Genomic DNA, 114,403 nt, shown 5'->3' with positions numbered 1-114,403 from the left:
TCTGCCAAGTTCTGTTCGGCCATGCTCTTCAATTCCGGCGAGATTTCGACCGTTGTAACGTGGCGCGCCTTATGCGCCAGCAGCGCTGCCATATAGCCGGAACCGGCGCCGATCTCGAGCACGTATTCGTGTTTCTTGACGTTGGCTTCCTGCAGGATGCGGGCCTCGATCTTGGGTTCGAGCATCACTTCGCCGCCCGGCAGCGGGATTTCGGTATCGAAGAAGGCCAGGTTGCGATAGGCGCCTGGCACGAATTCTTCCCGCTTGACCACGGTCAGCAGGTCCAGGACGTCCTGTGCCAGCACGTTCCAGGGGCGGATTTGCTGCTCGATCATGTTGAAGCGGGCTTGTTCGATATTCATGGCAGTGGGCTCAATAGCGACGGAAAGCCGCCATTTTAACAAACACAGCCCCGTCAGACAGCTCATGTACGCGGGGAAAAGCGCGGTAGAACGGCCCCATTTGCAGGCTTTCCTTGATGCATGGCAAGATTTTCTCAATCCGCATGGCGTCCGTCATCCGTCGCCTGGCCGGCGCTGAACCATTTGCGCTTGACCCAGGCCCCCATGTCATCGAGGTAGGTATAGACCACCGGCACCACCACCAGCGTGAGCAGGGAGGAGGTGATGATGCCGCCAATCACCGCCTGTCCCATCGGCGCACGCTGCTCGGAACCTTCCGACACGCCAAACGCCAGCGGCACCATGCCGAACACCATCGCCAGGGTCGTCATCAGGATCGGGCGCAGCCGCACATGGGCCGCCTCCAGCAGGGCCGCGCCGCGCTCCATGCCGGCGCGGCGGGCCTGGTTGGCAAAGTCCACCAGCAGAATGGCGTTCTTGGTCACCAGGCCCATCAGCATGATGAAGCCGATGATGGAAAACATGTTCAGCGTGGAGCGGAACATCATCAAGGCCAGGAATACCCCGATCAGCGTCAGCGGCAGCGACGACATGATCGCCATCGGCTGCAGGAAACTCGCGAACTGCGAGGCCAGGATCATGTAGATGAACACGATCGCCAGCGCCAGCGCCCCCACCGCATAGCCGAACGACTCGTTCATGCTCTTGGTCGAGCCGCCGATCTGGTAGCGGTAGCCCGGCGGCCAATGCACGCCATCGAGCATGGCCTTGATCTCGGCGTTGATCTGGCCGGCCGAACGGCCCTGGGCATTGGCCGAGAGCTCGACTTCGCGGTTTAGGTCGCGGCGGTTGATCTGGTTGGCGCCCAGCGCGCTCTTGACCTCGGCCACCTGGCGCAGCGGCACCATGCGCGGCGTGCCATCGCTGTTGGTCAGGGTGCTGGCCAGCATCAGGCGCGACAGGCCGTCGACGGTGTTGCGATCATCCGGTGCCAGGCGCACGTTGACGTCATAGTTCTCGTCATCGGGGGCGCGCCAGCTGCTGGCGGCTTCCCCCGCCAGCAGCGGCGAGAGCGCATTGCCCAGTTGCGCCACGCCGATACCCAGGTCGGAGCCGATGTCGCGCCGGGGCTCGACCGAAATGATCGGTTTTTGCGCCTTCAGGCTCGAGTCCAGGTCGACCACCCCGGAAATCTGTCGCAACTGGCCCTCGACCTGTGCTGACAGGCGCGCCAGTTGTTGCAGGTCGGGCCCCAGCAGGCTGAAGCGTATCTGCTTGTTGTCGCCGCCCACGCCATCCAGCGCGCCCACATGGGTCACGCTGATGCCGGCCACGCGCGCCAGCCGCTCGCGCAGCAGCGGCGCCATCTGGCCGGTGGTCAGCGTGCGCTGGCTGCGGGGTTTGAGGCGCATGAAGACGGTCGCGTAGTTCTTGCCCTGGGCATTGCCGGTGTTGACCGTGCTGTAGATGTCGGTGATCTCGGGGAACTCGCGCAGCACCGCCTCGACCTGATGCACCTTGCTTTCGGTCAGCTCCAGCGATGACCCGACCGGGGTGAAGAAGGTCACGCCGGTCTCGGAGTAATCGGCCTGCGGCACGAATTCAGACCCGATCAGGCCCGAGGCCGGCAGCGCCAGGCCGCCGAAGAAACTGGCGGCGGCAATCGCCAGCGTCATCCGCCGATGTCGCAGCGACCAGCCCAGCAGCAACTGGTAACGCGCCGACAGCCATTGCACGAGGCGGTCGAACTGAAGCAGCACGCGGCCGATGCTGCGGTCGTACCAGCCGGCGCGGCGCCGGTGCTCGCCGTGGGCATCGGGGTCGGGCCAGATCGACGACAGCATCGGGTCCAGCGTGAACGACACGAACATCGAGATCAGCACGGCCGCGGCCACCGTAATGCCGAACTGGTGGAAGAAGCGGCCGATGATGCCGCCCATGAAACCCACCGGCAGGAACACCGCCACGATCGAGAAGGTGGTGGCCAGCACGGCCAGTCCGATCTCCTGCGTGCCTTCAAGGGCGGCGGCCCGATGCGACTTGAACTTGCCATGCACGGTCATGCCGGCATGGCGCACGATGTTTTCGCGCACCACGATGGCGTCGTCGATCAGCAAGCCCACGCACAGCGACAGCGCCATCAGCGTGATCATGTTGATGGTGAAGCCGAACATGTACATGAACAGGAAGGTGCCGATCAGCGCCACCGGCAGCGTCAGTCCGGTGATCACCGTGGAGCGCCATGAATTGAGGAACAGAAACACGATCACGATGGTCAGCACGGCGCCCTCGATCAGGGTCCGGCGTACGTTCTCGACGCCGGTGCGGATCTGCCGCGAGCCATCCTTGACCACCTGCAGCGTCACGCCCGGATACAGTTTCTGCATGCTGGGCTGCAGTTCGGCCATGGCCTTCTTCAAGCCATCGGCGACGTCGATGGTGTTCTGTCCCTGCGCCTTGAGGATATCCAGCGCCAGGGTGCGCTGGCCGTTGTAGAGGGCCAGGGTTTCCTGTTCTTCCTGGCCGTCGACCACGTTGGCGACCTGCGCCAGCGTGACCGGCTGGCCGCCCCGGCGCGCCACGATGATGCGCTTGAAGTCTTCCGGCGCGCGCACCCGGCCCTGCACCTGCACCGTCTGCTCGGCATCGCGGGTGCGGATCGCCCCGGTCGGCAGTTCCTGGTTCTCGTTGCGCACGGCGTCGACGATCTGGTTCACGCCGATGCCCAGCGCTTCCATCTCGGCCGGTTTGACGGTGATGTTGACCTGCCGCTTGACCCCGCCTACCAGCGTGACCGAACCGACCCCGCGCACGTTTTCCAGCCGCTTCTTGATGACCTGGTCGGCGATGGTGGTAAGTTCGCGCAGGGTGCGCGGACGGGCGTCGGCCGCATTGGTGACCGAGATCGAGAAGATCGGCTGGTCGGCGGGATCGAAGCGGGTGATGCGCGGCTCGTCGACTTCCTTGCGGAAGGCGGCGCGTACCAGGGCCACCTTCTCGCGCACGTCCTGCGCCCCCTGCACCGGATCGACCGTCAGGTCGAACTGCACGATCACCACCGACAAGCCTTCGTACGAGTGCGAGATCAGGCTGTCGATGCCGTTGATGGTGTTGACCGATTCCTCGATCTTGCGGGTCACGTCCGACTCGACGTTTTCAGGCGAGGCGCCGGGGTAGGTGGTCTGCACCACCACGATCGGGAAGGTGATATCGGGAAACTGGTCGACCCGCATGCGCTGGTAGGAGAACAGCCCCAGCACCACGAAGGCCAGCATCATCATGGTGGCCAGGACCGGGTTGCCGATCGAGATGCGGGTAAACCACATGGTCTAGCGTCCTTGCGGTTGAGCCGCCGGCCTGCCGGCGGCCGTGGCACTGCGTTGCTGGATGCGGACCTCGGTGCCCTCGCGCAGCAGGCCCAGGTTGGCCCGCACGATCCGGGCCCCGCTGGCGAGACCACTGACGATCTCGACCGCATCGCCATCGGCGCCACGCCCGCGCAAGCCGGTCACTACCTGGCGTCGCGCCAGTACGCCATTTTCGATCGCATATACATAGGCGTTGCCATCTTCGACCTGGATCGCCCCGACCGGCACGCTCAGCACCTGCTCGCGCCGTTCCAGCGTCAGGGTGGCGTCGGCGAACATGCCCGCGCGCAGCACGCCGGTGGGGTTGTCGACCCGCACGTACACCATGATCGAGCGCGATCCCGACTGCGTGGCCGGGTTGATGCGCACTACCGTGCCGCGCACCTGCTGCGGCAAGCCTTCTACCGCCACCAGCACTTCCTGGCCGATGCTTACCTTGAGGATGTCATTGGTCGGTACCGGCGCCTCCAGCTCCATTTGCGACAGGTCGACCACGTCCAGCAACTTGCCGTCGACCGCCACTTTTTCGCCCGGTTGCACATTGCGTGCGCTGACCAGGCCTTTCATCGGCGAGCGCACCACGGTGTCGGCCAGCGCCTTGCGCGAGACTTCCAGCGCGCCGCGTGCGGTGTCGAGATTGGCGCGCGCGATGTCGAACTGGCTGGCGGCGGTGTCGAAGGCATTGCGCGAAATGAAGCCCTTGTCGAGCAACACCTGGTTGTTGTTGCGGGTCTGGGTGGCAATGTCGAGCTGTCCTTGCGACGCCACCAGTGAACCGCGCGCCTGGTCCACCCGAGCCTGGTAATCGATGGGGTCGATGCGCGCCAGCACCTGGCCCGCGGCCACCGCTTCGCCTTCGCGCACCAGCACCTGCTGCACCTCGCCGGCGACGCGCGCCTTGACCGAGACCTGGTTCAAGGCACGCAAGGCGCCCGACAGGGGCAGCACCCGCCGCAATTCTCCGGGTTGCACCTGGACCAGGTCGTCGGCCACGAATTCCATGGCGCTGGGCAGTGCAGCGGCAGTGCGTTCGGCGCTCGGCGCCGGTGCGGCCGCGCGTTTCTTCATCACCACCACGGCGGCGATCAGCAACACCAGTGCCAGCAAGGTCCACCGCACCCAGCGGCGTTTATAAAGGGGAGGCGTCATCGATCAAGTCTCGGTTATTGTGTGCAGACGTCGTCGCACGTTATTTATTGTGTGATTTTTGCGTGTCGTCTCCGGGGCCATGCGATTGGTTCAGGCCATGGATGCAAAGGTCGATCAGGCTGGCCAGGTAGGCTTGCGGATCGATCGGCGAGATCGCGCAGGGGCCGAACGACTGGTCCCACAGCATCAGCATGACCACCGGCGCGATGATCACCTTCTTCATCGACTCGGCATCGACCTGGCGAAACTCGCCGCGGGCCATGCCGTTTTGCAGGATGCGCACCATCATGGCATCGCTGCGCACGATGATTTCTTCGTGATAGAAGCGCGCCAGTTCCGGAAAATTGCCTGATTCGGCCATCATCAGCTTGGTGATCCCGCACAGTCCCGAGTGCGCCACCGCCTCCCACCAGCGCATGATCAACTGCCGCAGCAGTTCGGCGCTGGAGCCCTGGTGGCCATCGACCATGGCCTCGGCCTCGTCCAGCAGGGGCAGCATGTTGCTGCGCACGACCGACTTGAACAGGCTTTCCTTGCTATCGAAATACAGATAGAGCGTGCCCTTGGAGACGCCGGCCCGGGTGGCGACGTCTTCCAGGCGGGTCGCCGCAAAGCCGCGCTCGACGAACAATTGCAGCGCCGCCGCCAGCAATTCTTGCGGACGGTCTTGCTTGCGACGTTCCCAGCGGGGTTCTTTGTGGGCTTCTGACATGAGCTAAGGGTGAAGGCTGCACAGCGGGATTTACCATCGGGCGAGACCACCGAATGCTGGTAAGTTACCCGGGAGTCAGCAATGTAAGTGGCAAATCCGGGGCCGTCAAGGAAGGTGGTCAAGGCGACAGGTAAGCACATGTAAAGGGTAATGGGCGCGGCATGCTGCCGTAGCCGTTTACAATGACGACCTGTTTGAGTTGACCTGCATTGCCATGAATTGCCGTCCCGACTGCGGCGCCTGCTGTACCGCGCCTTCCATTACCAGCCCGATTCCCGGCATGCCGCATGGCAAGCCGGCCGGTATCCCGTGCGTGCAGCTCGATGAAGCCATGCGCTGCCGTATTTTTGGCCGCCCGGAGCGGCCCGGTTTCTGCGCCGGCCTGCAGCCTTCCGAAGAAATGTGCGCAACCAGCCGGCAAACTGCCATGATCTGGCTCGATCAGCTCGAAAAAGCGACCGCGCCTGGGTAAACCAATCGCCTATCAGCCGATTGGCGCATTCCTCCATCAGGGAAACACTTCCGCCAGCCGCTCCTTGGGCCGCGCCAGCAACGTCCCCTTGGGCGTGACCACGATCGGCCGATTGATCAGAATCGGATGTTCCACCATCTTCGCGATCAACTGCGCATCGCTCAGGGAGGGATCATCCAGTCCCAACTCTATATAGATGGCTTCCTTGCTGCGGATCACTTCACGCACAGGGATGCTCATGTCGGCAATCAGCCTGGTCAGCGTTGCCTGGCCCGGCGGGGTCTTGAGGTATTCGATCACGGTCGGTTCGACGCCGGCGTCGCGCAAAGCCTGCAATACATTGCGCGAGGTGCCGCACTTGGGGTTGTGATAGAGGGTGATATCGGACATGGTTTCCTTTCCGGTGCGCGCGATACGGTCGCAAACGCATTTTATGGCGCAAAAACCGACATCTTAATGGCTAACCGGTAGAATGCCGTTTTGTTGCGGTGCACCTTTATGCGGTGCTGCGGTCAAAGAGCCGGTTTTTACGATTCAGTCGCATTATTCTCCTATCCACCCTCCAAAAGAAGCCAACTAGCCACGTATGGACACCATCCTCGCGCTCAAGGCGCTCATCATGGGCATCGTCGAAGGCCTGACGGAATTCCTTCCCATCTCTTCCACCGGTCACCTGATCCTGACGGGCAGCCTGCTCGAATTTTCCGGTCCTTCTTTCCCGAAGGAAAAAGTCGACGTCTTCGAAATCGTCATCCAGGCCGGCGCCATTCTTGCGGTTTGCTGGGAATATCGCGCCCGCATCGCCAGCGTGCTGGCCGGGCTCTTTACCGAGCGGAAGGCGCAACGCCTGGTGATCAACCTGATCATCGCTTTCCTGCCGGCCGCCATTCTCGGATTCCTGTTCAGTCGCAGCATCAAGGAGCAACTGTTCAACCCGGTCTCGGTGGCGATCGCCTTCATCGTGGGCGGCCTGGTGATCCTGTGGGTCGAGCGGCGTAACAAGGACCGCATGAGCATGGCCTCGGCCCGTATCGAGACGGTCGACGACATGACCCCGCTGGATGCGCTCAAGGTCGGCCTGGCCCAGGCGTTTGCGCTGATCCCCGGCACCAGCCGTTCGGGCGCCACCATCATCGGCGGCATGATGTTCGGCCTGTCGCGCAAGGCGGCGACCGAATTCTCGTTCTTCCTGGCCATCCCGACCCTGTTCGCGGCGACCATCTATTCGCTCTACAAGGACCGGGCCCTGCTCAGCGTCGCCGATGTGCCGTTGTTTACGGTGGGTACCGTAGCGGCCTTCGTGTCGGCCTTCCTGTGCGTGCGCTGGCTGCTGCGTTACATCAGCTCCCACGATTTCACGATTTTCGCGTGGTACCGCATCGTCTTCGGCTTCGTCGTGCTGATCACGGCCTACAGTGGCCTGGTGGTCTGGGCCGAGTAAGTTCGCGGCCTGATGGCGCGACCGGAGCCTGAACCGGTCGCGCCGTTTCTCTTCTGCAGTCCTGCTATAGTGTCGCTCCTGTTGTTCCGGCCGGGCGCCTCGATGCCCCCGGCGTCATCATTCCACCGCCAAATTCCAGACCCAAGAGTTTCCCATGGCCAATGTCTGCAGCGCCGGCCTCGATATCGGCTTCGCTTCGCTCAGCTATCTGCAAATCGGTTTCCTCGGCATCGTCCAGGGCATCACCGAACTGCTGCCCATCTCCTCCACGGCGCACATGCGCATCGTCCCGGCCCTGCTTGGCTGGCACGATCCCGGCTCGGCCTTCTCGGCGGCCATGCAGATGGCCGCACTGGCCGCCGTGATCAGTTATTTCAGGCGTGATGTTGTGGCCGTTACCGGCGGCAGCGTGGCCGCCTGGCGTCGACGCGACTTCAACGATCCGATGTTTCGCCTGGCCGTGGCCATCGTCCTGGCCACCATTCCCATCTGCATTGCCGGGCTGGCCTTGTCGCATGTGCTCAATGCCTGTGGCTCGCCGCTGCGCAGCCTGTCGGTGATCGGGTGGTCGTGCATCGCCATGGCGCTGCTGCTGGGCGTGGCCGAAGTGGCCTGCCGCCATCGCCGCAGTGTCGAACAGATGCGCCTGCGCGACGCGCTCATCGTCGGCGTGGCGCAGGTGGGGGCCTTGATCCCCGGCGTATCGCGCTCCGGCTCCACGTTGACCGCGGCGTTGTTCCTCAATTTCAAGCGCGAAGAAGCGGCCCGCTTTTCGTTCCTGCTGGGGTTGCCGGCGATTGCGCTGGCCGGCCTGAAAGAGCTGGTCGAATTGTGGCATGCGCATATTCCGCTGCAAGCCTGGGGCATTTTGCTGTTCGGGCTGCTGGTGGCCAGCGTGTCGGCGTTTGCCGCCATCTGGGGGCTGATGAAGTTCCTCGAGCGCTTTTCCACCTGGCCGTTCATCGTCTATCGCGCAGCGCTCGGCGTATTCCTGCTGGCGGCCGTCAGCCACGGCTGGCTGCAATAGACTTACCTACTGAATCAGATTCCATGGTCGATTTCGATACCCTGCCTGCCGATACCCCGTTACCGCAACGTGCGCTGCATGTGCTGGAGACGGTATTCGGTTATTCGTCGTTCCGCGGTCAACAGGGCGAGATCGTGCGCCACGTGGCCAGCGGTGGCGATGCGCTGGTGTTGATGCCGACCGGCGGCGGCAAGTCGCTGTGTTATCAGGTGCCTTCCCTGCTGCGCGACGGCGTCGGGGTGGTGGTGTCGCCGCTGATCGCCCTGATGCAGGACCAGGTCGATGCCCTCGACGAAGTCGGTGTGCGCGCCGCCTTTCTCAATTCCAGCCAGAGTTTCGACGAAGCGATGCAGATCGAGCGGCGCTTGCGCCAGGGCGATCTCGACGTGCTCTATGTCGCGCCCGAGCGCTTGATGACGCAGCGCTGCCTGGATCTGCTCGACTCGATCAAGATCGGCCTGTTCGCCATCGACGAAGCGCATTGCGTCTCGCAATGGGGGCATGATTTCCGTCCCGAGTACATCAAGCTGTCGATCCTGCACGAGCGTTTTCCGCAGGTGCCGCGCATTGCGCTGACCGCCACCGCCGACGCCCAGACCCGCGCCGAGATCGTCCATCGCCTGCAACTCGAACAGGCGCAGCAATTCGTCTCGTCGTTCGATCGTCCCAACATCCGTTACCAGATCGTCGAAAAAGGCAACGGTCGCAAACAGCTGCTCGACTTCATCAAGAGCGAGCATGCCGAAGATGCGGGCATCGTCTATTGCCTGTCGCGCAAGAAGGTCGACGAGACGGCCGAGTTCCTGCGTAGCGAGGGCATCAATGCGCTGGCCTACCACGCCGGCATGGACGCCCAGGCGCGCAGCACCAACCAGTCGCGCTTCCTGCGTGAAGACAGGATCGTGATGGTGGCCACTGTTGCCTTCGGCATGGGCATCGACAAGCCCGACGTGCGTTTCGTCTGCCACCTCGACCTGCCCAAGAGCATCGAAGGCTACTACCAGGAGACCGGACGCGGCGGACGCGATGGCCTGCCGGCCAATGCCTGGATGGCGTATGGCCTGCAGGACGTGGTGCAGCAGCGGCGCATGATCGAAGAGTCCGAAGCCGACGAAGACTTCAAGCGGGTGCTGCGCACCAAGCTCGACGCCATGCTCGGGCTGTGCGAGACGATGCATTGCCGGCGCGTGCTGATCCTCAATTATTTTGGCCAGGAAGCGACGCCCTGTGGCAACTGCGACATCTGCCAGTCGCCCCCGGTCTCGTTCGACGCCACCGTCCAGGTGCAGAAACTATTGTCGACGGTATATCGCGTCGAGCAGCGTTTTGCCTCCGGTCACGTGCTGGACGTATTGCGCGGCATCGATGGCGATCGCGTCAAGCAGTGGCGCCACGACCAGTTGTCGGTCTTCGGTATCGGCAGCGATGTGGGCGAAGCCGAATGGCGCGCATTGTTGCGCCAGGTGATCGCCATCGGCTTGCTTACGGTCGACCACGAGAACTACAGTTCGCTCAAGCTGACCGATGCCGCGCGTCCGGTGTTGCGCGGCGAGCAGAAGATCCAGTTGCGGCAGTACCAGAAACCGGTCAAGCCCAAGCGCAGCAGCACGCAGCGCTCCGGCTTCGTCGAGACCGACCTCACGCCGCAAGAACAGGCGCTGTTCGACAAGCTGCGCTGGTGGCGGGTCGAGACTGCGCGCGAACACAACGTGCCGGCCTACGTCATCTTCCACGACGCCACCATGCGCGAGATCGCCAAGGCGCGCCCGGGGTCGATCGACGACCTGCGCCACGTCACCGGTGTCGGCGAGAAAAAGCTCGAGACCTATGGCGCCCAACTGATTGCGTTGATTGCGGCGTTTTCGCAAGAGCAGGGTTGAACGTAAAAACGGCCTGTCATCACTGACAAGCCGTTATCAAACAATAACAAAATCGACGCAGCTGCCGTCAGGCGATCTTCTCGAACACCAGATCCCATACTCCATGCCCCAGCCGCAGGCCACGGTTCTCGAACTTGGTGGTCGGGCGGTAGTCCGGGCGGGGCGCATAACCGGAAGCATCGGTAGACGTATTCTTCAAGGTCGGCTCGGCGCTCAGCACCTCCAGCATCTGGATCGCATATTCTTCCCAGTCGGTGGCGCAGTGCAGGTAACCGCCTGGCGCCAGGCGTGAGCTGAGCAATTGCACCAGCGGTCCCTGGATCAGGCGGCGCTTGTTATGACGCGCCTTGTGCCACGGATCGGGGAAGAACACATGCACGCCGGCCAATGTGTTCGGCGCGATCATGTGGTTGAGCACTTCCACGGCATCGTGCTGGATGATGCGCACGTTGGCAAGGTTGCCTTCATCGATCAGCTTCAGGTAACTGCCCACGCCTGGGGTATGCACTTCGACGCCGATGAAGTTCTTCTCTGGCATCAGCGCCGAGATCTTGGCACTGGTTTCGCCCATGCCGAAGCCGATCTCCAGCACGGTGGGTGCGGCACGACCGAAGGCGGCATCGATGTCCAGCGTTTGCTTGGCATAAGGCAGGGCGAACCTGGGGCCGAGCTCTTCGAGCGCGCGTTCTTGCGCATTGGAAACGCGGCCGGTGCGGGTAACGAAACTACGGATGCGGCGTTCGGTGGGATCGTAGAACAGCGGCTTGCCGGATTTGTTTTCTGACATGAATGACTCGTGAATCGAAGAGCGCGGCGAGGACCGTCGCACTGGGTACAGGGGTTGGCAGCGTGCAATCTGGAGCGGGTGAAGGGAATCGAACCCTCGTCGTAAGCTTGGGAAGCTTCTGCTCTACCATTGAGCTACACCCGCGAAGAACGGCATTTTACGCGGGATTTGAGGTGTTTTGTGAAGTTGAGGGGTGTTCAGTGTGATGGATTCTGTAGTGGCCGATTGCTTCAAGCTGTTATCGCGGCTGGAGAAACCTATATCGAATGGAACGAAGTTCAGAACATTGACGATCGTCGATGTGTGATTCGACTACTTTAACAAAGTGTCTTCGAAACCGGCAGCAGCCCACTTGGTTCCAATGTTGGAATGTGTTGTGGGGGCTATGGGTGTGAATTGTCGACGATTCTTACAGTCATTAAATTGTCATCGCACACGGCTACTTTTATAGACTCGAATATCCGCTAAGTGACCGTCCCAAAACGTGAAGCTTATCCCCTTGGACGGATATTTAATGGAACGCTCATGATACGTGTACAAGGACGTGGACGACGCGAATGGCCCTGAGCCAGTTACATCTACATCTGGCTTGCCATACGTTTGGATTACGTCATCAGGTGTACTATTTTTGCCAATACCTTCCAAGGTTCTACCATCAAATATGCCTAAGTTTTTTGAAAAGAAAAAAAATAGCGTAACGATCTTTCCATCAATCACGAGGGCTTCTACTCCATTAGTCCTCGATATCACATAGCCGTTGGCCGTAGTACCAGAAAATAGATTTTTAAATGTCTTTTCATCATCGCCGATTTTGCAGTTCAATAAGCCCATACCAGGAACTATTCGATAACCTGAGTGAGAATCCGGTTCGGTGACTATGTGAGTACAAGATGAGGAAAATAAAAAAAATGCTCCAACTAGCATTGCAAGTATTTTCTTATTATTTTTAATAATGCTTATCATTGTTGAGTTTTGGTTCTTGTTCGGGGTCATTGAAGTTCAAAGTATCATCACATTTTCATCGCAGCTTTGTCACAGTAGGTAGTCGAACTGCATATCAGCAGCTTTTTGTGACCAAGCGCTGGGGGCGAAAATGTGATGGCTGCTAACTCCGTGATTAAAGTGGAGTTTTCGAAGTTACTACATTCGACTGCGCTGAAACCCGCATGAACAGTGGGTGTTTTTGATGTGGCGGGGCTTGGGAAGCTTTTGCTCTACCATTGAGCTACACCCGCGAAGAGCGGCATTTTACGGGTTTTGAGGTGCTTTGTGAATTTGAGGGGATTTGTGGGTTGATACCGATGTTGCCGAAGTCATGCCCGCATGTCGTTATCGCACCAGCCCTTAGAATAGAGGTTTTCCATCCCGGACTGCCTACCATTTTTCCCCTCTACATCCCCGACGACGAAGTCGAACTGACCGCCATCCGTGCGCAAGGCGCGGGTGGGCAGAATGTCAACAAGGTATCGAGCGCCATCCACCTGCGTTTCGATATTCACGCTTCGTCCCTGCCGGACGAGGTGAAGCAGCGCCTGCTGGCATTGCGCGACCAGCGCATCAGCAAGGATGGGGTGGTCATCATCAAGGCCCAGGCGCATCGCAGCCAGGAAAAGAACAAGGCGGATGCCTTGCAGCGGTTGCACGAGATGGTCGCGGACGTGAGCAAGGTGTCGGTGCTGCGCAGGCCAACTCGCCCCACCCGCAGCTCGCAGCGCAAGCGGCTGCAATCCAAGACGCAGCGCGGTGAAATCAAATCGATGCGCGGCAAGGTTCGTGATTGACGCCTTCGTATCCTCCACGGAACTCGTTGTGCCTGCACGTGACACAGGTTTGTTAGTCTGATGAACTTGATCTATTGGTCATCCACCGATAATGGCTAATCGTGATTTCAATCGCAGGCAGACCTATCCTGACAAAATTCTGACGGCATGGCGATGCCGGTATCGCCCTTCCTGGCCTGACTGTACAGGACTTTCCTTGTGGATATATATCACAATGAAATGTTAAAAAAGTTAAGTGCAGGCGTAGTGCCAGTTAGTTTTTCGCTTAGAATTTCCTGCGGGATTTACTAACAAAAACGATCAAAAAGAATAATGAAGCCAAACATCGTCGCGCGGTACGTTGGGTACGTACTGCTGGGGAGCATGCTGTTCGCATGCGCATCGTCCGTCATCACGCAACCCGCTACGCTCACGCCGCTCGTCGATGCCAGTACGTCAAACGCGCCGCGCCTTAGGGTGATTACGGGCACCATCGTTACGCTGGATAAAGGCTTTCGCCGCAGTATTCCCCAGAACTCCCTCTGGCGTCGTGTCGGCACGCTGCCGCAAGGCGAAGTCTATCGTCCGGTCGGACTGGTCTTCACCATCGAGGGGCGACAGGTTCACGAAGCCTATCTGGTCTTGAATGATTCCACGCTGGCCGGTTTTTACCTGCCTGGCGAGTCCGCTTTTTCTCCGTTGTCTCATCCACCAAAGCTAACAATAAAGAAAGAAAACAATGATTAAAACATTCCGCCCTCTACTGGCTGTCGCATTGCTCGCGGCGGCATTGACCGGTTGTGCAACAGGTCCAAAATACGCGGAAGTGGCAGGGGCCATCCCGACGCTGAAGGCCGATCAAGGCCGCATCTATTTCATTCGTTCCTCCAGTGGATTCGGCGCTGCGATACAGCCCGAAGTTCGTTTGAATGATGAAGTGGTGGGTAAGTCGCAACCTGGCGGCTTTTTCTATGTTGATCGTCCTGCTGGACAATATGTGGCAGCGACCTCGACCGAAACCGAGAAGACGCTGAGCTTTTCGCTCGACGCCAAGGAGGTGAAGTACGTGCGCTCCTCGCCCGCGTTCGGCTTTCTGGTCGGTCGGATCAACCTGCGTCTTGAAGAGAAGGACGCAGCCGAAAAGGAATTGCCCGAGTTGAGCTACACCGGTGCGCCACTCAAGGCTGGTACCAAATAAGTTCGGGCAGAATCTGCCGTGCAAGCGAGGCCCCGGCCATAGACCGGGCCTCGCTTTGCAGGCGTCATTCAGTATGGCGATACTGCACACTGTGGCGTCGCCAGCATCTTTTTCTCACCAGATAGAACACAAGCTGCCCGATTCAGTTATAATTCGGTCTGCACTTGCATCAAGTCGTTTCTGGTTGGTCCCAATTCCGCATGACTGTTGTTCTCCCTTCTAGTCGTTCTGTCTTACTTCCTTCGGTTTCATTTCTTGGTTTCGAGTGCCTTTCAGGCATGTGCCTCTACTATTAAATTGAAGGAAATATTCATGAGCAGCCAAACTGGTGTGGTCAAGTGGTTCAACGATGCCAAGGGTTTCGGTTTCATCACTCCTGATGCAGGTGGCGCAGATTTGTTCGCCCACTTCCAGGACATCCAATCGAATGGCTTCCGTAGCCTGTCCGAAAACCAACGCGTGTCGTTCGAACGCAGCGTCGGTCCCAAGGGCGAGAAGGCCAGCAACATCCAAGTGATCGCCTAAAGTTTTTGTCGGCCCCGGCCGATAAGAGCATAGCAACATCAGCGTCGCCGCTTTCCTGGTCTTCGGAAATCCGCAGATCGGTACCTTGCAGATGGCAAGGATCGATAGACAAGATCAGGTATCGCGACGATGCGGTCCGCCTTCGGTAAATCCGGATTTGCCAAAGGCGTGGTTCAACGCTTACCGGCTGTTGACACCGTGCAGATAGCACGGGTTGATAGGAAATGGTTTAGTTGGACCATCACAGGCTCGTCCTGTGAAGCAAATAATTTGTTAGTCCTTTGTCCAGGCGTCGTTCAAAGCAATGACGCACAGGTTCGAATGACACCTGTATTTGAGACGGTACTGCGCACGATAGCGTGGACGGTTTCAGCGCTCGACACTATTCAGATGGAATGGGTCGGGGAATAATCCAGCATTAATAGATGAACGGCCCGCCAGTTTGGTGGGCTTTTTGCGTTCTGGACGCTGTTTTCAGGAGGCGGGAAACCCGGCGACCCGGTCCACCGTCGCCAATAGCTCATCCACCGAACAGGGCTTGAGCAGCACGGCCTCGAACTCCTTGAGCATGGCGTGCTTGTCAGCCAGCGGCGTGGCCGTGAGCAGGATCATCGGGATGTGGACGTATTCGGGCGTCTGCTTGATGGCGGAGGCCATCTGCAGGCCATCCATTTCAGGCATACGAAAGTCGGTCAGGATCAACTGGACCGCTGTCTCTTTCAGGCATTGCAATGCCTCGATCCCATTGCCGGCTTCCAGCGTGACATAACCATGCATTCTGAGCGTGAAAGCGAAGACTTCCCGTGCGTCAACATTGTCTTCTACGACCAATACCGTTGTCGTATCCCGCGAGGTATTTCCCATGGTGCAACTTTATAAAGGAGGCGACAAAATTATTATTCTTGCAATCGCTTGGATAGAGTGTGAATGGCGCGAAAAATTCAAAATAACGTCGCTCATAGACGACATTTGGAGGCGGCGCCAATCCGTGATCAAACTAATTGCACTTGTCGACTCGAACGGACCGGCCCAGTTGCGGTCCCACTCCACTGAGTTCATTGAAAGCAGATAAAATTGCCGGAATCGGTCGTCTCAGGGGCTATCCGGCCCTGGTTATCGCTGAACGTGAAGCTGACCCAGCGTGACGCGCACGACCCCATCGGCAGCGTCGCCCTCGAAAATAACATTATTGAAACAGGCGACAGGTGAAAAAAATCAGTCTGCGCTGCCAACGGGGGAGACCTCATCATGACACTTGTACAAAATTCCGACAGTAACTCTTTTCTTTCCACCGGCGTCGCCGGACTCGATGACGTGCTGCGCGGCGGCTTGACGCGCGATCGACTGTTCCTTCTCGAAGGCTCGCCCGGCGCCGGTAAAACGACGCTGGCGCTTCAGTTCCTGATCGAAGGCGCGCGCCGTGGCGAATCGGTGCTCTACATCACCCTCTCCGAGACCGAAGTCGAGTTGAAAGCGGTGGCAGCGGCCCACGGCTGGACTCTGGATGGGGTTACCGTTCACGAAGTGTTGCCGTCAGAGAGCATTCTCAATCCGGACGAGCAGTACAGCGTCTTCGATCCCAGCGATGTTGAAATGGGCACGACCACCCGGGCAGTACTGTCGATTGTCGAATCGCTCAAGCCGGTGCGTGTGGTGCTCGATTCATTGTCGGAACTGCAATTGCTGGCTTCCAACCCGTTGCTGTATCGCCGCCAGGTGCTGGCCTTCAAGCAGTTCTTCGCCACCCGTGCCTGCACTACGCTGTTCCTCGATGACCGCACCGCCAGCGAAGGCGATCTGCAGGTGCGCAGCATCGCGCACGGTGTGATCTCGCTGGAGCGCATGGCCACCGACTACGGCGGCACGCGCCGTCGGCTGGAGATCGTCAAGTATCGCGGCATCGCTTTTCGTGAAGGGTTACACGACTATAAGATCCAGTACGGTGGCATCGTCGTGTTCCCACGGCTGGTGGCGGCAGAAACGCGTGAAAACATCAAACCGATCCAGTTTTCCAGTGGCATCGACGAACTCGATGTGATGCTGGGCGGGGGCATCGAAGGGGGCAGCAGCACCCTGATCGCCGGGCCGCCGGGCGCCGGCAAATCGACCCTGGCCGCGCAGTTCATTCATTCCTGCCTGAAGCAGGGGCTGCGTTCTTCGTTATTCCTGTTCGAGGAATCGGCGTCGAATCTGCTCAACCGCACCGATAGCCTGGGCTTGTCGTTGCGCCAGCATCAGCACGACGGGCAGATGCACGTTCAGCAGGTCGATCCGGCGCAACTGACTCCCGGTGAGTTCGTGCATCGGGTCTGCCGGGCGGCCGACAATGGCGCCAAGGTGGTCGTGATCGATAGCCTCAACGGCTTCCTGCAGGCCATGCCTAACGAAAAGCTGTTGTCCATCCATATGCACGAACTGCTGACCTACCTGGGCCAGCGTGGCGTGGTCACGTTACTGATCGGCGTGCAGCAAGGCATGCTGGGCGGCAACATGACGACCACCATCGACGCTACCTATCTTGCCGACAACGTGCTGCTGTTGCGTTACTTCGAGTCGCAAGGCGAAGTGCAGCAGGCCTTGTCGGTCTTCAAGAAACGCGGCAGCCAGCACGAACGCACCATCCGCCGGATGTCCATCGGCGCCAACGGCATTCATATCGGACCGGTGCTCAGGCAGTTCCGTGGCATCCTGACCGGTGTTCCGAAGCTCGATCCCGGTTTCGCTTCGAGCGGCCAGTGACGATGGCAGATAACGCGGATGGACGACGTGTACTGATTTGCACCCCCTTTCGGTAAAGATGCGCAACTCTCGGCCCAGGTCCTCGAAAAGGCCGGGCTCGCCTGTGTCATCTGCAAGGACCTGACCGAGGTGCTGGCGCAGTTGCAGCGCGGGGCGGGTGCCTTGCTGACCGCAGACGATGTGGTCGCGCCCAACCGCTCGGCGGGATTGACCGAATTCATCGCCAGGCAGCCGCCCTGGTCGGACTTGCCGGTGCTGGTGCTGACCCGGATCGCCAGCGACAGTCGCTGGTATATGGACGCGCATGAACGGCTGCGCAACCTGACCCTGCTTGAGAGCCCGATCCGGCCGTCGACGCTGGTCAGTACGGTGCGCGCCGCCGTGCGCGCGCGCGAACGCCAGTACGAAGTGCATGAAGCCGACCGCCGCAAGGATGAATTCCTGGCCATGCTGGGCCACGAGCTGCGTAATCCGCTGGCGCCGATCGGTGCGGCGGCGCAGTTGCTTGCACTGGCCTCGGCTGATGTGGGCAAGGTCAAGATGGCCAGCCAGATCATTGCCCGCCAGGTCAAGCACATGACCAGCCTGATCGACGACTTGCTGGACGTGGCGCGGGTCACGCGCGGCCTGATTACCCTCGACCGCGAGGTGATCGACATCCGCCAGATCCTGTCGGAAGCCGTGGAGCAGGTCGATTCGATGATGCGCTCGCGCAGTCACACCCTCACGCTCGAGATGCCGACCTGCGAGATCAATGTGCAGGGTGACCGCAAGCGCTTGGTGCAGGTGTTCGCCAATGTGTTGCACAACGCCGCCAAGTACACGCCCAATGGCGGCACGATCGCCGCCTCGATGAGCGTGCGTGGCAACGACGTGGTGGTGGAGGTAGCCGATAACGGTATCGGCATGAATCCGGACGTGGTGGCGCACGTCTTCGAGCTGTTCGCACAGGCCGAGCGATCGGCCGACCGTTCACAGGGCGGCCTGGGCCTGGGGCTGTCGCTGGTCGAGAGCCTCATCAAATCGCATGGCGGTAGCGTGCAGGCCTTCAGCGAAGGCCTGGGGCGTGGCAGCCGTTTCACGATCCGCCTGCCGCACCTGGTCAGTGCCGCAGCCGATCATGTCATCGCCCAGATGGAAGCGGCTGCATCCGACGTGCCGGGGTCGACCCGCATCATGATCGTGGACGATAACCAGGACGCTGCCGATGCGTTGGCGATGGTGCTGCAGGTGGCCGGTTATGAGGTCGTCGTGCAATACACGGCCGGCGACGCCATCGCGCATGCCAAAGAGCACGCGCCGACCATCTGCCTGCTCGATATCGGTTTGCCCGACATGAACGGCAACGAATTGGCCGGGGCATTGCGCCAACTGCCACAGACGGCTGGCGCCATGCTGGTTGCGGTGACAGGATATGGCCAGCAGGACGACAAGGACCGGAGCCGGGCGTCCGGCTTCGACCATCACCTGGTCAAGCCGATCGACGTCGACCAGTTGATCGATTTGCTGTCCAAGGCCTGACCGGGGTTGCGGCGCCGCGTTAGCGCGGGCCGCCGCGACCGCCGTCGCCCCAGCCACCTCCACCGCCGTGGCCACCCCCGCCTCCTCCACCCGGGCCGCCGCCTGGGCCGCACCACCAGGGCGCGCATACGCAGCCGCCCAGGCTCAGTGCCAGCAGGATCGCTGCGGCCGCACTTAGTACTTTCTTCATTGCCATTCCTTGACTTAGATTTTGCACAGCCCTTATTGGATACCGCAGGGCTGCTAAGCGCCGTCAGGAAGTTGCAACAAATCCTAATCGAAGCCTCGCACGTGTTTGCTGTCCATGCGCGGCAGTTGCCATTCGAAGCGGATGGCCAGCAGTCGCACCGTAAAGCCCACCAGCAGCGAACCCAGCGTGGCGATGCGCACATCGAGGTCGAGGTATAGCAGTCCCATGTAGAGCGTGCCGGTCAGCAGCGACACGCTGGCATAGATCTCACGGCGCAACACCAGCGGGATCTGGTTGCACAGCACATCGCGCAGCAGGCCGCCGAAGACGCCGGTGATCATGCCGAGGATGACCACGATGGCCGGATGGAATGTCGAGAAGCTGCGCGCGATATCGCAGCCGATGATGGTGAAGGCCACCAGCCCCAGGGCATCGACTACCAGGAACGCCGACTTGAAGCGATGCAGCGCGCGTGCGCCGACGGCGGCCACGATGGCGGCGCAGATGGTGAAGGCCAGGTATTCAGGGTGGGCCACCCAACTCAGTGGATAGTGACCGATCAGGATATCGCGCACGCTGCCGCCGCCGAGCGCGGCCACGGTGCCGATGAGGCAGATGCCGAAGATGTCCATGTCGCGGCGGATGCCCATCAGGGCGCCCGAGGCGGCTTCGGCGCAGATGGCCATCAGGTAGATGTAGTGCAGCAGCATGGCGGTCGGTCTCCGGCAAGGCACAGGGCAAGACCGGCATTGTAACGGCAAGCTCAATCGGGATCGATCGGGCGCGGTTGCCCGCCATGCGCACCGGACGGGCGAGCACGACGCCGTTGTTCAGGCGCCGCAGCAAGCCCGATGCTTCAAGCGCTGGTGTCGATGATGCTGCCGATCTTCTTGAAACCGGCGGCGATGTCGTCTCCTACCGAAGTGGCGGCCGACTTGATGGTGTCGACGGTGCTGTCGTAGGCGTCGCCGATGTCGTCGCCGACTTCCTTGACCACGTTCTTGATCGGCTGGATGACCGTGTTGTACAGGCTGCTGTTGCTGGACGATACGGATGAAATGCTCATGCTGGACTCCCCGTCGAAATAGTGATGAATGGGCCGTGCGCGGATGTTGCGCACGGCGGATTTATCATAACAAGCGGGAGTATCAAGCCAAGCCGCCAGGCTGCGCTGGCGGCGTAAAGATGTGCAATTGTCTGTAAAGCGCAGTGCCGTTCTTCAGGAATGCAATGCCTGCGGTTGAACCAGATTGGCCTGGCGCAGCGACGACCGGCCGGCAGCGGCGCCGGCATGCGCCGTGCGTGCACCCGCATCGATCTTGAACACCGACACCGCCTGGTTGAGCCGGCTGGCCTGCTCGCTCAGGTTGGCCGCTGCCGCTGCGGCCTGTTCGACCAGCGCCGCATTCTGCTGGGTGGTCTCGTCGATGGAATTGATCGCCACGTTCAACTGGTCGACGCCGCCGCTCTGCTCCTTGCTGGCCATCGTGATCTCGGCCATGGTGACGGCCATGTCGCGCACCGCCCGCGAAATCTCGTCCATCGCCGTAGCGGTTTCCTGCACCAGTTGCGTGCCGTCCTGAACCTTGCCGCTGGAGTCGCCGATCAACACCTTGATGTCCTTGGCTGCTGCCGCCGATCGCTGCGCCAGGGTGCGCACTTCGGCGGCCACTACCGCAAAGCCCCGCCCCTGTTCGCCGGCGCGCGCCGCTTCCACTGCCGCATTCAAGGCCAGGATATTGGTCTGGAAAGAGATGCCGTCGATCAGGCTGATGATGTCGACGATCTTGGCCGAAGACGCATCGATCTCATGCATGGTCGTGCCCATGCGTCGTACCGTGTCGCCGGCTCGTAGCGCCACTTCCGACGCGGCCACGGCCTGGCGGTCGGCATTGGCGGCGGAGTCGGCATTCTGGCGCACGGTGGCGGCAAATTGTTCAACGCTGGAGGCGGTCTCTTCCAGGCTCGATGCCTGCGATTCGGTGCGGGTCGACAGGTCCATGTTGCCGTTGGCGATTTCCTGCGTCGAGACTGACATCGATTCGATGTTGTGGCGCACGTCGCCGATGATCGAGCGCAGGTTGACGTTGAGTTGCTGCAATGCCTGCAGCAAGAGTCCGAGGTCGCCGCGCACGCTGGTGTCGACACGCAGGTCGAGGTCGCCGCCGGCCAGCCCGTGCACCACGCCGATGGCTTGCTTGAGCGGGTTGACGATGCTGGTGTGCAGCATCGCCCAGCATGCCAGCACCACCAGTTCGGCGACGGCGGTGCCGCCCCATATCGGCCACGGATTGCCGCCGGCCTTCTGCACGGTGCCGCCAGCGATGATGCCGCCGGCCACGAAGATCAACGTCAGCACGCCCATGATCAATGTCAGCCGGCGCGCAATCGACATGCCCCCCAGCCCCTGTAGCCAGCCGATGAGGCCGGTGCGCTTGACGGCGCCGCGGTGGATGCGCAGGCCGCGTGCATTGCCGCTGGCAAAGCGCTGGTACACGCCGCCGGCGGCCTGGACCTGGTCGCGCGCGGGTCGGGTGCGCACCGACATGTAGCCGACCACCCGGCCGTTCTCGCGCACCGGCGTCACGTTGGCCTGGACCCAATAGAAGTCGCCATTCTTGCAGCGGTTCTTGACCAGTCCGTTCCAGGGGAGTCCTGACTTGAGGGTAGTCCACATGTCGGCGAACGCTTCGCGCGGCATGTCGGGGTGGCGCACCAGATTCTGCGGCGCGCCGATCAGTTCGGGCTCTTCGAACCCGCTGATTTCAATGAAGTAAGGATTGACGTAGGTGATGTTGCCCTGGAGATCGGTCTTGGAGACGATTGACTTGCCGTCTTCCAGCAGCCGCTCGACGTCGGTGACGGGCAGGTTTTTGCGCATGCGTTTCCCCTTGGTGTGCGAGAGTGACCGCAATCGCGGCCAGGCCCTGCACGCATTGTTATGAACGCCGCGGCATGATTCCCCCGGGGAAGCGCCGCGCCTATCAACGAACTACCGTCAGCATGCCGACGGCATCATGCAAAGGATGAGCTGTGCTGCGAAACAATACAGTTGAATTGTTATGGCATGCCGCCCTCGCGGCAGATGCTTGCCTGTTTTAGTTATCGAATGACCAGGCAAGACATTGTTAGAGAAATCTCAACTGATTTCAAGTCTGCCTTGTGCCGGCGAGCCGCCATGCGAGGAAATGAGGTGCAAATCGATACTTGATTGCCGGTTACGTCACTGCTGGGGCTGCACCTGGAATAACAGGCCCTGCGGCACGATCTCGACCGACAGCAGTTGACGTTCGACAACTTCGGTCATGCGCTGGCCCGGGTTGTTGAGGGCCACGCCGGTCATGCGGTTGATCAGCGGCATCAGTTTTTCCGGCGCAGCGGTGATGAAGCTGCGTGCCGCGCCCTCGGCGCAGATCAGGAACTCGTCCCGCGCCGCTGATCCCCGTTCGGTCAGCAGTATTCCGACGGCACGCAGCTCGCCCTTCTTGTTGAGCGTGCCCAGTATCGTGGTCTGGGATGGGCCGACCGTGGTCTCGAGCACATATTCGTACTTGCCCGGATGCAGCCTGCTATCGTCGAGTTGGTAGAGCCGGGCCATGTGGTCCGCATCGCTTACCTGCAGGTCGGTCAGGATGGCGGGCAACTGGCGGTTGAAGCGCTGCGAGAATTCCTTGGGCGTCACCCCGAGCGTGGTCTGGGCCGCTTCGTGTTCGGCCAATTCACGATCGACCGAACGGTCACAGCCCGCCAGCATGAGGCCGCACAGTGTCAGGACGCAGATCCACAGGCGTGCGGTGGGGCGGGGCAGGGTGGGAAAATGCATGTTTTTGCCGGCTCGGATACGGTAGAGCTGCCCATTGTGCCGCAATCGACGTCGTCGGTGGCTGTCGCAGGTCAAGCTTTGCCGCGATTGAGGTCGTCGATGGTGATAAAGTAATCGCTTGATCCACGCCAACATTGCCTCCCCATGAATCCAGCAGACCAGCGCTCCGACCTGACCGATTTGCGAGACCGCGTGAGGCATTTCAGCGACGAGCGCGACTGGCGGCGTTTTCATACGCCCAAGAACCTGGCGATGGCGTTGTCGGTCGAGGTGGCCGAACTGGTGGAGCATTTCCAATGGCTGCCCACCGGCGCCGATCATGAACTCGATGACGCCGCCCGCATCGGCATCCGCCACGAAATGGCCGACGTGCTGGTCTATCTGATCCAGCTGGCCGATCACACCGGGGTCGACCTGCACCAGGCGGTGCTTGAAAAACTCGAGCTCAATGCCAGGAAATATCCGGTCCAGCAGGCGCGCGGGAGCGCGCGTAAATACACGGCTTATAACGAAACCGGCACTACGGGCGAGCCCGACCAAATCAATAATTAATCACCAATAATTAACACCGCCAACCGCCCGGAGCACCCCCTTGAACAACTGGAATGACGGCTACGTCTTCGACATCGCCTATACCTTCGGCTATTACCCCGGCATGAACCCGGCCCGCCTGCCGCTGGCCTTTGCCTGCCACGGCCTGCAGGCGCCGGTGGTGCAGACGGCTTGCGAGCTGGGCTTCGGCCAGGGCTTGTCGACCAATTTTCACGCCGCTGCATCCGGTACCCGCTGGTGGGGTAACGATTTCAATCCGATGCAGGCCGCCTTCGCGCAGGAACTGGCGGCGGCCTCCGGCGCCGGTGCGCAGCTGGAAGACTCCAGCTTTTCGCGGTTTTGCCGGCGCAGCGACCTGCCCGACTTCGATTTCATTGCGCTGCATGGCGTGTGGAGCTGGGTGTCGGCTGAGAACCGGGCGATCATTTTCGATTTCATCGACCGCAAGCTCAAGCCGGGCGGCGTGCTCTATATCAGCTATAACACGCAGCCCGGCTGGGCCGCCTTCATGCCGCTGCGCGACTTGCTGATGCAGCACACGCTGCAGGCCGATCATGAAGAACAGGGTTTGCCCACGGCCGAACGGATTGACGCCGCGCTCGAATTCGCCGCCAACATGTTCGACGCCGATCCGGTCTATGCCCAGGCCAACCCCTTCATGCGTGACCGGCTCAAGATACTGCAGCAGCAACCGCGCAGTTACCTGGCGCACGAGTATTTCAACCGTGACTGGCACGCCGAGTCGTTTGCATCGGTCCACGCCCGGTTGTCGCAGATCGGGTTGGACTTCGCCTGCACCGCCCACTACGCCGACCATCTCGATATGGCCAACCTGACGCCGTCGCAGCGGCAGTTCATGCAACGCATCGAGGACCCGGTGCAACAGCAGAGCGTGCGCGACTTCATGGTGAACCAGCAATTCCGGCGCGACTACTGGGTGCGCGGGGCGCAACCGATGGAAGACCGGCAGCGGGTGCAGGCGCTGGCCCTGCAATCCATCGTGTTGCTGACCGAGCCCGACAAGGTGCCGCTGACGGTGCACAACGTCGCCTCCGAGATCACCCTGAACCGCCTGATCTATGAACCGATTCTGCAGGCGCTGGGTGATTACAGGCCGCATACCCTGGTTGATCTGGCGGCCAGCCTGGCGCATCGCAATCTCAACCTGCAACAGGTGATCGATTCGGCGCTGATGCTGATCGGCACCGGTCATGCCGCGCCCCTGCCGGCCGAGGGCGATGCCGCTGCGCGGGCCGAGATCAACCGCCGCGCGCGGGCGCTCAACCTGCACCTGCTGCATAAGGCCCGCCTGCCCGCCAGCGCCGGCAGCGAGGGCGACGTCGGCCACCTGTGCAGCCCGGTGACCGGGGGCGGAGTGTCGGTCGACCGTATCGAACAATTGTTCCTGCTGGCGTTTCTGGAGCGTGGCGACGACGTGGCGGCCTGGCCGGCGGTGGTCTGGAAGCATGTCTCGGCGCAGGGCAAGAAGCTGGTGCGTGACGGGACAAGGCTGGAGAGCGAGGCCGAGAACCTGGCCGAACTGTCGCTGCAGGCGCGGCTCTTTGCAGCCACCCGGCTGCCGCTGCTGCAGGCATTGCAGGTCATCTAGGTTCTGTTAGTGGCGCCGGCAGCGTGGATAAATCGTCACAGCAGCGGCGCGGGACCAAGCGCTGTTTGCATGTCGCCCCGCGAGCCTGTAGCATTTCGCGTGGTCATCGGCTCACGGCGGGCTAACCAGCTGCCGCGGGCGAAGAAGTAAAACAGAAAAATGGGGGAGGCAACCGTCCCCCGGGGAAGAGAACGTCTTAGCCTATGTCGCGCCTGAACCTGGAACTCAAAACCCGCCTGGCCCTGGCCGTGGTGGTCGCGGTAGTCGTTACTGCCGTCGTCGTCACCGCCATTTCATTGCTTGTTATCCGGCGCGACATGCGCGAGGAGTTGGGCGGGCAGCAGTTTGCCGCGCTCAAGCTCACGGCAGCCGCGCTGGACGCCGGTTTCGAAGATCGCCGTATCGCCCTGCGACTGCTGGCCGAAGGCATCCCCGATGGCGCTCGGCATAACAGCCAGCAGATGCAGCGCTTCCTTGAACAACACCTGTCGCTGACCGCCCAGTTCTTCAATGTGAGCGTGGTCGAGGCCAACGGCAATGTGCTGGCTAACTATATCGATGCTTCCCAGGCCAACCGCTTCAGCATGAGCGGTCGCGATTACCTGGAGCAGACCCTCAAATCCAAGAAGGGCCTGATTTCCAAGCCCTTGCTGAGCAAGATGTCGAACCGTCCGGTGGTGTTGATGACCGAGCCGGTGCTGGGCCCGCGGGGCGAGGTCGACATGGTGCTGGTGGGGAGTATCGACCTGAAGGAAAATAACTTCCTGGGCCAGTTCACCAACGTGCAGATGGGTAATACCCGGACCATGTTCATCCTGTCTGGCGACGGTACCGTGATCGAGCACAAGGACAAGAGCCGCGTGTTGCAGCACATGGATGCCATCGGCGGTCGCAGCCCGGCCGGCGAGGCCGCCCTCAAGGGCTTCGAAGGCAGCATGGAAAGCCCGGACCGCCAGGGCGAACCCGCGCTGTACGCTTACAAGCGCATGACCACCACTGACTGGATCATCGGCGCGCATTACCCGGCACGGGACGCCTATGCGCCGATCACCGAGATGCAGAACCGGGCGATCCTGGTCGCCGCCGTGCTCACCTTGCTGGCCGGCCTGCTGTCGTGGTGGTTCGTATCCCGCTTGCTGCAGCCCTTGCAGCGCCTGCATGCGCACATCCAGCGCATCCGCCAGGACAAGACCCTCGAACAGTTGCCCGGCGAGGTGCGAGCCGATGAGTTGGGCGACGTGCAGGGCGCTTTCAATGCGCTGGTGGCCGAGCGCAAGAATATCGAGGTCGAGCTGGACGAGGCGCGCGTGCATCTGGAAGAGATGAACAAGACGCTGGCGCGACTGGCGCTGGAAGACGCGCTCACGGGTCTGGCCAACCGCCGCCAGTTCGAACGCGGCCTGCACGAGGAATTCAATCGCGCCGCGCGGACCGGCCTGTCGCTGGCCGTGATCATGATCGACGTCGATTATTTCAAGCAGTACAACGACCTGTACGGTCACATGGCCGGCGACAAGGTGCTGCGCCGCCTGGGCAGCGCCATTCGCGATACCAACGTGCGTCCGGAAGACTTGCTGGCGCGTTACGGCGGCGAGGAAATCGCGGTGCTGCTGCCTGGCGCCAAGCTGGAGGGCGCATTGATGGTGGCCGAACGGATCCGTATTTCGGTCCAGAAGCTGGGGATTGAACATACCGCCAGCGCCACCGGTTTCCTGACCATCAGCATCGGCGTGTCGGCGGTGGCGCCGCAGCGCCAGGTCGATAATCCCGAAGACGTGCTGCGCGAAGCCGACGAGGCGCTCTATCTGGCCAAGGCCGCCGGTCGTGATTGCATTCGCACCATCGAGGACCTGAGGCTGGCCAAGGGCGACGGCGCCTGAATTCTCAGTATCCCGTCCTGCCGGCGCAGGCCGGTATCCAGTGGCTTATGTGCTGCGTCTATGACCGTTGCACGACGCTGGGTCCTTACTTTCGTCAGGACGACGGGATTATCGAGGGTGCTTGAGTTCTAACTATCTCGTCCGGCCGTCCCCATTGCCCCTGGTCCGTCAGTACCAGATCCAGCGCGATGTCATGCGCTTCCCCCGCAAACTCCACCAGCCCGAACGCATGGCAAACCCCGACAGCCAGCGGTCGGGGCGTCTCGGCCAGCGTGCGGTCATAGAAGCCGCCGCCATAACCCAGCCGGTAGCGCTCGGCACTAAACCCCAGGCACGGCACCAGCAGGGCCTGCGGATGCACCTGCGCTGCGGTGCTGGTCGGGGTCAGGGTGCCGAGGGCGTCCTTTTCCAGAACATCCCCCGGAATCCAGCGACGAAACATCAGTGGCGCATTGTTGTCGGTCACCACTGGCAATGACAGGTGCACGCCTTGTGCGGTCAATGCGTTATAGGCCGATAGCAGGTCGGGCTCGCGCCGGATCGGGTGGTACACGCCCAGGCTGGCGATGCCGGCTGCGGCGCACCAGGCCAGCACGCGCTCGGCAATGGCGGCATCGGCCAGGCGCCGGGCGGTATCGTCGAGGCCGCGACGGCGCGCCAGCAGTTCGTCGCGCAAGGTCGGTTTGGCCTTGCTCTGCGGCAGCGATGGCAATGGGGCGCGTGCTATGCTTGGTGTCGTCATTTTGATGTGTCCGCTAGTCTGTTTTTTTGTTTCGATTACTCAACCAGGTTGTCCAAGAATGCGTCTGAAGAATTATCTGTTCGACAAAACCCTGCGTCGGCTGGCGACTTCGCTGGCGCTGGCCGCAGGCGCGGCTATCTGCGTCATTCCTTCGGCCCATGCGCAAAAGCGACCGGGGCCGGATGCATCGGCCGACGATGTCTTCATCGCCCTGCGGGCTGCCGCCGCCAGTGACAACGGCGCCCTGGCGCAAGAGCTGGCGGCGCGACTGGGCAGTTACGATCTGGTCTCCTACGTCGACTATTACCGGCTCAAGCCACGGGTGCGCGACTATAGCGCCAGCGAGCAGGAAGTGCGCGACTTTCTGACCCGCTACGATGGCCAGGCCATCGTCGATCGCTTGCGCAATGACTGGCTGTTGGCGTTGGGCAAGACAGGCAACTGGGCGTTGTTCGACGAACAGTATCCCAAATTCGTTCTGGATGACGATACTCAGGTTAAGTGCTTTGCGCTAAATTCGCGCGCCTTGAAGGGCGCCAATGTGGCCGACGAGGCGCGCGCCCTGCTGGTCAATCCCAAGGATTATGGCCAGGGCTGCAGCGACCTGATCGCCACGCTGGCGCAGAACGGCCAGTTCAGCCAGGCCGATGTCTGGTTCCAGATTCGCCAGGCGGCCGAGAACGGCAACACCACTGTGGCGCGTCGCGCTGCCGTGCTGGTCGACAATGGCGTGGCGACCGTGCCGCAGGTGATGGACAAGCCGACCCTGATGCTGGCCAAGGGCCCGGGCGAAGGCGCGGCCAATCACCAGCTCTACATCATTGCGCTGGGACGTATCGCCAAGAGCAACCCGGCCCAGGCGGCCACCTATCTCAACGGCGCCGCACGCCAGATGACCAGCCAGGAAGTGGCGTTGGGCTGGGCGCAGATCGCGCTGGCGGCGTCCTACAAGCTGGCGCCGGAAGCGGCCGACTACTGGCGCAAGACGCTGGATGCGCCGCTGTCGCAGGACGCGATGCAATGGAAGGTGCGCATGGCCCTGCGCGCAGGCGACTGGAAGACCGTTCGCGGCACCATTGCCGGCATGCCCGTGGCGCTGCGCAACGACATCACCTGGGTCTACTGGCTGGGTCGCGCCCTGCGCGAAGATGGCCAGAACGATGCGGCGCGCCGCCTGTTCGAATCGATCTCGGGCAACTTCAGTTTCTACGGCCAGCTGGCGCTGGAAGAACTGGGGCAAAAGATCACCGTGCCGCCCGGACCGACGCCGCCGGGCGCCGGTGAGATCGCCGTGTATTCGCAAAATGCCGGCTTCAAGCGTTCGCTGCGGTTCTATCAGTTGAACCTGCGCTTCGAAGCGATCCGCGAATGGAACTGGGAATTGCGCAAGATGACGGATCGCCAGTTGCTGGCGGCCGCCGAATACGCCCGCCAGAGCGATGTGCTGGACCGCATGGTCAATACCTCGGACCGTACCCGCGCCGAATTCGATTTCACCCAGCGCTTCCCGGCGCCGCACCTGCCCGAGATGAACGCCGCCACGCGTCCGCTGGGGATGGAAAACGCCTGGGTCTATGGCCTGATTCGCCAGGAGTCGCGTTTCATCAAATCGGCCCGCTCGCATGTCGGGGCATCTGGCCTGATGCAGTTGATGCCGGCGACCGCCAAGTTCGTGGCCAAGAAGATCGGCATGACCGAATTCACTGCCGACCAGGTCAATGACATCAACACCAACCTGCTGCTGGGCACCAGCTATCTCGACATGGTGCTCAACAACATGAACGGTTCCGAGACCCTGGCCACGGCCGGCTACAACGCCGGTCCCGGTCGTCCACGGACCTGGCGCGCCACGCTGCCGCGCACGGTGGAGGGCGCGATCTTTGCCGAGATGATTCCTTTCAACGAGACCCGTGGCTATGTCAAGAACGTGATGTCCAATGCGACTTACTATGCCGCAATGTTCGAAAATCGTCCGCAGTCGTTGAAGCAGCGCATGGGCAATATCGCCCCCAACGCCGACGCGGCAACCGACCTGCCCTGATCTGCTCGCGGGCTGCACTCAAGGAGGCAAGGCATGGCTGTACGCAGGATTCTGGTATTGGGCGGCACCGGCTTCATCGGTACCCGCATCGTCCGGTTGCTGGGAGCCAGCACCGATTATCGCGTGATGGTGCCGACCCGGCGCATCGAGCGCGCCAAGCATCTGCTGGTGTCGCCGGTGGTGTCGGTGGTGCTGGCCGACATCCATGATGACGGCGTGCTGTCGGCACTGGTGGCGCAGGCCGATGTGGTGATCAACCTGGTCGGCATATTGCATTCGCGCCCCGCCCGGCGCGGCCAGCCCTACGGTCCAGACTTCGAGGCGCAGCATGTGCTGCTGCCGCGCCGTGTCGTGGCGGCCTGCGTGCAGCACGGCGTCGGACGTTACCTGCACATGAGCGCCCTGGGGGCAGACGCCCATGGGCCGTCGATGTACCAGCGCTCCAAGGCCGCGGGTGAAGTCGAGGCCAATGCCGGGGCGCAGTCGGGGCTGCAGACGGTGATCTTCAGGCCCTCGGTGGTGTTCGGTGAGGGCGACCGTTTTCTGAATCTGTTTGCCGGCCTGCAAAAGCGCTTTCCGGTGTTGCCGCTGGGGTCGGCCGAGGCGCGCTTCCAGCCGGTGTACGTGGGCGATGTGGCGCAAGCCTTCAAGCGCGCGATCGATCAGCAGGCGCTGGCGGGCAAGACGTTTGAACTGGGCGGACCGCGCGTCTACAGCCTGCGCGAGCTGGTGCGGCTGGCCGGCTGGATGGTGGGACGCAATCGCCCGATCCTGCCGTTGCCGTCGTCGGCCGCATTACTGCAGGCCTGGTTGCTCGAACACCTGCCCGGCAAGCTGATGAGCCGTGACAACGTGGCCTCGATGCGGGTCGACAACGTCCTCGGCGCACCGATTTCCGCCGAACTCCAGCTGACGCCTACCGCGCTGGAAGATGCGGCGCCCTTGTACCTGGCGCCGCGTAACGAACAACGCCAGTTCGACCTTTTTCGCAGCAAGGCGGGGCGCTGACGCGGCGCCTGTCTTTCAACCATCCCCCCAGAGCCCATATGCAAGATACAGAACTCGACCCGGTACTGTCCGAAGCGCTGAAGAAGGCCGGTCGGCAAATGCCCACGCTGGTGATCGGCAACAAGAACTATTCGTCGTGGTCGATGCGCGCGTGGGTGGCGATGACCGCCTTCGATATTCCCTTCAAGGAAGTTCGGGTGCTGCTCGACCAGCCCGACACTGCCGCCGAGATCGCGCGCTACACGGCTTCGGGTACGGTGCCGGTGCTGCTCGATGGCGACATCGCGATCTGGGATTCGCTGGCGATCTGCGAATACCTGGCCGAGCAGTTCCCCGACCGCGCCTTGTGGCCGGTGGCGGCCGATGCCCGCGCGATTGCGCGCAGCATTTGCGCCGAGATGCATTCCGGCTTCACCGGCTTGCGCCGCGCCATGAGCATGGATATCCGTGGCCGCTATCCGGGCCAGGGCCGTACGCCCGAAGCGCAGGGCGATATCGGGCGCATCTGCGAGATCTGGGAGGAATGCCTGGCCCAGTTCGGCCATCATGACTTCCTGTTCGGCGAGTTCTCGATTGCCGACGCCTACTACGCGCCCGTGGTGATGCGCTTCGCCAGCTACCAGGTGTCGCTGGCACCCGCGTTGCAGGCCTATGCCGACCGCGTGCGCGAGCATCCGGCCGTGGCGCGCTGGATTGCCGAGGCGCTGGCCGAGAAAGAAGTCCTGCCCGATCACAAATGAAGAAATAAATGAGGATATATACCGTCGGCGGCGCCGTACGCGATGGCTTGCTGGGGCTGCCGGTGAAGGACCGCGACCACGTGGTGGTGGGTGCCACGCCGCAGCAGATGCAGGCGCTGGGTTATCGTGCGGTCGGCCGCGACTTTCCGGTGTTCCTGCATCCCGAGACCCACGAGGAATACGCGCTGGCCCGCACCGAGCGCAAGACCGCGCCCGGCTATCACGGCTTCGCCTTCCACGCCGCCCCCGACGTCACGCTGGAGCAGGACCTGGCCCGTCGCGACCTGACCATCAACGCCATCGCCCAGCATGAAGACGGCAGCCTGGTCGATCCTTACCATGGCCGTGACGATATCGCGCAGCGCCTGTTCAGGCACGTCTCGGAAGCCTTCGTCGAAGACCCGGTGCGGATCCTGCGGGTAGCGCGCTTCGCGGCGCGCTTTGCCGACTTCAGCGTTGCGCCCGAGACCAATGCGCTGATGCAGCGCATGGTCGACGATGGAGAAGTCGATGCCCTGGTGCCCGAGCGGGTCTGGCAAGAGTTGTCGCGCGGCCTGATGGAGCAGCGGCCATCGCGCATGTTCGAGGTGCTGCGCGCATGCGGCGCGCTCAAGCGCATCCTGCCCGAGCTCGATGCCTTGTGGGGCGTGCCGCAACCCGAAAAACACCACCCAGAAATCGACACCGGCGTGCACGTGATGCTGGTGGTCGACTGGGCCGCCAGCCAGGGGCATGCATTGCCGATCCGCTTTGCCGCGCTGCTGCACGACCTGGGCAAGGGCAGCACGCCGGCCGACGAATGGCCGCGCCATCATGGCCACGAAGCGCGCAGCGTCAAGCTGGCCGAGCAAGTCTGCGCGCGCCTCAAGGTGCCGAGCGAATGCCGCGACCTGGCCCTGATCACCGCGCGCGAACATGGCAATGTCGGGCGCGCCTTCGAGATGCGGCCGACGACGCTGGTGACGCTGTTCGGGCGCTGCGATGCGTTTCGCAAGCCACAGCGCTTTGTCGACATGCTGCGCGCGGCAGAATGCGACCATCGCGGTCGCACCGGCTTCGAGCAGCGTCCGTTTCCGCAGGCGGCCTATCTCGAGGGTGCGCTCAAGGCGGCCCAGGATATCGATGCCGGCGCAGTCGCCAAGCAGTTCCAGGCGCAGCCGCAGAAGATCCAGGACGCGATCCACGCCGCCCGCAGCGACAAGGTGGCGGCGTTCGTGGCGCTGCACCGTCCGGCATCGGCCTGAGTCCGAGCATGGCGCCCCTTTTTTCCTGGCTCAAGCGTCCTGGCAGTGGTACCCCGCCGCCGGCACAGCCGGAGCGTCCGCTGGTATTCGTCAAGGAGCTGTCATCGCGCTCACGACGCCATCTGATGCGGCACTTCCTGGCGCTGGGCGAGTCCGACCGCCTGCTGCGTTTTGGCTCCAAGCTGTCGGACGACCTGGTGGTGCGCTACGCCGAGCAGATCGACTTCGAGCGCGATACCGTCTTCGGCGTCTATGACCGCCGGTTGCGCCTGCTGGGCGTGGGGCACCTGGCGTTCGCCCCGCGCGAAAGCTCGCGCATCAGCGGCGCCACCATCAAGCCGGTGGTGGCCGAGTTCGGGGTCTCGGTGTCGAGCGCGGCGCGTGGCATGGGGGTCGGCACGCGCCTGTTCCTGCGCGCTTCGATGCGCTGCCGCAATGCCGACGTCGATACGCTCTACATGCATTGCCTGTCGTCCAACAAGGTCATGATGCACATCGCCAAGAAGGCCGGCATGGAGATCCATCGCGACTACGGCGAGGCCGACGCCTACCTCAAGATCAAGCCGGCCAATTCGGCTACCGTCTTCCAGGAAGCGATGCAAGAGCAGGTGGCCATGCTGGACTACATCGTCAAGGCCAACTTCAAGGCGCTGCTGAAGTGGGGCGCGCGGGTGACCGGATTGGGCAATCGCCGCAAACCGGATGACCACGGCGGCCCCCGCAATGGCGCATAATATGCGCCTCGCACCAACCTCAGAGCATTCATGAGCACCACCCCCAATACCGACGATTTCTTCGCCACCGTTGCCACCAAGTCGGATAGCGGCGCCCTGCGCGGCGACTACAGCGGCGCCGACGCCAACTACGTGGTGCCGCAACACTGGGAGCGCTACACCGAAGAGCAGCATGCGCGCTGGCGTCGTCTCTACGAGCGCCAGGCCAGGCTGATTCCGGGCCGCGCATGCGATGTCTTCATCGACAGCCTCAAGGCGCTCGATGTGTCGCAAGGCATTCCCCGTTTCGACCGCACCAGCGAGGCGCTGCAGCGCGCCACCGGCTGGCAGCTGGTGGCCGTGCCGGGGCTGGTGCCGGACCACACTTTCTTCGAGCACCTGGCCAACCGCCGCTTTCCGGTCACGGTGTGGCTGCGCGAAGAGCACGAGTTCGACTATATCGTCGAGCCGGACGTGTTCCATGACTTCTTCGGTCACGTGCCGCTGCTGTTCAACCCGGTCTTTGCCAATCACCTGCAGGAATACGGCCGTGGCGGCCTCAAGGCGCTCAAGCTGGACGGCCTGGCCTATCTGGCGCGCCTGTACTGGTACACGATCGAATTCGGCCTGGTGCAGAGCGAGCAGGGCCTGCGCATCTACGGCGCCGGCATCCTGTCCTCGGCAGGCGAAGTCGAGTATTGCCTCACCAGCGACCAGCCGCGTCGCATTCCGTTCGAGGTCGAGCGCGTCATGCGCACGCTCTATAAGATCGACTCGTATCAGGAAACCTATTTCGTGATCCGCGATTTCGAGCAATTGTTCAGCGATACCGCACCTGATTTCACGCCCATCTACGAGCGACTCAACGCAGTCGAGCCGCTGCCGGCCGACAGCCTGTTGGACGGCGAAACCAACCTGCCGCCATTGCGCTGAAGCCTATCCCCAGGCGTTGGACGAAAAAAAACGGATCTGACGGGGAACGTCAGATCCGTATGAGCTAGTGGTGCTTTCAACACTAGAGGGGAGGAACCTTGCTCAGAGAATGGATACCATCGCTGTTCAAAGTGATATCCATTAAACGCCAGCCGAAGCCGTGATCCAATGGCTTTTACCGGTTGTTACACTCGCGTCTTGCTTGTAACACTTGGCCGCTTTTTATTCAGCCGGAAATATTGTTGTTTTAATCTTTCCGGCATTTTCTTCTTCGCCCCCTCCCTTGCGCCGCAGGACCTGCCGATTCGTTGCCGGCTTGCCAAAAAAAGCCCGAAAGCCTTGCTGCACCGTACGTAGCGGCAGGCCCGGCCGTGTGCTAACTTGATTGACATAACGAATAGTCGGCCCACCAGGTCAGGCTTTCAAAGACCCGGCGCCAGAGGTGGCGACCGGTATATGTGAACCAAGAACACGATTTTTGGCACCGGAGACCGCATGAACGCCCCTTTACCCAATGGCCAGCGTCTGTTGCTGGACGACGTTTCACTGGACGACAAATACACGCTGGAGCGCGGCCGTGTCTTCATGACCGGCATCCAGGCCCTGGTCCGTCTGCCCATCCTGCAGCGTCAATACGACCAGCGCGCCGGGCTCAATACCGCCGGCTATATCACCGGTTATCGTGGCTCGCCGCTGGGCTCGGTCGACCAGACCGCGGCCAAGGCGGCACGTTATCTCGATGCCCATCAGGTGCGCTTTCATCCCGGCATGAACGAAGACCTGGCCGCCACCGCCGTGTGGGGCACGCAGCAGGTGAACCTGTTCCCCGGGGCGCAACACGATGGCGTGTTTTCGTTGTGGTATGGCAAGGGGCCCGGCGTGGATCGCTGCGGCGACGTCTTCAAGCACGCCAACATGGCCGGGACCTCGCGTCACGGCGGGGTGCTGGTGATTGCCGGCGACGATCATGCAGCCAAGTCGTCGACCACTGCGCACCAGAGCGAGCACATCCTCAAGGCGTGCGGCATGCCGGTGCTGTATCCGGCCACGGTGCAGGAATATCTCGACTATGGCTTGCACGGCTGGGCCATGAGTCGCTACACCGGACTGTGGGTGGCGATGAAGTGCGTGACCGACCTGGTCGAGTCGGGCATGTCGGTGGTGCTCGACCCGCAGCGGGTACAGACCCTGCTGCCGCAAGACTTCGAGCTGCCGCCGGACGGGCTCAACATCCGCCTGCCCGACAGCGTGCTGGCGCAGGAAGCCCGCATGAACAACTACAAGTGGTATGCCGCGCTGGCCTATGCCCGGGTCAACAAGCTCAACCAGATCATCTGGGACAGTCCGCGCGCGCGGTTCGGCATCGTCACCGCCGGCAAGTCCTACCTCGACACCCGCCAGGCGCTGGAAGACCTGGGTATCGATGAGCAGGTCGCCGCCGAGATCGGCATCCGGCTCTACAAGATCGGCATGACCTGGCCGCTCGAGGCCGAAGGCGTGCGCAACTTCGCGCAGGGACTCGACGAGATCCTGGTGGTGGAAGAAAAGCGCCAGATACTCGAATACCAGATCAAGGAAGAACTCTATAACTGGCGCGACGACGTGCGCCCGCGGGTGGTCGGCAAGTTCGACGACACCGGCGAATGGAGCGGCTCGCCGCGCGAAGGGCACGGCAACTGGCTGCTGCCGGCGACTTATGAATTGAATCCGGCGCAGATCGCGCGCGCCATCGCCGCACGCATCTCGCGTTACTTCGCCGGCCATCCGGTCGAGCAACGGGTGCGTGCCCGGATCGCCTATCTCGAAGCCAAGGAAGCCACCCTCAACATCAGCAGCCAGCCCGACCCCGAGCGAGATCGGATTCCCCATTTCTGTTCCGGTTGTCCCCACAATACCTCGACCAAGCTGCCCGAAGGCAGTCGCGGCCTGGCCGGTATCGGTTGCCACTACATGGTGACCTGGATGAATCGCGAGAGCAGTGTATTTACCCACATGGGCGGCGAAGGCGTGACCTGGGTCGGCCAGTCGCCGTTCACCAGTGAAAAGCATGTCTTCGCCAACCTTGGTGACGGCACTTATTTTCACTCCGGCCTGCTGGCCATTCGGGCCTCGGTCGCGGCCAAGGTTAACATCACCTACAAGGTGCTGTTCAACGACGCGGTGGCGATGACCGGCGGCCAGGAGTTCGACGGCCCGCTCGACGTTGCCATGATCTCGCGCCAGCTGGCGGCGGAAAACGTGCGGCCCATCATCGTGGTCACCGACGAGCCCGACAAGTATGCCGCCGACACCCACTGGGCCGAGGGCATCACCATCCGCCATCGCAGCGAACTCGACGCCGTGCAGCGTGAGCTGCGCGAGGTGATCGGCGTGTCGGCGATGATCTACGACCAGACCTGCGCCTCCGAGAAGCGCCGGCGCCGCAAACGCAATGCCTATCCCGACCCGGCCAAGCGCGCAGTGATCAACGAAGCGGTGTGCGAAGGGTGCGGCGACTGCAGCGTGCAATCGAACTGCCTGTCGGTGGAGCCGCTGGAAACCGAGCTGGGACGCAAGCGCCAGATCAACCAGTCTTCGTGCAACAAGGACTTCTCTTGCGTCACCGGATTCTGCCCCAGCTTCGTCACCGTCGAAGGCGGCAAACTGAAGCGTCCTGCACGCACTGACGACAAGATCGGCGCCGACACCAGCACGTTGCCACACCCGCCGCTGACGCCATTGGCCGCGCCTTACGGCATCGTGGTGACCGGCATCGGCGGCACCGGCGTCATCACCATCGGCCAGATCCTGGCCGTGGCGGCGCACCTGGAAGGGCGTGCCTGTTCGGTGCTGGACATGAGCGGACTGGCGCAAAAGGGCGGTCCGGTGACGTCCCACGTGCGCCTGGCCGACGACGGCGAGCACCTGCATTCGACCCGCGTGGGCACCGGCGCTGCCGATCTCGTGATCGGTTGCGACGTGATCGTTACCGCCAACCGCGACGCCTTGTCGCGCATGGGCGAGGGGCGCACACGCGCCGCAGTCAATTCGACCCAGACGCCGACGGCCGCCTTCGTGCGTAATCCCGACTGGCAATTCCCGCAGGCCTCGGCCGAGGGCCGCATCGCCGAGGCCTGCGGTCGCGACAACCTGGCCCTGATCGATGCCGGGCACATTGCCACGGCGCTGCTGGGTGACGCCATCGCCACCAACATGTTCATGCTGGGCTACGCCTGGCAAAAAGGCTGGGTGCCGCTGTCCGAGGCGGCCTTGCTGCGCGCGATCGAACTCAATGCGCAGCAGGTCGAATTGAACCGCCAGGCATTTGCCTGGGGCCGGCTGGGCGCGCACGACATGGCCAGCGTGATGGCGGCGGCACAGCGCAATGGCATGAAGGCGCAGGTGATCGCGTTCAAGCGCACGCCATCGGTGGACGAGTTGGTGGCGCGCCGGGTGGTGCTGTTGACTGACTACCAGAATGCCGCCTATGCCCGGCACTACAGCGATTTCGTCGCCCAGGTGCGGGCCGCCGAGACGGCATTGGGCGAAGCGGGCAAGCCGTTGAAACTGACCCAGGCGGTGGCGCTCTACCTGTTCAAGCTGATGGCCTACAAGGACGAATACGAAGTGGCGCGGCTCTATACCGACGGCGCTTTCCGCGACAAGATCGCTGGCATGTTCGAAGGCGATATCCAGATCAAGTTTCACCTGGCGCCACCCTTGCTGGCCAAGCGCGATGCGCAGGGGCATCTGGTCAAGCAGCAATATGGGCCGTGGATGATGCGCGCCTTCGGCGTGCTGGCGCGCTTGCGGTTCTTGCGGGGTACCGCATTGGATCCCTTCGGTCACACCGAGGAGCGACGCGGCGAACGGGCCCTGATCGAACGCTATCAGGCGACCCTCTCGGGCCTGCTGGGCCGCTTGAGCGCGGCCAACCTGGCGCAGGTGGTGGCGGTGGCGCGGATCCCTGAAGACATTCGCGGCTACGGCCACGTGAAGCAGCGCCATCTGCTGGCGGCACAACAGAAAGAGGCGGGTTTGCTGGCGTCGATCGACCAGCCGGAACAGGGCGGGCGGGAGGCGGCTTGAATGCAGGCAGTCGCCGGGACGACGGAGCAATATTAAATCGATACCGCCGTCGTCCTGGCGCAAGCCAGGACCCAGCGACTTTTATGTGCTAACTCGCCAACCGGCCACCACTCACCCGTTCGATCCCCGCCAGGTCGCGCCAGCTCTGCACGTCGGAAAAACCGGAACCCTGCAATAACGCGCGCACGGCTGCAGCCTGGTCGTAGCCATGCTCCATCAACAGCCAACCGCCGTTCTCCAGATGGGCCGCCGCACCATCGATGATGGCGTGCAGGTCCGACAGGCCGTCGCCATGGTCGGTCAATGCGTCGATCGGTTCGAAGCGCAGGTCGCCCTGGGCCAGATGCGGATCGCCTTCGACGATGTAGGGGGGATTGGAAGCGATGACGTCGTAGCGAGCGCCCTGCAGCGCCTGATACCAATCGCTCAAGCGAAAATCGACGCGCACCCCGTTAGCCAGGGCATTGCCACGGGCGACTTCCAGCGCAGCGGCGCTGGCATCGAGCGCCGTGACCACGGCATCGGGGCGCGCATGCGCCACTGCCACGGCGATAGCGCCCGAGCCGGTGCCCATGTCGAGCAGGCGGGCGCGCGGAGGCAGGCGTTCCAGGGCGAGTTCGACCAGCAATTCGGTGTCGGGACGAGGGATCAATACATCGGGCGTCACCCGAAATTCCAGGCCGAAGAATTCGCGCGCGCCGACAATATAGGCAATCGGCTCACCGCGCAGGCGACGCGCGAACAAGGCCGCCAGCGCGTCGGCCTCGGCCTGCTCCAGGCGACGCTCCGACTGGGTAATCAATTGCACCCGCGTGAGACGCAGGGCGTGGCACAGCAGGATGCGGTTTTCCAGCGCATCCAGCGGCGCCGATTTCAATACGGTGGCCAGGCTGCAGCCGGCGAAGCTGGATGTGGGCGCCATGTCAGCGGCGTTTGAAGGCCAGGCGCGCCAGCACCAGCCCCAGGATCACGAACCAGATCAGCGCCCAGGTCGGGATCTGCAGGCCGAACACCGGCGGCCACGGTGCCGAGCAGAAACCGTCAGCCGAAAACATCTGCGGAAACAGCTTGGCCGGCAGGATCTGGTTCAACGACGTCTCCAGCGGATCGACGCCGCACGACACGCCGGGATGCGCCTTGACCCACAGGTGCCATCCGGCCGTGCCGGCGCCACCGATGGCGGCCAGCAGGCCCAGGCCGGCGCCGGCGCGACGCGCGCTGGGCGGCAGAAAATACGCCAGCAGGCTGAAGGCGGCAATCAGCACGAACATGTAACGCTGGATCACGCACAGCGGGCAGGGCTGCATTTCTTCGACGATCTGCAGGTACATGGCAAAACCGAGCAGCGCAATGGAGACCAGTGCCACCAGCAAATACAGTGATTTGGATGATTTCATGATGTTGTTCGCTTTATGTCGAGATGAATGCGCCTGCCGGCAATGCCGAAAGCTGGATTGTAGTGGAGAGCCCCGTTGTCATGCACGTCACCACCCCTGGCGACTTGTGCGATGCAAGTGTCTTGGAAGCGCGCGCCATCGTTTGGTTCCGCGTCAGTCGTCGCCCAGTTGCGCCAGCAGTTCGGCCTGGTGTTCGGTGATCAGCGAGCCGGTCAGTTCGTCCAGGTCGCCGTCCATGATGAAGTCCAGCTTGTACAGGGTCAGGTTGATGCGATGGTCGGTCATGCGCCCCTGCGGGAAGTTATAGGTGCGAATCCGCTCGCTGCGGTCGCCCGAGCCGATCAGCGACTTGCGGGTAGCGGCTTCCTTGGATTGCTGTTCGCGCAGTTGCACGTCCTTGATGCGCGCGGCCAGCACCTTCATTGCTTGCGCCTTATTCTTGTGCTGGCTGCGGTCGTCCTGGCATTCCACCACGATGCCGGTCGGCAGGTGGGTGATGCGCACTGCCGAATCGGTCTTGTTGATGTGCTGGCCACCGGCTCCCGAGGCGCGGTAGGTATCGATGCGCAGGTCGGCCGGATTGATGTCGACATCCTCGACTTCATCGGCCTCGGGCATGACGGCCACCGTGCAGGCCGAGGTGTGGATGCGGCCCTGGGTCTCGGTGGCCGGCACCCGCTGCACGCGGTGGCCGCCGGATTCGAACTTGAGCCGTGAATAAGCGCCCAGGCCGGCGATGCGGGCGATCACTTCCTTGTAGCCACCCAGCTCGGACTCCGATGCCGAGACGATCTCGACCTGCCAGCGCATGCGTTCGGCATAGCGGGTGTACATGCGCAGCAGGTCGCCGGCGAACAGCGCAGACTCGTCGCCGCCGGTGCCGGCGCGGATTTCAAGGAAGATGTTGCGCTCGTCGTTGGGGTCTTTCGGCAGCAGCATCTTTTGCAGGTCGCCTTCGAGCGCTTCCATGCGCGACTTGGCGGCGCCGATTTCATCCTGCGCGAAGTCCTTCATGTCGGGGTCCGACAGCAGCTCCTGGGCGGTGCCGATATCGGCGCCGGCCTGCACGTAGTCGTGATAAAGCACCACCAGCGGCCCCAGCTCGGCGTGTTCGCGGGTCAACTTGCGGTAGACGTCCATGTTGGCGGTGGCGTCTTCCTGGGCCAGCAGGCTGTTGAGCTCTTCGAGCCGCTCCGAGAGCTGGTCGAGTTTGGCGAGCATCGATGGTTTCATGGGCTTTGGCAGTAATGGGGATGAGCACCGCGCCGGAGCGCAGGCGGGCAGGGCGCCCGAGGTGGGCGCAATCGAAGCGGAAGGGCGCTAACGCTTGGCGCGGAACAACTGCGGCAGCAACGACACCAGCTGGGTGCGCTGCTCGCCCTGGGCGTGATGCAGGGCCTGTTGCGGGCCATGCAGGAACTTGGCGGTCAGTCCCTTGGACAGCGCCTCGAGCACGGCGTCGACATCGTCGCCCCGTGCCAGCAGCTTGCGGGCACGTTCCAGCTCGGCCAGGCGCAGGATCTCGCCGGTCTCGTTGAGATCCTGGATCAGCGGCACCATGGCGCGGCTATCGATCCAGTGCATGAACGATTGCACCCGGTTTTCGATGATGGCTTCGGCCTGGGCCACCGCCGCCTGGCGGTTTTCGACGCCGCTCTGCACGACCGTGGCGAGATCGTCGACGGTGTACAGGAAGACATCGTCGAGACGGCCGACTTCGGATTCGATATCGCGCGGCACTGCCAGGTCGACCATGAAGATAGGCTTGTGGCGACGCGCCTTGACGGCCCGCTCGACCAGTCCCAGGCCGATGATCGGCAGCGACGAGGCGGTACAGGAGACCACGATGTCGAAGCGCGATAACTGCGCCGGCAGGTCGGCCAGCCGGATGGCGCTGCCATTGAAGCGGTGCGCCAGCGACTCGCCGCGCTCCATGGTGCGGTTGGCCACCGTCAGCGTCTTGGGATTCTGCGCGGCGAAGTGCGTGGCGCACAGCTCGATCATTTCGCCCGCGCCGATGAACAGCACGTGCTGGCCCGAGACCGAATCGAAGATGCGCTGCGACAGGCGCACCGCTGCGGCCGCCATCGAGACGCTGTGGGCGCCGATCTCGGTGGTGGTGCGGACTTCCTTGGCCACGGCGAAGGTGCGCTGGAACAGCTGGTGCAGATAGGTGCCCAGGCCGCCGGCGGCATCCGCCTGGCGCACGGCATCCTTCATCTGGCCCAGGATCTGCGGTTCGCCCAGCACCATCGAGTCGAGCCCGGAGGCGACCCGGAAGGCGTGGCGCACGGCATTGTCCTGCGGCAGGGCATACAGGAAAGGGCGTAGGTCGGCGTAGGCAATCTTGTGATAATCGGCCAGGAACTGGGCGGTCCGATCGATCGCGAAGTCGACGCCATCGGCGCCGGCAGCGGCCGCCGCATAAAGCTCGGTGCGATTGCAGGTCGACAGGATTGCCGCTTCACCGGCCGAGACGATGCGGTCATGACCGCCAAACCATGCGCGCGCTGCTGCGACCGCCTGACCAATCTGGTCAGCGGGGAAGGCCACTTTTTCGCGCAGCGAAACGGGCGCGGTAGTGTGGTTGAGTCCGACAGCGAGCAAATGCATGGAATGACGCGGCGAGGTGCCGATGAGCTTGTATTTGTGGCCTGAATCGGCCTTTTACGACAGCGCCATTATACCCGCTGTGTAACAAGTCGTTTCGACGCCCCCTGTTTATCGACGTTTATCCCCTGCCGGACGTGACCTGGATCAGTCTTTTTGCTGGCTGACGGGGCGCTGACGCAACAGCTTGCCTGGCGGGAACGTTGTTTTTCAGGCGGGCGATGAGGTGATGGTCTCGCCGCCGATACGTTCGAGCTGGTAGCCGTAGCCGTACACGGTGGCCAGGCGATAACCATTTTCCGGCTTGAGGGCGAGCTTGGTGCGCACCCGCGAGACGTGGGTATCGATGGTGCGGGTCGGTAGTTCGGGTTCGGCGCCCCAGACGCGCTCCTGGATGAAGGCGCGTGACAGCGGTCGCCCCAGGTTCTGCAGCAGCAGCATGGCCAGTTCGGCTTCCTTGCGGGTGAGCGTGACGTCCAGGGCCGGGTGCGCCACGCGGCTGACCCGCAGGTGCGGCAGGTCAAAGCGGAACTCGCCCAGTTGCAGCGCCGGCGTGTTTGCCGGGGCCGGATCGGCCACCTGCAACAGCAGTTCCAGGCGCAGCCCCAGTTCGCCACGGCGGATCGGTTCCAGCACGAAGTCGTCGGCGCCCGCGGCGCGCAGCGCCTGCAGCAGCGCGCCGTCGGCGGCGGTGGCCAGGATCAGGAAGGCGGATACGCTGTCGCGCACCAGTTCGACCACGCGCCCGGCATCGTGGCGCACGGCGTCCAGGTCGACCAGCATGAGCGCGATATTGTCGGATGCGGTGGCAGCGATGGCGGCATCGCAGCCATCGCAGACCAGGCTGCCGCGCGCACCGGCCAGCTGTTGCAGCAGGGCGATGCGCTCGGGCCGATGCGAGAGGATGCCGATCTTTTTCATCGCAATGATCGCCCGCGGGGGCGCATCACGTCAGGCCGGAGGCGTTTCGGCGTCGGGCAGGACCACGTTCACGTCGAGCACCTCGAGGTTGCCCTGGCGGTCCAGCGATATCTTGATATCGTCGGCGTTGACCTTGGTGTACTTGGAGATGACTTCGATCAGTTCCTTGTGCAAGGCCGGCAGAAAGTCCGGGCCCTGGCGGCCATTGGAGCGTTCGCGCGCGATGATGATCTGCAGCCGTTCTTTCGCCGCCACCGCGCTTTTAGGCTTGGTCGGAAACAGGAATGAAAGCAGCGACATGTCACTTACCTCCGAAAATACGCTGCAGCAGGCCCGGCTTTTCGTAGTTGGTGAAACGCATCTCGACGGTTTCGCCGAGGAAGCGCGACACCAGGTCCTGGTAGGCCTGTGCTACGTCGCTATCCTTGAGGTGGATAGCCGGGCTGCCCTGGTTGGATGCGGCCAGCACCGATTCGGACTCGGGAATGATGCCGATCAGGGGAATGCGCAGGATCTCCTGCACATCGGTAAACGACAGCATCTCGCCGCTTTCCACGCGCTTGGGCGAGTAGCGGGTGATCAGCAGGTGTTCCTTGACCGGCTCGCCACCGGCCGAGGCGCGGCGCGACTTGGCCTGGATGATGCCCAGGATGCGGTCCGAATCGCGCACCGACGACACTTCGGGGTTGGTCACCACGATGGCCTCGTCGGCGAAGGTCAGCGCCATCACGGCGCCGTGTTCGATACCGGCCGGCGAATCGCAGACGATGTACTCGAAGTCCATCTTCGACAGGTCATCCAGCACGCGCTCGACGCCTTCCTCGGACAGGGCATCCTTGTCGCGGGTCTGGGAGGCCGGCAGGATGAACAGGTTGTCGCAGTGCTTGTCCTTGATCAGGGCCTGGTTCAGCGTGGCCTCCTTGTTGATGACATTGATCAGGTCGTACACCACGCGGCGCTCGCAACCCATGATCAGGTCCAGGTTGCGCAGACCGACGTCGAAGTCGATCACGGCAGTCTTGTGACCGCGCATGGCCAGGCCCGATGCGAAACTGGCGCTCGACGTCGTTTTGCCGACGCCGCCCTTACCGGATGTCACAACGATGATTTTTGCCACAAAACACTCCTTGATAAAAGACAGATGCGTCAGGATGACGACGCGATATTTGATTAATTGTTAGTAGCGCGCTGCGCCCGGCTATGACGCCGGCATCGCCAGCACGTCGATGCGTTCGCCATCGAGTCGTACCTGCACCTGCTTTCCCTTGAGTTCGGCCGAATGGCCGTTTTCAAAGGTTCGATAGACTCCGGCAATCGAAACCAGTTCCGCTTCCAGCGATTGCGCGAAGATGCGCGCCGAGGTATCGCCCGAGGCGCCCGCCAAGGCCCGCCCGCGCAACGGCGCGTAGACGTGGATACAGCCGTCGGCGATGATCTCGGCGCCGTTGTTGACCGCCGCCATGATCACCAGGTCGGCGCCGCGCGCATAAATGCGCTGGCCGGCGCGCACCGGGGTATCGATGATCATGGTGGACGCAGCCGGCGCACTTTGCTGCTGCGGCTGTGCCGGTGGTGCAGGCGCCGCCTGGGCTGGAGCCGGTTCGACCGCCACCGGTGCCGGCGCGGCGTCCTGCGCACGCGCGTTGGTGGCGCCGGCGCCGGCCGGATTGTCGATCGCCAGGCCATGCGCCACGATCGTCTGCTGCAGGTCTTCCGGCGCATTGCGCACGGCCACGGTGTTCAGGCGGAACTGCTTGAACAGGGTCACCAGCGCGGTCCAGTCGATGCCGGTCAGCGCCTCGCCCGGCAGGTTGCCGATATCGAGCACCGCAAACTCGTCTTCGAAGAAGTCAGATACGCCGCCGGTCATCTCCTTGAGCGCCTTTTCCAGCACCGTCGGATCGGTCTCGTGAAGAATTGCCGAAATGGCAACTACGGTGGATATCTTGATATCGATGGGTTTGCGGTTTTTTTGCATGGATCCTTGGGCCTGAAACGGCGAATGCCGCCGGTCAACCGACTGCGCGTAAATATTTGGCGTGAATTATACAGCCAGCTTAGCCGCCGATAGCGGCCGGTAGGGGCTTTTCGGGGCTCGCCAATGAAAACGGCCAGGGCGTCCTGCGACGCGCCCGGCCGTGGCCTTTCACCCGCTGCTGGTGGGGTGCCGGAATTAGCCCGGCACCTTGCCGTCGACACCTTCGACGTAGAACTTCACGCCGTGCAGGAAGGCGTCGTCAGCGACCGCATCCTTGCCCAGGACTTCCTTACCGGTGTTGTCCTTGATCGGACCCTTCCAGATCGGCGCGCTGCCGTCGACGATGCCCTTCTTGCGCTCGTCGAGCAGGGTCTTCACGTCCGCCGGCAGGTCGGCATTGTAGGCGCTCAGGTCGATGCCGCCTTCCTTCAGGCCGAGCCAGGTGGTGCCAGTCTTCCAGGTGCCGTCCAGCGCAGCCTGCACGCGGGCGTTGTAGTACACGCTCCAGTTGATGACCGAGGCCGCCAGGTGGGCCTTGGGGCCGAAGCTGGTCATGTCGCTGTCCCAGCCGAAGGCATAGGCGCCTTTTTCCTGCGCGGTCTGCACCACGGCGGCCGAATCGGTGTTCTGCATCAGCACGTCGACGCCCTGGCCGATCAGGGTAGTGGCGGCTTCACGTTCCTTGCCCGGATCGAACCACTTGTTGACCCACACCACGGCGGTGGTGGCCTTCGGGTTCACCGAGCGCGCGCCCATGGTGAACGAGTCGATATTGCGGATCACCTCGGGGATCGGCACCGATGCCACCACGCCCAGCTTGCCGGACTTGGTCATCTTGCCCGCAGCCACGCCGGCCAGGTAGGCGCCTTCATAGGTGCGCACATCGTACTGGGCCAGGTTGTCGGCGGTCTTGAAGCCGGTGGCGTGTTCGAACTTGACGTCCGGGAAATCCTTGGCGACCTTGAGCATCGCTTCCATGTAGCCGAAGGTGGTGCCGAAGATCAGCTTGTTGCCGTCGGTGGCCAGCTGGCGGATCACGCGCTCGGCGTCGGCCGCCGACTCGGGAACGTTTTCCACGAAGCTGGTCTTGACCTTGTCGCCGAACTTGGCCTCGACCGCCTTGCGGCCGGTGTCGTGGGCGAAGGTCCAGCCAGCGTCGCCGACCGGGCCGACATAGACGAAGGCCACACGCAGTGGGTCGGTGGCGGGGGCGGCAGCAGCCGGGGCGGCTGCTGGAGCGGCCGGGGCCGGCTCGTCCTTCTTGCCGCAAGCGATCAGGCTGGCCGCGGCCAGCGTGGCGAGCATCGCCAGCGAGGCTCTGCGCGAAATGGTCATTGTGTTCTCCCTCAAGTCAGTGGTTGGAATAGCAGGCGCAGCGATAAAAACAATTCTTCAGTTCTTCAATTCTTCAGGAGGCGCCGGGGCGGAACGGCTTGCCCAGCGACGCCGGCATGTTCAGGCGGATCCAGTCGGGGTTGCGCGAGATCAGCGCCAGCACCACGATGGTGGCGACATAGGGCGCCATCGACAGGATCTGCGGCGGCACCGTCACGCCCATGCCCTGCAGATAGAACTGGGCGATGGTGACGCCGCCGAACAGGAGCGAACCGAGCAGCACCCGGGCCGGACGCCAGGTGGCGAAGGCGGTCAGCGCCAGCGCGATCCAGCCGCGTCCGGCCACCAAGCCCTCGACCCACATCGGGGTATAGACCAGCGACATGTAGGCGCCCGCCAGGCCGCAGCAGGCGCCACCGAACAGCAGCGCCGCATAGCGGATGCCGCGCACCGGATAGCCCAGCGCGTGGGCCGACTCGGGCGACTCGCCCACGGCCCGCAGCACCAGCCCGGCGCGGGTGCGATACAGGAACCAGATGCACCCCAGGCACAGTGCCAGCGCCAGGTAACTCATCCAGTGCTGGTGGAACAGCGCCGGGCCGATGAAGGGCAGGTCCGCCAGCCACGGCACCGTATTGGCCTGCGACGGCAGCGCCAGGCCGACGAAGCGCTGGCCGACGAAGGCCGACAGGCCGATGCCGAAGATCGACAGCGCCAGCCCGGTGGCGACCTGGTTGGTCGCCAGCGTCAGCGCCAGCCAGGCGAACAGGCTGGCCATCAGCATGCCGCAGACGGCACCGGCGATAAATCCCAGCAGCGGGCTCTTGGTGCTGTAGCCGACCGCGAAGCCGGCGATGGCCGCGACCAGCATCATGCCTTCGGCACCCAGGTTCAGCACCCCTGAGCGTTCATTGATCAACAGGCCGATGGCCGCCAGCAGCAAGGGCGTGCCGGCGTTGATGGAAGCGGCGATGAGAGGGGCGAGTTGTTCCATGTCGGTTCCTTAGATGCCCTTAGTTGCGCTGTTTCCAGACCAGCCGATACTCGATCAGCGTGTCGCAGGCCAGCAGAAGGAACAGCAGCATGCCCTGGAACACGCCGGTGATCGCCGCCGGTAGCCCCAGGCGCGACTGCGCCAGCTCGCCGCCCAGGTACAGCAGCGACATGATCAACGCGCCGAAGATGGCGCCCAGCGGATGCAGGCGGCCGATGAAGGCGACGATGATGGCCGCGAATCCATAGCCGGGCGACACCGAGGGCAGCAGTTGCTGGATCGGTCCGGCGATCTCGAAGGCGCCGGCCAGGCCGGCGAAGCCGCCCGAGACCAGCAGCGATACCCACAGCGCCGAACGGGCCGAGAAACCGGCATAGCGCGCGGCATGCGGCGCCACCCCGCCCACCATCAGCGAAAAGCCGCGCAGGCTGCGGGTCATGAAGAGCGTCATCGCCAGCGCCGCCACGATGGCGACCGCAAAGCCCACATGCAGCCGCGTGCCCGACAGCAGCACCGGCAGCATGAAGACGTCCGAGAATACCTTGGACTGCGGGAAGTTCATGCCGTTGGGGTCCTTCAGGGGACCGTTGACGGCATACATCAGCAGCAGCTGGGCAATATAGGTCAGCATCAGCGAGACCAGGATCTCGTTGGCATTGAAGCGGTCGCGCAGCAAGGCCGTGATGCCGGCCCAGAACGCGCCGCCGAGGATGCCCGCCAGCACCATCAGCAGCAGGCCGGCGCTGCCGGCAATGGCGTGGCCCGGCACATCGAGCCACACCAGCATGGCGCCGGAACACATGGCGCCGACCGTGAACTGGCCTTCGGCGCCGATGTTCCAGATGTTGGCCCGGAAGCACACCACCAGTCCCAGCGCGCACAGGATCAGCGGGATCGCCTTGAGCAGCAGTTCGCTGATGGAGCGTTTGGTGGCAAACGGATCGACCAGGAACACCTTGAGTCCGGCCAGCGGGTCCTTGCCCAGCGCCAGCAACAGGAAAGCGCCCAGCACCAGCGTGAGCACGATGGCGATCGCCGGCGAGAAGTAGGTCATGCTGCGTGAGGGCGCCGCCCGCAGTTCCAGCCGCAACGGCAGCGACAACTTAGCCATGCGCCACCTCCGCGGTGGGCGAAGCTTCATCCCACAGCCCGCTCATCCAGACCCCGACCTGCTCGCGCGTGGCTTGCTCGATCGGGATCGAAGGCGACAGCCGGCCCTTGGCAATCACGTGCAGGCGATCGCACAGGGCGAACAGTTCGTCGAGTTCTTCCGAGATCACCAGCACGGCGCAGCCTTCTTCCTTGAGCTTGAGGATTTCGCCGTGGATCTGCGCCGCCGCGCCCACGTCCACGCCCCAGGTCGGTTGCGCCACGATGAACACGGCCGGCTTGCGTTCCATCTCGCGACCGACGATGAACTTCTGCAGGTTGCCGCCGGACAGGCTCTTGGCGGTGGCGTCCGGCCCGGCCGCCTTGACCTTGAAGCGCTCGATGATGGCCGCCGCAGCGCGCCGGGTGAAGCCGAAGTCGATCAGGCCGTGCTTCACATAGGGCGTCTTCTGGTGCGACAGCAGCATGTTGGCCGTCAGCGACAGCGAAGGCACGGCGCCGCGTCCGAGCCGTTCTTCCGGCACCAGGCCCAGGCCCAGCGCGCGACGCGGATTGGGCGACAGGTGCCCGACCGGGGTGCCGGCCAGCATCAGCATGTTGGGCGCGGCGCGCTGGTCTTCGCCCGACAGCGCCGCCAGCAGTTCTTGCTGGCCGTTGCCCGAGACGCCGGCGATGCCGACGATCTCGCCGGCCCGCACCTCGCACTCGATGCCATGCAATTCGGTGGCGAACAGGTGCGCCTTGGGCAGCGACAGGCGGTTCACGTGCAGCTTGCGTTCGCTGCGATGCGATTGCGGGTTGCGCGCCCGCTGCAGCCGTACCAGTTCGTCGCCGATCATCATGCGCGACAGGCTGGCGCTGGTTTCCTGGCGCGGATCGCAGGTGCCGGTGACGCGCCCGCCGCGCATCACGGTGGCGCTATGGCACAGCGCCCGGATCTCGTCGAGCTTGTGGCTGATGTAGAGGATGCTGCACCCTTCGTCGGCCAGGCGGCGCAAGGTCACGAACAGTTTCTCGACGGCCTGCGGCGTGAGCACCGAGGTCGGTTCATCCAGGATCAGCAACTGTGGATTGGTCAGCAACGCGCGCACGATCTCGACCCGCTGGCGCTCGCCCACCGACAGCGTATGCACGTGGCGGTGCGGCTCCAGTTCCAGGCCGTACTTTTCGCCGGTCTGGGCAATCCGCAGCGCCAGCTCCTTCAGGTCGGTCGCGGCCTCCAGGCCGAGCGCGATGTTCTCGGTCACGGTGAGGGTGTCGAACAGCGAAAAATGCTGGAACACCATGGCGATGCCCAGCTTGCGCGCCGCTTGCGGATTGGCGATCTGCAGCGTGGTGCCGTTCCAGGCGATCTCGCCGGCATCGGGCTTGACCGCGCCGAAGATAATCTTCATCAGGGTCGACTTGCCGGCGCCGTTCTCGCCCAGCACGGCATGGATCTCGCCGGGGGCCACCGACAGGCTGACGTCGTCGTTGGCCAGCACGCCGGGATAAGCCTTGCGTACATGGCGGATGTCGAGACGGAGGGGCGCTGCGCTCACGTGATTTTCCTGTAGTTCGTTGTTGGCGGCCGTTATCTTAACCGCGAAAGGCGGATCATCACTTGCCGCGATGGGCCCATCCCGTGGTCCTGCGCTCGATGATGGCAAACAGTTCGTACATCGCCATGGCCATGGCGCCGATCACCACCAGTCCGGCGAAGGCCAGCGGCATCTTCATGGACGAACCGGCCGACACCAGCAGGTAGCCGATGCCTTCGTTGGAGGCGTTCATCTCGGACACGGTGGAGCCGACGAAGGCCAGCGTGATGGCCACCTTGAGCGAGGCGAAGAAGTAAGGCATCGAGCGCGGCAGGCCGACCTTGAGCAGGATATCCATGCGGCGCGCGCCCAGCACCCGCAGCACGTCTTCCAGTTCAGGCTCGAGCGTGGCCAGGCCGGTGGCGATATTGACCATGATCGGAAAGAACGAGATCAGGAACGCGGTCAGGATAGCCGGCCCGGCGCCGATGCCGAACCACACCACCAGCACCGGTACGAAGGCCGCCTTGGGCAGCGCGTTGAAGGCTGTCATCAGCGGATAGGCGGCGGCATACAGCAACGGCGACGAGCCGATCAGCAGGCCCAGCGTGACGCCCACAAAGACCGCGATGGCGAAGCCCACCATGGTGACCCAGAAGGTCGACAGCGCATGTTGGGTGATCGGGCCCGAGAATTCGATCATGGCCTGGATGATCGACATCGGGCTGGGGAAGATGAAGTCCGACACCTGCCACACGCTGCAGATGAATTGCCACACGCCAAGAATGGCGAGCAGCAGAATCCAGGGCGCCATGGTGGTGGCGGCGCGGTTCAGTTTGCCGTTGAACGGGGTTTTCATGAAATGTCCTCTGGCAGCCGGTCAGGTATTGCGCACATGGCCGATGTGCTCGCGCAGTTCATGCACCAGCGCATTGAAGCCATCGGTATAGGTCGTCGCCAGTTCGCAGGGGCGCGGCAGCGGGTTTTCGCGGCGCACCACGATGCGCCCCGGGCGCTTGCTCATGACATAGATGGTATCGGCCAGGAAGGCCGCTTCACGCAAGTCGTGGGTGACCAGGATGACGTTGAAGCGGCGCTCGGCCCACAGGTCGCGCAGCACGCACCACAATTCCTCGCGGGTGAAGGCGTCGAGCGCGCCGAAGGGCTCATCCAGCAGCAGCATCTTGGGTTCGTGGATCAGGGCGCGGCAGATCGATGCGCGCTGCTGCATGCCTCCCGACAGTTGCCACGGAAACTTGTCGGCATAGCCTTCCAGTCCGACCGTCTTCAGCAGTTTCAGGGCGCGTTCGGTGTATTCGGCACGGTTCTTCTTGAAGTCGCGCCTGAACGGTTCCACGATCTCCAGCGGCAGCAGGACATTGTCGAGCGTGGTGCGCCATGGCAGCAGGGTGGGCGCCTGGAACGCCATGCCGACAAACTTCAGCGGACCGGTTACGGCCTTGCCGTCAATCACCACGCTGCCCCGGTTGGGTTGTTTCAGGCCGGTGGCCAGTTTCATGAAGGTCGACTTGCCGCAGCCGGACGGTCCGACGATGGCGATGAATTCGCCGGCCCGGGTCTGCAGGTCGATATCCTCGACCGCAAACTCGGAGGCGCCGTCATAGGCCAGGTAGACGTGACGAAAATCGACGAAGGGCTCGCTCATATACTTGGCTTTTCCACTGATGAAACAAGGCTGGGCCGGCGCCATCCATCGGGCGCCGGCCGCAGGATTACTTGGGCAACACGTCCAGTTCGGCCTTGGAGGGCAGGAAGGCGCCATTCCAGACACGGTCGGCATTGACCCGGGTCTTGGTGCCATAGGCATCCGAGACCTGCGAGGCCATCAGCGTCAGGCGCGGACCGAATACCTGGCCATAGCCTTCAGCCTTGGCGTGCGGGGTGGCGATGGCGCTGGCGATGGCCAGTTTCAGGCGGCGCAGTTCCAGTTTCTCATCGATCAGGCCGTCGCGTTCCTTGACCACCTTGATGGCCGCTTCAGGATTGGCGATGACGTCGCGGGTAGCCTTGGCGAAGGCGCGCAGGAAAGCCTTGATCGCTTCCGGCTTCTGCCGTGTCATGGCGTCCGAGGCGATGATGGCGTTGCCGTACAGGCGCACGCCGTAGTCCGGATACATCATCACTTCCACGTCTTCATCCTTGATGCCGCGCGCGTTCAGGTTCAGCAGCGAAGTGAAATAGAAGCCGGTGATGGCGTCCACGTCGCCGCGCGCCAGCATGGTTTCGCGCAGCGGCGGGTCCATGCTGATCCAGTTGGCCTTGGACGCGTCCAGGCCATTGGCCTTGGCAAAGATCGGGTAGGCGCGGCGACCGGCGTCGAACACCGGGGCGCCCAGCTTCTTGCCGGCCAGGTCGGCCGGTTTCTTGATGCCCGACTTCTTGAGCGAGAACACCGCCGCCGGGGTGTCGTTGTAGACCATCATCACGCCCACCGGCTTGGCCGGGGCGTCGGGATTGTTGGCGACGAATTCCATGAGCGCGGCCATGTCGGCGAAACCCATGTCATAGGTGCCCGAGGCGACGCGGTTGACGGCATTGCCCGAGCCGTTGCCGGCATCGATGGTGACATCCAGTTTTTCCTGGGCGAAGTAACCCTTGGCCTTGGCCACCAGGAACAGCGCGGACGGGCCTTCGAAGCGCCAGTCGAGCTGGAATTTGATCTTGGTCTCTTGGGCAAAAGAGGCGCTGGCCGATACCAGGCCGATCAGCAGTGCCGCCGAGCAGCCGAGGAAGCGGAATGGACGCATGGGGGAATCTCCCGAGTAGCGATGAAATGAATGAAAAAAAGCGACGGGAACCGCAATGCGCGCTGGCCGGTAAAGACTGCGCGCATTCCGGTAATTGCGGTTCCCGCCCAAGGTCAGCCTCAAGACGCGGCAGGGCGGCCCAGAAGGAGTCGCCGACCTACCGTACTACGTGCTACTACTTGCTCGGTCGATCAGAAACGATGGCGCATGCCCAGGCCGAACGACACGCCGCTGCCGGTGGTCGAGACCTTGTCATTCATGACGATGGCGTACAGGTCGGTGCGCTTGGACAGGAAATAGTCGTAGCCCACCGAGGTGGTGTTGCGCGCCACTTCACGCGCCAGCAGGTCGCCGGTGCGCTTGGTGCGGGCGAAGGCTGCCAGGATCGAACCATTGCCCACCGGCGCCGACAGGCCTGCGCTGTAGACCTTGTCCTTGGCTTGCTGCGCGCCGGGGGTGGTGTCCTTGCTGGTCTGGAAGGTGCCGTACAGCTTGACCACCTGGAAGTCATAGGTGGCGCCGACCATCCAGGTCTTCTGGCGAGTGATGCTGGCGAATGGGCTAGTGGCGTCGATGATGGCCGAGCCCGAGTTGGGGTTGCTGACCTGGGCATCGAAATACAGGCCGGTCAATGCCAGGCCGCCATTGAAGTACAGCGCGTTGACGCCGATGTTCTTCTTGCCGTTCTGGCCGGCGACTTCACCCAGCTGGTAGTGCACGTTGGCTTGCAGGCCGCCGAACTTGGGCGTGGTGTAGAGGATCTGGTTGCTCCAGCCGCTGTCGGCTGCATTGGCCTGGGTCCAGGAACGGGCGGCGAAGTTGCCGGTTGGCGTATAGACGTGCAGCACCAGAGGCGAGAAGGTGAACGAGTCACCGAACGGGTTGAACAGCACGGTCGGCAGGAAGCTTGGCGCCAGCCCGCGGCCCAGTGCGATCTTGCCGTAGCCGCCGGACAGGCCGATGTTGGCGTCGCGCGAGAACAGGTTGTCGCCCGAGAAGCGTCCGCTGGTACCGGTATCGGTCTGGAAGAACGAGGTCAGCGCAAATTCTGCCTTCAGGCCGCCGCCCAGGTCTTCAGTACCCTTGAAGCCGATCCACGAGGTGGTCATGCCGCCCGAGTTGACGACAGCGCGGCTCTTCTCGCCGCTGTTCTTGATGCTGCCGACATAGGCGTCGACCAGGCCGCTGACGGTCACGGCAGATTGTGCCATCGCGCCGCTGGCCACTACACAGGATGCCAAAGCCAGTGCCAAACGAGTTTTCTTCATTACGCTCCCCTGTTTAAAAAGAAGCCGGAGGTGGGTCCGGCAAGTTCAAGTTTTCCGTTCATTGGCAGTCGGAATGCTGCTCTCCCGTCCGTTCTGCCAGCGGACGCAGCACAGGGGTTTAGCAGATATCGTGCCAGTGCCTGAGAAGCCAGTGTCACGCTCGCCGTCGGCAACAAGCTGTCATTTTGTCGACAATGGTTTTTTTCATTTGCGACAACTTGGTGCTTTTGATGCACTGAATTTGACGGCCTGCACTAAAAATGTAGGGGCTGACCAGTCGCCGGAAACACGACGGTCGCGCTACAAGCCTGATCCACGGCGGGCGATGTGGGCCGGGCTGGGGTGCCAGGCGAGGTTTTCGTTCTAATTTATTGTGAACAGGATTGGTATTTATTGTTGCCAATCTGTGTTGCGTGGCATGCTGCGGGCAGATTCTGGCAAGTGCGCCGGGCCAGGCACCATTTATGCTAAGTCTTGCGCCATATCTGCTGCGACCCATTTATCGAGAACCGAGGAACGATCACCCCATGGAAGCCTATATCTTCGACTGGCTCAATCTGCTGCTGCGCTGGCTGCACGTCATCACGGCGATTGCCTGGATCGGATCGTCCTTCTATTTCGTCTGGCTCGACAACAGCCTGGTGGCGCCCACCGATCCCGAGCTGGTCGAAAAGGGCGTCGGTGGCGAGTTGTGGGCGGTGCATGGCGGCGGTTTCTACAATCCGCAGAAATACCTGCTGGCGCCCAAGGCGTTGCCGCAGCACCTGCACTGGTTCTATTGGGAGGCCTACAGCACCTGGCTGTCGGGTTTTGCATTGTTCTCGCTGCTGTACCTGTTCAATGCCAATGTGTTCCTGGTCGACCGCAACGTGTTCGACATGTCGGGCTCGATGGCCGGCGGCGTGGCGGTGGCTTTCCTGGTGTTCAACTGGCTGATCTACGATACCGTCTGCAGCACCTTCGGCGATCGGCCCGATGGTGACCGCAAGGTCAATCTCCTGGTGGCGCTGCAAGTGGTGGTGTCGGTCTGGGCCGCCTGCCACCTGTTCTCCGGGCGCGCCGCCTTTCTGATCAGCGGTGCGTCGCTGGCCACCATCATGAGCGCCAACGTGCTGGCCTGGATCATCCCGGGGCAGCGCAAGATGGTGGCGTCCATGCGGGCCGGCCAGGCGCCGGATCCGATCCATGGCAGGCGCGGCAAGCAGCGCAGCGTGCATAACACCTACTTCACGCTGCCGGTGCTGTTTGCGATGCTCTCCAATCACTACAGCATGACCTACAGCGCGCCGCATAACTGGCTGGTGCTGCTGATGATCATGGCCGCCGGCGCGCTGGTCCGCCAGTTCTTCGTGCTGCGCCACAAGGGCGTCAACAACTGGTGGTATCCCGGGGTGGCGGTGGCCTTGCTGCTGACGGTGGCCATCGCGCTTAGCCCGATGATGCGCAGCAAGCCGGCGCCCAAGCCGGTTGCGGTGGCCCAGCCGGCCGATGCGGCGCCTGCGCCAGCACCAGCCCCGGCGCCCACCGCAGGAGCAAGTTTCGCCCAGGTGCAGCAGGTGATCCAGGCGCGCTGCATCCAGTGCCATGCCGAAAAGCCCAGCCTGATGCCGACGCCCGGCAAGGGCATCCTGCTCGATAGCGCCGAGCATATCGCTCAGCATGCGCAACAGATCTATCAACAGGCAGTGGTGGCGAAGGCCATGCCATTGGGCAACATGACCAGCATCACCGATGACGAGCGGGCGTTGATCGGCAAGTGGTTCGAGGCGGGGGCGCCAGCGAATTGAAGGCTGGCCGTTCCACACTCCCCGTCGTCCCGGCGCAGGCCGGGACCCAGTGGCGTTTGCTGGGCCTCGGCGAGTGCTGAAAGGCGCCGGGTCCTGACGTTCGTCAGGGCGACGGAGGTGGGGGCGTCAGCCGATCCGCGTCAAGTCACGGCGCTTCGAACGGATGCACCTGCATCCAGTGCCGGGCGATATCGATGCGACGGGTGATCCACACCCGCTCATGCGACTGCACGTAATCAAGAAAACGCTGCAATGCCCGCATCCGTCCCGGGCGACCCAGCAGCCGGCAATGCATGCCGATCGACAGCATCTTGGGTGATTCTTCGCCTTCGGAATACAGCACGTCGAAGCTGTCCTTGAGATATTGATAGAAATGGTCGCTGGTGTTGAAACCCTGCGGCGAGGCGAAGCGCATGTCGTTGGTGTCCAGCGTATAAGGCACCACCAGGTGCGCCTGCCGGTTGCCGCCTGCGGTCTCGACCTGGGTCCAGAATGGCAGGTCGTCGCCGTAGTAGTCCGAATCGTAGGCAAAGCCGCCATGCTCCACCACCAGTTGGCGCGTCACCGGCGAATCACGCCCCGTGTACCAGCCCAGCGGCGCGCTGCCGGTCAGTTCGCGAAAGATCTGCACGGCCGCCTGCATGTGCGCGCGCTCGGTATCGATATCGATGTTCTGGTAGTGGATCCAGCGCAGGCCATGACAGGCTATCTCGTGGCCCAGTTCGACCAGGGCCTGGGTCACGTCCGGCGCGCGTTGCAAGGCCATGGCGACGCCGAATACCGTCAACGGCAAGCCACGCTTCTCGAACTCGCGCAGGATGCGCCAGACGCCGACCCGCGAGCCGTATTCATAGATCGATTCCATCGACATGTGGCGCGCCGGATAGGCCGCAGCGCCAATGATCTCCGACAGAAACTGCTCGGACCCGGCGTCGCCGTGCAAGACGTTGTTTTCGCCACCTTCCTCGTAGTTGAGGACGAACTGCAAGGCAATGCGGGCCTGGCCGGGCCACTGCGCATGGGGAGGATTGCGGCCATAGCCGGCCAGGTCGCGAGGATAGGGTGGTGGCGAAGACATGGAGCTTATCGATTGGTGTTGAAAAGGGGGTGCACGTTCATTTGCCCAGCACCGCGCGCAGGTCGAACTGGTCGTCCGCATCGGGACGTACCCGGTCCTCGCACAAATGCAAGTGATGTGCCATATGTTGCTGGGCAGCTTCGACGTCGCCGCTCTCGAGCGCCTCAAGCACGCTTTCATGCTCATCGAACGAGCAGGCGTTGTGCCCGGGCGCCTCGGTCTTGGCGATCATCAGCGTGGTGCGCGAGACCAGCTTGCGCAAGGTGTCGACCAGCAGCACATTGCCGGTCAGTTCGGCCAGCGCCAGGTGGAACTGGGCAGACAGGCGGATCCAGCGCGGCCGGTCGCCGCTGAGGTAGGAGTCGCGCTCCTGCTCGACCATGCGCCGCAGGCCGGCGATCTGGCGCGTGCCGGCTTCGCGGCCTACCTTCTCCAGCACCGCGTGCTCAAGGATGTTGCGCAACTCGAACATGTCGCGCACCTCGGCATGCGAGGGGCTGGCGATGAAGGCGCCGCGATTGGCCTCCAGGTCGACCATGCCTTCGGTGGCCAGCCGCGAGAGCACCTTGCGCACCGTGTGGCGTGCCGTGTCATAGATCTGGCACAGCGTCTGTTCGGTCAGCTTGGTACGGGGCGGCAGGCGATGCTCCATGATCGCGTCATAGATATCCTGGTACATCCGCTCTTCTACCGCGACCGCGTTATCGCGCTCGCGGGCCGATACTGGCGTGCCACGCGCAGGTTTGCTGGCTTTGTTCATGAGGCCCATGCTGTCAATGTAGTCCTGTCCATGGAAGTCGCAGGCGACTCCCGCCCTCACGCCCAACGACAGCAGCAGATCGGATCGTCGACAATCCAATCGGCGATGTGCAACAAAACGGGGCTATTCTGCACCAAAAAAGAACGGTGCAGTGCGCTCCTTCTGCGCTCGGGATTGTTGTCAATCCACATGCTGTTGTCAGGCAATGTCGTGCTGCGCGGGTTCGACCAGACTGTCGACCATCGCGCACAACAGGGGTAATGCAAGAACTGTGCTTGACCGCAGGGGCCGCTCGGGCGCCTACCGGCTAGCGTATTGCTCCAGCTCGTCCAGCAGGACCTGCTTGCCCTGGTCCGGCAGGAAACAGGCCTCGATGCCATTGCGCGCCAGTTGCAGCAGTTGCTCGCGCGACAGGTCCAGCGCGTGCGCCACTGCCAGGTAGTTGGCCGTCATGTAGCCGCCGAAGTAGGCCGGGTCGTCCGAGTTGACCGTGACCGCCAGTCCGGCATCGAGCAGGCGGCCCAGGTTGTGCTGGGCCATGTCGTCGACCACGCACAGCTTCAGGTTGGACAACGGGCAGACGGTCAGGGGCACGCGTTCGCGGGCCAGGCGCTGCATCAGTTCAGGGTCTTCTTCGCTGCGCACGCCGTGGTCGATGCGCTCGACCTTGAGCACATCCAGTGCGCCGATGACATAGGCCGGTGGACCTTCTTCGCCCGCATGTGCCACTAACCTGAAGCCGAGTTCGCCGCAGCGGGCGTACACCCGGGCGAACTTTTCGGGCGGATTGCCGCGTTCGGACGAATCCAGGCCGATGCCCAGCCACAGGTCGGCATACTGGTCGCGCAGCGGCAGGGCCGCTTCCAGCGTGGCGAACGCGTCTTCTTCCGACAGGTGACGCAGGAAGGACATGATCATCACGCTGCCGAAACCATCGCGCTCACGCGCCTGGCGCAGCGCCCGTGCAATGCCGGCGAACACGGTGGCGATCGGGATGCCGCGTTCGGTATGGGTCTGCGGATCGAAGAAGATCTCGGCGTGACGCACATTGTCGGCGCGGGCGCGGTCGATGTAGGCCGCCGTCATGTCGAAGAAATCGGCTTCGGTGCGCAGCACGTCGGCGCCGGCGTAATAGAGGTCGAGAAAGGATTGCAGGTCGCTGAAGTCGTAGGCGGCGCGCAGGTCTTCCACCGATGCGTAGGGCAGGGAGACCTGGTTGCGCTGGGCCAGGGCGAACATCAGTTCCGGCTCCAGCGTGCCTTCGATGTGCAGGTGCAGTTCGGTCTTGGGCATGCCGGCGATGAAATCGTCGAGGGCCTGGCGCGAGGGCGTAGCGGGTGTAACGGCTGGGCTCATGGCTTGAATCCTTAAAAAATGGCGGGAACGCGGTCGTGCTTTTTCGGTGGCGCACCGATTGAACCGCTTGCTGCCGGCATTATCACGCAATTTTCGTGCGAATCCCGCGCTGAGGATGAACCAAGCCGTGCCACAGGGTTCAGACGCAGCAAGTCAGGCCGGAAGCATCAGCGCTTGTAAAGATTTAATGAAAAGCGTTGCCGACGCTTAAGACATGATTAAATGCAAACCTTGATTGGGGGAGAGGCATGGGCATTACGGTTCAGAAACGGATGCGATGGATGTTGGGTGGCACTCTGCTGGCGATGACGGCCGGATGCACCTGGATGCCGTGGACCGAGAAGGAAGACCCCACGATATTGCCCTTCAAGACCATCCAGAGCGGTTCCTTCCAGGGCTTCCTGAAGAACTGGGACGATGCGCGCCAGCCGGTGTTCTGCGCATTGATCCGTTCGCGGGCGCAATGGGATGCGTTGATGCAGCCGGCCGCGACCATGGGCGACCAGCGTCCCAGCGGGCCGCCAGCGGCCTATTTCCAGACCAAGCAATATCTGCTGGTTGCGCGGGTGATGCAGGCGCCCGATGCCGCCGAGCGTCCACATGTCTTCACGCCCTTGTCGGTGACCTTGCGCGAAGGCGTGTTGCGGGTGAACTACCTGTATCGGGCCCCGTCTTCCGGCGCTTCCTACCAGGTCAAGGATTACATGATGCTGGGTATTCCCAAGGAGCGATACACCACCGGGCCGGTGGTGTTCCAGGAGAATGACCGCCGGGTGTGCGAGCTCAAGCGCTGAGCTGCTCAGTTGCTGATACGCAAGGAGCAATAAAAAACCGCCGACACTGCATGGCAGCGTCGGCGGTTTTTTTGTGGCGGGCGCATGGCCTGCCGCGAGTCGGTATTACAGACCCTGCGTCATGCCGATGAACTGCTTCAGTTCGGCCGTCTGCGGATTGGTGAAGACCTGCTCCGGCGGGCCGATCTCGTGCACCTTCCCCTGGTGCATGAACACCAGGCGGTTACACACTTCACGGGCAAAGCGCATCTCGTGGGTCACCATCAGCAAGGTCATGCCTTCCTTGGCCAGGCCACGCACCACCGCCAGCACTTCATTGACCAGTTCCGGATCGAGCGCCGAGGTGATTTCGTCGCACAGCAGCGCCTGCGGTTGCATCGACAGCGCGCGCGCAATGGCGACGCGCTGTTGCTGGCCACCCGAGAGTTGGTCCGGGAAGGCATCGAACTTCTGGGCCAGGCCGACGCGTTCGAGATTGGCCTTGGCGATGACCATGGCCTCGTCTTCGGACACGCCCTTGACCTTCATCGGCGCGATCATCACGTTGCGGCCCACCGACAGGTGCGGGAACAGGTTGAACTGCTGGAAAATCATGCCGACCTTCAGCCGCAGGTTGCGCAATTCCAGCTCGGACGTGCCCAGCTTGGCGCCGGCCACGCTGATGTTGCCCTCGTCGATGGTTTCCAGGCCGTTGATACAGCGCAGCAGCGTCGACTTGCCCGAACCGCTCTTGCCGATGATGGCGATCACTTCGCCGGGATCGACGTCCAGGCTGATGCCCTTGAGGACTTCGTTGTCGCCGAAGCGTTTCTTGACGTTATCAATGGCGATGAGCGGCATTGTATTTCCTTTCTAAAGACTGGCTGTACTTGGACAGCGGCCAGCAAAGCACGAAGTAGAAGACACCCACGATGGCAAACACCGTAAAGGGGCGGAAGGTGGCATTGGTGATCACGGTGCCGGCCTTCGACAATTCGATGAAGCCGATGATCGAGGTCACCGCGGTGGACTTGATGATCTGCACGCTGAAGCCGACGGTAGGCGCGATGGCGATACGCAGCGCTTGCGGCAGCACGATGTGGCGCATCTGCTGGAAGTAGTTCATGGCCAGCACCGATGAAGCTTCCCACTGGCCTTTCGGCACCGCCTCGACGCAACCGCGCCAGATTTCGGCCAGGTACGAGGCGCTCCAGCACATCAGGGCCAGTCCTGCGGCCAGCCAGGCGGGAACCTCGATGCCGAACAGGGCGATACCGAAGAACACCAGGAACAACTGCATCAGCAGCGGCGTGCCCTGGAACAGTTCGATGTAGAGGCGTGCGATCTGGCGCAGCCATGCCTGGCGCGAGGTGCGCATGAACAGGATGATCAGGCCGAGCGTGCCGCCCAGCACGAAGGTGACCAGCGCCAGCACGATGGTCCAGCGCCAGGCCAGCATCAGGTTGCGGACAATGTCCCAGAGGGTAAATGAAATCATGCGGTCCTCCGTGCGGTGATGAAGTATTGGCCGATCAGGCGCAGCAGCTGTCGCAGCAGGATCGACATGACCAGGTAGATCAGAGTGGCCACGATGTAGGCCTCGAAGGCGCGGAAGTTACGACCCTGGATGAAGTTGGCCGCGAACGACAGTTCTTCCACCGCGATCTGCGAGCACACCGCCGAACCCAGCATGACGATCACCACCTGGCTCGACAGCGCCGGCCAGATCTTTTGCAGCGCCGGGCGCAGGATGATGAAGCGAAACACCTGCATGCGCGACATCGACAGCGACAGCGCCGCCTCGACCTGTCCGCGCGGGGTGGCCTGCACGCCGGCGCGAATGATCTCGGTGCTGTAGGCGCCCAGGTTGATCACCATGGCCAGGATGGCGGCCTGGATTTCGCTGATATGGATGTTCAGCGAGGGCAGGCCAAAGAAGATGAAGAACAACTGCACCAGGAACGGCGTGTTGCGTATGGTCTCGACATAGGCGCTGACGATCGGCTTGAGCCACTTGGGCCCTTGCGTACGCGCCCATGCGCCGAAGATGCCGACCGCCACGCCCAGGACCCCGCCGATGGCGATCAGCTCGATCGTCGTCAGCACGCCTTTGACGATGACGTCGCCGTAATCGAAGGTTGATAGGAAATCGAATTGATAAGCCATGATTGGTGTCGGTCCTGCCTCAGTGTTGCGTGGGATGAAGAATGTGCCGTCATCCCGGTTGTCCGCCTGCCTGCGATTGCTCATGCCAGTGTTGCCGGCGCCAGGCGGAAATCGCGCCGGCAACACTGCTTGCTACCAAGAAATACGTTATGCCGGAAGCCTTATACCCGATGAAGGCTCAACCATGCAAGTTACAGGCCTGCCGGCAACGGCTGGCCGAGCCATTTTTGCGAGATGGCGCTGAGGCTGCCATCCTTCTTGGCCTCGGCCAGGATTGCGTCGACCTTGTCCTGCAGCTTCTTCTCACCCTTGTTCAAGCCGATGAAGCAAGGCGAATCCTTGATCAGGAACTTGGTCTCGGGCTTCTTGGGCGGGTTCTTGGCGATGATCGCTGCAGCCACCACGTTGCCGGTGGCGACCAGTTGCACCTGGCCCGACAGGAACGAGCTGATGGTGCTGTTGTTGTCTTCGTAGCGTTTGACGGTGGCCGTGGCCGGGATGATCTTGGTCAGTTCCAGGTCTTCCACCGAACCGCGGGTAACCGCAATGGTCTTGCCTGCCAGGTCGGCCGCGCTCTTGACTGCCAGGTCGGCCGGGCCGAACACGCCATTGAAGAACGGCGCATAGGCGGCCGTGAAATCGATCACCTTCTCGCGCTCGGCGTTCTTGCCCATGCTGGAGATGATCAGGTCGACCTTCTTGGTGGTCAGGTATGGGACGCGGTTGGCGCTGGAGACCGGGATCAGTTCAACCTTGGCGCCCAGTTTCTTGGCGATCAGGTTGGCCACGTCGATGTCGAATCCCTGTGGCTTGAGATCGGCATCGACCGAGCCGAACGGCGGGAAGTCAGCCGGCACGGCAACGCGCAGGGTGCCGTTCTTCTGGATATCGTCCAGCGCATCGGCGCGGGCCGCGGTGGCGGAAAACATCAGGGCGCCAGCCATCAGGCCGAGCAACAGTTTCGAGAGTTTCATAGCATTTTCCCTTGTGACGACGTTTGATGAATGGCTGTCAGCGCTTCACGGCGCTTCATGGCCTTTTGGTTTGGTTGCTGCGGTGAGACTGGAGATCGGTGACGGCAGCGCCGGCACGCGATACAGGCGCAAGCGCTTGCCGCAGGGGTTCCAGCGGATCGCTGCTGCGCACCTGATTCAGGCCCGATTCAACATGCTGCAGGTGCGCATGCATCAGTTGTTCTGCGGCTTCGACGTCGCCCCGTTCGAGGGCGGCGACGATATGTACATGTTCCAGGCATGAATCCTCGGCCTGCTCCGACGACTGGTGCAGCATCGCCGTCAGGGTGGTGCGTGCGGTCAGGTCGCGCAGCGTTTCCGACAGCAGCGAGTTGCCCAGGCATTCGCACAGGCAGACGTGGAAGTCGCCCAGCAGATAACTGCGGGCGCCGACGTCGGCGCCGGCAATGGCGGCCTGCTCGCGCTCGATGTGTTCGCGCAACTGGCGTACCGCCTCCACCGGAATGGCCCGCGTATGCATCTGGCGCAACAGGCCCAGTTCGATCACCCGACGCGCCTCGAAGGCTTCCCGTGCCTGTTCCGCCGTGGGTTCGATCACGAACCAGCCGCGACGCGCACTCACCGTCACGATGCCGCGCGCCATCAGACGGGTCAGCGCCTCCCGCACCAGGGTGCGCGAGACGCCGAACAGATCGGCCAGTTGCTGCTCGCCGAGCCGGGTTCCCGGCGCCAATTGCTTGGCCAGGATGGCCTCGGTGATACGCACTGCGATCTGCGACGAAGACTTGACGGAAGGATTTGTGCCCATATCCAATCATCAGCAAGTTGCGTGCCAGACTGATATACAAGATCGGCATACAAAATAGTGCGACGATTATTGGCACTGAAGAGGCGGTGTGACAAGGGTTTGCGGCCCGCCGGGACAAAATCGGGCGGCCAGGATTGGCCTGGGGAAAGTTGCGTTGCAATATCTTTTGAGGAGGGCGACGCACCTTCGCAGGGCAATGCCAATGCCGCTGGCTCTGCTTGGTGCACGCATTCGTTGTGCAGCGCATTTGGGCAGCCGAGGGTGTGTGGTCAACCGGCGACGCGAGGATTTCGTGATTTTTTGACAACACGCATCGAAAAATATGTCATCCCACCTCAAAGGATGTTGTCGTTGCGGCAACGCAATTTGATTGTAAATGTAGATAAAATCCAGCAACTCTTATAAATTCCGGTCCGGGAAAAAACGGCCTTTACGGCTATCGGGATTTTCCGGATATCGGAAGCGGCGGCTTGATGGTCTCATCGCGGTCATCAATCGGCAGACTAATAAAGGAGAGGCGCGTGAGCCTTGGGTTTGAACAAGGGGGGGCACAGGCAGCGCAACCCCGCCGGCAGCGGCGTATCGTTGCCACGCGCCTGGCCATCTGGTTGAGCGCTTTTCTGTGCCTGGTCTGCGGCCCGGCGTCGGCGGCCGCCAACGCGCCATTGACTTCAGTGGCCTTCTATTACGGTCCACAGCCGCCGCTGGCCGATCTGCAAGCCTTCGACGCCGCCGTGGTCGAACCCGAATACGTCAGCAATCCGGCCGCGCGTACACGGGCCGCCGCCGATGGCACCCATGAGCTGTTTGCCTATGTCGCGCTGGGCGAAGTGCAGCCGTCGCGTCCTTATTACAAGCAGTTGCCGGCTGGCGCGCTGCGTGGCGACAATGCCGCCTGGGGCAGCCGGGTGATCGACCAGGCCGCTCCCGGCTGGCGCGATTTCTTCCTCGACACCATCATTGCCCCGTTGTGGCAGCAGGGCTGGCGCGCCTTTTTTCTCGATACCCTCGATTCGTATCAGCTGTTTGCCCGCACCGATGCCGAGCGCGCCGTGCAGACCGAGGCGATGGTGGAGATACTGCGTGAATTCAAGCGCCGCTATCCCGACGCCAAGCTGATGCTCAATCGCGGCTTCGAGCTGTTGCCGCAGGTCGCGCCGCTGACCTATGCGGTGGCCGCCGAGTCGCTTTACCGGGGCTATGACGCCGGACGGCGCAGCTATGGCCCGGTGCCGCAGGCCGATCGCCAATGGCTGCTGGAGCAAATGGAAAATGTGCGTGATCGCTACCACCTGCCGGTCATCTCGATCGACTATGTCGATCCGCAGCAGCCCGGCGCGCGCGATCTGGCGCGTGACACCGCCAGGAAGATCGCCAGCCACGGCTTCGTGCCCTGGGTCGCCGATGGCGCCCTGATGTCGATCGGCGTGTCCAGCGTCGAACTGGTGCCACGCAATGTATTGGTGCTGCTCGACGTGGCTGCCGGCGAAGACCTGCACACCAGCGAAGTGCAACGTTTCCTGGGGATCCATCTCAACCACCTGGGCCTGCGTTACGAGTTTCGTGAAGTGGGTCGCCAGGGTTTGCCCACCGAGCCGCTGGCTGGTCGCTATGCCGGCGTGGTGACCTGGTTTCGCAACGGCATCGACCATCCGCGCCTGGGGCCATGGATCAATGCCCGCATCAAGGAAGGCGTGCCGGTCGCCATCTTCAACGCGTTTGGCTTCCAGATGACGCGCATCACCGCCGGCATGCTGGGACTGACCAATTTCAGTGCGCCGGCGCCGGACAGCCTCACCATCATCGAAGCCGATTCGCAGTTGATGGGATTCGAGACCAAGCCACGCGTAGACCGGACCCAGCTTGAGTCGGTGCGCCTGAGCGACCCCAAGGCGCCGACCCTGCTGCGCATGAAGGACAATCGCAATAACCTGTACGACGCGGCCGCGCTGACCCCATGGGGCGGTTTCGCGCTGGGGCCGTTTGCCACCACCACGCTGCCGGTGCTGGATCCGCCGCGCTGGGTGCTGGAGCCGCTGACCTTTCTCAAGCGCGCGCTGCGCCTGCCCGATATCCCGGTGCCTGACGTGACTACCGAAGGTGGCCGGCGCATCATGATGAGTCATCTCGACGGTGATGGTTTTCCGTCCAAGGCCGAATATCCGGGCTCGCCCTTTGCGGTCGAGATCCTGCAGCGCGAGATATGGGATCGTTACAAGTTTCCGGTGACGGTCTCGGTAGTGGAGGGCGAGTTGAGCCCGCAGGGCGTGTATCCGGAATTGTCCGCGCAGACCACGGCGCTGGCCCGCAAGATGTACACGCTGCCCTATATCGAGCCGGCCAGTCATTCGTTCTCGCATCCCTTCTCGTGGGCCGACGCCATGCACGGCACCAACCGCGCCGACATCACGCAGATGGATGGCGACGCCTCGCATACGCTGGAGATCCCACACTACAAGTTCGATCTCAAGCGCGAGATCAAGGGGTCGATGGACTACATCAACAACACCCTGCTGCCACCCGGCAAGAAGGCCGAGATCTTCCTCTGGACAGGCAACTGCGTGCCGCCGCCTGAAGCGATCGCGCAGACTTACCTGGATGGTTTCCTGAACATGAATGGTGGCGACACCATGATTACCAACAGCCGCAAGAGCTGGACCGATATCGCCGCGCAAGGGGTGCGCAAGGAAGGCTGGTACCAGGTGTTTGCCCCGAACCAGGACGAGAACGTCTATACCGGCAACTGGACCGGCCCGTTCTATGGTTTCCAGCGCGCCATCGAAAGTTATGAATTGACCGGCGAGCCGGTGCGCTTCAAGGCGGTCGATATCTATTACCACTTCTATGCCGGCACCAAGCCGGCCTCGGTGGCGGCGTTGCACCGCATCCATCGCTGGGCGCAGGCGCAGCCGTTCACCCGTTTGTATGTGTCGCAGTACATCCGCAAGGTGATCGATTTCGAGAACACCAGCATTGCCCGCGCCGCCGACGGCAGCCTGGTCTATCGCACCGGCCCCAACCTGCGCACGCTGCGGGTGCCCGATGGCGCGGTCGAGTTCGACCTGAACGGCGCCGGCGTGGCCGGCAGCGCGCCGGGACCGCAGGACCGTTACCTGATCACGACCGCCAGCGAAGTGCGACTGGCGCCACGTGCGGCGGCGACACCGCAGCCCAGCGTGCAATTGCTGGAGGCCAGCGGCCGCGTGGGCGATTTCTCACGCAGCGTCGACGGCAATCGGGTCGAACTGCGCTTCTCGCTCACGGCCAATGGCGCGGCCAACTTCAGCGTGGCCGGCGCACGTCAATGCAGCGCCAGCGCCGATGGCGCAGCGCTACCCAGGAACACCGATCGCAACAGCAGCATCGTGAACCAGAGCTGGTTCGGCAATTTCACAGGAAAGTCTGCAATACATCAATATGAGCTCGGGACCGCAAACACAAAACTGGCGACAACAAGGCACCTGGTACTCGTTCAGTGCACCTTATGAACGGCTGAGCCTGTTCTCGCCCTGGACCATGGTCGCCTTCGCGCTGGCCATGGTGGTGGTGCTCGTCCTGGTTTTTCCCCGCCTGTCGTTGCAGCAGCGGCTGCAGGTGGCCAATGCCAGCGGCCGGGCCGACCAGCTGACGGTGGAATACCTGAAGGTGTTCCTCAAGACCCAGCCCGACAACGCCGTGCTGCGCGCCGAGCTGATCAAGCAGATGGTCGGCCTCGGGCAGTTCGACGAGGCGCGCCGTCAACTGGCTATCCTGGGGCAGTCCAATGATGCCGCCGCCCAGGTCGATGCGGCCTGGCTCGAATATCGCATCCAGCAGCAGGAGGCCTTTGCGCTGAAGGCCGACGATCCCGAGCGCGAACGTCTGGTGGTCAGCTTGCGTGGCGCATTGCAGCGCCTGATGCAATATCGGCTGTCGACGGCGCAATGGCTGGCCTTGTCCCAGGACGCGCTGGCGCTGGGCGACCGCGATGCGGCCAGGCTGGCGTTCGAACGTCTGTTGTCCGAGCGGGCCGCCATCGAGCCCAAGGACGCCGAGCGCATGGCGCGTCAAAGCCTGGGCCTGGGCGACTACCGCAGCAGCGCCGCTTTCTATCTGCTGGCGATGAACAGCGCCGGTTCGCTGGACGCGCGCCGCGAGCATTTTCTCAATGCCTTGCGCAACCTGCAGGCTGGCGGCTTGAATCAGGAAGCGCTGGACGTGGCCGAACGCGAGATCGGTCCGCTGGCCCGCGACCGCCAGACCTTGCTGTTCCTGACCCGGCTGGCGCAGGCCGCCAACCGGCCCGACCTGGCGCAACGCTACGTCAAGCAATTGCTGCAGCTATCGATGTCGGCCGGATTGCCGCCGCGCGCGGCGGCCAGCGACAGCGCCCACGGCCAACTGGTGCACTTTGCGCGCATGAGCGAATTCAGGCGCTCGATGCGCAAGACGCTGGCCATGCTGCACTCGCCCGGCGCCCTCGGACGCGAACTGCAGGCAGCGATGGACCAGGCGCACGTCATGCGCATTGCGCTGGCGCGCGAGGTCAGCGGCGACCAGGCGATCGCGAAGATGGCCTTTGACGACGAGATCTATACGCTGGCCTATAACGTTTTCCTGGCCAACCGCAATGTGACAGATGCCCGCTTGCTGGCGCAGTCGGCGGTGCGCCAGCAGCCGGCCAATGCCGCCTGGCAGCGGCGCCTGGCTGAAGCCAGCGAATGGGACGGGGAGCCGGTCCAGGCCACGCCGCACTGGCTGGCGTATGCGCGCCTGTCGGGCGATGAGGCCGGCTGGGACAATGCATTGCGGTTGTCGACCGGCACCTTCGAGCAAGAGATCCTGCTCGAGGCGCTGCAGCACAAGATGACGAACGAGCCGGGCAACCCCAAGTGGGTCACCGAGCTGGTGGCGCAATTCGAGAATATCGGCCAGCCGGAACGGGCCGCCGAGTTCCTCGAACAGCGCCTGCGGCGCAGCGCTGGTCGGGCCTCGACCAATCCCGCCCAGCGTAACGTCGAGATGGAGGCTCTGGCGCGCCTGTATTTGCGCATGGGCCGCGATCAGCAAGCCCTGCTGCTGTTGCGCCAGCAGCGTGCCGAGTTCGGCGCGACGGCTTCCAATGCGCTGTTGTCGGCCAACCAGTTGTACATGAACGGTCGCATCGACGAAGCCATGGCCATTCTCGACGAGGCAGCGCCGGCGGCGCCCGTGGCCAATACCGATTTCTGGCGTGCCTATGCAGAGGTTGCACGTTTTCTCGAGCGTGATGGCGAGGCCCGCCGCGGCTACGACAAGCTGCTGGCGTCGGACCAGGCCGACGAGGGCGACATCAGCAACATGATGGGCGTGATCCAGGACCAGGAACCTCGTGCCGCTGCTGCCCTGGCCGAGTTCGGTTATCGGCGCACCGGGGTGGTCAACTTTGCGGTGCAGGCGCTGACCTATCGCCAGCGCAGCGCCGACTTCGATGGCGCCCAGGCTTTCCTCGACAGTCTGTCGCCGCAGCAGAACGAGGTGCTCGAAAAGAGCGCCGCCTATCTCAGCGTGCGGGCCACCATCAAGCAACTGCAACGCGACCTCACAGGCGCGCGCGCCGACATGGTGCGTGCCCTGGAGTTGCGTCCACGCTCGGTAGAGGTGCGGGCCGAACTGATCTGGATTCTCATCGCCAACCGCGACACCGCGGTGCTGCAGCGCGCGCTGAGCATGTGGGCGGCTGACGCCGAAGGCGCGCCCGGCCTGTGGGGTCCTTTTGCGGCGGCCAACATGTCGCTCAACCGCCAGGATCTGGCCTTGCACTGGTTTCGCAAGTCCGGTTTTGCGCGCAACGATTATCTCTGGCTGATGAGTTATGCCGAGGCGCTCGACGCCACCGGCCAACCCGACCTGGCGTGGCGTATCCGCCGCCGGGTCTGGATCGAGCTGCGCGATCCGAAGGTGTTGCGCAATATCCCGCCGGCACAGTTACGCGACTGGCGCGACCGGCTGGCGGCACTGACGCCGCTGTTCATGCAGGCCGATGCTGGACTGCGGGTGATGCAAGCCTTGCTGAAGGCCGATGCTGCCAGCCTGACGTCGACCGCGGTCCAATCGACGCCGGCCGCCGACGGTCCCTCGCTGCTGCAACAGATGGCCGGTGCGGCGCGCCGTGATGGCGCTGAGCGCGCTGAGCGGGACGGCGTTGCCGGCCGATTGGGCGCTGGTCCGGATGTCCTGTTTGCGCGTAACGCCGAATCCGGTCAGCGACCGCGCGACGATGCCCGGCTGTCGGCCAGCGTGCGCGAACTGGCGCTGGCCTACGCCATGAACCAGGGCGAATCCGATCTGGCGCGGGCCTGGCTGGCCACGCGTTTTGCGCGTGAGCTCGACAAGCCGTTATGGGGCGACCTGGCCTTGTCGCTGGCCGCCGATGACCGGCAGGGACTGAACCAGATGCTCGACAACCTGGCCGACTGGTTGCCGATGTACGACCGCATCGAGGCCGCACGCGTGGCGGGGCGGGTGCCACTGGCGCAGACGCTGGCCTTCGATCAGTTGACCTTGCTGCCGGCCGACGACGAACTGCATGCGCGGCTGACCAACCTGGTCATCGACGAGCCCGCGAAGTTTTCGCTCGCCACCACTACCAGCCGCGAGTTTCCATTGGCCACGAAGCGCATCGACCTGGGCACCGGGTTTGCGCTCACGCCCGGCACCCGGCTCAACTTCAACTACACCGAGCGCCGCCAGCACAGCGACGACCTGTCGTTGCTGGATGGCGTGCCGGCGGTGGATCGCCTGTTCGAACTGAGCCTGCGCCGGCGCATCGAGGATGGCTTCGTCAGCGTCGCCCTGCAACACCGCGATGCGATGCAAGGCTTCAATGGCCTGGCGCTGGCGTTCTCGCGCCAGGTGACGCCGCGCCTGACCTGGTCGGGCACGGCCGGACTCGACACCACGGCCACCGAATCGGCGCTGATGCGGGTGGGCGCCAAGCGCAGCGGCGCAGAGTTGAACCTGAACATCCAGCTCAGTCGTACCGAATACCTGCGCGTGGGTGGCGGCCTGCAACGCTACAGCACGCAGGCCGGCACCACCTTGGGCAGCGGCCGGATGGTCAATATCGAGGCTGGCACCCACTTCCGGGTCGAGTATCCCAACCTGACCCTGCGTACCTTCGTCAATGACGCCCGCTTCAGCGATCGCGGGGTATTCGACGACCAGATCGCGCGCCTGGTCCCGGCCGGCAACGATCCGGCATCGTTCCGGTATATGCCGCTCAACTCGCGCGTGCTGGGCATTGCGCTGGGCGCCGGCACGGTGGTCGAAAGCAACTACACCCGCGCCTGGCGGCCGTTTGCCGAGATCGGGCTGACCCGCACCACCGATGTGGGGTGGGGCCGCAACCTGCGTGCAGGCGCCGCCGGCAGCGTGATCGGACAGGACGTGTTGTCGATCGGGCTGCAAAGCACCAGCGCCACGCCCAATGCGCCACAGCGTGGATTCGAACTGGCAGTGCAGTACAAATGGCTCTACTGAATCGCAGTCCATTCAATTTAAAACTTGTTTCAACTCAACGGTGATCATCATGAAAAACCCAATCTTCTCTCGCCTCTCCGTGCTGCGGCTGGCCGCCGTGGCCCTGCTGGCCGTGGCCGTCACGGCTTGCTCCACTACCGACATCGGCCGGGCACCGGCGTTGCCGGCCGACGCGCCGTGGGCGCTGCTGCCGTTTGCCAATCACACCGAGACGCCGCAAGCCGGGCTGCGCGCCGAGGCGATCGCCGAGAACGTGTTGCGCGCCAATGGCGTGGCCAACCTGCGCCGTTACCCGGCTTCGCTCAACAACGAGACCCTGTTCGAACCGATGGACCGCAAGCAGATGGATGCCGCGCTCGAATGGGCCCGCGGTGAAAACCTGTCGTACGCCCTGACCGGAACCGTCGATGAATGGCGTTACAAGGTCGGCATCGATGGCGAACCTGCGGTCGGACTGACGCTGCAACTGGTCGAGGTCTCCAGCGGCAAGGTGATCTGGGCCGCCGCCGGTGGCAAGAGCGGCTGGAGCCGCGAAGCATTGTCGGCGGTGGCGCAGAAACTGTCGCGCACCTTGCTGGCGCCGCTGACCGCAGGCGCACGTTAAATCCAGGATGATCCCGTGAGCAAGAGCGAACAACAGCCGGAATCGCCGGCCCCGCGCAAGCTGGCCGCCAATGCACGCCCGCTGGCGCAGCGCATGCGGCGCGGCAGCGATTTCTGGTCGCGCCTATTCGCCCGTTTCGATACCGACACCGCTTCGCCGCGCAAGGCGTTCTGGCGCACCGTCGAGACCGTGGCGCTGGTGCTGGCGTCGCTGGTCCTGTCGCGCTGGATGGCGCCGGACGATCCGTTCGGCGTGCAGGCCCAGTTCCCGTGGATCTGGGTGGTGCCGGCGGTATTGGCGATGCGCTACGGCACCACGCTGGGCGTGCTTGCGGTGGTGACCATGCTGGCGGCATGGCAGATGAACGTGCAGTTGCTCTCCGCCGGCCATGGCGACGGGCCGGTATCGGCCGCCGATGCATTTCCGCAATCGTATTTCCTGGGCGGCCTGGTGCTGACCCTGTTGTGCGGCCAGTTTGCCGAAGTCTGGAACGCCCGCAGTCGCCGCCTGATGGCCATCAATGCCTATCTCGACGAGCGCCTGACCATGCTGACCAAGAATCACTTCCTGCTGCGTCTGTCGCATGAACGGCTGGAGCAGGACCTGCTGGCCAAGCCGCTGACCTTGCGCGACTCGCTGGACCGCATGCGATCCCTGACGCTGACCCAGACCATGCTCGACCCGGCCCGCTTGCCGGCAGCCGATGCCTTCCTGCAGGTGCTGGTGCAGAGCTGCCAGATCGAGATTGCGTCGGTGCATGCCTGCGACGCCGACGGCAAGTTGCTGTTGCAGCCGCTGGCGAGCGTGGGCAAGGCCGAGCCGTTCAATCCCGACGACCCATTGGTGCAATACAGCCTGGCCCAGGGAAAGCTGGCCCACATCCAGACCGAGAGCGTGCACCAGAACCTGCGCAACCAGAGTCGTTACCTGCTCAGCGCGCCGCTGCTCAACTTCGAAGGCAAGTTGTTCGGCCTGCTGCTGGTGGAGCAATTGCCGTTCGTCGCGCTCAATGAAGACACGCTGCAATTGATGTCGGTGTTGATCGACTACTACGCCGACGGCATCGAGATGGGCACCACTTCGCGCGCCATCATCCAGCAATTGCCGACGTGCCCGCCGCAAATGGCGGTCGACCTGGTGCGCCTGCATCACTTGAAGCGCAACACCGATATCGACTCGTCGCTGGTGGCGCTGGTGTTCGGCAATGACGAGACGTCGCGCGACATGTTCGACCAGATTCGCCGCCTGAAGCGTGCCGCCGACGTGATCTGGACCTATACCGCGGGCGAGCGCAATGTATTGATGACCTTGCTGCCGCTGGCCGGCAGCGCCGCCGTGGACGGCTACCTGATGCGCATCGAAGCGGTGTCGCATGCGCAGTTCGGCAACAAGTTCCTGTCCAATTACGCCGAAGTACATACCGCCGCAGTGGGCCAGGACGAACCTGCGCGGCTCTTGCCAAGACTGGTGGAACGCTGTGCCGATTAAAGCCGTCTTCACCGCCATCGTCGGTTGCGTCCTGGAGGCCGGGTCGCTGGCGTTGCTGCTGCAGGATGGCCGCGGCGCCGCCGATATCGGGCTCTACCTGCTGTTGCACCTGGCCTCGAGCGCGCTGTTTGCACTGGCGCTGACGCTGCTCATGCCGCAACGTTACCGGCATCCGCGCAAGTGGGTGCGGGCCTATCTGCTGGTGTTCAATTTCTTCATGCCGCTGGCGGGCCTGCTGTGCACCGTGGTGGCGTTGACGGTCGGGATACTGTGGCCCAAGGACGAGGCAGCGGACCATTTCGATACCACCGATTCGCCCGAGTTCGTCACCATGCGGCGACGCGAGGGCAGCGGCTTTCGCGGCAATCGCGTGCGCGCCCAGCTGAGCAATCTGTCGACCCCGCTGGACGAACGCCTCAACGCGCTGGTGGCGATCCAGAACACGCCCACGCATAGCAGTGGCGACTCACTGCGCAGCCTGTTGGCCGATCCGGCCGACGACATGCGCTTGCTGGCCTACGGCATTCTGGACGCCAAGGAAAAACGCATCACCCAGCGCATCGTCGACATCCGCACCCACCTGGGCAGCGTGACCGACCCCGACACCAGCGCCTTGCTGCACCAGCAGGTAGCCGAGCTCTACCAGGAACTGATCTACCAGAACCTGGTGCAGGGCGACCTGCTCAAGTATTCCTGCGACCAGATGCGCGAGCACGCACGTGCCTCGCTGGCGATCAACAGCGAACAGCCCGGGCTAGAGTTCATGCTGGTCAGGCTGGAACTGATGAGCGGCAATGCCCAGGCTGCGGCGGCTGCATTGCAGAACGCCTATGAGCATGGTTTTTCGCGTACCCGCCTGTTGCCCTACCTGGCCGAGCTGAGCTACATCGAACGCGATTTCGAACAGGTGCGCCGACTCTTCATCGAGATGGCCTTCGATCCCAGCGTATCGTCCACGCCGCAGCTGCACCGCTATTGGCGGCACGGGCGCCGCACCTACGCCACTCACCCCGACATCGCCCCACGAGGCCCTGCATGAATCAAGCATCAACCACGCTGCCGACGGCGGTCGACCCTTATGCGCGTCGCGCCACCGAGTGCGACGTCATGCTGCTGCTCGAAGGCACCTTTCCCTATGTCAGTGGCGGCGTATCGAGCTGGGTCAACCAGATCATCCGGGGTTTCCCGGAGATCCGCTTCGGCCTGTGCTTCATCGGCAGCCGGCCGCAGGACTACGGCTCGCCCAAATACGCATTGCCCGATAACGTGGTGCACCTGGAGACGCATTACATCCATGAACACCTGGCGGCGTCCAAGGTGGTGAAATCACGGGGAGATGCCCGCGCCTTCGAACGGATGCACGAGCTGCACGAGATGTTTCGCCGCTCCGGCGCCAATGCCGCCGACCAGCACCAGGAACTGGTTGCCTTGCTGGCCGAACTGACGCCGATGATGGACGATGGCCGCGCGCTCGACCAGGATGCCTTCCTGTTCAGCAAGCAAGCCTGGGATTACCTGGCCGAGCAGTACCGCACCTTTTGCAGCGACCCGTCGTTCGTCGATTATTTCTGGACCGTGCGCATCATGCACCTCCCGATCTGGACCCTGGCCCGGGTCGCGCGCAACATGATTCCCGCCAGGTGCTATCACACCATCTCGACCGGTTATGCCGGCTTCCTGGGCAGCCTGCTGAAGATGCAGACCGGCCGCCCGCTGCTGCTGTCCGAGCATGGCATCTACACCAAGGAACGCAAGATCGACCTGTTCCAGAGCGAGTGGATCCGCGACAACCGCAATGTATTCGAAAAGGATGCCTCGCAGATCCCGTACTTCCGCGACCTGTGGATCCGCTTCTTCGAAGCGCTGGGACGCCTGTGCTACCAGGCGTCCAATCACATCGTGGCGCTCTACGAGACCAACCGGCTGCGCCAGATCAATGACGGCGCGCCGGCCGAGCGTACTCGCAACATTCCCAATGGCATCGACCTGCCGCGCTTGTCGAAGCTGCGCGCGCAGCGCCCCGAGAAGATCCCGCCGGTGCTGTGCCTGCTGGGCCGCGTGGTGCCGATCAAGGACGTCAAGACCTTCATCCGCGCCATGCGCACCGTGGTCACACACTATCCCGAGGCCGAGGCGTGGATCGCCGGCCCCGAGGATGAAGACCGCGCCTATGCCGAGGAGTGTCATGCCATCGCCGACGGCCTGGGCCTGAGCGACAAGGTCAAGTTCCTGGGCTTCCAGAAGATCGACGACCTCATGCCCAAGATCGGCCTGGTGGTGCTGTCGAGTATCAGCGAAGCGCTGCCGCTGGTGCTGCTCGAAGGCTTTGCCGCCGGCGTGCCGGGCCTGGCGACCGATGTCGGATCGTGCCGGCAATTGATCTTCGGCCTGTCCGACGAAGACCAGGCACTGGGGCCGGCCGGCGACGTGGTCGGCATCGCCGAGCCGCAGGCCCTGGCCAATGCGGCGCTGGGCCTGCTGACCGATCCGGTGCGCTGGCATGCCGCGCAAGCGGCGGGGATTGCGCGGGTAGAGCGCTATTACACGCAGGACATGATGTTCGGCGCCTATCGCCAGTTGTACCAGGACGCATTGGGCCAGCCCGGCGCGACGCCAGAACGGGCCGCATTGCGCTGCCCGGTGAAACACTGAGGACAGAAGAACATGGCAGGTATCGGATTCGAACTGCGCAAGATATTGAAGCGCGACAGCCTGCTGTCGCTGATGCAGGCCTATTCGTATGCGGCGCTGATCAGTTCCGGCCCGTGGATCATGTCGATCGTCGGCATCCTGATCATCGGCGTGATGAGTTATGCCGTGATCGTGCCCAAGCAGGTGATCGTGCAGTTCCAGGTAAGCATCACCTATGTGATCTCGTTGTCGCTGGTGCTGACCGGCATCTTCCAGCTGGCGCTCACGCGCTTCTCGGCCGACCGGCTGTTCGAGAAGCAGCATGATGCCATCCTGCCCAACTTCCACTCGGTGTCGTTTGCCGTCACGGCCGCCGGCGGCGTGCTGGGCCTGTTGTGCGTGGTGCTGCTGTTTCCCGAGCAGAGCCTGTTGTACCGACTGCTGCTGCTGGCGTGTTTCGTGATCATGTGCAATATCTGGATCGCCACCATTTTTCTGTCGGGCATGAAGCAGTACCAGGCGATCTTCTGGATCTATGCGCTGGGCTATGCCATCACGGTGCTGGCGGCGCTGGCGCTGCGCAGCTGGGGCCTGGAAGGATTGATGGCCGGCTTCGCCCTGGGGCAGGCGGTGTTGTTGATGGCGATGATGGCCCTGATCCTGCGTAACTTCGGCTCGGACCGCTTCATCTCTTTCGAATTCTTCCAGCGCGAACGGCTGTATCCGTCGCTGATGGCGATCGGGTTCCTGTACAACCTGGCGATCTGGATCGACAAGGCGATGTTCTGGTTCACGCCCGAAACCAGCCAGGCCATCATCGGCCCGCTGCGGGCCTCGGTGATCTATGACCTGCCGGTGTTCCTGGCGTACTTGGCGATCATCCCCGGCATGGCGATCTTCCTGTTGCGCATGGAAACCGATTTCGTCGAGGACTATGACGCCTTCTACGATGCCGTGCGCGGCGGCGCTTCGCTCGAAACCATCGAGAAACATCGCAACGGCATGGTGCAGACGATCCGGCTGGGATTGTCCGAGATCATCAAGATCCAGGCCATCGCGACGTTGCTGCTGATCGTGACCGGCGAAGCGATCCTGAACTGGCTGGGCATCTCGACGCTATACCTGCCGCTGCTCTACATCGATGTCATCGCGGCCAGCCTGCAGGTGGTGCTGCTGGGCATACTCAACGTGTTCTTCTACCTCGACAAGCGTCGCATCGTGCTGGGCCTGTGTGCGACGTTCGTCGTGCTCAACGTGGCCCTGACCTGGCTGTCGATACAGCTGGGGCCGACCTTTTATGGTTTCGGTTTCGCCCTGGCGGTGCTGGTGGTGGTACTGGCCGGCGCCTTGCTGCTGGCGCGCAAGCTGGAACTGCTGGAATACGAGACCTTCATGTTGCAGTGAGCACCCGGGGCAGCATCAGCCCTTTCCACTTCTTCCACAACTTGCGTCCCTTGGCCTGGCCGTGCGCTGCCTGCGCGGCCAGGTGGCCGCGCGCAAACGCCACGCCGCTTCCCAATGCCGGATGGCTGCGACGCAGCTCCTGCAGCAGGCGTTCGGCCACGGCGATGTCGTTCATCTCGCCCAGTTGATCCTGCAGTCGCGACAGCGCCTTGAGGAAAGGCTTGCTGTCGCGCTGGTCCAGCACCGCATGGAAGAACTCGGTGTCGTAACGCAGCTTCTTGGCCGCGATCCGCGTGCGATGCCGGGACTCGGTGTCGTCTTCCATCTTGCGTCCGCGCTTCTGCAGGCGTTGCGCGTCATGATGCAAACGGTCGTGCACGAAGTCCATCAATGGCTGTTCGAGCGCGGTACGCTGCGACTGGCTCATGGCGTTACGCCATTGCGAGGCCAGCAGCCAACGCGACAGTTGCAACACCAGCGCGGTCATGCGCGGCGACGCTACCGCCTGCGCCGAACTGGCGTGCAGCGCCCGCGCCCGCTTGCGCGCAGCCGCCTGCAGGGCCGCGATGTCGATGGCGTCGCTGCGCTCCAGGGTGGGCAGGCTGGCCAGCGTGGAGTCGGCCAATACATCCCAGTCGCGTGCCGCACCGATGCTCTCCGAGAGCCACTCGATCTCGTCGCTCAGCGCCTCGGGCAGTGCGATCACTTCATCGAACAGGCGCAGCCCCGAGCGCAGTCTGCGCACGCCGACGCGCATCTGGTGCAGGCGTTCGATATCCTGCGGGTCGCCGTCGGCGATATCGTTGGCCAGGACCTGCTCCAGGCAATTGCCGACGATGGCGCCGAAGGCTTGCTCCAATCCCGCTTTCTTCGACAGATGCAGTGGCCTGGCCTTGCTTGAATCCGATGACAGCGCGGGTTCGCCACGCTGCTGGCGCAGTTGCGCGTGATACAGCGCATAGCCTCGCTGAGCCTTGCTCTGCACGCCGATGCGCAGGGGGATGTCGCGCAGCAGCGCCAGTGCGAAGTCGAACAGCGCCAGGGGATCGCCCTGTTTCAGTTCCAGCTCGATCTCGCAGATCGGAACTTGGCGCTGGGCGTGTTCGACCGTGCCCTGGTCGAGCACGAATTCGACCGTGCTGCCGTCGTCCAGGACCAGGTCCCAGATCGTGCGCTGGATGCGGGTGGCGAAGATGGCCGTCAGGCGTCCCGCAATATCCGGGGTCAGTACGCGTGCGGCCAGCGCGGCGTCGTCCGGCATCAACTGGCGCAGCAACGCCAGGTCCGGCTGTTCGCCCGGCACCGGCGACTCCCATTCGTTGCGCTGATGCAGGCCGCCTTGCACGCCACCGCCGGCCTTCAGTGTCTGGATGTACTCCTGGCCGGTGCGCCGCACGCGCAAGCCGGCGTCGTGCTGGCGCAGCTCCAGTTCAGGGGTATCGAAGTAGACCCCGGTCTGGTCCTTGGTAAGGGGCGGCGCTTCTGCGTGACGCGCCAGCAGCGGGTGATGGCGCAACGCCTGGGCATGCGCCGGGGATAGCAACAGCTTGAGTTCGGTTTCCATGGGCAGTCTCTATTCAAGGACGTCCGGCGGCGCCGGTCTTGCGGGCGGGGGCCGCCAGCGCGCCACCTTTATAGGGCACCCGCCCCGACGGCACCACTACCGCCGCCGTCTCGACATGGCCTTCCTGGTCATCGAAGAACATGTGGGCGCCAAACGCCTGCAGCACCTCGGTCTTTTTCAGTCCGCCCAGGAAGAATGCTTCGTCGACCGTGACGTTCCAGGTGCGCAAAGTGTGAATGACGCGCTGGTGCGCCGGGCTGTTGCGGGCGGTGACGATGGCGATGCGCACCGGGCACTCATTGGCCGGAAACTGTTTCTGGATGGCCGACAGCGCCAGCAGCAGCTTGGCGAACGGGCCTTCCTTCATGGCTTTGTTGCGATGACGCTGCTCATGCCGGGCAAATGCCTCCAGGCCCTTTTCGGCAAAGATGCGTTCGGACTCGGGCGAGAACAGCACGGCATCGCCATCGAAGGCGATGCGGATCTGCTTCTCGGGCGCGTTATATTGCAACGGCGCGGTATAGAGCTGGGCGGCGGCCACGCCGGCGTCGATGGCGTCCTGCACGTCGCGCGTATCGCGTGACAGGAACAGGTCGATCTTGAACGCTTGCAGGTAAGGCGCGGTGGCGGCGCCACCGGTGAAGGCCGCGCGGCTGATATCGAGCTTGTGGGCGGCGATGGCGTTGAAGGCGCGCAGCCCCGTATCGGGCGTGTTGCGCGAGATTACCACCACCTCCACCAGCCGCCGGTCGGGAATCAAGTCATTGAGCCGCAGCAGCGCCTTGACCAGCGGGAAGGCGGTGCCCGGTTGCAGCGCGTCGGTTTCGTGCAGGCGCTGGTATTGCGAATAGGCATCCACGCCTTGCTCGTCGTAGATAGTGTTTTCCGTCTCCAGGTCGAACAGGGCGCGCGAGGAAATGGCGATGACGAGTTTGTCTGAAAGGTCGTAAGGCATGGGCGGCTGACGGCAACAGGGAAAACGTGATTGTAGTGGCTAGCCGCCCCGCGCTGGCAAAATGGCGTCTGTCACCGCTTTCCATGCACGGCAAGGCGGATACGGTTTGAAGTAATCTTTCGGAATTGATCCCGGGTTTCACTTCATTTGTATCTAACGTCTTTCATATCTCCCGATAATCCACTGTTTCTGCCGGGTAAATATGAAAAATTCGCATTGCCGGGCTCTAATTTAATTTGTATGATGACCGGATAACCTGATGAAAACGACTCGAGACAGCATGTTTCAGAAGATCCCAGCACAGGCGCTCAGCGAGACCGTTGCCAGGCAATTGCTGGAAAAGATCGATGAAGGTGCTTTTCCCCGTGGCAGCAAGCTGCCCACTGAACTGGTCCTGGCGCAAGAATTCGGTGTCAGCCGCACGGTAGTGCGAGAAGCGATTGCACGCCTGCGGCATGAAGGCGTGGTCGAGCCGCGCCAGGGCAGTGGTGTGTTCGTGACGGGGCAGGCCGGTATCAAGCCGCTGCGCATCGATTATGCCGAAGTGAGTTCGCCCGACGCGGTGCTGCAGATTGTCGAATTGCGGCGCGCCATCGAAGCCGAAGTCGCAGCGCAGGCAGCCAAGCGTCGTACCGATGACGATATCGTCGCCATCGATTCGGCGCTGGCGCGCATCGGTCAGGATGTCGCCGCTGGCGGCGACGGGGTGCAGGCCGATGTGGCCTTTCACCAGGCGCTGGCGCAGGCCACGCGCAACCCGTATTTCATCAAGACGCTCGACTTCCTGGCGCAGTACCTGGAAGCGGCCACGGCGATCACGCGCGGCAACGAAGCGCGCTACGAGGATTTTTCGCGCCAGGTGCGCGAAGAGCATGAAGCCATCGTGGCGGCCATTCGCGCCGGTGACGAAATGGCCGCGCGCAATGCAGCGCAGACGCATATGTTCAATGCGGCGCGCCGCCTCAGCCAGGGGCAGCAGGAATGATTCGCCAGGCATGGCCTGGCATCTGGTTTTGAACACAGCGGCGGCGTGATCATCACGACGCCATATCATCAACCGGCGCGGTAGTTTGCGCGGGAGCGAGCATCAGGACGCATCCCGGCAGCAGCGCCTTCGAAAGGAGACAGCAATGTCCAGAAACGTAGGTGTGATCGGTTTGGGTGCAATGGGCTTTGGCGTGGCCAATTCGCTGTTGCGTGCAGGTTTCAACGTGCACGCCTGTGACGTGCGCCAGGAAGTGCTGGCCAAGTTTGCCGCCGCCGGCGGCGTCGCCTGCGCCAGCCCGGCTGCCATGGGCAGCGCGGTCGACGTGGTGATCACCCTGGTGGTCAATGCCGCCCAGACCGAAACCGTCCTGTTCGGCGAGAACGGCGTGGTGTCGACCTTGAAGCCGGGCAGCGTCGTGATCTCGAGCGCCACCGTGGCGCCGGACTTTGCGGTCGACCTGGGCCATCGCCTGGCCGAAAAGGGATTGCTGCTGCTGGATGCCCCGGTGTCGGGTGGCGCTGCGCGCGCCGCATCGGGCGAAATGACCATGATGACCTCCGGTCCTGCCGAAGTCTATGCCAAGATCGAAGACGTGCTCGCGGGCATGGCCGGCAAGGTCTATCGCCTGGGCGACGTGCATGGCGTCGGTTCCAAGGTCAAGATCATCAACCAGTTGCTGGCCGGCGTGCACATCGCCGCTTCGGCTGAAGCGATGGCGCTGGGCCTGCGCGAAGGCGTCAATGCCGATGCGCTGTACGACGTCATCACCCACAGTGCCGGCAATTCGTGGATGTTCGAAAACCGCGTGCCGCACATCCTCAACGGCGACTACACCCCGCTGTCGGCCGTGGACATCTTCGTCAAGGATCTGGGTCTGGTGCTCGATACCGCGCGCCGCAGCAAGTTCCCGCTGCCGCTGTCGGCGGCTGCCCACCAGATGTTCATGATGGCGTCCACCGCCGGCCATGGCGGCGAGGACGATTCCGCCGTGATCAAGATCTTCCCGGGCATCGACCTGCCGCCGGCCAAGGCCAAGTAAGTCGCATCCCATCAGAACGGAGTACACCATGTCCCAATCACGTCCCCTGCTGGGTTGTATCGCCGATGATTTCACCGGCGCCACCGACCTGGCCAACATGCTGGTGCGCGGCGGTATGCGCACCGTCCAGACCATTGGCGTGCCGGCCGAGATCCCTGCTGTGGCAGCCGACGCGCTGGTGATTGCCCTGAAGTCGCGCACCATTCCAGCCGCCGAGGCCATCGAGCAATCGCTGGCCGCCCTGCGCTGGCTGCAGCAGCAGGGTTGCACCCAGTTCTTCTTCAAGTATTGCTCGACCTTCGATTCGACCGACGCCGGTAATATCGGCCAGGTCACCGATGCGCTGTTGAAGGAACTGGGCCAGGACTTCACCATCGCTTGCCCGGCTTTTCCCGAGAATGGCCGCACCATCTATCGCGGTTACCTGTTCGTGGCCGATGGCCTGCTCAATGAATCGGGCATGGAAAATCATCCGCTGACGCCGATGACCGACGCCAACCTGGTGCGCGTGCTGCAACGCCAGACGCCGTCCAAGGTCGGCCTGGTGCGCTACGATGCCATCGCGCGTGGCGCTGCCGCGACCCAGGAAAGCTTCGCCGCATTGCGCGCCGCCGGGGTCAGGATGGCCATCGCCGACGCTGTGTCGGACAAGGATCTGTTCACGCTGGGCGAAGCCTGCGCCGAACTGAAGCTGATCACCGGCGGCTCCGGCGTGGCACTGGGCCTGCCGGAGAACTTCCGTCGCGCCGGCTTGCTGCATGCCGTCGGCGAAGCCGCACAATTGCCCAAGGTCGGCGGCCTGTCGGTGGTGCTGGCCGGTAGCGCCTCCAAGGCGACCAACGCCCAGGTGGCCGAATGGAACAGCCGTCATCCCTCGTTCCGTATCGATCCGCTGGCGCTGGCCCGCGGTGAAGACGTGGTGCAGCAGGCATTGGCTTTCGCCGACGAGCGCATCGCCAGCGAGCCGGTGCTGATCTACGCTACCGCGACCCCCGACGAAGTCAAGGCGGTCCAGAAAGAACTGGGCGTGGCCAAGGCCGGACACCTGGTCGAACAGGCGCTGGCAGCGATTGCCGCCGGTCTGCGCCAGCGGGGCGTGCGTCGTTTCGTGGTTGCCGGTGGCGAGACCTCGGGCGCGGTGGTGCAGGCGCTGGATGTGCGCGCGCTGCGTATCGGCCCGCAGATCGATCCGGGCGTGCCGGCTACCGCCACGCTGGATGACGAGCCGGTCGCACTGGCCCTGAAGTCGGGCAACTTCGGCAGCGTCGATTTCTTCGAGAAGGCACTGCGTTACCTGGACGGACAGGCAGCATGAGCGCCGAAGCCAAGCTGCGCGAAGAGATTTGCCGCATTGGCGGATCGCTGTTCAATCGCGGTTATACGGTCGGTTCGGCCGGCAACATCAGCGCCCGTCTCGATGACGGCTGGCTGATCACGCCCACCGATGCCTGCCTCGGTTTCCTCGATCCGGCCGCGATCTCCAAGGTCGATGCCGGCGGCAACTGGATCAGTGGCGACAAGCCGTCCAAGACGCTGGTGCTGCATCGCGCGGTGTACGACAACAATCCTGAAATGCATGCGGTGGTGCACACCCATTCGTCTTACCTGGTCAACCTGAGCATCAGGGGCGTCTGGAAAGAAGACGACGTGCTGCCGCCCATCACGCCGTACTACGTGATGAAGGTCGGCCACATCCCGCTGATCCGTTATGCGCGCCCGGGTGCGCCCGAGGTGGCCGAGCAGGTCAGTCGCCTGGCCGGCAAGGTGCGTGGCGTGCTGCTGGAACGACTCGGTCCGGTGGTGTGGGAAAGCTCGGTATCGAAGGCAGCCTTCGCGCTCGAAGAGCTCGAGGAAACCGCCAAGTTGTGGCATCTCTCAGGCGGCACAACCGCCCTCGAAGAGAGTGCCTTGCAAGAACTGCGGGATACGTTCAAGGCGCGCTGGTAAGTAGGCGCCACGGGTCTCGCAGCACCAGAGCCGGCACAAGACCGGACGATCAATCTTGAAAGCCGTTCATCGTTTTTCCGCCGTCGACACCGGGATGTCATCCCGCGTGCGCGCCAGCATCGTTGGCAGTCTGCAACCCGATGACGCCTCATGTTGAATCCATAAATTGCCTGTATGCAGATGCCGGCACCAAGTAACCAGCGGCCGCCACAAATGGCCCAAACCTTCTTAGGGAGAAGTCGTAGCATGACCACCGTAACCAATAACGGCGCCGTTTCCGGCGTCAACGACCAGGCCAAGGACGGCCTGTACCGCAAGGTCTTCTGGCGCATCATGCCATTCCTGATGCTGTGTTACGTGATTGCCTATCTGGATCGCGTCAACGTCGGCTTCGCCAAGCTGCAGATGTCGGTCGACCTGGGCTTTTCGGAAACCGTGTTCGGCCTGGGCGCCGGCCTGTTCTTCATCGGCTACTTCCTGTTCGAGGTGCCTTCCAACATCCTGATGCACAAGGTCGGCGCGCGCGTGTGGATCGCCCGCATCATGATCACCTGGGGCATCCTGTCGGCTTGCTTCATGTTCATCGAGACACCGACCCAGTTCTATGTGCTGCGTTTCCTGCTGGGCCTGGCCGAAGCCGGTTTCTATCCCGGCATCATCCTGTACCTGACCTACTGGTTCCCGTCGCATCGCCGCGCCAAGGTGATCGCCGTGTTCATGTCCGGTATTCCGGTAGCCGGCATCCTGGGCAACCCGCTGTCGGGCTGGATCATGGACGCCTTCCACGGTGACAGCGGCATGCACGGCTGGCAATGGATGTTCGTCATCGAAGCCATTCCGGCAGTGCTGATCGGCCTGGTCACGCTGTTCTATCTGGACAACGACGTCAAGAGCGCCAAGTGGCTCAATGACGACGAAAAGAAGGTCCTGCAGAACGACATCGACGGTGACCAGAAGGGCAAGGAAAGCGCCCACAGCTTCGGCGCCATCGTCAAGGACGCGCGCGTCTGGCTGATGTGCCTGATCTATTTCTCGTTCGTCATGGGCCAATACGGCCTGACGCTGTGGATGCCGACCCTGGTCAAGGCTACCGGCGTGCAAGGTAACCTGCAGATCGGTTTGCTGTCGGCGATTCCGTTCGGTTGCGCCATCGTCGCCATGAACCTGATCGGCCGCAGCGCGGACAAGAAGCGCGAGCGTCGCTGGCACCTGGTGGTGCCGGCCCTGATGGGTTGCGTGGGCTTCATCGGCGCGGCCGTGTTTGCCGACAACACCGTGATCTCGATCGCTTCGCTGTCGCTGGCCGCCGCCGGCGTGCTCACCTGCGCACCGCTGTTCTGGTCGCTGCCGACGTCTTTCCTGTCGGGTGCTGCGGCAGCCGTCGGTATTGCCGCCATCAACTCGGTCGGCAACCTGGCCGGTTTTGTCAGCCCGTACCTGATCGGTTACTTCAAGGACCTGACCAAGAGCAACGCGATCGGCATGTACATGCTGGCAGTGATGCTGGTCGTCGGCGCCATCGCCACCTTGATGACCAAGCCGGAAGTGGTCAACAAGTAAGTCTGCAACACCAAAAAAGCCCGCACGCGAAATGCCTGCGGGCTTTAAACTTTTAGATTCAATCCAAGGAGAGCACGATGCTGCGTTTCGCCGCCAACCTGAGCATGATGTATGTCGAACATGATTTTCTGGACCGTTTCGCCGCTGCCGCGAAAGACGGTTTTCCGGGCGTCGAATTCCTGTTTCCATACGACTACAAGCCCGAAGAAATCAAGTCGCGCCTGGACGCCAATGGCCTGACCCAGGCCTTGTTCAATGCGCCTCCGGGTGACTGGGCCGCCGGTGAGCGCGGTATCGCTTCGCTGCCTGGCCGCGAAGACGAATTCAAGCGCAGCATCGACACTGCGCTGCAATATGCGGCCGTGATCGGCAACAAGTCGCTGCATGTGATGGCTGGCCTGATCAAGCCCGAGCAGGATCGCGCCCGCCATCGCGCGGTGTACCTGGACAACCTGTCGTACGCGGCGCACCAGGCCGACGCCGCCGGCATCACGGTGGTGATCGAGCCGATCAACACCCGCAATATCCCGGGCTTCTTCCTGAATCGCCAGGACGATGCGCAGGCCATCTGTGCCGAGATCGGCGCCGAGAACCTGAAGGTGCAATTCGACTGCTACCACTGCCAGATCGTCGAAGGCGATGTCGCCGTCAAGCTCAAGCGCGACATGGCCGGCATCGGTCACATCCAGATCGCCGGCGTGCCCGAGCGCAACGAGCCGGACGTGGGCGAACTGAACTATCCCTACCTGCTCAAGCTGATCGACTCGCTCGGCTACCAGGGCTGGATCGGTTGCGAATACAATCCGGCCGGCGCCACCTCGGCCGGGCTGGGCTGGTTGAAGGCGATTGCCGCACAGGGGCTGACGCAGCTCAAGGCGTGATCGTTCAAACGTAAAAAAGGGGCATCTCGCGATGCCCCTTTTTTCGTTTTCGGCCGGTTCAGAACAGGTCGACCTGTCCACCCACCGGCTTGGCCGCCAGGCGCGACGCATAGTCGCGTTCGCTGTTGGCCAGGGCGGCATCGGTGTTCTTCAGTTTCTTCACCAGCACCTTGCCGGTACGCGGGAAGAAATGCACCTTGCGCGGCCAGATGTCGTTGAGGTCTTCGGCCACCACCCGGATGCCTTCGGCCGACAGGAAGCTCTTGACGAAGGCGGCATTGCGTTCACCCACGTTGAGGGCATTCATGCAGCGCAGTACCGCGCCGCCACCGAACACCTTGCATTCGAGGTTTTCGCGCCGGGCGCCGGCCTTCAGCACGTCGTTGATCAGCACTTCCATGGCATAGGTGCCGTAGCGCATCGAGGCCGAGATCGGGCTGTCGGCTTCGCCGCCGCCGTCGGGCAGCATGAAGTGATTCATGCCGCCGATGCCGGTGACGCGGTCACGCAGGCAAGCCGAAACGCAGGACCCCAGCACCGTGACGATCATCATGTCATCGTGGGTGTAGTAATACTCTCCCGGCAGGATCTTTGCCGTGTCGCAATTGAAGGCGCGGTCGTGATAGACATACGAGGCGAAATTTTCCTGCCGTTTTGCGGTTTGCATCATGGTGTCCTCTCGCCGGGCGCCGGCGGGTGCTGGGTGCTGTCTGGGAAGGTTGGAGCGATTGTGGCCGAGCTGCACCCGATGAGGTATCGGGCATTTCCCTACACCTGGGCGGCAGCGGCCACGCAGGCCGCGCACACCGGCGGCCGTTGTGAATGAGGGATAACCGCAATCGTCAGCAATGCCGGCCAATGCTAAGCTCGCGGGCTCGACCGGGTTCCTGTTTTTGTTGTGTCATTGATAAGCCGAAAGGCTGTCGCGGCGCGACGAGAGCTGCGGCACTGGTCGATTCCGGCAAGCACAACCCGTCAGGCATCGTCTCAGCAATTGTGCGTCGTGGCTTTCACGCCCGACTGCCAGCCTTTTCGTCTCGTCAACAGCGGTCGGCCCCGGGGGGCGCGCTGGATCAGCTCCAGGGCGATGAGACAGGGGCGTTTCTTTCATCAAACATGGATCTCGGAATGTTTAAAAAATCCTTTGTGGCATTGCTTGGCCTGGTGGTCTCGCTGGTCCTCACACCTGCGCACGGCGCAGTCGTCAAGAAAGTCGACGTCCTGCTGATCGGCGGCGGCATCATGAGCACGACCCTGGCGGTCTGGCTCAATGAACTCGAACCCAACTGGTCGATGGAAATCGTCGAGCGCCTCGATGGCGTGGCCGAAGAGAGCTCCAACGGCTGGAACAACGCCGGCACCGGCCACTCGGCACTGGCCGAACTGAACTACACGCCTGAGAACAAGGAAGGCAAGATCGAGATCGCCAAGGCCATCGAGATCAACGAAGCTTTCCAGATCTCGCGTCAGTTTTGGGCGTGGCAGGTCAAGAACGGCGTGTTGAAGAATCCGCGTTCGTTCATCAACTCGACGCCGCACATGAGCTTCATCTGGGGTGACGACAATGTGACCTACCTGAAAAAGCGCTACCAGGCGCTGAAGGCCAGCCCGTTGTTTGCCGGCATGCAATATTCGGAAGACCACGAGCAGATCAAGAAGTGGGTGCCACTGATGATGGAAGGGCGCGATCCCCAGCAAAAGCTGGCCGCAACCTGGACACCGCTGGGCACCGACGTCAACTTCGGCGAGATCACCCGCCAATTCGCCGCTTACCTGCAGAGCCGTTCGAACATCGCCCTCAAGCTCTCCAGCGAAGTGCGTGACATCACCCGCAACGCCGACGGCAGCTGGCGCATCGGCTACAAGAACCTCAAGGATGGCAGCACCACCCAGACCGATGCCAAGTTCGTCTTCATCGGCGCCGGCGGCGGTGCATTGAAGCTGTTGCAGAAATCGGGCATCCCCGAAGCCAACGAATACGCCGGCTTCCCGGTCGGTGGCTCGTTCCTGGTCACCGACAATCCGGCCGTGGCCGAACGTCACCTGGCCAAGGCCTACGGCAAGGCATCGGTAGGCGCGCCGCCGATGTCGGTTCCTCACCTCGATACCCGCGTGCTGGATGGCAAGCGCGTAATCCTGTTCGGACCCTTTGCCACTTTCTCGACCAAGTTCCTGAAGCAGGGTTCGCACTGGGACCTGTTCTCGACCGCCACCACGCATAACACCTGGCCGATGGTGAAGGTGGGCGTCGCCGAATACCCGCTGGTGGAATACCTGGCCGGCCAGTTGATGTTGTCCGACGACGAGCGTTTTGCGGCCTTGAAGGAATATTTCCCGAATGCCAAGAAGGAAGACTGGCGCTTGTGGCAAGCCGGCCAACGGGTGCAGATCATCAAGCGCGACGAACAGAAGGGTGGCGTGCTAAAGCTGGGTACCGAGATCGTGGTATCCAAGGACAGCAGCATCGCCGGCTTGCTGGGCGCATCGCCCGGCGCCTCGACGGCTGCACCGATCATGCTGACGGTGCTTGAGAAGGCTTTCAAGGACAAGGTCGCCACGCCTGAATGGCAGAGCAAGATCCGCCAGATCGTGCCCAGCTATGGCACCAAGCTCAACGATCATCCTGACCAGGTTGCCAAGGAATGGGCCTACACCGGCGAAATGCTGCAACTGGCATTGCCGCCACCGGTCATCGATCCCAAGGCTGCGCCGGCCAACAACGCCGCTGGCAGCATGAGCAAGCCAAAGGCGAACGCTGCGGCCGACATGGCGCTGTAAATCTTGCGTCAGGCAGTACAGGCAGTACAGGCAGTAAAGGCAGTAAAGAGAAGGGCAGCGCAAGCTGCCCTTTTTCACGTCTGTGCCGCCGGTCACCGTGTTTTGTCATCCGGGGCGAGATCTCGCAGCGCAACCGCGCCAGAACATCAAGCATGGGCGTCAACGTCTTCGATCGAATGCGCGCATCGCGACTGCGCGAAAGGCTAAAAGTTCCGAGATGCGAACGCATCGCGGATTTTCATTTTCAATGGTGGCTTGCGTGCGCCGTTGGCTCGCCTGATCGCTTTGGTCAACTACGCTTGCCGTGGCGTTGCAAGCGCAGGATATTTTTATTTATTCGTGTCTTGGCCGGTGATGCGAGCAGCGGTGTGGATGCGTCGTCCATGTCATTTTTGCGATCGACTAATTCAAACTCACCCATCAAGGAAATCCGGCATTTATCACGATAAAAAAATACAACAGATGCCATTTCTATTTTTTGATCTCGTCTAAAAAATTACTTCTATAAACCAAGCTGAAGCCAGACGGAATCAGAAGCTTTAATGTCTGACCATCCGACAAAAAGTGCGGATCCTCAAGACTATTTATAGAAGGATTTCAAATGAAAAAATCTTTGCTGGCACTCGCCGTTCTGGGCGCATTCGCAGGCGCTGCTCAAGCACAAAGCAGCGTAAGCATCTACGGTATCATCGACACCGGCGTTGTCTACCAAAGCAAGGTTGCTACCACCAATGGTGGCACCGGCAGCAAGTTCGGCCTGAATTCGGGCGTCATCCAGGGTTCGCGCATCGGCTTCAAGGGCGTTGAAAACCTGGGCGGTGGCCTGAGCGCAGTGTTCAACCTGGAAACCGGCTTCAACAACGACACCGGCGCCCTGCAAGGTTCCGACGCCGTGAGCGGTTCCAACCTGTTCCGTCGCAAGTCGGTGGTCGGTCTGGCCGGTGGCTTCGGTACCGTGCTGGTCGGTCGTCAAACAGACTTCGCCGACACCATCTCCGCCTACACTGGCGTGGCTGACTTCGGCGGCTGGATCAGCAACTCCGGTTCGGGCCTGAACCGTCTGCAAGGCACACGTACCAACAACTCGATCAGCTACACCACCAACAACATCGGTGGCTTCACCGGTAACCTGCTGTACGGTTTTGGCGAACAAGCTGGTCAGACTTCGGCTGGTCAAGCATTCGGCGCCGGCCTGAAGTACGAAAACGGCCCGCTGGGTCTGGGCGCGACTTACTACCAGTCGAAGGCTAACGGCACATCGCCAGCCGACACCAGCCTGATCCCTGCAACGGCAACCACCGTCACCACCAACACCCTGGCCGCAAACCAAGGCAGCAGCGCCTACAAGGGCTGGAACCTGGTGGCTTCGTATCAGTTCGGCCCAGCACGCGTGTACGGTAACTGGTCGCGCGTCAAGCAAGACCTGAACACCCAGGCCAACCTGACTGCAGCTGGCGTCGGTTCGCTGACCAGCCTGAACAACCGTCTGCTGGCGCGTTCGAACAAGGCCGACATGTATGAAATCGGTACTGCATACTCGCTGACTCCATCTCTGAAGCTGCTGGCTGCTGTTGATCACACCCGCGCCCAGTTCGACGGCGTGAGCGGCAAGGGCAAGCAGACTTCGTACAACCTGGGTAGCGACTACTGGCTGTCCAAGCGTACCGACCTGTATGCATTCGTGTCGTACATCCGCGCTAGCGACATCGTCAACACCGGCGTGTCGGACAGCACCGGTACCGATGGCAATCAAGCAGCCGTGGCTGTTGGTATCCGTCACAAGTTCTAATGCAGATGTCGTAGCGATTACGACATAGGTTTTAGCTTGTAGGAAAGGGGCACTGCATGATCTTCATGCAGTGCCCTTTTTCGTTTTCTCCCTGCTTGAGAAGTTAACTAAATCATTTCTTTTGACGCAATAGTTCATTGCCCGAATCGCGCCTAATTGAATGCGTTGACTCAACTAGAATCAAGCCTTGATCTATAGCTAGAAAGGCTCCCGTCAGCGCGCCTTTACATGTATCAGGGAAGTGGTAATAGTACATTTCGCCCCCAGTTAATCTCCGCCGTCACTGTTAGATTATTGAGCATCAAGCTCACGTCATTCCATATGGCGATGAGCATGACGCAGAGCGGGCACACGCCTGCATACATCGTCCTTTGAGACATCTTGAAATTTAGAAACCGACGCAATCATCTGCGCCGGAGGGGCTCCCTTTTGCCTCCATTTTTGCAAATTCGTTTTTGACGTCATACCGTCAGGCAGGAACAAGGTAATCACTATGGCGACACGACAAGACCTGGCCGTTATCAAGGCCGCACGCGCTGGAGAATCCACCGCGCAACTGGCATTGGGAAGCAGATATCTCTATGGCGGGACCGGACTGCCGCGAAGCAATGGCACCGCATTCTATTGGCTGCAACGCGCGGCCCAGCAGGGCGTAGACGATGCATGGATGATGATCGGTCGCAATATCTCCTACGATCAGGTGAAGGGCTTGTCGTCGCCGCGTGAGGCCGCCGTGTGGTACCAGAAGGCATTCGATGCCGGCGTTCCCGGCGCCGGGTTGACCTATGCGCGTCTGGTGCTGGACAACACCGAGCAATTCGACGGCAACAGCCACGCCAAGGCAATCGGCGCGTTGACCATGCTGGCCAGTAACGATGACCACCACGCGCAATGGCTGCTGGCGCAGCAGATGCAAAAGCATGGCCATGACGATGAAGCCGATAGCAGCGATACCGGCGTCGGCGGAAACCTCAAGCTGATATTGACGCAAGGCGCGCTTAGTCTTGAAGAGCGTCTGATTACCGAGGCCGCACATGCCGGTATCGAGCAAGCGCAGTTTGCCTTGATGGACAAGGCCTGGAAGAAGTCGGATTACGAAACGTTCGTGCATGATGCAGCCCCGCTGATTGCCAGGCTGCTCGAGCGCAATGCGGTTGCCGTGGCGCAGATCGAGCGGGACATCGACGTCACCGCTGCGATCCTGCTCTCGGCAGAAGAAGCGACGCTGCTGCTGCGCCACGCGCAATGGCAGTTGCAGGGCAGTGCGCCTGATCCCGAGATGATCGGACGTTTCCTGGAATTGGCGGCGCGCGTGGGTAACATCGAAGCGCGACTGGAGCTGGGCCTGCTGCACGCCAAGATCAACCGGGCTGGCGAGCGGGTGTTCATGGAACACGGCCTGGCCAATTTCAAGAAAGCACTGAGCTGGCTGACCCTGGCCGGTGAAGGGGGATCGGCGCTGGCATGGCACGCGCTGGCCAGGATTTATTCGCGCTCGATCTATTCGCAGCGCAACCTGAGTGTCGCCCAGCAGTACCTTGAAAAAGCTGCCGACATGGGATTGGTGGAAGCGCAATTCGAGTTCGCCCAGATCTCATGGCGCAATCGCCGCGACGACCGGCTCAACGATGTCAGGGCCTTGTACTGGTGGCAGAAGGCTGCGGAGCAGGGACACCAGGAGGCCAGGGCCGCGCTGGAACCGTTCTCGGTGCAGTCCGGCGGCAACAGCTGGGCGCTGGATGCGATGGCGCAGATGAGTGACAAGCTGAGAAACGCCAACCCGTTTCTCAGTGCCCGGGTCGAGCTGGCGGCCACCTTTGGCCTGACCAAGCCCGAAGCCTTGCTGATCGACGTCAAGAACGCCGACTACGGGCACTGTATGGTGATCGATATCTGCGACTACTACGCAAGAAGCAAGCGTCGCCTGGTGTCGATCGACACCGACGCGCAACGTTCGACCCTGAATCGCATCGGCCGTCTGTTCAGCGATGTCGACTGCAGCTTCAGCGGCCTGGAAGGAAATTACCGGCAGCGGCAGTATCGGTTGAAGACGTCGTTTCCGGAGGTGGCTTAGTTCGGGCAAACGCATCGATTGGCTAGTTGAAGATATCGATGACGGTTTTAATCGACAGGCTGAGCATGAAGACGCCAAAGATCGTTCGCAAGCTCGCTACCGGCAGGGATGCCGCGGCGCATACGCCTAACCTTGAAGCGATAACGGCACAGATGCTCAGCACTAACAGCGCATGCAGGTCGATATAGCCCCAGCGCCAGTCATGAGGAGCGCCAGCGGTAACGCCAAAGCCGAGTATTGCACCTAGCGAGATAGGTAAGATAACGCCAGTAGCGGTGCCGATTGCCTTTTTCAATGGCAGCCCGACGTTGGTCAGGTAAAAGGTAATGACAGACGCGCCTCCCATGCCTGCCAACGAGTAAGCGATGCCCGAGAGCAGGCCGGCAGTCTGCGAGAGTCGTTCGAGGAGTGGCGATGCAGAAACGTTTTCCTGCTGCTTCACCAGCAATTTCGCGCCGAAATAAGCCAGCATGCAGGACAAGCCAAACGCCAGCCATTCGCCGGGGATAGTGGACGCCAGTAATGCACCGAGCGTGGCGCCCAACCCGGCCGGGAAGAACAGGCGTCTTACCCATGTGAAGTCGACATTGCCACGTTTCTTGTGGCCGAGAAAGGACGAGAGGCCGGTGAAAGCCATGGTGGCCAGGGACGTGCCGAAGGCCAGTCGTATGGCTTCAGTCGCCGACAGGCCCCCATTCTTATAGATATGGATCAGCACCGGGATGATAATGGCACCGCCTCCGATGCCGAACATGCCTGCGAGGAAGCCTGCTGTTGTTCCACCTGCTATTAGGGCTAGTAGCATTTAAAGATCCATTGATAGTTTTGATATTCGCGTCACGAGGGACGAATTTCATCCTCCGCTCTTCTTTTATAAAGAACGGCGGATTCTCAAGGAGGAATCGATCTGCTCAGGATTTCTGCGGCATGTTTCAGATATGGAGCAGAAAATCTTTGAATGTTTCCCGTTGGAAAATGTGTCGAGGCCTGATGGTTAGTTGTCGTTTTTGCCACATCGGGAAAATCCCGATATTCGATTCAAGCCCTCCTCCCTAAGATGACGTCATGGCAAATCGCCAAGCACATTCACCGAGAGGGAAAAAATGAACGCCTATCAGACCGTGTCGCACGTCGCCTCCTTCGCACTGGACGCCTATGCAATGTATTTCGGCATCAGCGCCCTGGCGTTCGCGGCCTATGTCTGGAAGAACGTTTATAGCAACGCCGCGCCCCAGGAAAGTTCGAGCGCGCACTGATCCGTTTCGGTCACCGTTGATGAGGGGTTCAGGCTGATGCCTGAGCCCCTTTTTTGTTGTTGATGCAGCAAGAACCTGATCCCTGGCCCCGGCCTTTCTGTTAGGCTTCCGTTACAACAACACAAGTCACGGAAGGTGAAAAAATGGGGGTGTTCAGTGCAATCGGGGAAGTGGGAAAGATGTCCGGCATGGCCAGCCTGGTGAAATGCCATGGATAAGTCGCCCTTGTCGTTTTTCCTCCCCCAACTGGATGGCTCGATCTTCGCCACCTTGCAGATCATCTTTGCACTGGTGTTTGTCGCGGCAATCATCCTGATCCCGGTGCTGACCCGGCTAAACGCCCGTCCAGGCAACTGGCAACGCCGCCTGGCGGCAATCGAGGGCGCCGACCATCAGGCGGCCATCCATGACACGCCGGAGCAGCTCAGCCAGGCCGTCGCCACCGCGCCCGAGCGCTGGGCCGATGTGCTCCCCAGTCTGCTGCTGGTGTTCGGCCTGCTTGGCACCTTCATCGGCCTGGGACTGGCGTTGAACGATGCGGCCGGCGTGCTGGGCGGCGCCGATGCGCTCGGCAGCCTGACGCCGATCCTGGATGCGCTGGGTTCCAAGTTCAAGATATCTACCTGGGGCATCATCGCTTTCCTGTTCCTCAAGATCTGGGCGATGCTGTTTCCGGTCGACGCAGCCCGCCTGGCCTGGAGCACCAGGACCATCCAGCAGCGCGCAGCGCTGGCCGCAGAACAACAGATCCAGAAAGAAGCCGCCGCCGGCCTGCAGCAGATTGCCCCGATCGTCCAATCCATCGATGCCCTGTTGGCGGTGCAGCGGGCCGAGGCGCAACGTGCCCATGTGCGTCACGCCGAATTGCTGGAGGCCTTGCAGCGTCTTGCGCAGCCGCCTGTCGGCACAGGCCGCGCGGTATCGCGCCCTGAAGACGCATCAGCCTGAGGACCAGCGATGAAGGGAAAGCCTAACGAATGGATCGTCCTGGCCGATCTCATGTCGGGCGTGGTGGCCATCGTCATCGTGCTGCTGACAGTGGCGCTGGCGCAGCGACAAGTAGCCGTTCTGCCGCAGGCGCAAGCCAAAGCCGCACCGTCCGAGGTCGCGAAGAAGCCGGAAGAGGTGGTGCAGCGAGAGGTGGTGCAGCGCGCCCAGGAGCAACAGCAGCAACGTGTAACGGCGGTGCTGGGGCAGATGGAGTCTGCCTTTGCGCAGCAGGGCGCGTCCAGCTACGTGGCCATCGATGCAGAAACCGGCAAGGTCACCCTGAAGGAGCGGGCATTCCGTAGCGGTAGCGCCTGCATCGAACCAGAGGCCAAGGCCGCCTTTGCCAAGGTCGAAGGGCAGATCGCGGAGTATCTGCAGCAGTTCCAGAGCGGCCGCATCTATGTCGAGGGCCATACCGACGACAAGCCGGTGAAGGCGCCGGTGACCGACTACCGCAGCTTCTGCACGGTCTATGACGATAACTTCACCTTATCCGCCGCCCGTGCCCGGGAGGCTCGCCTGCTGCTGATCGGTCGTGCCGGCAGCGAAGCGTCTAAGCGTGTGATCGTGGCCGGCTATGGTGATTCGCAACCGTTGCCTGGCATCGATCCCCGGGACGAGCGCAATCGGCGCGTGGAGCTGCGGTTTGTTAATGGTGGCGAGCGGCGGTGAGAGGCATCAAATTAATTCAACGAGCAGACTCGCCAAATCGGGATCACAGGCGATTACTTATGCCGATAACACCTGATGACCAGCAGACCTGCGAGCGCGGCAATCAGCGCGACAGAAGCCGCAACATAGCCAACATTGTGCGCGCCAAGTGACGCCAGGCTGAATCCGCCAACTGCCGCGCCGAGCGCGATGCCGCCGTTTGCGGCCGAGACGTTCAGTGTGCCCGCCAAGGCCTGCGCTTCTGAAGCCGCCTTCATCACCCGGATCTGGCAGATTGGATAGAGCGCTGTATTGGCGATGCCCCATACTGCCAACGCACCCGCAAACAGGACATGATCACCGACCAGTAACGTCGAGGCTGCCATGCCGATCGCCAATACCAGACAAAAGGCGACTGTCGTTGCCAGCGGCTTCTTGTCCACCCACAGACCACCCAGCCAATTGCCGAACAGGCCGACCGCGCCGAAGCCCATCAGCCACCAGCCCACCATGGCGGGTGCGATGCCGGCCGACTGCTCAAGCATTTCCGCCAGATAGGTATAGCCCGTGAACATGGCGGTAAACACCAGGACGGATAGCGCGACGTTGATGACGAAGACCGGACTCTTCAGGATCTTTGCCTGATCTGCCATGCGCACATGCGCCATTGCGCGAGTGGGCGGCATGGTCCAATAGGTCAGCAGCGCGATCATCAGTGACAGGACCGCGAGGATACCGAACGCGCCTCTCCACCCGATCACATCCGACGCCAGCGTTCCTAATGGAATACCGAAAAGCATGGCTGCCGAGATACCAAGGTAGACCGTCGATACCGCGCGCCCGCCTTTATCCGGACCGGCGATCTGGGCGGCCGTTTCACTGGCGGTGCCCCAGAACACCGGTAACGCCAGCGCGGGCAACAGTCGAGCGATGGCCAGTATCCAATAGTTGGACGCAATGGCCGCCAGCCCATTGGAAAAAGCGAACAACACCAGAACAGAAATGAACAGGCGCTTGCGGTTGAAGTTGGCAAGCCACGCCGTCAGGAATGGGCCGAACAGCATCACTACAACGGCAAAGAACGTGACCAGCTGACCGGCCCGGGCGACTGAAATGGACAGGTCGCGTGCGATGGCGGGTAACAATCCTACGATCAGGAACTCGGTGGTAACGATAATGAATGCCGCTACCGCCAGGACGGGAATCGCGGCAGATCGGCCGCGATGAGCTTCCGCGCTCAACTCTTCCGCAGGGGCAACACTGGACATCTGATTTCTCCATCACATTAATGCCGCCATGATATATAAGATTATTATTCTTATATCGGATCATTTTTCCTGTTAGTTGCGGAAATAAATTCTCTAATTAATCATGATGAATTCCACCGAACGTCTGAAGGGACTGGAAACCTTTATCGCAGTCGTGGAGGCCGGGAGCTTTACTGCTGCGGCAGATCGGCTCAACCTGACCAGTTCTGCTGTCGGCAAGAGCATTGCGCGCCTGGAAGAGCGAATTGGCACCCGGCTGTTCGAGCGAAGCACGCGACGCATGGAGCTCACAGACGGAGGCAATGCGTTCTATAAAGTCAGCGCCCGCATTCTCGCTGAGCTGGCAGAAGCGGAGCGCGCGCTTTCGCGCAATGCAGAAGTACCGTCCGGGCCGCTTCGCATCGATCTGCCGGCGACGTTTGGACGTCTCCGCGTCTTGCCGCGCCTGCTCGATTTCTCGCGGGAGTATCCCGGGGTAAATCCTAAGGTTTCCTTTACGGACAGGTTTGTCGACCTGGTCGACGATGGCCTCGACGTGGTCGTGAGGATTGGCGGAAGTGACACCTGGCCGGAGCACCTCGGACATCTATACCTTGGGCATGAAGAGCTGATTTTCTGTGCGTCGCCTGCTTATCTGGCGCAGAACGGGCACCCTCGGTCTAGCGATGATCTGCTGTCACATCAAGCGGTGTTGTATGGGAGAGCGGATGGAAGCCCCAGCCCATGGCTGTTGCCTCGGGCGAACGGCCCGACCCTGCGCCAGCACGTGGCGGGACGGATTACGCTGGGACAGGCAGAGGCGCAGGTCGCTGCAGTGGAGGCCGGCTATGGGATCGCCCAGCTTGCTACATGGCTGGTCGATGAGCAGGTGCGAGCCGGAACGCTGGTAAAGATCATGCCGGAGCTTGTTACGCCGGGGCTGCCGTTGCATATCGTATGGCAGCAGGTGCGACGGCATTTGCCGAAGGTGCGAGCAGTTATCGAACATCTGGGGGAGTTAAGGATTTCGTGACCGGGTTATATCGGACCGATTGTGCCTCCATCGTTATTTCAGAGCTCAGCTGACTCGTTCGAGAAGATCCCCGTCACTGCGACCTGTGTGTCGTGATTGCCTGGTCCGAGAGAGCAATTCCATTGATCAATAATATAAGCGCATATATAATATGTGCACATATTAAATGGAGATCAACATGCATGAAACGACCCGCGCCCACGCCTCCTATCATTTCGACACGACGGCCTCAGCCATAACAGTCTGGGATTTCTTCAAGTCCGTAACAGAGTGGAAGCAATGGAATGCCGGTGTGCACGCATGCACTATTGACGGCCCTTTCGCTGAGGGAGCGTGGATGACCATGGTGCTGCCTGATCAGGAGATCATCCTGTCGCAACTCGTAGAAGTGGTTGAGCCTGATTTCTTTACCGACGAGACCATGCTTGGCGATATTACCGTCCGTGTAAAACACAGCGTCAGCCGGATATCGAACGAATGCCATCGCATTACCTACTCGATTGATGTCGTGGGGGAAAACGCTGAAGATATCTGTGCGGGCGTTTCCGCCGACTTCCCCGAGGTCCTGCGTGCGTTGGCAGCTCAAGCGGAAAGCAGGGAAGGGAAATGAGCCGCGCATGGCTGGGCGTGGTGTCGCGATCGCATGTGATACGCGGTGTAGCGGGAGGTTTTGCGCAGGTCTGCCATGGAAAAGCGGGGCCTTTACGCCAGATCAGAAAGAACGATATTTTCATCTACTACTCGCCAACGGTAGAAATGAATGGCCCATCCCTGAGGGCATTCACGGCAATAGGAACGGTGCAAGACGAGGACATCTTCGAATACGACATGGGCAATGGCTTCGTGCCCTTCAGGCGCCGAGTCCGGTATGCTGCGGCCAATGAAGTCCCGCTGGAGGCTCTGCGACACCACCTTGATCTGTGTGCCGCTCCGAATTGGGGCATGGCACTCAGGCGCGGACTGATTCCATTGACGACCAATGACATGCACAGGATCGCCCAGGAAATGCAGGCAGACATGAGCGAGATGAGAAACGAATGGTAAAGCCCAAGCCACTTCCTACCCAGCACAAGGGACCGTCAGACAGTCCGGGGTTTTTGTTATGGCGTATCTCTAACATATGGCAGCGTGAGCAACGCGCCGCCTTGCAACCGCTTGGCCTGACGCATACGCAGTTCGTCATGCTGGCAGTCGTCACCTGGTTCGGTTCCGACGAGCCGCTGACGCAGGCGAAGTTATCCCAACTGACTGGTAGCGATCCCATGACGACCTCTCAAGTAGTGAGGGCGCTCCTTGCGAATGGGCTGTTCGAGCGTGAATCGCATCCGACCGATACGAGGGCAAAGGTCATTTCTGCATCCCGTGCCGGGCGCGAGTTGGCGCAGAAGGCTGTTACGGTTGTTGAAGCCGTCGACCGCGAGTTCTTTGCGCCCTTGGGAGGGCAGCAGTCGAGCCTCGTTCTTCATTTTCAAAAACTGCTCGAAAAAGAATGAATTTGGACTAGGTCGGAGATCAGTGCTTTGTACTGGGGCGTAAAGAATCGGGGCATACCGGACCTGACGCAAACACAGCATTGACGATTGCTGATGGCAACGGCTGAGGACGCAAAAAAGGCAGCGACACTCGAAAGTGTGGCTGCCTCTTCTGAACAACATATCTTGGTGGCCCGGGGCGGAATCGAACCACCGACACAAGGATTTTCAATCCTCTGCTCTACCGACTGAGCTACCAGGCCAAGACGGAGAAGTATAGCGACTTTTTTAGTTTATGCAAGAGCTTTCTTAACTTTAATCAAAAAAAGCTTTGGCCTTCGTTGTTTATAATGCGTTTCATGACATCAAACGCCCAACACCCTCATTCCTCACCGACGGCAGTCGGCCCCGATATCTGCATCGTCGGCAACGGCGCGGTAGGCAAGACGGCCGCGCTCGGGCTGGCCCAGGCTGGCTTTCGGGTGACGCTGCTGGCGCCGCCGGTCAAGACGCCTGCCGCTGACCAGGCCAGTTGGGATGTGCGGGTCTATGCGCTGAACCATTCCGCCCGCAATCTGCTTTCGTCCGTGCGGGTTTGGGAGGCGATGGATGCGGGGCGCGTGGCGCCTGTGGATAACATGACCGTCCGTGGCGACGGCATCGATGCCGAGGGTGCACGCGCCGGCCTGCTGTCGTTCGATGCCTATGGCGCGCGCACCGATGCGCTGGCCTGGATCGTCGAGGATCGCAATCTCGACACGGCGCTCGACGCCGCCTTGCGCTTCGCTCCCAATGTCTCGGTGGTGCACGGTCGCGCCATCGGGCTGGCAGTGTCGCCCGAGCAGGCCACGCTGAGCCTCGAATCCGGCCAGCAAATCAGCGCGCCGCTGGTGGTGGGCGCCGATGGCGCACATTCGTGGGTGCGCGGGCAATGTGATATCGGCCTCGATTATCGGGCCTATCGCCAGCGCGCCATCGTCACTAACTTCACTTGCGAAAAACCGCACCAGGGCGTGGCCCATCAATGGTTCAGTCCGAGCGACGGCGTCATCGCGCTGCTGCCGCTGCCAGGTAATCGGGTGTCGCTGGTATGGTCGGCGCCCGATGCGCTGGCCGACCAATTGCTGGGCCTTTCTGCGACGCAGCTGGCCGAGCGCCTGGCCGCGTGGGCCGCGCCCGTACTGGGGGCGTTGTCGCCCCTGCAGCCGGAGGTGGTGCGTGACTTCCCGCTGGCGCTGATCCGCCCGCACGCCATGGTCGCGCCGCGTGTGGCGCTGATCGGCGACGCCGCCCATGTCGTGCATCCCATGGCCGGGCATGGCATGAACCTGGGCTTTGCCGATGTGGCGAGCCTGATCCAGACCTTGCTGGCGCGTGAGCCGCAGCTCGATTGCGGTGATGCGCGCGTCTTGCGCCGCTACGCCCGCGCCCGCAAGGAGGAAGTGCTGCTGATGCAGATCGCCACCGACGGGCTCAATCGAATCTTTTCGACGCAGGCGGAGCCGATACGATTGGCGCGCAACATCGGAATGAGCATCGTCAATCAGATTCCCTTCTTGAAACGCCGGCTGATTGGACACGCGCTGGGCAAGTGAGCGCCGATTGCGGTAAGGTATGCGGTTTGTCGGTAGCCCGTGCGTACGTTTCCGACACGATGAATGCCGCTGGATGGCCCCGGCATTTGAATTGATTTGACTAGACTCAGGATCCACATGAACAAGTTTTTCAGCGCCGTGCTGTTGCTGGCGGCAAGCGTGGCAGGCATGTCCGCCCATGCCCAGGCGGTCGCCGCGGATAGCATCGAAGCCACTATCAAGAAGACCATCGAGCCGCGCCTGGGCGATGGCGCCAAGGTCGATGCCGTTACCAAGACGCCCTATTCGGGGCTGTACGAGGTCCAGATCGACGGCGATGTGATCTATACCGACGCCAAGGGGCAGTACCTGTTCATCGGCCGTGTGGTCGATGCCCAGACCTACCGCGATTTCACCAAGGAAAAGATCGAAGCCATCAACAAGGTGCCGTTCGCCGGCCTGCCGCTGGACAAGGCGATCAAGCTGGTGAAGGGTAACGGCAAGCGTACCATCGCCATCTTCGAGGATCCGAATTGCATCTATTGCAAGCGCCTGCACCAGACCTTGCAGGATGTCGACAACATCACGATCTATACCTTCCAGTACAACATCCTGTCGCCCGATTCGATCGTCAAGTCGCGCAATATCTGGTGCGCGGCCAATCCGGGCAAGGCCTGGACCGACTGGATGGTCAGCGGCAAGGAGGCCCCTGCAGCCGCCGCCAGCTGCACCGCACCGCACGAAGACGTGCTGGCGCTGGGCAAGAAGATGAAGGTCACCGGCACGCCGACCATCATCTTCACCGATGGCTCGCGGGTGCCGGGCGCGATCGACGCCAAGGGACTCGAGCAGAAACTGTCGTCGCCGAAGTAAGCGGCGCGAAAAAAGGGGCGTTCCGTATGGCGGACGCCCCTTTTTCAATGTCTGCTCGAACTGAATCGAACCGTTGCCGTACTCTTGTTATTTTACGGTGTGCAGTTCCATTGTCGCTATCTCGAACTTGCCCTGGCACAGTAGCGGGATGACGCCCAGGCTCTTGTCGAGCGCTTCGTTGATCAGGCTCTGTTCTTCCTTGCGCGGCCGGTGCAGTACGAAGTCGGCCACCGGCTGCTGCAGGCCCAGCGTGCGCGGATGGCCGATGCCGATGCGCAGGCGCCAGTAGTCCTGGGTACCGAGCGCGGCGGTGATGTCCTTGAGGCCATTGTGCCCGCCCGATGAGCCGCCTTTCTTGAGGCGGGCCACGCCGGGCGCGAGGTCGAGTTCGTCGTGCACCACCAGCACTTCATCCGGGGCGATCTTGTAGAAGCGGGTCAAGGCGCCTACCGACTGCCCGGAGCGGTTCATGAAGGTCTGCGGTTCGAGCAGCCAGACTTCGGCGCCGGCGATGCTGGTCTTGCCGGCGAAGGCGTTGAAGCGTGCTTCGCGCGCCAGGCGCACCGGGCCGGCCAGGTTGTCGACCAGCCAGAAGCCTGCGTTGTGCCGGGTTTGTTCGTATTCAGGTCCGGGATTGCCGAGACCGACGATGAGACGGATGGACATGTTGCAAATGTAGACAGAAATTCAACGGCGGGCACGCCCGGAAGCGGGCATGCAAACGGCGATTATCCCGAGTTTGTCGGTCCGCGTCCAATCGGGACGGTCCTCCCATCATGCATTTAACTGACGCCAGGATTGGCGCACGCGGTTGAATTGCGTATCATCCAACGCTTGTTTTTCACCACTGGGTTTCACAATGCTGCCTTCTATCGAACAACGACTCGCCCTTGAACTCGTCGCCAAGCCGGTGCAGGTCGCTGCCGCCATCGCCTTGCTGGACGAAGGTGCGACCGTTCCTTTCATCGCCCGCTACCGCAAGGAAGCCACCGGTGGCCTGGATGACATCCAATTGCGCCTGCTCGAAGAGCGCCTGCGCTACCTGCGCGAGCTCGAAGCGCGTCGCACCGCGATCATCGCCTCGATCGAAGAGCAGGGCAAGATGACGCCGGTGCTGCTGGATGCCATCGTCCATGCCGAAGACAAGACCCGCCTGGAAGACTTGTACCTGCCCTACAAGCCCAAGCGCCGCACCAAGGCGCAGATCGCTGCCGAAGCCGGCCTGACCGAGCTGGCCGATGCGCTCTTGAATGATCCGGCCCTGAACCCCGAGGAAGAAGCGGCCAAGTACCTCAAGCCGGCCTTCACCACCGACAACGGCGACAACCCCGGCGTGGCCGATGCCAAGGCTGCGCTCGACGGCGCACGCCAGATCCTGATGGAACGCTTCTCGGAAGACGCCGAACTGCTGCAAAGCCTGCGTGACTACCTGAGCGAACATGGCGTGGTCGAATCGAAAGTGGTCGAGGGCAAGCAGGACGCCGGCGAGAAATTTGCCGATTACTTCGATTATTCGGAAACCCTGGGCACCATTCCTTCGCACCGCGCGCTGGCCTTGTTCCGTGGTCGTCGCGAAGAAATTCTAACGGTCACGCTGCGCCTGGACACCGAAGAAGAAAAGCCTAAGTGGGATGCGCCGCACAACCCTTGCGAGGGTCGCATCGCGGCGCGTTTCGGCGTTTCCAACAAGGGTCGTGCAGCCGACAAGTGGTTATCGGACACCGTGCGCTGGGCATGGCGGGTGAAGGTCTTCATGCACCTCGACACCGAGTTGATGACCAAGCTGCGCGAAGAAGCCGAGGCCGAAGCGATCAATGTCTTCGCCCGCAACCTGAAGGATCTGCTGCTGGCAGCACCTGCCGGCCCACGTGCCACGATGGGCCTGGACCCGGGCCTGCGCACCGGCGTCAAGGTGGCGGTGGTGGATGCTACCGGCAAGGTGGTCGATATCGCTACTGTCTATCCGCACCAGCCGCGCAACGATTGGGATGGCACGCTGCATACGCTGTCGCAACTGGCCGAGAAGCACAAGGTGTCGCTGATCTCGATCGGCAACGGCACCGCCTCGCGCGAGACCGACAAGCTGGCGCAGGACCTGATCAAGATGCGGCCCGAACTCAAGCTGACCAAGATCGTGGTGTCGGAGGCGGGGGCGTCGGTGTATTCGGCGTCCGAATTCGCGTCCAAGGAATTGCCCGACCTCGACGTCTCGATCCGCGGCGCCGTCTCGATCGCTCGCCGCCTGCAAGACCCGCTGGCCGAACTGGTCAAGATTGATCCCAAGTCGATCGGCGTGGGCCAGTACCAGCACGATGTGAGCCAGTCGCAACTGGCGCGTTCGCTCGACGCCGTCGTCGAGGATTGCGTCAACGCCGTGGGCGTGGATGTCAACACCGCATCGGCGCCATTGCTGGCGCGCGTGTCGGGTCTCAACAGCAGCGTGGCGCAAAGCATCGTGTCGTATCGCGACATGAAGGGCATGTTCAATTCGCGTGCCGCACTGCGCGATGTGCCGCGCCTGGGTGACAAGACGTTCGAGCAGGCGGCGGGCTTCCTGCGGGTGATGAACGGCGACAATCCGCTCGACGCTTCCGGCGTGCACCCCGAGTCGTATCCGCTGGTCGAGAAGATCCTGACCGATATCAAGAAGGACGTGAAGGGCGTGATCGGCCAGAGCGGTCTGTTGAAGAGCCTGTCGCCGGCCAAGTATGCCGATGAGAAGTTCGGCGTGCCGACCATCACCGATATCCTCAAGGAACTCGACAAGCCCGGTCGCGATCCGCGTCCAGAATTCACCACGGCTACCTTCAAGGAAGGCGTGGAAGAAATCAAGGACCTGCGTCCCGACATGATCCTGGAAGGCGTGGTCACCAACGTGGCCGCCTTCGGTGCCTTCGTCGACATCGGCGTGCATCAGGATGGACTGGTGCATATCTCGGCCTTGTCCAACACCTTCGTCAAGGACCCGCATTCGGTCGTGAAGGCCGGTCAGGTGGTCAAGGTGAAGGTGCTGGAGGTCGACGAGAAGCGCAAGCGCATCGCCTTGACCATGCGCCTGGCCGATGCTGCGCCGGTGGCCGGTGCCCGCAACGAGCAGCGCGGCGACCGCAACGATGCGAAACGCATGTCGCAGCACCAGAACCAGCGTTCGCGCGAGCAACCGGTGGGCAACAATGCGATGGCCGCCGCCTTCGCCAAGTTGAAGGGTTGATCCACTGAACGTTAGTGGGCGACGCCAATGAAAACGGGCTGTTCCTGCAAGGGAACAGCCCGTTTTCTATTGCCGCTGCAGCGGCGCAGGATCAGGCCGTGGTGCTGATGCGGGTCTGCGAGACCGAGATCGAGATATCCACCGAGGTCTGGGTGGCCGATGCGCTGCTGCCATCGCCGTCGGTCCCGGTGCCGCTGCCTTCGGTGTCGCTGCCGCCGCCCTTGATCTTGGCGACGAAGTCGGCCAGCGACTTCTGCACCAGGTCGTAGGTCTTGTCGATGTTGCTGGCGATGTCGCCATTGAGCACCTTGAGGCCGTCGAGAATGCCGCGTGCTTCCTTGAAGCCCTGTTCGACACCCTTGAGCACCAGGCTCATGTAGTCGTCGACGTTGGTGCCGTCGTCCTTGTTGGCATTGTTCTGCTTGAACAGGCCGAACATGTTGGTGATGAAATCGACGATGCGACCAGCTGTCGCCTCGGGCGAGTTGTCTTGCGACGATGCGGCCTGGATCGCGTTGTCGCCCAGTTCCGGGCGCAGCACGTCATTGAGGTTTTCGATGGCGCTCTTGTAGACCAGCGCCAGGGGATCGTTCTGCGAATTGATCGATACCTCCAGCGAGGCCTTCACGATCGACACATTGAGCTGCGCCTTGGCGCCGGCCTCCGTGAGCAAATTGGCCTTTTGGGCATCGGCCAGCTTATCGGTGGAGGTCGTGGTGGTGGCGGGCAGGTTCTGGGTGTCCGCCGTTGTCGGAAGCAGCGACTTGTTGTCGATGCCGCTGGAAGTCGTGATGGCCATGAGGTTCTCCTGTGCAAAAGGGGAATCCGTTACCAGGGGGCATGACGGATTCAGGGAACGGCAAGGGAATGGAAGACGCCGTCCATCCTTTCATTACGGCGGACGTCGAGATAACTGAATGTTGACAGAAATTTACATCTGTCGGTTTCATGCTATTGAGCGCGCCGACGCTACAGGAGACGCCCCGGCTCATCAGGCGCTACGCCTTGCAGAACAAGGCTGTTAGGGAATGCCTCGGGGCGACGCAAGCGCGCCCGAGCGACAAAATTATTTTTAAAAAAGATGTAACCGGATGTGATCAGGATTGCCTGGCCGCAAAACCCTTTGCAGTGTGGAAATTAAGTGCGCTGGTGATGAGCTGTTAGTGAGGCGGCGCGTATCGGAACGGCCCGTTCAATGAGGCCGTTCCGTGTCACGCAGCGTCTCGTCAATGCGGTTATTCCATGACGAACAAGCGACGATGCTCGCGGATGGCGTAGCGGTCGGTCATGCCGGCGATATAGTCGGCCACCTGGCGCGCCTGCCGGTGCTGGCGCTGGGCCTCGTCGGCGCCAGTGCGGACCTGGTAATCGGGCGGCAACAGGTTGGGCTGGCCGATGAAGGCGTCGAACATCTCGGCGATGATGCGCCGCGCCTTGGCCGTCATGCGGTTGACCTGGAAATGGCGATAGAGGTTTTCGCGCAGGAATTTCTTGAGCACGGTGGCTTCGGCGGCCATGGCGTCCGAATAGGCGATCAGGGGCGCCGCGCTGCGCACGTCCTCGATGTCGTGCGGGGCGGCCTCGGCAATGCGCTCCTGCGAGGTGTGGATCAGGTCGACCACCAGTGCATTGATCATGCGGCGCACGGTCTCGTGGATCACGCGTCGTCCGCTGATGCCGGGATAGGCTTCTTCTGCCTGGCGCAGGTGGCGCGCGAAGAAGTCGACCTCGCTCATCTGCGCCATGCTCAACAGTCCCGAACGCAGGCCGTCGTCGATGTCGTGGTTGTTGTAGGCGATCTCGTCGGCCAGGTTGGCCAGTTGCGCCTCGAGCGAGGGTTGGCGGTTCTGCAGGAAGCGCTCGCCGATGTCGCCCAGCTGGCGCGCATTGTTGGCAGAGCAGTGCTTGAGGATGCCTTCACGCGTCTCGAAGCTCAGGTTGAGGCCATCGAAGGCGCCGTAGTGCTGTTCCAGATGGTCGACCACGCGCAGGCTTTGCAGATTGTGCTCGAAGCCGCCGAATTCGCGCATGCAGTGATTCAGTTCATCCTGGCCGGCATGGCCGAAGGGCGTGTGGCCGAGATCGTGCGCCAGCGAAATGGCTTCGACCAGGTCTTCGTTGAGCTGCAGGTTGCGGGCGCACGAACGGGCAATCTGCGCCACTTCGATGCTGTGCGTGAGCCGGGTGCGAAACAGGTCGCCCTCGTGATTGACGAAGACTTGCGTCTTGTACTCGAGGCGACGAAATGCGGTGGAGTGGACGATGCGGTCCCGGTCGCGCTGGAACTCGCTGCGCGACCCCGGCGGCGCTTCGGCGAAACGCCGGCCGCGCGAGCGGTCGGAAGTGGCAGCGTAGGGGGCAAGGGGCAGCGGCGCTTCGAATGTCATGTCGTAACCTGTGTCATCAGTGGCGTGGCGCTGGGCGCTGTGCCGCAGTTATGGGCTGATACTGGCCGCAAGGGTTTGCAGCAGGAGTTCTTGCGGCGCGTTGTCGATCAGGGGGCTGCCGAGCGGTCGGATCATGATGAACTTGATCTGGCCGCCTTCGTTCTTCTTGTCGACTTCCATCAGTTCCAGCCAGCGCTGCACGCCCAGGTCGGGCGCCGTCACCGGCAGGCCGGCGGCGGCCACCACGCTGCGCACCCGATCACGGGCGGTAGCGTCGATGTAGCCCAGGCGGTGTGACAGGTCGGCCGCCATCACCATGCCGCAACCGACGGCTTCGCCATGCAGCCAATGGCCGTAGCCGAGACCGTTTTCGATGGCGTGGCCGAAGGTGTGACCGAAGTTGAGGATGGCGCGCAAGCCACCCTCGCGTTCGTCCTGGCGCACCACATCGGCCTTGATCTCGCAGGAGCGACGGATGGCGTGGGCCAGGGCGGCGTCGTCCTTGGCGACCAGGGCGCCGATGTTGGCTTCGATCCAGTCGAAGAAGGGCGCATCGATGATGGCGCCATGCTTGATCACTTCGGCGATGCCGGCGGCCAATTCACGCGGCGGCAGCGTATGCAGCGTGGCGGTATCGGCAATAACCGCCTGCGGCTGGTAGAAGGCGCCGATCATGTTCTTGCCGAGCGGGTGGTTGATGCCGGTCTTGCCGCCGACCGACGAATCCACCTGCGACAGCAGGGTGGTCGGCACCTGCACGAAAGGCACGCCGCGCATGTAGGAGGCCGCGGCGTAGCCGGTGAGGTCGCCGATCACGCCGCCGCCGAGGGCGATGAGGGTGGTCTTGCGGTCGCATTTCTCGGCCAGCAGCACATCGAAGATGCGCATCAGGCTGCCCCAGTTCTTGTGCTCTTCGCCATCCGGCAGGACGATCTCGGTGACGATCTTGCCGGCGCCGCGCAGGGCGGCGACCGCGCGTGCCAGATAGAGCGGCGCGACCTTGTCGTTGGTGACGATGGCGGCGCGGTTGCCCTTGACGAACTGCGGCAGCAGCGTGGCGTCGTCCAGCAGGCCGCGGCCGATGACGATGGGGTAGCTGCGCTCGCCGAGTTCGACGTTGATCGTGACGCGGGAGGCGGATGGCGTGGCGGTGGCTGGTTTCATGCTGGCAGTGGCGTGGGTGGGCGTGATGAAGTTGGCGGCAACGGCAGCGGCGGCAGGGATGAATCCGGCATCGTCGGCGCCTTGATGCTTGGGCGACAGTTCCAGGTGGCTGATGATGGTGTGCACCAGGAACTGCACGTTGGGGCGATTGGTCTCGACCACGAAGTCGGCCACCTCGCGGTACAGCGGCTCGCGCTGGCGCGAGAGTTCTTCGAGCTTGCGCCGTGGATCGGCGGTCTGCAGCAGCGGACGGTTCTTGTCGCGCCCGGTGCGTTGCAGGATCTGGTTAATGCTGGCGCGCAGGTAGATGACGGTGCCGCCATTCTTCAGGTGGGTGCGGCTTTCCGGGTGCAGGATTGCGCCACCGCCGGTGGCCAGGACGATATCGGGTTGCGCGCTCAATTCGCGGATGACTTCGGCTTCGCGCCGGCGAAAGCTTTCTTCGCCCTCGATCTCGAAGATGACCGGGATCGATGCGCCGGTGCGCGCCTCGATTTCGTGGTCCGAATCGATGAAACGCTTGTTCAGCTTTTTGGCCAGGGCCCGGCCGATGGTTGTCTTGCCGGATCCCATCAGCCCGACCAGAAAGATGCTTCCACTCATATCAAAAGAATTCTGCGCAGCAGACCAAGGTTCATGTCTTGCCCGGTCGAAGGATGGCGCAGGCAGCGCAGAAAAGAAAATGTTGCTGTGCAGCAGCTTCGCGGGCGGAACAGCGATTTTACCGTCGTTGCCGCATGGCCGGTGAAAAAATGGCCGGCGCCGGCTCCGGCCATCAGCCCGGGGCGTCGCGCCCGACGATGCGCGGGGTCAGGAAGATCAGCATTTCGGTCTTGTCGCTGACCCGTGCGTTGTGCCTGAACAGTCGTCCCAGCAATGGAATCTCGCCCAGCAACGGCACCCGTGTCTCGCGCTCGGTTTCGATCTTGGTGTAGATGCCGCCAATGACGACGGTGCCGCCGTTCTCTACCTGCACCTGGGTCTTGACGTGCTTGGTGTTGATTGCCAGGCCATTGGGCGTGGCGGTGCCGCGACTGTCCTTGTTGACGTCGACGTTGAGGATGACGTTGCCGTCTGGCGTGATATGGGGCGTGACTTCCAGTTTCAGGTTGGCTTTCTTGAAAGCGGTCGAGGTGGCGCCGTTGCCGGCGGACTGCTGGTAGGGGATTTCCTCGCCCTGTTCGATCAGGGCGGGTTGCTGGTCGGCCGTGACCAGGCGCGGACTGGAAACGATCCGGCCGCGCCCGTCGGATTCCAGCGCCGACAGTTCGATGTTGAGAAATCGGCTGGCGGCCGCATTGAAGAGGGTGAAGGCAAAGGTGCCGGGTTGGGCGCCGGCCAGCGCCAGGGCCGGCAGGTTCACGGCGGGCGCGGGGGCGACGGTATCGGCGGCATCGGCGAACTCGGCGGCGGCAGCCTGTCCGGTGGCGGTGGCCACGGCATCGTGATGACTGCCGATTGCCAGTCGATGGGTCTGGGCCGCGAGGCCGAGCTTGACGCCCAGGTTGCGCGAGAAACTGTCGTCCGCCTCGACGATACGGGCTTCGATCACCACCTGGCGCGCTGCCACGTCGACCCGTGCCAGCAGCTTGCGGATATTGCCCAGCACCGCATGCGTGTCGGTGACGAACAACTGGTTGGTGCGCGCATCGACCAGGGCACTGCCCCGGGTCGACAGCAGGGCATTGCGCGCACCGGGCCGCACGCCTTCTTTCTCGCCGATGCCGAAGGCGTGCCGAAAACTGTCGGCACGCTGGTAGTTGAGCTGGAACACTTCGGCCTGCAGCGGTTCGAGTTCGGCAATGTCAGCCTTCTGTTCGAGTTCGTGGCGCCGGCGCAGGAGTATTTCCTCGCGCGAGGCGATCCAGGTGATGCCTGCCTCGCGCCGCATGTCGAGCCCGCGCGTCTGCAGGATGATGTCGAGCGCCTGGTCGGCCGGCACATCCTTCAGATGCAGACTCATGCGCCCCTTGACGCTGTCGCTGGCGACGATGTTCTGTCCGGTGAAGTCCGCCAGCAGTTGCAGCGCGGTGCGGACCTCGATGTCATCGAAGCCGAGCGACAAGGGACGGCCCCGATACTGCGGTTGCGGCTCCAGCTGCATCGCCAGCCTCGGCTGCGGGGTGATCTCGATGTGCAGCCGGTCAGCGCTCTGGAAGGCGCCATAGCGCCAGTTGCCGACGACGTCGATGACCAGCCGCGTCCCCCGGCCGTGGCGCATGATGCGATACCCGGCCACCGGCGTGGCGAGGCTGGCCAGGTCGGGCGCACGCGGCAGCAATACCGATGGGCGCGTGTCGGCAATGTCGGCGACGATGCGTTGGCCCATGCGGCGCACGTCGACCCGGGTGTGCGGCGAGGGCAGCCCCAGGCTCAGGCGCGCCTGGCCGGCCGGGCCGGGCTCGAACGAAATGGTATCGATCACCTTGATCACCTCCGGCCCGCCACCGCCACTGCCGCCGCTAGTGGTGGCCGCCGCACGGCGCAGTGTGATGCGCAGGATCCTGTCGTGGTAATCGAGGTTGTGCGTGATGGGCGCCTTGAGGTCGAGCTGCAGCCGGGTTCGCTTGCCATCGGCGGCCAGCGAGCGGCGCAACACCAGGCCGCTGCTGTCCTGCCAGCGGGCGATGTCAGCCGCCAGCGCGGTTTCTGCGAAATCGAGTACCAGCCGTGGCGGATTGAACATCATGAAACTGCGGACCTGGCCGGCCTGGGGTGGCCGGGTAAAACGCAACTGGAGCGCTTCACCCTGTTCGTCCTGGTGCGATTCGATCTGTTCGAGGCGATTGGCGGCGTCCGCAGCCCAGACCCAGACGGGCAGCAACAGCAAGGTGACCGCGATGATGCGCCGGGCGCATGACCTGGCAAGTTGGATGTTCATGCCGGCGCTCCTGGCATCGCGTCATTCGTCTTCGTGGCGCCCAGGCCGATACCGAGGTCGAGCCGCACTTCGCGTCCGGCCAGTTCCAGTCGTACCGCGCGTTCGTCGATGTGCAGCACACGACCCGGCAGGCCGGGCAGGGCGTCGCCGGGCGCCACCTGCAGCATGCGTCCGCCGATCTGCAGCAGGGCCCGCGCGACACCCGGGCGATGCAGGACGGCGACGGCGCGTATCGGCGGCAGCGCTACCGGCGCCAAGGCTGGCCCCGACGTTTCGTTTTTTGGGATAGCAGCAAGGCTGGCCTGCACCTTCAATTGCAGGCCAAACGGATCGGCCGTGCCTGGCTCCGGTAGCCAGCGCGCCGGAATTGCAGGCAACGCCATCTCGGGCAGCGGTTGTGGCCTGGCCTGGCTGCGCATCTGCGCCAACCAGGGTTGCAGGTCCGGCGCGGTAGTGTCGTGACAGGCGCCCAACAGGATGCTCCACAAGATGGCATGGACAACGGGAGTGACGCGATGCCGGCATTGGCGCGGCAGTAAAGGCGAGGGTGTCATGGCTGAGCAGGCTCCTGGTTGGACGCGGCGGAAAGGGATTGGTAGCGCACACTGGCTTTCATCAGCAGACCTTGCTGTGTTGCCGTGCGCTGCGCCGAGATGTCCAGCGATTCGAACAGCAGGGGTTGCGGCGGCTGACTGAGTTCGGCCACGAACAGCAGCAGCGCAGCGTAGTCGCCGGCGACGCCAAGTTCGGCGCCATCGGTCAGCGGACGAAATGCCTCGAGCGTCAGTCCGCATTGCTCCGCCGTGGCGCCTAGTCTGACCTGCAATGGCTCGTTGGCCGGATCTTCTGGGGCCAGCGTTGCGCCGGCCTGGAGGCGGGCCGACAGTTGCTCCGAGCGCGCCTGCAGCTTCGGCAGGGAGGCGCTACGCTGCAGCGCGTCGTGGAATTCGGCCTTGATCGCCTGTAGCTGATTTTCGTGGCCGCTGCGCGCGGTGCTCAGCGGCTGGGCGTGCAATACCAGGCCGGCACCCGCGCAGCACAGGCTGGCCAGCGTCAGCACGGCGACACGTGGCAGCAGTGGCCAGTTGCCGGGATGGTTCATGTGCGTCTGGCGCGCTGGACTTGGGCGGCGTCACTTTTTGGGGGCAGGGAGGGCGTCGGGGCGGGGGAAGTCACCGGGGGGATATTGCTCAGGGTCAGGGTGAAGCTGTAGCGCAGCAGCGGCGAGGCAAGCGAATCCTGCGCGCTTCTCTGTTGCATTTCCTGCAGTCGCACCTGGCCAAGTCCGCTGGACCTGAGGGATTCGACCAGGTCCTGCAGTTGCCGCTGGCCGCTGGCAGTGCCGCGAATCTCTGCCTCGTCAGTGCGCATCACGATCTGCTGCAAGCGGATATGGACAGGTGAAATGCTCGCCAGCGCATGCAAGGTATGTGGCGCAAAGGCCCGTTGCGTGGCCTGGGCGACTTGCGACGCCAACTGTTCCTGTTGCGTGGCGATCGTCGATTCCATTGCTGTCACTTGCGTCAGGCGCGGCTGCAGTTGCTTCAATTCGGCTTGCAACATCAGCGTGCCGGCTTGCAGTCGCGCGCTGTCACTTTCGATCATCCAGCCTAGCGCCATCACGGCGGCGACTGCCAGCGCCGCGCCGCAACCCAGGGCGCAATAGAAGCCTGTTTCACGCCGCCGCTGGCACTGCCGTGGCGAACGCGAGAAGTCGTGGTCGGGGTTCATGCCAGCGCTCCCGCCGCCAGTGCCAGTGCAGCATGAAAAGCCGGCGTCGGATCGCCGTGATGCCTCATGTCGCAGAACCGGGGCGAGAGCGTCGCAATCTGGGTGGGCCGATCGGAATACTTGCCGATGACCTGCGCCAGCGTCGCCAGCATCGGTGCGTCACCACTGAGCAGCAGCAGTTCCGGCGGCGGTTGCAGCAGTGGCGCCAGCGCGTGCAGCAGGGTGGCAGGCCGGTCGTTTTGGGCCGACCACTCGAAATGGTGCACCCATCGCCCGGGCAGGTCGAGCCAGGCTTCATCCAGGTCGACGTGCAGGATGCCGGCGCGTGGCGCCTGGTGGGCCTGGCGCAGGAATGTGGCGATGCGGGTTTCGCGCAGGGCGATGACGCCCGGGCGCAGTTGCAGTGAACTGGCCAGCGCACACCGGTCTTCGATGTCCACCATCGAAGCGAAGAGCGCGATCACCCGCACATCTTCGCCGGCGGTCATGGCTTCATCCAGAGGGCAATAATGCGCCACCAGTTCATCTGGCGACTGCGGATGCCGGAGCGCCATCTCGGCCTGCACCTGCGCCAGGCGCTGCAGGTCGCTGGCCGCTGCGGGCAGGGTCAATGGCACCGCAGCGGCGGCATGCAGGCCAAGCGC

100 protein-coding genes, 2 tRNA genes and 1 pseudogene (2 of these 103 cut by a window edge) are annotated in these 114,403 nt (G+C 62.5%); 48 read left to right on the top strand and 55 right to left on the bottom strand.

The features are described from left to right. From LBW87_RS09190 to LBW87_RS09175, 4 genes are all read right to left on the bottom strand, one after another. Nucleotides 1–362: the 5' portion of a protein-L-isoaspartate O-methyltransferase family protein gene (locus LBW87_RS09190; RefSeq protein WP_225201144.1), read on the bottom strand. The gene continues 301 nt to the left of window position 1, outside the view; 362 of the gene's 663 nt are visible here — the first part of the coding sequence; it begins with the start codon at nucleotides 360–362; its stop codon lies off the left edge, out of view. 134 nt (nucleotides 363–496) lie between these two features. Then, nucleotides 497–3,688 carry an efflux RND transporter permease subunit gene (locus LBW87_RS09185; protein ID WP_225201143.1) on the bottom strand — a complete coding sequence of 1,064 codons (3,192 nt, stop codon included), beginning with the start codon at nucleotides 3,686–3,688 and terminating at the stop codon, nucleotides 497–499. A 3-nt stretch (nucleotides 3,689–3,691) separates the two neighbouring features. Continuing rightward, on the bottom strand, nucleotides 3,692–4,879 hold the full coding sequence (locus LBW87_RS09180) for an efflux RND transporter periplasmic adaptor subunit (RefSeq protein ID WP_225201142.1): 1,188 nt from the start codon (nucleotides 4,877–4,879) through the stop codon (nucleotides 3,692–3,694). Nucleotides 4,880–4,919: 40 nt separating this feature from the next. Beyond that, nucleotides 4,920–5,591, bottom strand: coding sequence for a TetR/AcrR family transcriptional regulator (locus tag LBW87_RS09175; RefSeq protein ID WP_225201141.1), 672 nt, complete (start codon nucleotides 5,589–5,591; stop codon nucleotides 4,920–4,922). Nucleotides 5,592–5,805: 214 nt separating this feature from the next. Here LBW87_RS09175 and LBW87_RS09170 point away from each other — a divergent pair, with 214 nt between their 5' ends. Continuing rightward, on the top strand, nucleotides 5,806–6,063 hold the full coding sequence (locus tag LBW87_RS09170) for a YkgJ family cysteine cluster protein (protein WP_225201140.1): 258 nt from the start codon (nucleotides 5,806–5,808) through the stop codon (nucleotides 6,061–6,063). A gap of 39 nt (nucleotides 6,064–6,102) precedes the next feature. Here the strand turns inward: LBW87_RS09170 and arsC are convergent. Next, a pseudogene (arsC, locus tag LBW87_RS09165) lies at nucleotides 6,103–6,453 on the bottom strand (arsenate reductase (glutaredoxin)); the annotation flags it as partial. Between the two features lie 196 nt (nucleotides 6,454–6,649). Here arsC and LBW87_RS09160 point away from each other — a divergent pair. The 3 genes from LBW87_RS09160 (at nucleotide 6,650) to recQ (ending at nucleotide 10,411) form a co-directional block, all read left to right on the top strand. After that, on the top strand, nucleotides 6,650–7,504 hold the full coding sequence (locus LBW87_RS09160; protein WP_225201138.1) for an undecaprenyl-diphosphate phosphatase: 855 nt from the start codon (nucleotides 6,650–6,652) through the stop codon (nucleotides 7,502–7,504). A 154-nt stretch (nucleotides 7,505–7,658) separates the two neighbouring features. Next, entirely contained in the window at nucleotides 7,659–8,531 is an 873-nt protein-coding gene (locus tag LBW87_RS09155) for an undecaprenyl-diphosphate phosphatase (protein ID WP_225201137.1), read from the top strand. Between the two features lie 23 nt (nucleotides 8,532–8,554). After that, nucleotides 8,555–10,411, top strand: coding sequence for a DNA helicase RecQ (gene recQ, locus LBW87_RS09150; protein WP_225201136.1), 1,857 nt, complete (start codon nucleotides 8,555–8,557; stop codon nucleotides 10,409–10,411). A 67-nt stretch (nucleotides 10,412–10,478) separates the two neighbouring features. Here recQ and trmB read toward each other — a convergent pair whose 3' ends face one another. The 3 genes from trmB to LBW87_RS09135 form a co-directional block, all read right to left on the bottom strand. After that, entirely contained in the window at nucleotides 10,479–11,198 is a 720-nt protein-coding gene (gene trmB / locus LBW87_RS09145; RefSeq protein WP_225201135.1) for a tRNA (guanosine(46)-N7)-methyltransferase TrmB, read from the bottom strand. A 70-nt stretch (nucleotides 11,199–11,268) separates the two neighbouring features. After that, nucleotides 11,269–11,342: transfer RNA gene (locus LBW87_RS09140), tRNA-Gly, on the bottom strand. Nucleotides 11,343–11,624: 282 nt separating this feature from the next. Next, nucleotides 11,625–12,191: a hypothetical protein gene (locus LBW87_RS09135; RefSeq protein ID WP_225201134.1), complete on the bottom strand. Its 567-nt coding sequence runs from the start codon at nucleotides 12,189–12,191 to the stop codon at nucleotides 11,625–11,627. Between the two features lie 308 nt (nucleotides 12,192–12,499). On the opposite strand from LBW87_RS09135, the gene arfB reads away from it, so the two are divergent. From arfB to LBW87_RS09115, 4 genes are all read left to right on the top strand, one after another. Beyond that, on the top strand, nucleotides 12,500–12,979 hold the full coding sequence (arfB, locus tag LBW87_RS09130; RefSeq protein WP_413927635.1) for an alternative ribosome rescue aminoacyl-tRNA hydrolase ArfB: 480 nt from the start codon (nucleotides 12,500–12,502) through the stop codon (nucleotides 12,977–12,979). Between the two features lie 312 nt (nucleotides 12,980–13,291). Beyond that, nucleotides 13,292–13,705 (top strand): hypothetical protein, encoded by a 414-nt coding sequence (locus LBW87_RS09125; RefSeq protein ID WP_225201133.1) that lies wholly within the window; start codon nucleotides 13,292–13,294, stop codon nucleotides 13,703–13,705. Further along, a complete protein-coding gene (locus LBW87_RS09120; RefSeq protein WP_225201132.1) occupies nucleotides 13,698–14,156 on the top strand; it encodes a DUF2846 domain-containing protein in 459 nt (152 codons plus the stop codon). The genes LBW87_RS09125 and LBW87_RS09120 overlap by 8 nt, the downstream gene beginning before the upstream one ends. A gap of 312 nt (nucleotides 14,157–14,468) precedes the next feature. Further along, nucleotides 14,469–14,681 (top strand): cold-shock protein, encoded by a 213-nt coding sequence (locus tag LBW87_RS09115; protein WP_225201131.1) that lies wholly within the window; start codon nucleotides 14,469–14,471, stop codon nucleotides 14,679–14,681. Nucleotides 14,682–15,155: 474 nt separating this feature from the next. Here LBW87_RS09115 and LBW87_RS09110 read toward each other — a convergent pair whose 3' ends face one another. Beyond that, on the bottom strand, nucleotides 15,156–15,545 hold the full coding sequence (locus tag LBW87_RS09110; protein ID WP_225201130.1) for a response regulator: 390 nt from the start codon (nucleotides 15,543–15,545) through the stop codon (nucleotides 15,156–15,158). Nucleotides 15,546–15,929: 384 nt separating this feature from the next. Here LBW87_RS09110 and LBW87_RS09105 point away from each other — a divergent pair, with 384 nt between their 5' ends. Further along, nucleotides 15,930–17,420, top strand: a complete 1,491-nt coding sequence (locus LBW87_RS09105; protein WP_225201129.1) for an ATPase domain-containing protein — start codon at nucleotides 15,930–15,932, stop codon at nucleotides 17,418–17,420. 162 nt (nucleotides 17,421–17,582) lie between these two features. Continuing rightward, nucleotides 17,583–18,941, top strand: a complete 1,359-nt coding sequence (locus LBW87_RS09100) for an ATP-binding protein (protein ID WP_225201128.1) — start codon at nucleotides 17,583–17,585, stop codon at nucleotides 18,939–18,941. A gap of 19 nt (nucleotides 18,942–18,960) precedes the next feature. Here the strand turns inward: LBW87_RS09100 and LBW87_RS09095 are convergent, their stop codons facing one another. The 5 genes from LBW87_RS09095 to LBW87_RS09075 all read right to left on the bottom strand — a co-directional run bounded on the left by LBW87_RS09095 (nucleotide 18,961) and on the right by LBW87_RS09075 (nucleotide 22,954). Next, complete coding sequence (locus LBW87_RS09095; protein WP_225201127.1) at nucleotides 18,961–19,131, bottom strand: hypothetical protein; 171 nt, start codon at nucleotides 19,129–19,131, stop codon at nucleotides 18,961–18,963. An 83-nt stretch (nucleotides 19,132–19,214) separates the two neighbouring features. Further along, nucleotides 19,215–19,841 (bottom strand): trimeric intracellular cation channel family protein, encoded by a 627-nt coding sequence (locus LBW87_RS09090; protein ID WP_225201126.1) that lies wholly within the window; start codon nucleotides 19,839–19,841, stop codon nucleotides 19,215–19,217. Nucleotides 19,842–19,987: 146 nt separating this feature from the next. Continuing rightward, nucleotides 19,988–20,197, bottom strand: coding sequence for a protamine P1 domain containing protein (locus LBW87_RS09085; RefSeq protein ID WP_225201125.1), 210 nt, complete (start codon nucleotides 20,195–20,197; stop codon nucleotides 19,988–19,990). A gap of 153 nt (nucleotides 20,198–20,350) precedes the next feature. Next, complete coding sequence (locus LBW87_RS09080; RefSeq protein WP_225201124.1) at nucleotides 20,351–22,012, bottom strand: methyl-accepting chemotaxis protein; 1,662 nt, start codon at nucleotides 22,010–22,012, stop codon at nucleotides 20,351–20,353. A gap of 342 nt (nucleotides 22,013–22,354) precedes the next feature. Then, nucleotides 22,355–22,954, bottom strand: coding sequence for an attG domain containing protein (locus LBW87_RS09075; RefSeq protein WP_225201123.1), 600 nt, complete (start codon nucleotides 22,952–22,954; stop codon nucleotides 22,355–22,357). Between the two features lie 144 nt (nucleotides 22,955–23,098). On the opposite strand from LBW87_RS09075, the gene LBW87_RS09070 reads away from it, so the two are divergent. From LBW87_RS09070 to LBW87_RS09060, 3 genes are all read left to right on the top strand, one after another. Continuing rightward, nucleotides 23,099–23,506: a nucleotide pyrophosphohydrolase gene (locus tag LBW87_RS09070; RefSeq protein WP_225201122.1), complete on the top strand. Its 408-nt coding sequence runs from the start codon at nucleotides 23,099–23,101 to the stop codon at nucleotides 23,504–23,506. A 40-nt stretch (nucleotides 23,507–23,546) separates the two neighbouring features. Continuing rightward, nucleotides 23,547–25,115 (top strand): methyltransferase regulatory domain-containing protein, encoded by a 1,569-nt coding sequence (locus LBW87_RS09065; protein ID WP_225201121.1) that lies wholly within the window; start codon nucleotides 23,547–23,549, stop codon nucleotides 25,113–25,115. A gap of 203 nt (nucleotides 25,116–25,318) precedes the next feature. Then, a complete protein-coding gene (locus LBW87_RS09060; protein WP_225201120.1) occupies nucleotides 25,319–26,995 on the top strand; it encodes a diguanylate cyclase in 1,677 nt (558 codons plus the stop codon). Between the two features lie 94 nt (nucleotides 26,996–27,089). Here LBW87_RS09060 and LBW87_RS09055 read toward each other — a convergent pair whose 3' ends face one another. Continuing rightward, a complete protein-coding gene (locus LBW87_RS09055) occupies nucleotides 27,090–27,737 on the bottom strand; it encodes a 5-formyltetrahydrofolate cyclo-ligase (RefSeq protein WP_225201119.1) in 648 nt (215 codons plus the stop codon). A gap of 58 nt (nucleotides 27,738–27,795) precedes the next feature. On the opposite strand from LBW87_RS09055, the gene LBW87_RS09050 reads away from it, so the two are divergent. The 7 genes from LBW87_RS09050 (at nucleotide 27,796) to LBW87_RS09020 (ending at nucleotide 38,484) form a co-directional block, all read left to right on the top strand. After that, the gene (locus tag LBW87_RS09050; RefSeq protein ID WP_225201118.1) at nucleotides 27,796–29,778 is read left to right on the top strand and encodes a lytic transglycosylase domain-containing protein; all 1,983 of its coding nucleotides are present in this window, start codon (nucleotides 27,796–27,798) and stop codon (nucleotides 29,776–29,778) included. A 33-nt stretch (nucleotides 29,779–29,811) separates the two neighbouring features. Next, nucleotides 29,812–30,786, top strand: a complete 975-nt coding sequence (locus tag LBW87_RS09045; protein ID WP_225201117.1) for a complex I NDUFA9 subunit family protein — start codon at nucleotides 29,812–29,814, stop codon at nucleotides 30,784–30,786. Nucleotides 30,787–30,824: 38 nt separating this feature from the next. Further along, complete coding sequence (locus LBW87_RS09040) at nucleotides 30,825–31,526, top strand: glutathione S-transferase family protein (protein WP_225201116.1); 702 nt, start codon at nucleotides 30,825–30,827, stop codon at nucleotides 31,524–31,526. Nucleotides 31,527–31,534: 8 nt separating this feature from the next. Continuing rightward, on the top strand, nucleotides 31,535–32,770 hold the full coding sequence (locus LBW87_RS09035; RefSeq protein ID WP_225201115.1) for a multifunctional CCA addition/repair protein: 1,236 nt from the start codon (nucleotides 31,535–31,537) through the stop codon (nucleotides 32,768–32,770). A gap of 8 nt (nucleotides 32,771–32,778) precedes the next feature. After that, entirely contained in the window at nucleotides 32,779–33,504 is a 726-nt protein-coding gene (locus LBW87_RS09030) for a GNAT family N-acetyltransferase (protein WP_225201114.1), read from the top strand. Between the two features lie 30 nt (nucleotides 33,505–33,534). Continuing rightward, on the top strand, nucleotides 33,535–34,416 hold the full coding sequence (gene phhA / locus LBW87_RS09025) for a phenylalanine 4-monooxygenase (RefSeq protein WP_225201113.1): 882 nt from the start codon (nucleotides 33,535–33,537) through the stop codon (nucleotides 34,414–34,416). A 495-nt stretch (nucleotides 34,417–34,911) separates the two neighbouring features. Continuing rightward, a complete protein-coding gene (locus LBW87_RS09020) occupies nucleotides 34,912–38,484 on the top strand; it encodes an indolepyruvate ferredoxin oxidoreductase family protein (protein WP_225201112.1) in 3,573 nt (1,190 codons plus the stop codon). Between the two features lie 88 nt (nucleotides 38,485–38,572). On the opposite strand, the gene prmC is transcribed toward LBW87_RS09020, so the two are convergent. From prmC to LBW87_RS08940, 16 genes are all read right to left on the bottom strand, one after another. After that, nucleotides 38,573–39,406, bottom strand: coding sequence for a peptide chain release factor N(5)-glutamine methyltransferase (prmC, locus tag LBW87_RS09015; RefSeq protein WP_225201111.1), 834 nt, complete (start codon nucleotides 39,404–39,406; stop codon nucleotides 38,573–38,575). A 1-nt stretch (nucleotide 39,407) separates the two neighbouring features. After that, nucleotides 39,408–39,881 (bottom strand): disulfide bond formation protein B, encoded by a 474-nt coding sequence (locus tag LBW87_RS09010; protein ID WP_225201110.1) that lies wholly within the window; start codon nucleotides 39,879–39,881, stop codon nucleotides 39,408–39,410. A gap of 153 nt (nucleotides 39,882–40,034) precedes the next feature. Beyond that, the gene (gene prfA, locus LBW87_RS09005; protein WP_225201109.1) at nucleotides 40,035–41,114 is read right to left on the bottom strand and encodes a peptide chain release factor 1; all 1,080 of its coding nucleotides are present in this window, start codon (nucleotides 41,112–41,114) and stop codon (nucleotides 40,035–40,037) included. 87 nt (nucleotides 41,115–41,201) lie between these two features. Beyond that, the gene (gene hemA / locus LBW87_RS09000) at nucleotides 41,202–42,494 is read right to left on the bottom strand and encodes a glutamyl-tRNA reductase (protein WP_225201108.1); all 1,293 of its coding nucleotides are present in this window, start codon (nucleotides 42,492–42,494) and stop codon (nucleotides 41,202–41,204) included. 207 nt (nucleotides 42,495–42,701) lie between these two features. Continuing rightward, the gene (locus LBW87_RS08995; RefSeq protein ID WP_225201107.1) at nucleotides 42,702–43,412 is read right to left on the bottom strand and encodes a response regulator transcription factor; all 711 of its coding nucleotides are present in this window, start codon (nucleotides 43,410–43,412) and stop codon (nucleotides 42,702–42,704) included. A gap of 30 nt (nucleotides 43,413–43,442) precedes the next feature. Further along, the gene (minE, locus tag LBW87_RS08990) at nucleotides 43,443–43,712 is read right to left on the bottom strand and encodes a cell division topological specificity factor MinE (RefSeq protein WP_008112578.1); all 270 of its coding nucleotides are present in this window, start codon (nucleotides 43,710–43,712) and stop codon (nucleotides 43,443–43,445) included. 1 nt (nucleotide 43,713) lies between these two features. Further along, on the bottom strand, nucleotides 43,714–44,529 hold the full coding sequence (gene minD / locus LBW87_RS08985) for a septum site-determining protein MinD (protein WP_008112580.1): 816 nt from the start codon (nucleotides 44,527–44,529) through the stop codon (nucleotides 43,714–43,716). 81 nt (nucleotides 44,530–44,610) lie between these two features. Further along, a complete protein-coding gene (gene minC / locus LBW87_RS08980) occupies nucleotides 44,611–45,390 on the bottom strand; it encodes a septum site-determining protein MinC (RefSeq protein ID WP_225201106.1) in 780 nt (259 codons plus the stop codon). A gap of 195 nt (nucleotides 45,391–45,585) precedes the next feature. Continuing rightward, nucleotides 45,586–46,725: a BMP family ABC transporter substrate-binding protein gene (locus tag LBW87_RS08975; protein WP_225201105.1), complete on the bottom strand. Its 1,140-nt coding sequence runs from the start codon at nucleotides 46,723–46,725 to the stop codon at nucleotides 45,586–45,588. Nucleotides 46,726–46,798: 73 nt separating this feature from the next. After that, nucleotides 46,799–47,719, bottom strand: coding sequence for an ABC transporter permease (locus LBW87_RS08970; protein ID WP_225201104.1), 921 nt, complete (start codon nucleotides 47,717–47,719; stop codon nucleotides 46,799–46,801). 19 nt (nucleotides 47,720–47,738) lie between these two features. Further along, a complete protein-coding gene (locus LBW87_RS08965; protein ID WP_225201103.1) occupies nucleotides 47,739–48,830 on the bottom strand; it encodes an ABC transporter permease in 1,092 nt (363 codons plus the stop codon). Continuing rightward, nucleotides 48,823–50,370 carry an ABC transporter ATP-binding protein gene (locus LBW87_RS08960; RefSeq protein WP_225201102.1) on the bottom strand — a complete coding sequence of 516 codons (1,548 nt, stop codon included), beginning with the start codon at nucleotides 50,368–50,370 and terminating at the stop codon, nucleotides 48,823–48,825. The genes LBW87_RS08965 and LBW87_RS08960 overlap by 8 nt, the downstream gene beginning before the upstream one ends. 58 nt (nucleotides 50,371–50,428) lie before the next feature. Then, complete coding sequence (locus LBW87_RS08955) at nucleotides 50,429–51,208, bottom strand: ABC transporter permease (RefSeq protein ID WP_225201101.1); 780 nt, start codon at nucleotides 51,206–51,208, stop codon at nucleotides 50,429–50,431. Nucleotides 51,209–51,229: 21 nt separating this feature from the next. Then, nucleotides 51,230–52,015, bottom strand: a complete 786-nt coding sequence (locus tag LBW87_RS08950) for an ABC transporter ATP-binding protein (RefSeq protein WP_225201100.1) — start codon at nucleotides 52,013–52,015, stop codon at nucleotides 51,230–51,232. 67 nt (nucleotides 52,016–52,082) lie between these two features. Then, nucleotides 52,083–53,117, bottom strand: a complete 1,035-nt coding sequence (locus tag LBW87_RS08945) for an ABC transporter substrate-binding protein (protein WP_225201099.1) — start codon at nucleotides 53,115–53,117, stop codon at nucleotides 52,083–52,085. A gap of 191 nt (nucleotides 53,118–53,308) precedes the next feature. Continuing rightward, a complete protein-coding gene (locus LBW87_RS08940; protein ID WP_225201098.1) occupies nucleotides 53,309–54,385 on the bottom strand; it encodes a porin in 1,077 nt (358 codons plus the stop codon). Between the two features lie 527 nt (nucleotides 54,386–54,912). On the opposite strand from LBW87_RS08940, the gene LBW87_RS08935 reads away from it, so the two are divergent. Continuing rightward, on the top strand, nucleotides 54,913–56,172 hold the full coding sequence (locus LBW87_RS08935; RefSeq protein ID WP_225201097.1) for a urate hydroxylase PuuD: 1,260 nt from the start codon (nucleotides 54,913–54,915) through the stop codon (nucleotides 56,170–56,172). Between the two features lie 145 nt (nucleotides 56,173–56,317). Here the strand turns inward: LBW87_RS08935 and puuE are convergent, their stop codons facing one another. The 3 genes from puuE to LBW87_RS08920 form a co-directional block, all read right to left on the bottom strand. Continuing rightward, nucleotides 56,318–57,250, bottom strand: coding sequence for an allantoinase PuuE (puuE, locus tag LBW87_RS08930; protein ID WP_225201096.1), 933 nt, complete (start codon nucleotides 57,248–57,250; stop codon nucleotides 56,318–56,320). A 37-nt stretch (nucleotides 57,251–57,287) separates the two neighbouring features. Next, nucleotides 57,288–58,010: a GntR family transcriptional regulator gene (locus LBW87_RS08925; protein ID WP_225201095.1), complete on the bottom strand. Its 723-nt coding sequence runs from the start codon at nucleotides 58,008–58,010 to the stop codon at nucleotides 57,288–57,290. Nucleotides 58,011–58,310: 300 nt separating this feature from the next. Continuing rightward, nucleotides 58,311–59,366: an adenosine deaminase gene (locus tag LBW87_RS08920; protein WP_225201094.1), complete on the bottom strand. Its 1,056-nt coding sequence runs from the start codon at nucleotides 59,364–59,366 to the stop codon at nucleotides 58,311–58,313. 248 nt (nucleotides 59,367–59,614) lie between these two features. Between LBW87_RS08920 and LBW87_RS08915 the strand changes: the two genes are divergently transcribed. Next, complete coding sequence (locus tag LBW87_RS08915) at nucleotides 59,615–60,160, top strand: hypothetical protein (RefSeq protein ID WP_225201093.1); 546 nt, start codon at nucleotides 59,615–59,617, stop codon at nucleotides 60,158–60,160. Between the two features lie 105 nt (nucleotides 60,161–60,265). Here the strand turns inward: LBW87_RS08915 and LBW87_RS08910 are convergent, their stop codons facing one another. From LBW87_RS08910 to LBW87_RS08890, 5 genes are all read right to left on the bottom strand, one after another. After that, nucleotides 60,266–61,000 carry an amino acid ABC transporter ATP-binding protein gene (locus LBW87_RS08910; RefSeq protein WP_225201092.1) on the bottom strand — a complete coding sequence of 245 codons (735 nt, stop codon included), beginning with the start codon at nucleotides 60,998–61,000 and terminating at the stop codon, nucleotides 60,266–60,268. Beyond that, nucleotides 60,981–61,637, bottom strand: a complete 657-nt coding sequence (locus LBW87_RS08905) for an amino acid ABC transporter permease (protein ID WP_225201091.1) — start codon at nucleotides 61,635–61,637, stop codon at nucleotides 60,981–60,983. The genes LBW87_RS08910 and LBW87_RS08905 overlap by 20 nt, the downstream gene beginning before the upstream one ends. Continuing rightward, a complete protein-coding gene (locus LBW87_RS08900) occupies nucleotides 61,634–62,305 on the bottom strand; it encodes an amino acid ABC transporter permease (protein ID WP_225201090.1) in 672 nt (223 codons plus the stop codon). The genes LBW87_RS08905 and LBW87_RS08900 overlap by 4 nt, the downstream gene beginning before the upstream one ends. 191 nt (nucleotides 62,306–62,496) lie before the next feature. Beyond that, a complete protein-coding gene (locus LBW87_RS08895) occupies nucleotides 62,497–63,279 on the bottom strand; it encodes a transporter substrate-binding domain-containing protein (protein WP_225201089.1) in 783 nt (260 codons plus the stop codon). Between the two features lie 55 nt (nucleotides 63,280–63,334). Beyond that, nucleotides 63,335–64,087 (bottom strand): GntR family transcriptional regulator, encoded by a 753-nt coding sequence (locus LBW87_RS08890; protein WP_225201088.1) that lies wholly within the window; start codon nucleotides 64,085–64,087, stop codon nucleotides 63,335–63,337. Nucleotides 64,088–64,608: 521 nt separating this feature from the next. Here LBW87_RS08890 and LBW87_RS08885 point away from each other — a divergent pair. From LBW87_RS08885 to pelG, 7 genes are read left to right on the top strand one after another with little or no spacing between them, the layout of a single operon-like run. Next, entirely contained in the window at nucleotides 64,609–67,575 is a 2,967-nt protein-coding gene (locus tag LBW87_RS08885; protein WP_225201087.1) for a bifunctional glycoside hydrolase 114/ polysaccharide deacetylase family protein, read from the top strand. After that, a complete protein-coding gene (locus LBW87_RS08880; RefSeq protein WP_225201086.1) occupies nucleotides 67,505–71,587 on the top strand; it encodes a tetratricopeptide repeat protein in 4,083 nt (1,360 codons plus the stop codon). Before LBW87_RS08885 ends, LBW87_RS08880 begins: the two co-directional genes overlap by 71 nt. A 49-nt stretch (nucleotides 71,588–71,636) precedes the next feature. Beyond that, on the top strand, nucleotides 71,637–72,191 hold the full coding sequence (locus LBW87_RS08875) for a penicillin-binding protein activator LpoB (protein ID WP_225201085.1): 555 nt from the start codon (nucleotides 71,637–71,639) through the stop codon (nucleotides 72,189–72,191). 15 nt (nucleotides 72,192–72,206) lie between these two features. Continuing rightward, nucleotides 72,207–73,679, top strand: a complete 1,473-nt coding sequence (locus tag LBW87_RS08870; protein WP_225201084.1) for a PelD GGDEF domain-containing protein — start codon at nucleotides 72,207–72,209, stop codon at nucleotides 73,677–73,679. Next, nucleotides 73,669–74,718: a hypothetical protein gene (locus tag LBW87_RS08865; protein ID WP_225201083.1), complete on the top strand. Its 1,050-nt coding sequence runs from the start codon at nucleotides 73,669–73,671 to the stop codon at nucleotides 74,716–74,718. The genes LBW87_RS08870 and LBW87_RS08865 overlap by 11 nt, the downstream gene beginning before the upstream one ends. Then, nucleotides 74,715–76,331 (top strand): GT4 family glycosyltransferase PelF, encoded by a 1,617-nt coding sequence (gene pelF, locus LBW87_RS08860; protein ID WP_413927630.1) that lies wholly within the window; start codon nucleotides 74,715–74,717, stop codon nucleotides 76,329–76,331. The genes LBW87_RS08865 and pelF overlap by 4 nt, the downstream gene beginning before the upstream one ends. Before the next feature lie 12 nt (nucleotides 76,332–76,343). Further along, nucleotides 76,344–77,714, top strand: coding sequence for an exopolysaccharide Pel transporter PelG (gene pelG / locus LBW87_RS08855; protein ID WP_225201082.1), 1,371 nt, complete (start codon nucleotides 76,344–76,346; stop codon nucleotides 77,712–77,714). On the opposite strand, the gene LBW87_RS08850 is transcribed toward pelG, so the two are convergent. Together LBW87_RS08850 and LBW87_RS08845 are read right to left on the bottom strand one after the other, a co-directional pair. Beyond that, nucleotides 77,701–79,278, bottom strand: coding sequence for a CYTH and CHAD domain-containing protein (locus tag LBW87_RS08850; RefSeq protein ID WP_225201081.1), 1,578 nt, complete (start codon nucleotides 79,276–79,278; stop codon nucleotides 77,701–77,703). The genes pelG and LBW87_RS08850 overlap by 14 nt on opposite strands. A 13-nt stretch (nucleotides 79,279–79,291) precedes the next feature. After that, on the bottom strand, nucleotides 79,292–80,233 hold the full coding sequence (locus tag LBW87_RS08845; RefSeq protein ID WP_225201080.1) for a 5'-nucleotidase: 942 nt from the start codon (nucleotides 80,231–80,233) through the stop codon (nucleotides 79,292–79,294). 280 nt (nucleotides 80,234–80,513) lie between these two features. On the opposite strand from LBW87_RS08845, the gene LBW87_RS08840 reads away from it, so the two are divergent. From LBW87_RS08840 to otnI, 6 genes are all read left to right on the top strand, one after another. Further along, complete coding sequence (locus LBW87_RS08840; protein ID WP_225201079.1) at nucleotides 80,514–81,218, top strand: FadR/GntR family transcriptional regulator; 705 nt, start codon at nucleotides 80,514–80,516, stop codon at nucleotides 81,216–81,218. 64 nt (nucleotides 81,219–81,282) lie between these two features. Beyond that, a complete protein-coding gene (gene ltnD / locus LBW87_RS08835; RefSeq protein ID WP_413927634.1) occupies nucleotides 81,283–82,260 on the top strand; it encodes an L-threonate dehydrogenase in 978 nt (325 codons plus the stop codon). A 28-nt stretch (nucleotides 82,261–82,288) separates the two neighbouring features. Continuing rightward, nucleotides 82,289–83,575, top strand: coding sequence for a 3-oxo-tetronate kinase (gene otnK / locus LBW87_RS08830; protein ID WP_225201077.1), 1,287 nt, complete (start codon nucleotides 82,289–82,291; stop codon nucleotides 83,573–83,575). Continuing rightward, complete coding sequence (locus LBW87_RS08825; RefSeq protein WP_225201076.1) at nucleotides 83,572–84,207, top strand: aldolase; 636 nt, start codon at nucleotides 83,572–83,574, stop codon at nucleotides 84,205–84,207. The genes otnK and LBW87_RS08825 overlap by 4 nt, the downstream gene beginning before the upstream one ends. 246 nt (nucleotides 84,208–84,453) lie before the next feature. Continuing rightward, complete coding sequence (locus tag LBW87_RS08820; RefSeq protein ID WP_225201075.1) at nucleotides 84,454–85,767, top strand: MFS transporter; 1,314 nt, start codon at nucleotides 84,454–84,456, stop codon at nucleotides 85,765–85,767. Between the two features lie 77 nt (nucleotides 85,768–85,844). Beyond that, a complete protein-coding gene (gene otnI, locus LBW87_RS08815) occupies nucleotides 85,845–86,648 on the top strand; it encodes a 2-oxo-tetronate isomerase (protein WP_225201074.1) in 804 nt (267 codons plus the stop codon). Between the two features lie 58 nt (nucleotides 86,649–86,706). On the opposite strand, the gene cheD is transcribed toward otnI, so the two are convergent. Beyond that, nucleotides 86,707–87,315, bottom strand: coding sequence for a chemoreceptor glutamine deamidase CheD (gene cheD, locus LBW87_RS08810; RefSeq protein WP_225201410.1), 609 nt, complete (start codon nucleotides 87,313–87,315; stop codon nucleotides 86,707–86,709). 461 nt (nucleotides 87,316–87,776) lie between these two features. On the opposite strand from cheD, the gene mqo reads away from it, so the two are divergent. Beyond that, the gene (gene mqo / locus LBW87_RS08805; protein ID WP_225201073.1) at nucleotides 87,777–89,426 is read left to right on the top strand and encodes a malate dehydrogenase (quinone); all 1,650 of its coding nucleotides are present in this window, start codon (nucleotides 87,777–87,779) and stop codon (nucleotides 89,424–89,426) included. 289 nt (nucleotides 89,427–89,715) lie between these two features. Here mqo and LBW87_RS08800 read toward each other — a convergent pair whose 3' ends face one another. Continuing rightward, nucleotides 89,716–89,895 carry a hypothetical protein gene (locus LBW87_RS08800; protein WP_225201072.1) on the bottom strand — a complete coding sequence of 60 codons (180 nt, stop codon included), beginning with the start codon at nucleotides 89,893–89,895 and terminating at the stop codon, nucleotides 89,716–89,718. Between the two features lie 132 nt (nucleotides 89,896–90,027). On the opposite strand from LBW87_RS08800, the gene LBW87_RS08795 reads away from it, so the two are divergent. Together LBW87_RS08795 and LBW87_RS08790 are read left to right on the top strand one after the other, a co-directional pair. Next, entirely contained in the window at nucleotides 90,028–91,215 is a 1,188-nt protein-coding gene (locus tag LBW87_RS08795) for a porin (protein ID WP_225201071.1), read from the top strand. 493 nt (nucleotides 91,216–91,708) lie between these two features. Further along, entirely contained in the window at nucleotides 91,709–93,289 is a 1,581-nt protein-coding gene (locus LBW87_RS08790) for a tetratricopeptide repeat protein (protein ID WP_225201070.1), read from the top strand. A 22-nt stretch (nucleotides 93,290–93,311) separates the two neighbouring features. Here the strand turns inward: LBW87_RS08790 and LBW87_RS08785 are convergent, their stop codons facing one another. Then, nucleotides 93,312–94,094 carry a sulfite exporter TauE/SafE family protein gene (locus LBW87_RS08785; protein ID WP_225201069.1) on the bottom strand — a complete coding sequence of 261 codons (783 nt, stop codon included), beginning with the start codon at nucleotides 94,092–94,094 and terminating at the stop codon, nucleotides 93,312–93,314. A gap of 298 nt (nucleotides 94,095–94,392) precedes the next feature. Here LBW87_RS08785 and LBW87_RS08780 point away from each other — a divergent pair, with 298 nt between their 5' ends. From LBW87_RS08780 to LBW87_RS08770, 3 genes are all read left to right on the top strand, one after another. Beyond that, nucleotides 94,393–94,545: a hypothetical protein gene (locus tag LBW87_RS08780; protein ID WP_225201068.1), complete on the top strand. Its 153-nt coding sequence runs from the start codon at nucleotides 94,393–94,395 to the stop codon at nucleotides 94,543–94,545. Between the two features lie 210 nt (nucleotides 94,546–94,755). Next, entirely contained in the window at nucleotides 94,756–95,493 is a 738-nt protein-coding gene (locus LBW87_RS08775; RefSeq protein WP_225201067.1) for a hypothetical protein, read from the top strand. A gap of 9 nt (nucleotides 95,494–95,502) precedes the next feature. Beyond that, nucleotides 95,503–96,207, top strand: coding sequence for a flagellar motor protein MotB (locus LBW87_RS08770; protein WP_225201066.1), 705 nt, complete (start codon nucleotides 95,503–95,505; stop codon nucleotides 96,205–96,207). 53 nt (nucleotides 96,208–96,260) lie between these two features. On the opposite strand, the gene LBW87_RS08765 is transcribed toward LBW87_RS08770, so the two are convergent. After that, nucleotides 96,261–97,454, bottom strand: coding sequence for an MFS transporter (locus LBW87_RS08765; protein WP_225201065.1), 1,194 nt, complete (start codon nucleotides 97,452–97,454; stop codon nucleotides 96,261–96,263). Nucleotides 97,455–97,560: 106 nt separating this feature from the next. On the opposite strand from LBW87_RS08765, the gene LBW87_RS08760 reads away from it, so the two are divergent. From LBW87_RS08760 to LBW87_RS08745, 4 genes are all read left to right on the top strand, one after another. Continuing rightward, entirely contained in the window at nucleotides 97,561–98,466 is a 906-nt protein-coding gene (locus LBW87_RS08760) for a LysR substrate-binding domain-containing protein (protein ID WP_225201409.1), read from the top strand. A gap of 178 nt (nucleotides 98,467–98,644) precedes the next feature. After that, nucleotides 98,645–99,076, top strand: coding sequence for an SRPBCC family protein (locus tag LBW87_RS08755; RefSeq protein WP_225201064.1), 432 nt, complete (start codon nucleotides 98,645–98,647; stop codon nucleotides 99,074–99,076). Further along, nucleotides 99,073–99,510 carry an EVE domain-containing protein gene (locus LBW87_RS08750; protein WP_225201063.1) on the top strand — a complete coding sequence of 146 codons (438 nt, stop codon included), beginning with the start codon at nucleotides 99,073–99,075 and terminating at the stop codon, nucleotides 99,508–99,510. Before LBW87_RS08755 ends, LBW87_RS08750 begins: the two co-directional genes overlap by 4 nt. Further along, nucleotides 99,504–99,959 (top strand): MarR family winged helix-turn-helix transcriptional regulator, encoded by a 456-nt coding sequence (locus LBW87_RS08745; protein ID WP_225201062.1) that lies wholly within the window; start codon nucleotides 99,504–99,506, stop codon nucleotides 99,957–99,959. The genes LBW87_RS08750 and LBW87_RS08745 overlap by 7 nt, the downstream gene beginning before the upstream one ends. 166 nt (nucleotides 99,960–100,125) lie before the next feature. Here LBW87_RS08745 and LBW87_RS08740 read toward each other — a convergent pair. After that, nucleotides 100,126–100,201: transfer RNA gene (locus LBW87_RS08740), tRNA-Phe, on the bottom strand. 96 nt (nucleotides 100,202–100,297) lie between these two features. Between LBW87_RS08740 and LBW87_RS08735 the strand changes: the two genes are divergently transcribed. Next, nucleotides 100,298–101,533 (top strand): UbiH/UbiF family hydroxylase, encoded by a 1,236-nt coding sequence (locus LBW87_RS08735; RefSeq protein WP_225201061.1) that lies wholly within the window; start codon nucleotides 100,298–100,300, stop codon nucleotides 101,531–101,533. A 117-nt stretch (nucleotides 101,534–101,650) separates the two neighbouring features. Beyond that, nucleotides 101,651–102,385 carry a DsbC family protein gene (locus LBW87_RS08730; RefSeq protein WP_225201060.1) on the top strand — a complete coding sequence of 245 codons (735 nt, stop codon included), beginning with the start codon at nucleotides 101,651–101,653 and terminating at the stop codon, nucleotides 102,383–102,385. Between the two features lie 87 nt (nucleotides 102,386–102,472). On the opposite strand, the gene pth is transcribed toward LBW87_RS08730, so the two are convergent. Next, nucleotides 102,473–103,051, bottom strand: coding sequence for an aminoacyl-tRNA hydrolase (gene pth, locus LBW87_RS08725; protein ID WP_225201059.1), 579 nt, complete (start codon nucleotides 103,049–103,051; stop codon nucleotides 102,473–102,475). A gap of 193 nt (nucleotides 103,052–103,244) precedes the next feature. On the opposite strand from pth, the gene LBW87_RS08720 reads away from it, so the two are divergent. Further along, nucleotides 103,245–105,596, top strand: coding sequence for a Tex family protein (locus tag LBW87_RS08720; protein ID WP_225201058.1), 2,352 nt, complete (start codon nucleotides 103,245–103,247; stop codon nucleotides 105,594–105,596). Nucleotides 105,597–105,687: 91 nt separating this feature from the next. On the opposite strand, the gene LBW87_RS08715 is transcribed toward LBW87_RS08720, so the two are convergent. The 8 genes from LBW87_RS08715 to LBW87_RS08680 all read right to left on the bottom strand — a co-directional run. Then, entirely contained in the window at nucleotides 105,688–106,395 is a 708-nt protein-coding gene (locus LBW87_RS08715; protein ID WP_225201057.1) for a DUF5610 domain-containing protein, read from the bottom strand. Nucleotides 106,396–106,831: 436 nt separating this feature from the next. Beyond that, a complete protein-coding gene (locus tag LBW87_RS08710) occupies nucleotides 106,832–107,983 on the bottom strand; it encodes a deoxyguanosinetriphosphate triphosphohydrolase (protein WP_225201056.1) in 1,152 nt (383 codons plus the stop codon). Nucleotides 107,984–108,031: 48 nt separating this feature from the next. Continuing rightward, complete coding sequence (gene aroKB, locus LBW87_RS08705; RefSeq protein WP_225201055.1) at nucleotides 108,032–109,750, bottom strand: bifunctional shikimate kinase/3-dehydroquinate synthase AroKB; 1,719 nt, start codon at nucleotides 109,748–109,750, stop codon at nucleotides 108,032–108,034. 172 nt (nucleotides 109,751–109,922) lie between these two features. Further along, nucleotides 109,923–112,028 (bottom strand): type IV pilus secretin PilQ family protein, encoded by a 2,106-nt coding sequence (gene pilQ, locus LBW87_RS08700; protein ID WP_225201054.1) that lies wholly within the window; start codon nucleotides 112,026–112,028, stop codon nucleotides 109,923–109,925. Next, nucleotides 112,025–112,582: a hypothetical protein gene (locus LBW87_RS08695; protein WP_225201053.1), complete on the bottom strand. Its 558-nt coding sequence runs from the start codon at nucleotides 112,580–112,582 to the stop codon at nucleotides 112,025–112,027. Before LBW87_RS08695 ends, pilQ begins: the two co-directional genes overlap by 4 nt. After that, complete coding sequence (locus LBW87_RS08690; protein ID WP_225201052.1) at nucleotides 112,579–113,130, bottom strand: type 4a pilus biogenesis protein PilO; 552 nt, start codon at nucleotides 113,128–113,130, stop codon at nucleotides 112,579–112,581. The genes LBW87_RS08695 and LBW87_RS08690 overlap by 4 nt, the downstream gene beginning before the upstream one ends. Next, nucleotides 113,127–113,759 carry a PilN domain-containing protein gene (locus tag LBW87_RS08685; RefSeq protein ID WP_225201051.1) on the bottom strand — a complete coding sequence of 211 codons (633 nt, stop codon included), beginning with the start codon at nucleotides 113,757–113,759 and terminating at the stop codon, nucleotides 113,127–113,129. Before LBW87_RS08685 ends, LBW87_RS08690 begins: the two co-directional genes overlap by 4 nt. Further along, nucleotides 113,756–114,403, bottom strand: the 3' portion of a protein-coding gene (locus tag LBW87_RS08680; protein WP_225201050.1) for a hypothetical protein. 258 nt of this gene lie beyond the right edge of the window; the window shows 648 of its 906 coding nt (coding positions 259–906); its start codon lies off the right edge, out of view; it ends in the stop codon at nucleotides 113,756–113,758. The genes LBW87_RS08685 and LBW87_RS08680 overlap by 4 nt, the downstream gene beginning before the upstream one ends.

Origin of the sequence: Herbaspirillum sp. alder98, from assembly GCF_020179755.1 — a bacterium.
Classification (GTDB): Bacteria; Pseudomonadota; Gammaproteobacteria; order Burkholderiales; family Burkholderiaceae_D; genus Herbaspirillum.
The sequence above is the reverse complement of the archived record's forward strand: the minus strand, read 5'-3'. Positions and strand labels throughout refer to the sequence as shown.

Bases quoted from the DNA above. Each gene is read 5' to 3' on its own strand.
- LBW87_RS09185 (WP_225201143.1), bottom strand. From the start codon at position 3,688: ATGTGGTTTACCCGCATCTCGATCGGCAACCCGGTCCTGGCCACCATG.
- LBW87_RS09180 (WP_225201142.1), bottom strand. From the start codon at position 4,879: ATGACGCCTCCCCTTTATAAACGCCGCTGGGTGCGGTGGACCTTGCTG.
- LBW87_RS09175 (WP_225201141.1), bottom strand. From the start codon at position 5,591: ATGTCAGAAGCCCACAAAGAACCCCGCTGGGAACGTCGCAAGCAAGAC.
- LBW87_RS09170 (WP_225201140.1), top strand. From the start codon at position 5,806: ATGAATTGCCGTCCCGACTGCGGCGCCTGCTGTACCGCGCCTTCCATT.
- LBW87_RS09160 (WP_225201138.1), top strand. From the start codon at position 6,650: ATGGACACCATCCTCGCGCTCAAGGCGCTCATCATGGGCATCGTCGAA.
- LBW87_RS09155 (WP_225201137.1), top strand. From the start codon at position 7,659: ATGGCCAATGTCTGCAGCGCCGGCCTCGATATCGGCTTCGCTTCGCTC.
- recQ (WP_225201136.1), top strand. From the start codon at position 8,555: ATGGTCGATTTCGATACCCTGCCTGCCGATACCCCGTTACCGCAACGT.
- trmB (WP_225201135.1), bottom strand. From the start codon at position 11,198: ATGTCAGAAAACAAATCCGGCAAGCCGCTGTTCTACGATCCCACCGAA.
- LBW87_RS09135 (WP_225201134.1), bottom strand. From the start codon at position 12,191: ATGACCCCGAACAAGAACCAAAACTCAACAATGATAAGCATTATTAAA.
- arfB (WP_413927635.1), top strand. From the start codon at position 12,500: ATGTTGCCGAAGTCATGCCCGCATGTCGTTATCGCACCAGCCCTTAGA.
- LBW87_RS09125 (WP_225201133.1), top strand. From the start codon at position 13,292: ATGAAGCCAAACATCGTCGCGCGGTACGTTGGGTACGTACTGCTGGGG.
- LBW87_RS09120 (WP_225201132.1), top strand. From the start codon at position 13,698: ATGATTAAAACATTCCGCCCTCTACTGGCTGTCGCATTGCTCGCGGCG.
- LBW87_RS09115 (WP_225201131.1), top strand. From the start codon at position 14,469: ATGAGCAGCCAAACTGGTGTGGTCAAGTGGTTCAACGATGCCAAGGGT.
- LBW87_RS09110 (WP_225201130.1), bottom strand. From the start codon at position 15,545: ATGGGAAATACCTCGCGGGATACGACAACGGTATTGGTCGTAGAAGAC.
- LBW87_RS09105 (WP_225201129.1), top strand. From the start codon at position 15,930: ATGACACTTGTACAAAATTCCGACAGTAACTCTTTTCTTTCCACCGGC.
- LBW87_RS09095 (WP_225201127.1), bottom strand. From the start codon at position 19,131: ATGAAGAAAGTACTAAGTGCGGCCGCAGCGATCCTGCTGGCACTGAGC.
- LBW87_RS09090 (WP_225201126.1), bottom strand. From the start codon at position 19,841: ATGCTGCTGCACTACATCTACCTGATGGCCATCTGCGCCGAAGCCGCC.
- LBW87_RS09085 (WP_225201125.1), bottom strand. From the start codon at position 20,197: ATGAGCATTTCATCCGTATCGTCCAGCAACAGCAGCCTGTACAACACG.
- LBW87_RS09080 (WP_225201124.1), bottom strand. From the start codon at position 22,012: ATGCGCAAAAACCTGCCCGTCACCGACGTCGAGCGGCTGCTGGAAGAC.
- LBW87_RS09075 (WP_225201123.1), bottom strand. From the start codon at position 22,954: ATGCATTTTCCCACCCTGCCCCGCCCCACCGCACGCCTGTGGATCTGC.
- LBW87_RS09070 (WP_225201122.1), top strand. From the start codon at position 23,099: ATGAATCCAGCAGACCAGCGCTCCGACCTGACCGATTTGCGAGACCGC.
- LBW87_RS09060 (WP_225201120.1), top strand. From the start codon at position 25,319: ATGTCGCGCCTGAACCTGGAACTCAAAACCCGCCTGGCCCTGGCCGTG.
- LBW87_RS09055 (WP_225201119.1), bottom strand. From the start codon at position 27,737: ATGACGACACCAAGCATAGCACGCGCCCCATTGCCATCGCTGCCGCAG.
- LBW87_RS09050 (WP_225201118.1), top strand. From the start codon at position 27,796: ATGCGTCTGAAGAATTATCTGTTCGACAAAACCCTGCGTCGGCTGGCG.
- LBW87_RS09045 (WP_225201117.1), top strand. From the start codon at position 29,812: ATGGCTGTACGCAGGATTCTGGTATTGGGCGGCACCGGCTTCATCGGT.
- LBW87_RS09040 (WP_225201116.1), top strand. From the start codon at position 30,825: ATGCAAGATACAGAACTCGACCCGGTACTGTCCGAAGCGCTGAAGAAG.
- LBW87_RS09035 (WP_225201115.1), top strand. From the start codon at position 31,535: ATGAGGATATATACCGTCGGCGGCGCCGTACGCGATGGCTTGCTGGGG.
- LBW87_RS09030 (WP_225201114.1), top strand. From the start codon at position 32,779: ATGGCGCCCCTTTTTTCCTGGCTCAAGCGTCCTGGCAGTGGTACCCCG.
- phhA (WP_225201113.1), top strand. From the start codon at position 33,535: ATGAGCACCACCCCCAATACCGACGATTTCTTCGCCACCGTTGCCACC.
- LBW87_RS09020 (WP_225201112.1), top strand. From the start codon at position 34,912: ATGAACGCCCCTTTACCCAATGGCCAGCGTCTGTTGCTGGACGACGTT.
- prmC (WP_225201111.1), bottom strand. From the start codon at position 39,406: ATGGCGCCCACATCCAGCTTCGCCGGCTGCAGCCTGGCCACCGTATTG.
- LBW87_RS09010 (WP_225201110.1), bottom strand. From the start codon at position 39,881: ATGAAATCATCCAAATCACTGTATTTGCTGGTGGCACTGGTCTCCATT.
- prfA (WP_225201109.1), bottom strand. From the start codon at position 41,114: ATGAAACCATCGATGCTCGCCAAACTCGACCAGCTCTCGGAGCGGCTC.
- hemA (WP_225201108.1), bottom strand. From the start codon at position 42,494: ATGCATTTGCTCGCTGTCGGACTCAACCACACTACCGCGCCCGTTTCG.
- LBW87_RS08995 (WP_225201107.1), bottom strand. From the start codon at position 43,412: ATGAAAAAGATCGGCATCCTCTCGCATCGGCCCGAGCGCATCGCCCTG.
- minE (WP_008112578.1), bottom strand. From the start codon at position 43,712: ATGTCGCTGCTTTCATTCCTGTTTCCGACCAAGCCTAAAAGCGCGGTG.
- minC (WP_225201106.1), bottom strand. From the start codon at position 45,390: ATGCAAAAAAACCGCAAACCCATCGATATCAAGATATCCACCGTAGTT.
- LBW87_RS08975 (WP_225201105.1), bottom strand. From the start codon at position 46,725: ATGACCATTTCGCGCAGAGCCTCGCTGGCGATGCTCGCCACGCTGGCC.
- LBW87_RS08970 (WP_225201104.1), bottom strand. From the start codon at position 47,719: ATGGAACAACTCGCCCCTCTCATCGCCGCTTCCATCAACGCCGGCACG.
- LBW87_RS08965 (WP_225201103.1), bottom strand. From the start codon at position 48,830: ATGGCTAAGTTGTCGCTGCCGTTGCGGCTGGAACTGCGGGCGGCGCCC.
- LBW87_RS08955 (WP_225201101.1), bottom strand. From the start codon at position 51,208: ATGAAAACCCCGTTCAACGGCAAACTGAACCGCGCCGCCACCACCATG.
- LBW87_RS08950 (WP_225201100.1), bottom strand. From the start codon at position 52,015: ATGAGCGAGCCCTTCGTCGATTTTCGTCACGTCTACCTGGCCTATGAC.
- LBW87_RS08945 (WP_225201099.1), bottom strand. From the start codon at position 53,117: ATGCGTCCATTCCGCTTCCTCGGCTGCTCGGCGGCACTGCTGATCGGC.
- LBW87_RS08940 (WP_225201098.1), bottom strand. From the start codon at position 54,385: ATGAAGAAAACTCGTTTGGCACTGGCTTTGGCATCCTGTGTAGTGGCC.
- LBW87_RS08935 (WP_225201097.1), top strand. From the start codon at position 54,913: ATGGAAGCCTATATCTTCGACTGGCTCAATCTGCTGCTGCGCTGGCTG.
- puuE (WP_225201096.1), bottom strand. From the start codon at position 57,250: ATGTCTTCGCCACCACCCTATCCTCGCGACCTGGCCGGCTATGGCCGC.
- LBW87_RS08925 (WP_225201095.1), bottom strand. From the start codon at position 58,010: ATGAACAAAGCCAGCAAACCTGCGCGTGGCACGCCAGTATCGGCCCGC.
- LBW87_RS08920 (WP_225201094.1), bottom strand. From the start codon at position 59,366: ATGAGCCCAGCCGTTACACCCGCTACGCCCTCGCGCCAGGCCCTCGAC.
- LBW87_RS08915 (WP_225201093.1), top strand. From the start codon at position 59,615: ATGGGCATTACGGTTCAGAAACGGATGCGATGGATGTTGGGTGGCACT.
- LBW87_RS08910 (WP_225201092.1), bottom strand. From the start codon at position 61,000: ATGCCGCTCATCGCCATTGATAACGTCAAGAAACGCTTCGGCGACAAC.
- LBW87_RS08905 (WP_225201091.1), bottom strand. From the start codon at position 61,637: ATGATTTCATTTACCCTCTGGGACATTGTCCGCAACCTGATGCTGGCC.
- LBW87_RS08900 (WP_225201090.1), bottom strand. From the start codon at position 62,305: ATGGCTTATCAATTCGATTTCCTATCAACCTTCGATTACGGCGACGTC.
- LBW87_RS08895 (WP_225201089.1), bottom strand. From the start codon at position 63,279: ATGAAACTCTCGAAACTGTTGCTCGGCCTGATGGCTGGCGCCCTGATG.
- LBW87_RS08890 (WP_225201088.1), bottom strand. From the start codon at position 64,087: ATGGGCACAAATCCTTCCGTCAAGTCTTCGTCGCAGATCGCAGTGCGT.
- LBW87_RS08880 (WP_225201086.1), top strand. From the start codon at position 67,505: ATGAGCTCGGGACCGCAAACACAAAACTGGCGACAACAAGGCACCTGG.
- LBW87_RS08875 (WP_225201085.1), top strand. From the start codon at position 71,637: ATGAAAAACCCAATCTTCTCTCGCCTCTCCGTGCTGCGGCTGGCCGCC.
- pelF (WP_413927630.1), top strand. From the start codon at position 74,715: ATGAATCAAGCATCAACCACGCTGCCGACGGCGGTCGACCCTTATGCG.
- pelG (WP_225201082.1), top strand. From the start codon at position 76,344: ATGGCAGGTATCGGATTCGAACTGCGCAAGATATTGAAGCGCGACAGC.
- LBW87_RS08850 (WP_225201081.1), bottom strand. From the start codon at position 79,278: ATGGAAACCGAACTCAAGCTGTTGCTATCCCCGGCGCATGCCCAGGCG.
- LBW87_RS08845 (WP_225201080.1), bottom strand. From the start codon at position 80,233: ATGCCTTACGACCTTTCAGACAAACTCGTCATCGCCATTTCCTCGCGC.
- LBW87_RS08840 (WP_225201079.1), top strand. From the start codon at position 80,514: ATGTTTCAGAAGATCCCAGCACAGGCGCTCAGCGAGACCGTTGCCAGG.
- otnK (WP_225201077.1), top strand. From the start codon at position 82,289: ATGTCCCAATCACGTCCCCTGCTGGGTTGTATCGCCGATGATTTCACC.
- LBW87_RS08825 (WP_225201076.1), top strand. From the start codon at position 83,572: ATGAGCGCCGAAGCCAAGCTGCGCGAAGAGATTTGCCGCATTGGCGGA.
- LBW87_RS08820 (WP_225201075.1), top strand. From the start codon at position 84,454: ATGACCACCGTAACCAATAACGGCGCCGTTTCCGGCGTCAACGACCAG.
- otnI (WP_225201074.1), top strand. From the start codon at position 85,845: ATGCTGCGTTTCGCCGCCAACCTGAGCATGATGTATGTCGAACATGAT.
- cheD (WP_225201410.1), bottom strand. From the start codon at position 87,315: ATGCAAACCGCAAAACGGCAGGAAAATTTCGCCTCGTATGTCTATCAC.
- mqo (WP_225201073.1), top strand. From the start codon at position 87,777: ATGTTTAAAAAATCCTTTGTGGCATTGCTTGGCCTGGTGGTCTCGCTG.
- LBW87_RS08800 (WP_225201072.1), bottom strand. From the start codon at position 89,895: ATGGCATCTGTTGTATTTTTTTATCGTGATAAATGCCGGATTTCCTTG.
- LBW87_RS08795 (WP_225201071.1), top strand. From the start codon at position 90,028: ATGAAAAAATCTTTGCTGGCACTCGCCGTTCTGGGCGCATTCGCAGGC.
- LBW87_RS08790 (WP_225201070.1), top strand. From the start codon at position 91,709: ATGGCGACACGACAAGACCTGGCCGTTATCAAGGCCGCACGCGCTGGA.
- LBW87_RS08785 (WP_225201069.1), bottom strand. From the start codon at position 94,094: ATGCTACTAGCCCTAATAGCAGGTGGAACAACAGCAGGCTTCCTCGCA.
- LBW87_RS08780 (WP_225201068.1), top strand. From the start codon at position 94,393: ATGAACGCCTATCAGACCGTGTCGCACGTCGCCTCCTTCGCACTGGAC.
- LBW87_RS08775 (WP_225201067.1), top strand. From the start codon at position 94,756: ATGGATAAGTCGCCCTTGTCGTTTTTCCTCCCCCAACTGGATGGCTCG.
- LBW87_RS08770 (WP_225201066.1), top strand. From the start codon at position 95,503: ATGAAGGGAAAGCCTAACGAATGGATCGTCCTGGCCGATCTCATGTCG.
- LBW87_RS08765 (WP_225201065.1), bottom strand. From the start codon at position 97,454: ATGTCCAGTGTTGCCCCTGCGGAAGAGTTGAGCGCGGAAGCTCATCGC.
- LBW87_RS08760 (WP_225201409.1), top strand. From the start codon at position 97,561: ATGAATTCCACCGAACGTCTGAAGGGACTGGAAACCTTTATCGCAGTC.
- LBW87_RS08755 (WP_225201064.1), top strand. From the start codon at position 98,645: ATGCATGAAACGACCCGCGCCCACGCCTCCTATCATTTCGACACGACG.
- LBW87_RS08750 (WP_225201063.1), top strand. From the start codon at position 99,073: ATGAGCCGCGCATGGCTGGGCGTGGTGTCGCGATCGCATGTGATACGC.
- LBW87_RS08745 (WP_225201062.1), top strand. From the start codon at position 99,504: ATGGTAAAGCCCAAGCCACTTCCTACCCAGCACAAGGGACCGTCAGAC.
- LBW87_RS08735 (WP_225201061.1), top strand. From the start codon at position 100,298: ATGACATCAAACGCCCAACACCCTCATTCCTCACCGACGGCAGTCGGC.
- LBW87_RS08730 (WP_225201060.1), top strand. From the start codon at position 101,651: ATGAACAAGTTTTTCAGCGCCGTGCTGTTGCTGGCGGCAAGCGTGGCA.
- pth (WP_225201059.1), bottom strand. From the start codon at position 103,051: ATGTCCATCCGTCTCATCGTCGGTCTCGGCAATCCCGGACCTGAATAC.
- LBW87_RS08720 (WP_225201058.1), top strand. From the start codon at position 103,245: ATGCTGCCTTCTATCGAACAACGACTCGCCCTTGAACTCGTCGCCAAG.
- LBW87_RS08715 (WP_225201057.1), bottom strand. From the start codon at position 106,395: ATGGCCATCACGACTTCCAGCGGCATCGACAACAAGTCGCTGCTTCCG.
- LBW87_RS08710 (WP_225201056.1), bottom strand. From the start codon at position 107,983: ATGACATTCGAAGCGCCGCTGCCCCTTGCCCCCTACGCTGCCACTTCC.
- aroKB (WP_225201055.1), bottom strand. From the start codon at position 109,750: ATGAGTGGAAGCATCTTTCTGGTCGGGCTGATGGGATCCGGCAAGACA.
- pilQ (WP_225201054.1), bottom strand. From the start codon at position 112,028: ATGAACATCCAACTTGCCAGGTCATGCGCCCGGCGCATCATCGCGGTC.
- LBW87_RS08695 (WP_225201053.1), bottom strand. From the start codon at position 112,582: ATGACACCCTCGCCTTTACTGCCGCGCCAATGCCGGCATCGCGTCACT.
- LBW87_RS08690 (WP_225201052.1), bottom strand. From the start codon at position 113,130: ATGAACCATCCCGGCAACTGGCCACTGCTGCCACGTGTCGCCGTGCTG.
- LBW87_RS08685 (WP_225201051.1), bottom strand. From the start codon at position 113,759: ATGAACCCCGACCACGACTTCTCGCGTTCGCCACGGCAGTGCCAGCGG.